Origin of the sequence: Clostridium sp. ZS2-4, assembly GCF_026719745.1 — a bacterium.
Lineage (GTDB): Bacteria > Bacillota > Clostridia > Clostridiales > Clostridiaceae > Clostridium_H.
Map to the genome: position 1 here is coordinate 173,015 of NZ_JAPPRQ010000011.1, position 97,864 is coordinate 270,878.

Consider the following 97,864-nt stretch of genomic DNA (forward strand, 5'->3'; position numbering starts at 1 on the left):
TGGGAAAGCAACTTTACTGAGTCAATGAAAAAGCTAATATTTTCTAAAATACTAATAAAGATAAATGAATGGGATCAAGCAAAGAATGTTTTGCTTGATATTTTGAAAAATGAAGAGATAGCAATAGCTTATTTTTATTTAGGAAATTGTTACTATTTTTTAGAACGATATGAGGAAGCTAAAGACTGTTATGAACAATCAATAATAGTTGATAAAAGTCTAGCTGAATCGTTTAATAATTTAGGCTGTGTATGTATTAAACTAGACAAGCTTGGTGAAGCTAAAATTAATTTTAATAATGCTTTACACATGAGAAAGAATTATATGGATGCTAGAATAAATTTGGACAATATTAATCAGGAAAATTATAATTGCAAGATTACAGAAAAAGAACTGAGGAAAATTTTAACTGTATATAAATAACAGTAATTTATGGAGAGTTTAACATGAAAATTTTACTAACTGCCATAGGCAAGCGAGTTCAACTTATAGAATATTTAAAAAAAGACTGCTGTGTCATTGGAGTGGATTGTGGAACGCTAGCAGCAGCTCAAAAATTTGTAGATAAATTTTATATTGTACCTAAAATAAGTGACCCACTTTACATAGATGCTCTTTTAAGCATATGTAATGAAGAAAAAGTTGATTTACTTATACCTCTTTATGAAAAAGAGTTTACTATGTTGTGTGAATTTAGAAGTAAATTTGAAGAGCAAGGGACAAAAATACTTCTAAGTGATGTAGATGTAATAAATATATTTAATGATAAATATAGTACATATGAATTTTTTATAAAGAACAATATCAGTACTCCTAAAAGTTATTTAAAAGATAGTTTACCTAGTGAATTAGTCTATCCTTTAATAATTAAACCAATAGATGGGATGGGAAGTAATAATGTTTTCAAAGTTAAAAATGAAAAAGAATTAAATTTTTTTGTGGAATACGTAGAAAATCCTATAATACAAGAATACATAGAAGGCACAGAATATACCATAGATGTATTATGTGATTTAAGGGAGAGAGTTATTTCAGCTGTTCCAAGAGAAAGAATAGAAGTTCGTTCAGGAGAAGTTTCTAAAAGTAAAACAGTTAAAGATTTTAAAATTATAAATGCTGTAATGGATTTATGCTCCAAAACCAAGTTTATAGGACCTGTAACTATTCAATGCATAGTTACACACAATGGAGAAATTAAATTTATAGAGGTTAACCCTAGATTTGGTGGAGGAGTTCCGTTATCTTTTGCTGCAGGAGTTGACTATGGAAAATATTTTAATCTTATGTGCAAGGAAGAAGAAATAAGCCCTGTAATAGGTGAATTTGAAGAATTGACTATGTTAAGATATGATGAGGCGGTATTTTTATGATAAAACTTATAGCTTTTGATTTAGATGATACTTTATATAATGAAAAGGAATTTGTTTTTGGAGCTTTTAGAGAGGTTGCAGAATATCTTGCCAATAAATATAATTTAAATAGTGAAAGATTATATGAAGATATGATTGATATTCTAAGAAAAGAAGGCAGAGGCAAGATATTTAATCTAATATGTCAAAACTATAATATAAATGAAGACATTAAGGCTTTGGTTCAGGTATATAGAAATTCTAAACCAAAGCTTAAATTATATGATGATAGTTTAAAGGTTTTAAATCAATTAAAAGAAAACTATAAACTGGGACTTATTACAGATGGACTAGCCTCTGTACAATGGAACAAAATCAAACTTTTAGATTTGGAAAAATATTTCGATAATATTATAGTTACAGATGATCTAGGAAGAGAATATTGGAAACCGCATATACTTGCTTTTAAAAATATGGCTGAAAAATTTGATTTTTCACCTGATGAATGTGTTTATATAGGAGATAATCCTAATAAGGATTTTTTAGGAGCAAGGGAAATTGGATATAAAACAATAAGAATAACTAGAGAAGAAGGGGATCATATTAAAGTAAGACTTGATAAAGAGTATGAAGGTGACTATGATATAAGCAGTTTAAATGAATTAATTTCTATAGTTGAAAGCATCTAAATTAAAAGGTGGGATGAGGATGAAAATATTAGCTATAGTTCAAGCAAGAATGGGTTCAGAAAGATTGCCAGGGAAAGTCATAAAACCTATTTTAAGTAAGCCGATGATAATACATACTTTAGATAGATTAAAGAAGAGCAGATATATAGACCAAGTTTTATTGGCAACTTCCCAGTTGGAAAAGGATGATATCTTAGAATCTACAGTAAAAGAGTATTGTTATGATGTTTTTAGAGGCAGTGAAGATGATGTTCTTGAAAGGTATAAGGCAGCAAGTGATAAATATTGTGGAGATGTAATAATAAGAGTTACAGGAGATTGTCCTTTAATTGATCCTGTAATAGTAGATAATGCAATAAGTTATTTTTTAATTAATAATTTTGATTATGTAAGACTTGATGTTCCAGAAACATTTATCAGGGGTTTTGATGTAGAAGTATTTTCAAAGGAAGCTCTAGATAAAACTTTTGAACTGGCAAAGGAAGAAAGATATAGAGAACATGTAACACTTTATATATATAATCATCCAGAAGTGTTTAAGAGTGGTTATGTTAAAGGAGATCGTTTCTATAATAAAGACTACAGGTTGTGTGTGGATACAGAAAGTGATTTTAAGCTAGTAAATTTTATATATGAACATTTTAATAATGAAAATGTATCAGCTAAAGATGTAGTTAAATTTTTAGATGAGAATGAACAAATTGCTAACATAAATAAAGAAGTTATTCAAAAAAATGTTTAAGTAAATACAAGGGACGTGATGACATGAAAGTTTTAGTAACAGGCGGAGCCGGATTTATTGGAAGATGGGTAGTAAAAAGATTATTAGAAGACGGACACACTATTTTAGCGTTAGATAATTTATCTAATGGAAGAATGGAAAATATAGAAGAATTTAAAGATAACAGTAATTTTAAATTTATAGAAGGGGACATTAAAGATAATCAGCTCCTAGATGAAATTTTTAAAGATAAATTTGATATTGTATATCATTTAGCAGCATCTATAAATGTTCAGGATAGTATAGATGATCCAACAACAACATTCTACAATGATACAGTTGGAACTTTTAACATATTAGAGAAAGCAAAGATTCAGATGTTCGGCAAAAATGCTAAAATGAACGGTGAAAAATGGGTAATAGATGAGAAAGAAGAAACTAAACCTTGCAAGGTGGTATTTATGAGTACTTGTATGGTTTATGACAAGGCTGGAGAAGAAGGAGTTTGCGAATTCCATATGACTAAACCAGTATCTCCTTATGGTGGAGCTAAAATAGCAGCTGAAAACATGGTGCTTTCATATTACAATGCGTATAAGCTTCCAACAGTAGTAATAAGGCCCTTTAACACTTATGGACCTTTCCAAAAAACTGGTGGAGAAGGTGGCGTAGTAGCAATATTTATTAAAAATGCTTTAGATAATAAAACGCTAAATATATATGGTACTGGTGAACAAACAAGAGATTTGCTTTATGTAAAAGATTGTGCAAAATTTGTTGTTATGGCAGGATATTCCGATAAAGTAAATGGAGAAATAGTAAATGCAGGAACAGGAAGAGATGTTTCAATAAATGAACTTGCAGAGATTATTTCTAAAGAAAGAGTAGATATTAAACATGTAGAACATATTCACCCTCAAAGTGAAATAATGAAGTTAAAATGTAACTATGAAAAGGCAGAAAAACTTTTGGAGTGGAAAACACAGTACACTTTAGAAGAGGGAATAAAGGAAACAGAAGAATGGATAAAAAATACTGATTTAATATAGTTGATACAGGAAATGTAAGAATTTAAAATTATCTGGTTACTGGTTACTGGTTACTGGTTACTGGTTACTGGTTACTGGTTACTGGTTACTGGTTATACAGGATTGGAGAGTTGAAAATGCTAAAAGGAGAAAAGCTAGCTATACATGGAGGTAACCCAGTAAGGAATACATATCTATCTTATGGAAAACAACATATAGATGATGAGGATATACAATCTGTTGTAGATGTGTTAAAGGGAGATTATTTAACCACGGGACCTAAAGTCAGAGAATTTGAAAAAAAGGTAGCAGACTATGTTGGGGCAAAATATGCAGTAGCAGTGTCAAATGGAACAGCTGCACTTCATATGGCATGCTTTGCAGCAGGTATAGAAGAAGGAGATGAAGTGATAGTATCTCCTGTAACTTTTGCAGCTTCAGCAAATTGTGTATTATATTGTGGAGGAACTCCAGTTTTTGCAGACATAGATCCTAAAACTTATAACATAGATCCCAAAGAAATAGAAAAGAAAATTACAGATAAAACAAAGGCAATAATACCTGTAGATTTTACTGGACAATCTGTAGATATGGATGAAATCAGAAAAATTGCACATAGAAATAATCTAATAATAATAGAAGATGGAGCTCATGCTTTAGGGAGTGAATATAAAGGTAAAAAGGTAGGAACTGGAGCGCATATGACAGAATTCAGTTTTCATCCAGTAAAACCTGTAACTAGTGGTGAAGGTGGAATGATAGTTACAGATCATGAAGAACTTTATAAAAAAATGCTCTTGTTTAGAACTCATGGTATAACCAGAAATGAAGAACTTTTAACTCATAATGAAGGACTATGGTACTATGAGCAGGTAGATTTAGGCTATAATTATAGAATAACAGATATACAATGTGCTTTAGGGTGCAGCCAAATGAACAAATTAGATAAGTTTATAAATAAAAGAAGAGAAATAGTTAATATGTATAATGAAGCTTTCAAGGATATGGATGAAGTAATAACACCTTTTGAGGCTTGTTATTCTAATTCAGGATGGCATTTATATGTAATCAAATTAAATCTAGAAAAATTCACTTGCACAAGAAAAGAAGTTTTTGAAGCTCTTCAGGCAGAAAATATAGGTGTTAATGTTCACTATCTTCCTGTATATATGCATCCTTATTATCAAAAACTTGGTTATAAAAAAGGCTTATGTCCTAATGCAGAAGATTTATATGAGAGAATGATAACTTTGCCGCTTTTCCCAGGTATGGAGCATAAAGATGTTTTAGATGTTATCAATGCAGTAAAAAAAGTTTTAAACTATTATAAAAGGAGCTGAATTCATGGATAAGACAATACAAATTGGAAATAAAATAATAGGAGAAAATAATTCTACTTTTATAATAGCTGAAATGTCAGCCAATCATCTTCAAAAATTTGATAATGCAGTTAAGATTATAAAAGAAGCAAAAAAAGCTGGTGCTGATGCAATAAAGTTACAAACATATACCCCGGATACAATAACATTAAACTGTGATAATGAATATTTTCAGATAAAACAAGATACAATTTGGGATGGAACCACTTTACATAAATTATATCAAACTGCATATACTCCTTGGGAATGGCAGCCGAAACTAAAGAAAATTGCAGAAGAAGAGGGACTAATTTGTTTTTCCTCTCCTTTTGATAAAACAGCTGTTGATTTCTTAGAAGATATGAAAGTACCAGCATACAAAATTGCTTCTTTTGAAATCACAGATATACCTTTTATTGAATACATAGCTTCTAAAGGGAAACCAGTAATAATGTCAACGGGGATAGCAACTCTTTCTGATATAGAAGAAGCTGTGAATGCTTGTAAAAGAATGGGCAATAATCAAGTAGCACTGCTAAAATGTACAAGTGCCTATCCAGCACCAGTAGAAGAAGTAAATTTAAGAACTATTCCTAATATGGTTGAAACTTTTAATGCTATAACAGGACTTTCAGACCATACTTTAGGCAGTGCGGTATCTGTAGGTGCTGTAGCTTTGGGTGCTAAAATTATAGAAAAGCATTTTACTTTAAGTCGATCTGGTGGTGGTCCTGATGCAGCTTTTTCCATGGAACCTGAAGAATTTAAACAAATGGTTCAGGATATAAGAAATGTAGAAAAAGCATTAGGAAAGGTTAGTTATGAACTTACTCAAAAACAAAGAAATAGTAGCCAGCATTCTAGGTCATTGTTTGCAGTTAAGGATATAAAACAAGGTGAAGAATTTACAGAGGAAAATGTAAGAAGTATAAGACCGGGATTTGGTATGAAAACTAAGTATATAAATAATATTATTGGTAAAAAAGCTAGTTGTGATATAAGTAAAGGAACCCCAATGGAGTGGAAGTTTATAAAATAAAGGGTGTTATATATGAAAATAGCAATAAGAGCAGATGGTGGAAGTAAAATCGGTATGGGACATATTATGAGAACGTTGGTTTTAGTTGAGGAATTAGCTAAAACCAACGAAGTTTTTTATGTGTGCAAGGTAAATAATTCTGTGCAGGATAAATATAAAGCTGGAATTGATAAAGTGAAAAATGCAGGATTTAATGTTAAATTAATAAATGAAAACAATGTTATTGAAGAATTAAAAAATATCAAGGCAGATATGCTGATTACAGATAGTTATGATGTAAATGAAGTTTATTTTAATGAAACTAAAAAAATATTTGAAATAACAGGATATATAGATGATATTAAATGTTTAGATTATTATAATGTGGACTTTATAATAAATCAGAATATAGGAGCTGAAGAATGGTATTATAAGGTGAATGAGGATACCAAACTGTTTTTGGGTAGTCAATATACTATGTTAAGAGAAGAATTCAGAAATAGCCCTAATAAAATTATTAAAGAAGAAGTTTCGGATGTTATGATAACTATAGGTGGAGCAGATCCAAATGACATTACAAATAAAGTTTTGAATTATGTAAAAGATATAAAACTTAATTTTCATGTTGTTGTTGGACCATCCTTTGATGAAGAACAAATCAAAGAGCTTAAAAAAATGGAAAAATCAAATGTAAGGTTATATTTTAATGTCAATATGGTGGAAATAATGAATAAATGCGATATTGCTATATCTGCTTGTGGAAGTACAATATATGAACTGGCGGCTTGTGGTGTTCCTACACTTGGAATAATAATTGCAGACAATCAAGAAAAAGCAGCATGTAAGATGGAGGAAAAAGGATTAATATACAATTTAGGATGGTGTACAAGTTTAACAAGGGATAGTATTATTTATAATTTAACAAAACTATACCCTCTAAAGATAAGGGAACAGATGATTAGTAACCAGAGAATCATTAATAAAAATGGTGTTTTAGAGTTAAATAATTTGAAGATTAAAGAAAAATTGAATACAATCGATAATAAATATAGATAAATATAGATACGGAGTTGATAATATGAGATTAAATCACAATTTAGCTTCTCTCAACATATATAGAGAGCATATAAAGGTTTTTGACAATCAGAGTAAAGCTTTAGAAAGAATTTCATCAGGATATAAAATAAATAGTGCAAAGGATAATCCAAATGCCATGGCTAGCAGCGAAAGAATGAGAATGCAGATAAGAGGTCTGCAGATAGCTCAGAGAAATGCACAGGATGGTGTTAGTATGCTTCAGACAGCAGATGGTGGGCTTGACAGTGTAACTGGTATGCTTCAAAGAATAAGAGAACTTACTGTACAGGCTGGAAGTGGTAGTAATACTCCAAGTGATATGGAGAATATCCAGATGGAAATTAATGAAATGATTGAAGGAATGGATTCCATTGTAGCTAATACTGAATTTAATGGAGTGTCTGTTCTGAATCCAGAGGAAAATCCATCAGTTAGTTATGACAATAATCATCCGGCGAAAAAATTGATTATGACTATAGGTGCTAATGCAGGAGAAAAAGTAGAAATACCTCTTTATGATATATCAAGCAATAATTTAACTGATGGAACAAATTCATTGAGACAGCTTAATACTAATGTAAATCCAGGTGACGGAGTTGGAGGATTAGGTATTGATAAGGCTATAACAATAATAGATAAAGCTATGGAGACAATTTTGTCAATTAGAAGTAAATATGGAGCTTTAAGTAATAGATTTGAAAGTACCTACGATAAAGTGGCAGAGATTCATGATAGAATTACAGGTGCAGAAAGCAAAATAAGAGATGCAGATATAGCAGAGGAGATGATGGAATTTGCCAAAAATAATGTTTTGGTTGATTCAGGTCATGCAATGATGGTACAATCAAACAAATTTCCACAAGATATTTTAAGAATATTAGAAAATGTAAGATCTAGGTAAAAACCTAGATTTTTTTATTTGCAATTAAAACGGTAGTTTTAATGTGAAATATAATTAAACTAAAGTTTTTTTGTGAAGGCTACGATAAAATTATAAATTACTAGTTTTTTTTGTGCTTTATAAAAGATGATTTGGAAGTTATTTAAGTAGTTTGTAGAAAATTTTAAATTATTAGTTAATTTCTTGAACTTTGTAAATTTATTAATTAACTTTTTAAAAATTGTAAAATTGTAGTTAAAACTCTGCTGAGATAATGCTGAGGAGATAGTTACTATGATTTTGAATCAACTTTAATGAAAATTTTAATTTTATCTAAAAATTAGCTTGAATCTGTTTTAAAATTTGTAAAATTATTATATACTATACTAGTAATGAAAAAATGAAAAAATAGTAATTATTATATGAACTTTAGAAAAAATTTAAAAAAAAAATAAATTTGTGTTAAAATTTGTTCATATTTATGGTAAAATTTAAGTAAATTTAAGTTATAAAATAGTCAAATTACCATAAATTAAATATTTATGTAATATATGATGGTTAGGAGTTGATAATGTGAAAATAAATAGTACTTCTGTCAGTGCAAGAAATTATGATTTGTTAAAAAAATCTTTAGATGCCTCAGAGAAAAGAAAAGAAGTTATAGCAAATAACATTTCAAATGTAAATACTAAAGGATATAAAAGTCATCACGTAACTTTTGAAGAAACTTTGGAGGAAAGTAAAAAAGATATACACCTATTAAATACAAATGAAAAGCATATAGGAAATGTGGAAAAATATGGTGAAATCAAGGTTGAAACAGATGAATCGGACAGTATGAGAATGGATGGAAATAATGTAGATATAGATAATGAAATGGCTAATTTAGCTGCTAACTATCTTAAATATAATGCTTTAATTAGTCAGGTAAACAATAGAATTTCTATGACCAGAACAGTTATAACAGGGGGAAGATAAGATGAGTGCTTTTAGTTCAATGAGAATAAGTGCCAGTGGTCTTTCAGCAGAGAGACTTAGAATGGATACTATTGCATCCAACATTGCAAATGTTTCAACCACCAGAGGAGAAAATGGACAGCCTTATAAAAGAAAGGTTGCAGTATTTGAAGAAAACTTGGAAAAAGAAATGAATAAAGCAACAAATACATATAATGATAAGTTAAAAGGTGTAAAAGCTGTTGGGATTGAAGAGGATAATTCACCCTTAAGAAAGGTATATGACCCATCACATCCTGATGCAGATAACGAGGGGTATGTTTTAATGCCAAATGTGAATGTTTTAAATGAGATGGCGGATATGATAGCTGCTTCACGTGCTTATGAAGCAAATGTAACGGCTATGAATACAGAAAAAGGAATGTTTATGAAAGCTTTGGAAATTGGCAGATAGGGGAGATATAAATGAAGATAAATGAATTTATACCTAATACATCAATCTATAGTATAGTAAATTCACCTGAAAAAGGGGTTAAAGAAGAAAAAAGCTCAGTAGGATTTGCTGAAGCCTTAAAGAATAAATTAAATGAAGTTAATGATAAACAGCTGGAATCTGAAAGCGTAACGGAACAGTTTATTAAAGGAGAAGATGTTCCTGTTCATGAAGTGATGATGAAGGCAGAAGAAGCAAAACTTTCTCTTCAACTTGCAGTGGAAATTAGAAACAAGCTTATGGAGGCTTATCAAGAATTGAACAGGACGCAGGTATAGTGAGGAGTGCTAGATAAATGAACAAAATAAAAGAGGGTATAAATAATATACTTGAAAAAATAAAAGAACTGAGCAAAGGGAAGAAAATAGCTTTTGGAATACTTGCTATCGGTAGTGTTGCAGCTCTTATATTTTTAATTGCTTATTTAAATACTACAAATTATGCAGTGTTATTTAAAGATATGGATTCTAACGATGCCCAAACAGTTCTGGCAAAATTAAATGAAAAGAAAATTCAATATAAGGTTGAAAATAATGTAATAAAAGTACCTGAAGAAAATGTGGCAGAATTAAGAATGGAGATTGCTCCTACCTTGACAAGTGGAGCTAAGGGATATGAAATTCTTGATGAGGGAAGCCAATGGGGAATGACAGATAAAGAAATGGACAGGAAATATCAAATTGCTCTTCAGGGTGAGCTTGAAAAAACTATCCAATCTTTTCCTGAAGTTGAAAAAGCAGATGTGAAGCTGGTTATGCCGCAGGAAAGCAATTTTTTTAGAGAAGCTGAGTCAGCTCAAGCTTCTGTAACTCTTCAATTTAAAACTGGAAAAAATATTAGCAAAGATCAAATAAAAGCGATAGTTTCTCTTGTAACAGGAAGTGTTAGAAATCTTACTAAAGAAAATGTTAAGGTTATAGGAATAATAAATGGTACTACAAAAGTTTTGAGTGAAGATTTGTTTAAAGATCAAACAGCAGATATTTCAGAAGCTACAGATAAACAAAGAGAATATGAAAAAAATATAGAAAAAGAATATACACAGAAAATCTTGGCACTTCTATCTCCCAAATATGGTAAAGGTGTACAAGCTACTGTTGATGTAGAGGCTAACTTTGATGCAGCGGAAAAGACTTCTATTGCTTGGAATGAAAAACCAGTTGTCAGAAGTGAAAAAACTGTAAAGGATACAGATACCACTGGCTCTGAAAATACAAATAGAAGCCCTGTGGATGACAATATGTCTAATACATATACTAATGGACAAGGCGGAAATACAACTTCATCTCATGAGGAAAGTACAAAAAATTATGAGGTTGGAAAGGTAGAAGAAAAGGTAATATCAGCGCCGGGAAGTATAAAAAGAATTTCAGCTTCTGTTATTGTTAATGATGAAGAGCTAAGCGAAGAAGATAGAGCTAAAATAAAAAGTACTGTATCAGCAGCTATTGCTTATAATCAAACAAGAGGAGACATTATTAGTGTTGAAGGAATGAAGTTTAACAGCGGTATTACGGATCCAGCCCAGGAAGCAGATAAAAAAGCTGCTGAGGAGGAAGCAAATAGAAAGAAGATGCTTATGTATAAATATATTGGAGCAGGTGTAGCAGCTCTAGCAGTATTGATAATAATATTTGTTTCTCTTAAAAGGTATAAGAAGAAGAATCAGGAAGAGGAAACAGAAGGTATTGATGTTCTTATTGATGACAACATAGTTGCAAAAGAACCCCTTAAACCTATAACTTTTGAAGAGGAAAATGAGCATACTCATATAGAGAAAGAGATTAAAAAATATGCATCTGAAAAACCAGATCAAGTGGCTGACATTATTAAATCTTGGATGACAGAGGATGAGAGGTGATAGGATATGGCTAAAGATAATAAATTAACAGGGGTTCAAAAGGCTGCCATTCTTTTCATAACGCTTGGACCTGAAGCTGCTTCAGGAATAATAAAGAAGTTGTCAGATGCTGAAATTCAAAAAATAACCTATGAAATAGCAAATATAACATCGGTAAAACAAAACCAAAGAACAGAAATACTCTCAGAATTTATTGAAATGAATAAGGCAAAGGACTATATATTGGAAGGCGGCTTCGAGTATGCTAGAAATCTTTTGGGAAAAGCTCTAGGAAGTCAGAGAGCTATGGAAATATTGGAAAAGGTTTCAGAGGCAACTCAACAATACAGACCTTTTGCAATAGCTAGAAAGGCTGATGCACATCAATTATTAAATGTAATATCTAATGAGCATCCTCAGACAATTGCATTAATATTATGTTATCTTCAAGCAGATAAGTCTGCACAAATAGTTGCAGAACTTCCAGAAGATATTCAGACTGATGTTGCCTTTAGAGTAGCAACTATGGATAATACTTCTCCTATGGTTATAAAGGAAATAGAAAAAGTATTAAACAGTAAATTATCTACAGTAGTTAGAACAGATATGACTACTTTAGGTGGAGTTGAAACTCTTGTTGATATACTGAATCAAGTTGACAGAACTACTGAAAAGAATATTACAGAGGGATTGGAAAGAGAAGATCCGGAACTTGCAGAAAAAATCAAGCAATCCATGTTTGTATTCGAGGATATTATTACACTGGACGATGTATCAATACAAAGGGTTCTGCGAGAAGTGGAAACAAAAGATCTTGCTCTTGCATTGAAAGGATGTTCAGAAGAAGTTGCCAACTCTATTTTCAAAAATCAATCCAAGAGAGCTGCTGCTTCATTAAAAGAAGATATAGAATTCTTAGGACCTGTAAGACTTATGGATGTTGAAAAAGCTCAACAGAAAATTGTCAGCGTAATCAGAAGATTAGAAGATGCAGGTGAAATAATTATTTCAAGAGGTGGAGAAGATGCTATCATCGTATAAAGTTATAAAGAAAAACAGCGTGATTGATGATGGAGGAAAAGAAATAAATACATTGTATAATAATACTAAAAATAAAGAACTAGGTGAAAAAAATGCCAGAGATTTCATAGATAACTATGAAGTCTTGGCAAGAACTATGGTGGAAAATGCCAGAAGACAGGGAGAGAAAATTCTTTCTAAAGCTTTTGATGAAGCTCAGCAAATAGAACAGGATGCTTACCAAAAAGGATATGAAAAAGGTATGCAGGAGGGCTATGAGGAGTCTTATCAAAAGGGGATAGAGGAGGCAAATTCCTATTATGACACAATGAAGAAGCAAGCACAAATGGAAGCAGACATGACAGCTAAAAATGCTGATTCTTTACTGCTTCAAGCTAAAGATGAATACATAAGATATTTAGAAGAGAAAAAAGATGAAATTAAGGACCTGATATTATCAATAAGTGAAAATATTCTTAAAAAAGAAATTAAAGATAAAGATGCAATTGGCAATATGATTTTAGATGCTATGGAAATGGCTGTAAAGTCTAAAACGATTATAGTTAAATGTAGAAGTAGTTATGTTGAGGATGTTAAAGAAAAAATTAAAGAATGGAAAAACACAGCAGTTTATAGAGGCGAAGTTTTTGTTGCGGCTGATGATAATTTAGAAGAAGGCTGTGCTGTGATTCAAAGAGAAAATGGCAAGATTGTTGTAGATATTAATAATGCAATAGAAAAGGTTAGAGAAATGTTAATCACAGAATAAATACTAGAAATTAAGGAACAGATAGTAGGTGCTAGGTACTAGGTGCAAGGTACTAGTGAAGAATATTTTACTGGCTACTAGTCACTGGAAACTGGTTACTAGAAACTGGTCACTGGTTACTGGCTACTGGTTACTAACTTAAAGGGGTTGGTGAAGTTTTGGGAATTTCACTGGATTTGCAAGGATTAAAAGAGAAAATTAGCGAATGTGATTTTAAATATATTGAAGGAATGGTAAAACAGGTTATTGGTCTTACTATTGAAGTAGAAGGAATTAGAGCCTTTGTTGGAGAGGTATGTACTATATATAATGAAAAAAATAAACCTATTATATGTGAGGTTGTAGGATTTAAAGAAGATAATGTAATATTAATGCCGCTTGGTGAGCTTAATGGTATTGCACCAGGATGCAGAGTTATTTCATCCAAAAAGCCTTTAAGTGTTAGATGCTCAGAAAAATTGTTTGGTAAAGTTCTTGATGGGCTTGGAAGGCCAATTGATGGTGAAGCTGTTAATGCAGGAGATGAATATCCGTTGGATACTGCTCCGCCTGATCCTCTGAAAAGAAGGAGAATTAAAGAACCTATAGCAACAGGTGTTAGAGCCATTGATGGATTTTTAACCTGTGGTGAAGGACAGAGAATTGGTATTTTCGCAGGTAGTGGTGTTGGTAAAAGTACTACTTTAGGTATGATAGCCAGAGAAGCAAAAGCAGATGTAAATGTTATAGCACTTATAGGTGAAAGAGGAAGAGAGGTTTTGGATTTCCTTGAAAAAGATTTGGGAGAAGAAGGTTTGAAAAAATCCATAATTGTTTGTGCAACTTCCGATCAGCCAGCCTTAGTGAGACTTAAAGGAAGCTTTACGGCTACTGCTATTGCTGAATATTTTAGAGACAAGGGCAAAAAAGTTATTCTTATGATGGATTCTGTAACAAGATTTGCAATGGCACAGAGAGAAATTGGACTTGCAATAGGTGAACCGCCAGCAACTAAGGGGTATACACCTTCCGTATTTGCAATGCTTCCAAGACTTATGGAGAGGTCGGGTATGTCTGATAAGGGATCTATTACAGCCTTCTATACAGTTCTTGTTGATGGAGATGATTTTAATGAACCGATAGCAGATGCAGTAAGAGGTATTTTGGATGGGCATATAGTATTATCCAGAAATCTGGCTGCTAAAAATCATTATCCTGCCATAGATATTTTAAGTAGTGTAAGCAGACTTATGTCAGAAATTGCTAAAGATGATCATAAGAAAGCAGCATCTTTTGCCAGAGATTTATTGGCTACTTACAATAACTCAGAGGATTTAATAAATATAGGTGCCTATGTAAAGGGAAGCAATAAAAAAGTTGATATGGCTGTTCAATATATTGATACTATTAATGCTTATTTGAGGCAAGGAATAAAAGAACATTCTGATTTTCAGATTAGTATTGAAAATTTAAAGAATATGTTTAGATAGATTATTTAGAATTGAGGAGCAAATATGTCTGGATTTAATTTTAGATTACAAAGGGTTCTTGATATTAGACTAGATAAGGAAGAAGAAAGTAAAAGAAGTTTTAAAGTAGCTCAGGATGAAAAAATCAAAGTTGAGAAAAAATTAAATGATCTAAAAATTAAATATGATAAATATTCTAAAGTTGACAGCAGCTGCAGCATAATTTCCAGAAAAATAAGACAGAATTATTGCAATGCTCTGTATTTTAATATTGGAGAAACAACTATAGAGCTTGATGATAAAACTATAAAATTAGAAGAAAAAAGAGAAGAGTTAAAACAAAGACAGATTGAAAGAAAGACTGTAGAGATCCTGAAAGATAAACAGAGAGAGGCTTATATTAAAGAGCAAAATTTAATAGAACAAAAAACAAATGATGAATTTGCTCTTTATGCATATATAAGAAATATGAAAAATCAATAATTATGAAAGGAGGCAAAATTTTGAACAATGCTAGCTTAAATGTTTTAAACAACATAAAGGTTGATCTTAAGCCCATGAATAAAGGGATATCACAAGCTAAAGATGTAAAATCAGAGGATAAATCTAATAACAGTAAAGATTTCCGAAAACTTCTAAGCAGTGTATCAAAAGAGGATAAACCTTTAAAAGAAAAGCAGGACAAGGAAGTTGCAGATTCAAAAGATTTAGATTCAAAGGAGTTAGAAGTAAAGGATGCACAGACAAAAGAAGTAGGATTAAAAGATTTGAATCCAAAAGGTTTAGAAGAAATAATGCAAGATGATACAGATTCTACTAAGGAATTAATGGAGTTAATTCAAAGTTTAGTTAGTGGACAGATAACTTTAAAAGAATTTTTAGAAAAGATGCCTGAAAATACAGATACTTTGGAGGATTTAGCAGTAGAATTAGGCACTCAAGTAGTAGATGTTATAAAAAACAATATTACTATGGATGCAGACAAAGTCAGTGAACTTTCAAAGAATTTAAAGAGTGACATACTGGAAATATTAAATAGTGAACCAAAGTCATTTCAGGATATTATTCAAAAAACAAATGATAAGGTTGTAAACAGACTAAAAGAAGAAGGTATCGACTTAAATTCTTTAGAAAATGGGAATAAAGTTACAAAAGATGTACAAGCTCAAATAATAGAAGTTTTAAAAGGTAAATTATTAGATAGTAAACCTTCAAAAAATAAGGCTTTAAAAATAAAAGATGCTAATGCTATTGTTAATGAAGTTCCTAATAAGCAGCAAACAGAAACAAAGGTAGATGCAAAGAGTAAAGAAAGTAGTAGTAAAAATTCAAATGGTTTAAATCACAGCAGTGAAGATAAACTTTTAAAGGAACTTGCATCAGCAGATAAGAAAGATACTAACTCTAAATTTAGCAAGGTTATGAATTTTATGAATCAGTTTAATAAAGTTGACACTGCAAGCTCCGTAGAAGGAAATGTGAAACCTATGGTAGTGAATAAGAACACTCTTATTACTGATATGATTAAAAGTGTTAAGTTTATGGAATTAAACGATATGAAGGAAATTACAGTAAAAGTAATGCCAAGAGAACTTGGAGAAGTTGTAATAAAGCTAACTATGGAGAATGGACTTATGAAAGCAAATATAACTGCTAACAACAAAGAGGCATATAATCTGCTAAATTCAAATCTTCAAGAGTTGAATGACAAGTTGGGAAATGGAGAAATTAAAATTCAGAACTTTACAATTGATATTTACAATGGAGACACTACGTTTTTTAGTAATGAAAAGAACAGACAACAAAATGGACAATCTACCAACAAAGGTAAAAATTCAACTATTTCAATTAATGAAGAGGATGTTCAAAATATTGAACATACAAAAATTATAGACAACAGCAATGTAAATGCTTTTGTGTAAGGAGGGACAAAATGCCGGAGAGTGTTAATAAGTCAGTACAGAGTGGATTTCAAGTTGATAATTCAAATTCTACAAGTGCTACCAAAAGAGGAACCAGAATAGTAAAAAAAGGTCATGAAATGGACAAAAATGCTTTTTTGAGAATTCTAACAGCAGAGCTTACCAATCAGGATCCTATGAATACCAAGGATTCAACAGCTTATGTATCTCAATTGGCTCAATTTTCAAGTCTGGAGCAGATGGCTAATTTAAACAATACAATGAGCTTCAATGCGGCAGGCAGTCTGGTTGGAAGAACAGTAGCTTTAAATGTCTATGATGATTGGGGTCATCAATATGGTGGAATAGTTAAAAATGTTGCTAAAAATGGAGATGAAATAAAGTTAACAGTTAATGTTCCTAAATATATAGGAGATAAAGTTACTGATTTTGAAGATAAAGAATTTGATTTAAAAGATATGTCAGAGGTTTTAAATATTCCAACAGAGGATACCAAATTCCTTGGATATCTAAGCGATAATATGACTTATTTAAATAATAATATGAACTTTATGGTTGCGTCATCTATGATAAACAAAAATGTTGATTTAAGTACTATGGATGGAGAAGAAGAAAAAAAATACTCAGGTATTGTAACAGAAGTTTATAAAGCAAAAGAAGGAATAAAATTGAAGGTTAAGCTTGATGGCAGTGATGAGGAAAAAGAATTCTTTTTCGATAATGTAACAAAGGTTAAACAATAAAGTTGGGTGGTGCATATGGGATATAGAGTTTTAAATGGAAAGTTATATCCAGTTGGGAATTTCCCAGAGAGCAGTAAGCCAAAAACTAAAGTAAACAACAATACAGAAAATGCTTTCAAAGATATTCTAAAAACAGAAATTGACAAAAAATGTAATTTTATAATTTCAAATCATGCTGCCCAAAGGTTGTCAGACAGAAATATAAATTTTAATGAAGCAGATATGAGAAACATAAATGAAGGCATAAATAGAGCCAGTGAAAAAGGTTCTAAAGATTCATTAATTATTTATAAGGATGTAGCTTTAGTTGCAAGCATTAAAAACAGAACAATAATAACTGCTGTAGATAAAGAAAGTAGCAGAGGAAATGTATTCACCAATATAGATAGTGTAGTTTTGTTATAGGCTGGACCGAAAGGAAGCCAAACTCTGAGGAATGACAGAATCAGAGAAAGATCAGTAACCAATACCCAGTAACCAGTGACCAATAAGGAAAATAATGTTTTAAATGGTTACTGGAAACTGGCTACTGGCAACTAAAAATAAACTGGAGGTATGTTTAGATGTTAAGATCAATGTATTCAGGAATTAGTGGTATGAAAGTTAATCAAACAAAGCTGGATGTGGCAGGTAATAATATAGCTAATGTTGGAACTACAGGCTTTAAATCTTCAAGGGTTAGATTCCAAGATATGTTAAGTCAAAATGTATCAGAAGCATTAGGACCAGGAAGAAACACTGGAGGGGTTAATCCAAGACAGGTTGGACTTGGAGTTCAAGTAGCTGGTATAGATACTATTGTGAGTCAAGGTATGATGCAGCCTACAAGTAGAAATCTTGATGTAGCTGTAGATGGAACAGGATATTTTGTAGTTGCAAAAGGTGCAATACCTCAAAGCAATGCAACTGGTATTTCTGTAGATGAAAGTTCTCACACTATGAGTGGAAGTGGTTTAGCAGTAAGCTTTACAAGAGATGGTTCTTTTACATTAGATAATTATGGGAATTTATTAACTTCAGATGGATATAGAGTTATGGGATATGCATTACAAGAAAAAAAGGATGAGGATGGAAATACAAAGGATATAGATAGTATAGATTATAGTGCTAATGGGACAGTAAACTTTGTTGATTCAGATTCTAAATATGGAATTAAAGCTTCGGGAACATTGGTTCCGCTTAGAATACCTGATAGTGTACACATAGAAGCTTTTAGCAACGCTAAAGATAAAGATGGAACAGAAATAACCACAGATATGGGTTATACAGGAACAGGAAAATTAAAAAAAGATGATGGTACTAATTTGTTAACGGCAAGTCCTAAATTACAGATTACAGAACCAGCTACTAATGGTAAATATCGTGGAGATAAAGATTTGAAAATTGAAGTTAAATGGGTAAAGAATCCTAAAAATAATGCAGATGGTACAAAATGGGATGGAACAGGTGATGCCCCTTCAGCAGGTTATAGGGGTTTCATTAATGGAGATGAAAAAGGTGAAGTGGCAAGTACAAAAATTGAAGTGGATAAAAATGGAAAAATAAAAGGCGTAGATGAGGATTATAAGGAGGCAGACAAAATAAATGAAATCACTCTTACTGGAGAACCTGCTGGTATGGATGATGCAGATAAAGATAAATATAGTTGGTCATTTACTTTAAGAGCTGAAACAGATAAAAAAATAAGAAGCTTCTCTATAGAAAAAGAAGGAATAATAAAGGCTGTTCTAGATGATGGTAGTGTTAGTGCTTTAGGACAGATAGCTATGGCGTCATTTAAAAATCCTGAGGGACTTAAGAAAGCAGGAAAAAATATGTTGGAAAATACTGCCAACTCAGGAGTGCCAATAATTAGAAGTGGGGTAGGAGCTCCTGCAGGTACGGATAATGGAGATGGATACGGAGATATGCTTCAAGGAATGCTTGAAATGTCAAATGTTGACCTGTCAGAACAGTTTACAGATATGATAGTAACAACAAGAGCCTTCCAGGCAGCAGGTAAAATGATTTCAACAGGAGATGAAATTCTTCAAGATATAATCAACCTTAAAAGATAGTAACCAGTAACCCAGTAACCAGTGATTGAAATGTGGAATTTGGTTACTGGCTACTGGTAACTGGTTACTAAGAAAAAGCGGGGGTTTTAAAAATGATAAATCTTACTGGAATGAATCACAAAGCAATGTATTTAAATGCTGATCATATAGAAAAAATGGAGGAAGTTCCGGAAACGTTAATAACATTGACTAATGGAAAAAAATATATTGTGCTTGAATCAACGGAAGAAGTAATTAAGAGGGTTATTGAGTACAAAAGAAAAATTTTTACGTTGGGTTTATAGGAGGCAGTTACAATGAAAAGACAGGATGTAATGACACTGGTTGGATTGATAGCAGGATTTGGAATGGTTGCTTTTGGAATGCTTAGTGGTGGAACTTTTGGCATGTTCTTTGATCCATCTTCATTGGCTATAACAGTTGGAGGTTCCTTTTGCTCTCTTTTAGTTAACTATCCTTTAACTGAATTTAAGAGACTTGTAAAGGTAATAGCTCAATCTTTTAAAGAGACAAGTATGGGAGGGTTAGAGATTATTAATCAATTCTCTGAACTTTCTAAAAAAGCTAGAAGAGAAGGTCTGCTATCCCTTGAAGAGGATATAGAAAAGGTAAATGATGCTTTTCTTAAAAAAGGTCTTCAAATGGTAGTTGATGGTATAGAACCTGAAACTATACGTGAAATACTGGAACTTGAAATTGGAGAAATGGAGAAAAGACATAAGGATGGAGCAGATATGCTTAAATCTTGGGGTGGATACGCACCTGCATTTGGTATGTTAGGTACACTTATAGGACTTATTCAAATGCTGGCTAATCTTAGTGATCCTACTGCTCTTGGACCAGGAATGAGTAAGGCACTTATAACAACCTTTTATGGTTCTCTAGTGGCAAGCTTAATATTAAATCCAATGTCAGCCAATCTGGTATATAAGAGCAGCATAGAAGCAACTATTAGCGAAATGATGTTAGAGGGGATACTTGCAATACAGTCTGGAGTAAATCCTAGAATTGTTGAGGAAAAACTTGTTTCATATCTAAACAGGGAGGATAAGACCAAATTCTATCAAGTTCAAGCAGCTAATGGGGAGGTAGAAGATGTCTAGAAGGAAAAAGCCGCAGTCAGATGGAGGAGCTAATGAAGAATGGTTAGCAACCTATGCAGACACAATAACATTAATACTTACATTCTTTGTTTTACTTTATTCTTTTTCTTCAATTGATGCAGTGAAATTTCAAAGAATATCTTCTTCACTGCAATCGGTATTATCTGGAAAGAGTGATGATTCTATATTAGAGTTTAATATGAGTGGAGAAGTTCCGATAGTAGGAGCTCCTATAGATATGGGACCTAAGCAAACAGGTACTACTGAGAGCGAACAGATGTATAAAAAGATTAAAGGGTTTATTGACAGTAATAATTTAAAAGATACAATTCAAATAAAAACAGACAGCAGAGGAGTTATTATGGAGCTTAAAGATAATGTTTTATTTGATATAGGAAAGGCTGAAATAAAAAATTCCAGTAAAGCAATTTTAGATAAAATAAATTCACTTATATCAACTTTTCCGAATGAAGTTATTGTTGAAGGACATACGGATAATGTGCCTATTAACACTGCAAAGTATCCTAGCAACTGGGAATTATCAACACAAAGAGCTGTTAATGTTTTAAAATATTTTGTTCAAGTTAAGAGGCAAAATCCTCAAAGATTTCAAGCGGCAGGGTATGGAGAGTACCGTCCTATAGCTCCAAATAGTAATGATACAAACAGAGCAAAAAATAGAAGAGTTAATATTTTAATTACATCAGGGGAAAGGAAGAAAAAATAGAATGAGTGAAATAGAAAAAAAACCAAATAATAAAGGTCATATATTTAAAATTATTATTATAGTTTTTTTAGCTGCAATTCTTTTGGGTGGAGGAGTTTTTGGAGGTTACATGATTTCCAACAAGCTTGGTAAACCTCAAGCAGCATCAGCAGATAATGCTGAAAAAGCTGAGCTTAACCAAAAAACTTTTGCATTGGATGAGTTCTTGGTTAATTTGAATGCAGAGAATTCTACAAGATATTTAAAAACAAAAATTTATATTGGTTATTCAGAAAATAAAGAAGCTAAAGATTTTGAAACAGAATTAACTGACAAAAAACCTATAATAAGAGATGCTATAAATACAGTTTTAAGAACTAAAAAAGCTGAAGATTTCACTGAAGCTGGAGTTGAGAAATTAAAAGAAGAGATAAAAAATAGAATCAATCCTTTGCTTGGAAAGGGTCAGATAGTTAATGTATATTTTTCAGAAATTCTAGTACAGTAAGGAAGGCGTATTATGGAAGCTAGAGAAACCTTGGATATGCTTATAAAAATAGTACTTTTTTTACCTTTTATTATATTTTTAATATATTTCTTTGGAAAGTATGGTGGAGCAAAGCTTCAAAGCATACAAAATGGAAGATATATGAAAATACTTGATAGAATGCCTTTGTCTAGAGAAAATAGCCTTTTAATTACTAAGATAGGTGAAAAAGGTTATGTTATATCTTCCACTCAGAATAGAGTTGAAATATTAAAAGAATTGGATGAGGATGAATTAAGAAAATTTGAAGAATCTAAAAATAATTATGAGTATGAAAGTGTAAAAAATATAGTAACAAAACTTAAGATTAAAAGGGAAGATAAATAATGAAAAAAAAGAGGGTTATTTTAACGTTTTTAGTATTGTTCAGTATATTGTTTTTGGTAAATATAAAAGCATTTGCAGAACCAAATACAATACCCATACCTAAAATAGATATTTCTGTAGATAAAGCATCTAATCCAAAAGATTATGTTGACAATATCAAATTACTTATCATGCTAACAATAATTTCGTTATTACCTTCATTTATTGTTATGATGACAAGCTTTACCAGAATAATAGTAGTTTTAGGATTTATGAGAAGTGCTATGGGAACGCAACAAGCTCCTCCAAACCAGATACTAGTTGGACTTGCTTTGTTTTTAACTATCTTTATAATGGCACCAACATATAATCAGATAAACAAGGATGCCATAAAGCCTTTTCTGGAAAATAAAATAAATCAGCAGCAGGCTGTTGAAAAGGGCTCAAAGCCCATACGAGAATTTATGCTGAGACAGACTAGAGATAAAGATTTAGGGTTGTTTGTTGAAATTTCAAAGATTGATAAAACTAACTTAAATGAGAAAAATGTACCACTTTATGTTGTAATACCTGCATTTATAATTAGTGAAATTAAAACTGCATTTAAAATTGGATTTTTATTGTATATTCCATTTTTAATAGTTGATATTGTGGTGGCAAGTATTTTGATGTCTATGGGAATGTTTATGCTACCCCCAGTTATGATTTCACTGCCATTTAAAATATTATTATTTGTTATGGTAGATGGATGGTATCTTCTTGTGAAATCATTGATTATGAGCTATTCGTGAGAGGTGGTAAATTATGAGTGAAGAAATGGTTATTGGAATTTTAAAAGATGCGATGATGACTGGAATAAAAGCAGCAGCACCTATACTGATTGTTTCTATAGCAATAGGGCTTGTTGTGAGTATTTTCCAAGCTACTACTCAAATTCAGGAGCAAACTTTAACTTTTGTTCCTAAGTTAATCGGGGTGGCTTTAGTTGGACTTGTAACAGCTAAATTTATTAATCATACAGTAATAAGTTTTACTGAAAGAATATTTGATATAATTGCAAACATAATGAAATAGGTGGGATAGATTTTGATAGATATTACATACTTTATAGCGTTTATTCTTGTGTTTTTGAGATTGTTTGCATTTATGACGGTGACCTCTGTATTTTTCCCAAAAGGAACTCCTAACATGGTAAAAGGTTCTGTTCCAGGGATCATAGCATTTATATTAATGCCCGGAATCAATTATTCAAATATAAGCTTAATAAATGGCAATTCTGAATTGATTCTATACTGTTTAAGTGAAATTACAACAGGACTTACTTTTGGATTTATTACAGAGATATGCTTTAGTTGTATAAGATATGCCGGATCTTTAATGGATATGCACGTTGGATTTGCAATGATGTCTATGTTTGATCCAAATTCAAATAGTAATGTGACTCTAATTGAAAGAGTGATATATTGGTTTAGTTTAATAGTTTTTCTGCTTATAGATGGGCACCATATGCTTATCAGAGCATTAGTTGAAAGTTTTAATATAGTATATATAGGAAAGTTTATTTTATCCCAAAAGAGTGCAATGGTGATAATAGAAGTTTTTATAAAATATTTTGAATTAGGTTTGAGAATAGCAATACCAATAGTATTGATAATTATAATGACAGATTTGACACTAGGACTTGTTGCAAAAACTGTTCCACAGTTAAATGTAATGATTTTAGGACTTCCTATAAAGATATTATTGGGTCTCAGTGTTGTATCTTTATCACTGCCTATGTTTTATAAAATTATAACTACTGGTTTTGACAATATACCGGACGTCATACGACAGCTGTATAAAACTATCCCTCTTTTGATAATTTTTGCAGATGACAGTGGGGATAAAACAGAGGATGCAACACCTCATAAAATGAGTGAAGCTAAGAAAAAAGGACAAGTTGCAAAAAGTAAAGAGGTAAATTCTTCCCTTACATTATTAGCTTCGACCATTATTATAATAACTTTAGGACAATATATTGTTAATTCTTTTAAAAATAATATTATTCAGTTTTTAGGGTCTTATTTAAATATGGAATTGGATTATAACAGTTTATATGGACTTGTCTTAACCGTTATGATTAGAATAGCTGTAGTTCTTCTTCCAGTAGTAGTAACAATAATGATTGTGGGAGTTGGTGCAAATCTTATTCAAACAGGATATATTAATTCAACAGAACCTATTAAGCCTAAACTGTCAAAGATAAATCCAATAAGTGGATTCAAAAAAATGTTTTCTATGAGAACTGTAATGGAGCTTTTTAAAGATATTGCAGTAATTACCGTAGTTGGTTTGGTAGGATTCAAGTTTTTGAAAAGTAATTTTTCGAAAATATTGAATATAAGTAATTTAAAGTTTTCAGCTATTATAACTATCTTATTAAAACTTATGGGAGAGATTTTCTTCAGGATAACTTTAGTTATGGTAGGAATTGCTTTGGTGGATTTCATATATCAGAAATATCAGTTTAAAAAAGATATGAAAATGTCAAAGCAGGAAATAAAAGAAGAATTTAAACAGCAGGAGGGAGATCCTCAAGTAAAAGGCAAGATAAAGCAGAAGCAAAGAGAAATGGCTATGAGCAGAATGATGCAGCAGGTACCAGATGCATCAGTGGTAATAACAAACCCAACTCACATTGCAGTTGCATTAAAGTATGAGGATGGTAATGGAAATGCACCAATACTTGTTGCAAAGGGCAGTGACTATATGGCTATAAAAATTAAAGAAAAAGCTAAAGAAAATGATGTTCCTATAATTGAAAACAAACCTCTTGCCAGGCTTATATACAGTGAGGTTGAAATTGATAGAGAAATTCCACAGGAAATGTATCAGGCAGTAGCAGAAATTCTGGCACTTGTATATAAGATGAAAAAGAAAAAGTACTAAAGTAAAGGGTGAGCGCTTTGGAAAATGCTAAAAACATAAATTTAAAATTAAAAGAGTATTTAGATATTATAGTAGCTTTCGGGGTTATAGGAATAGTTCTTATGATAATTATTCCACTTGATCCAAATATTTTGGATGTTTTGTTGGCACTAAATATAACAGTTTCTTGTGTAATTATACTATTGACCATGTTTACTACAGAGGTACTGCAATTTTCTGTATTTCCAACATTACTTTTGATTACTACTCTCTTTAGATTGGGACTTAATATATCTTCTACAAGGCTTATATTAAGAGATCACTATGCTGGAGAAATAATTGAGACTTTTGGAAGCTTTGTTGTTGGGGGAAATTATGTAGTCGGAGTAATTATATTTTTAATAATCGTAATAATTCAATTTGTTGTAATTACTAATGGAGCAGGTAGAGTTTCAGAGGTTTCAGCAAGATTTACATTAGATGCCATGCCGGGAAAACAGATGAGTATAGATGCAGACCTTAATGCAGGGCTTATATCAGAAACAGATGCCAGAGCAAGACGTGAAAAAATCCAGGAAGAAGCTAATTTTTATGGAGCTATGGATGGTGCATCTAAGTTTGTAAAGGGAGATGCAATAGCTGGTATAGTTATAACAATTATCAATGTTATAGCAGGAATTATCATAGGTGCAGGAATGGAAGGCATGCCAATAGGTGATGCAGTTACTACCTATGTAAGACTTACAATAGGGGATGGACTTGTTGGACAAATACCAGCACTTTTAATATCAACAGCTTCAGGTATATTAGTTACTCGTTCAGCAAGTAATGAAAATTTTGGTAATTTGTTAGCAAAGCAATTAACTGGATTTCCAAAGGTTTTGGGGATTTCTTCCACAGTGTTATTGTTCTTGGTGTTTATTCCTGGAATGCCTATATTTGCCTTCTTGATTTTATCAGCTGCAACAGGAGCAAGTGCTTATTTCCTATATAAGGAGGAGCAAGAAAAGGCTATGCTTCAAATTCAGACTGAGCAGGAAGAAATAATTGAAACGGAAAAAAGAGAGCCTGAAAATGTTACTAGTTTGATTTCTGTTGAACCTATGGATATAGAAATAGGATATGGATTAATACCTCTTGCAGATGAAGGTTCTGGAGGGGACTTACTTCAAAGAATATCATCAGTAAGGCGTCAATGTGCAATTGAAATGGGTATAATAGTACAGCCAATAAGAATAAGAGATAATCTTCAAATAAGAACAAATGAGTATGTGATAAAGATAAGAGGGACAGTTATAGCAAAATCTGAGCTTATGCCAAATATGATTTTGTGTATGGACCCAAGTGGTGAAGAAATACCACTTCAAGGAATTAAGACCATGGAACCTACTTTCGGACTTCCAGCACTTTGGATTAATAATGATCAAAGAGAAGATGCTGAAATTAAGGGATTAACAGTTGTAGACCCTACTACAGTAATGGTAACCCATTTAACTGAAACAATAAAAGCACATGCTTATGAACTGTTGGGAAGACAGGAAACCAAGATAATTTTAGATACTGTTAAAGAAAAATATGATACTGTTGTAGAAGAACTTATTCCAGACTTAATGACTATTGGAGAGATTCAAAAGGTTTTACAAAATCTTTTAAAGGAAAAGGTATCTATAAAGGACATGGTTACTATACTGGAATCTTTAGCAGATAACTCAAGAAGCACCAAGGATATAGAAGTCTTAACTGAGTACGTAAGGTTTGCTCTGGCAAGGAATATTTGCAATTCGTTGGTAGATGAAAATGGAATGATTACTGTGGCAGTTCTTTCTCCAGAATTGGAGGATTTAATTGGAAGTAACATTCAGAAGTCTATGCAGGGTTCTTTCCCAGCAGTAGATCCTGAAATTACAGGAAGAATTTTTGAATCAATTAAAAATGTATTGGATACTGTTCACTTCTATGGAAATCAACCTGTAATTCTTGTATCGCCAAAAATAAGACCGGCGTTTAGAAAGTTAACAGAAATGGTATTTCCTCATATAAGCATATTATCGTTAAATGAGATACCGAATGATATAGAGATTAGAACTGAAGGAGTTGTGACTTACCAATGATAATAAAGAAATATATAGTCAACAACATGAATGAAGCAATGAACAGAATTAGATATGAATTAGGTCAGGATGCTGTTATAATCAGTCAAAGGAAAATTAAAAGATCAGGAATTAAAGGTTTTTTTTCACCTAAAGTCATTGAAGTTACAGCGGCTGTGGATAATAAAAATGATGTTCAGAAGGATGTTAAAAGCAGTATTGATGCAATAAAAAAAGTTTTTCAGAATGAAGAGTATAAAAGTGAAAACAAGGAAAAGGAAGACAAGCCAAGAGAAGTGAAGAAAGATGAAGTCGAAAGAAATAATGATAAGGGTCAAGAAGATACGGATAAGCTGTTGAAAGAGATGCAGGAAATGAAGGAAATTATACATAGTTTAGCAGGGGAAACAAAAGAAGAGAAGAAAAGTAAGCTGCAAGAAAAATTAGAGGATAATGACGTAAATAATAATATAATAGATAAGATTTTATCTAAAGCAAATAATATGGATAAAGAGCTTCAGGATGAGGAAAGGCTTAAACTTGCCATAAGAGATATGATACAAATTTCTAATGACAATCTTCAAGAGGTTGTGGTTCTAGTTGGACCAACTGGAGTTGGAAAAACAACAACTATTGCAAAACTTGCAGGTAGACTTGCTCTTATGGAAAAGAAAAAAGTGGGACTCATAACTGTGGATACATATAGAATTGGTGCAGTAGAACAATTGAGCACTTATGCAGATATTATGAATATAGCGTTTAAGACAGTTGTTTCGGCAAAAGATATGGAAAATGCATTAGAAGGCATGAAGGATTGCGATATAGTTTTAATTGATACTACTGGTAGAAGCAGCAAAAATGCAATGCAAATTGGAGAACTCAATACTTTTATTCAAAAGGCCAATACAAAAAATATATATTTAGTCATCAGCTGTACCACAAAAGATAAAGATATTGAGGCTATTATAGAGGGATATAAGGTTCTTAATTTTAATAATGTAGTTATTACCAAATTAGATGAAACTACTACCTATGGTTCTATACTTAATATTTTAGATACGGCAGGTAAACCTCTTAGTTTTATAACTACGGGACAAAACGTACCAGATGACATTAAAAAGTTAAGCTGTGAAGAAATTACTAACCTTGTTTTGGGAGAGGAAACTATATGCTAGATCAAGCAGAAAGACTTAGACAATTATTTCAAGAAAGAAATTTACAAACTTTTAGTGAAGATAGTGAGAGTAAAGATGTATTTTCAAGCACTGTTTCTAAAATTATTACTGTCACTTCTGGAAAAGGAGGGGTTGGTAAAAGTAACTTTGTTGTTAATCTTGGAATTACCCTTCAAAAAATGGGTAAATCAGTATTGATATTTGATGCTGATGTGGGCATGGGAAATGATGACGTATTAATGGGATTCTTACCAAAATATAATGTATATGATATAATTTTTAATGAGATGGAAATTGAGGAAGTAATTATAGAAGGACCCTATGGAATAAAACTTTTACCTGGAGGTTCAGGAGTAAATAGGATTGAAGAGATAAGTGAAATGCAGAGAGAGAGATTTTTGAATAAATTAGGCTCTCTTAAAGAATTCGATTTTATTTTAATGGATACTGGAGCTGGTATAAACAAAAGTGTTTTAGGTTTTATACATTGTTGTGATGAACTTATTATAATTACTACCCCGGAGCCTACTTCTTTAACAGATGCATATAGCCTGGTAAAAGCTGTTACCCATTTAAGAATAAAATCTACAGCAAAAGTAATAATAAACAGGGTTATGGATTATAAAGAAGGGCAAATAACTTTTAATAAATTTAATAAGGCTACTTCAAAATTTTTGAATATAAGTATGCAGTACTTAGGCAGTATTAAAGAAGATAGAAAACTTATACAAGCTGTTAGACAACAGAAGCCTTTTGTCATAACTTATCCTGATTGTGAGGCAGCAGAAGATATCAGGAAAGTAGCATTAAGGCTGTGTGGAAGTAATGATGGTAATAAAAAGAAAATGGGAATACAAGGATTATTTAAGAAAATCTTTAATGTTTTTACATAAGGAGGATAAAACATGAATGAAATGAAATTTAAACTTAATAATAAAGTTGAAATAATTTACGGAGATGATATATATACTTGTGATGTACAAGATGTTAAAGATGGACATTTGGCTGTAAGCATTCCTATAAGAGATAATCAATATTTACCGTTGCAAAAGGGTGAAAGAATAGATGTGCTTTATTATGAGGGAACATGCTTATATGAGTTTAGCTCTGTAGTATCTGCCAGACAAAGATCCAATATACCTTTACTTTGGATAGTGATACCTAAAAGAGTCAAAAAAATTCAGCGAAGAAAATATGTACGTGTTTCAGTACTTATCAATGTAAAATGGGCTGTAATTCCTAAAGAATTTTTATTTAATAAAGAGAATTTTTCAAAATTGAAATTTTTCGAAGGTACAGCTGTTGATTTAAGCGGTGGAGGATTAAGACTGATAATAAAACATAAGGTTGAAATGAATACTGATTTAATTATGGTATTGCCTTTTAACGATAGTGGAATGCTTGTTAAGGGGAAAGTTATGAGACTCGACCAAGATGAAATGAAGAACATAATATGTGGAATAAATTTTGTGGAGGTAAAAGCATCTGAGCAAGAAAAAATAATAGGATATGTTTTTGGAGTAATGAGAGAACAAATGAAAAAAGGATTGAAGGAGGAGTAAATATGTCCATAGCTACCAATTTAGATGTGAGAGAGCAGCTTGTAAAAAAATATATACCTCTTGTAAAGTATATTGCCTCAAGAGTTATTATTGGTAAAAGTAAATATATTGAATTTGATGATTTGCTGGGTTATGGAATGGTTGGTCTTATGGATGCCTTGAATAAGTTTGATGAGAGTAAAGGAATGAAATTTTCAACATATGCTTCCATAAGAATAAGAGGTTCTATGATAGACGAAATTAGAAAAAATAGTCCTATATCAAAAGGGGCTATGGATAAGTTAAACCGATATAATAATGCAGTTGATATGCTGCAGAAAAGAAACTTGAAAGAACCAAATAGTAAGGAAATCGCTGAAGAACTTGGTATGTCAATCAATCAAGTAGGTCAAATAGAAAACTATATTAATTATATTTCAGTAGTTTCTTTAGAAGATTTAATATTCTCTGAAGATGATGATATGCTTTTAATTGGAACAATAGAAGATAAAAAAAGTCCAAATCCAGAAAAGACTGTTGAAGAAAATGAACAAGTGGAATATCTGGGAAAAGCTATAGAACTGCTTAAGGAAAAGGATAGAACAGTATTATCTTTATACTATTATGAAGAACTTACTTTAAAAGAAATTGGAAGTATTTTAGGAGTGTCAGAATCAAGAGTTTGTCAATTACATAGCAGATCCATAGTCAATCTTAGAAAAATGATGACTAAGCTTAAATATGACATAAATAAAAGAGGTGAATAAATGTTTACCACTATTATTTTATTTATAACTGGAACTTTGCTAATTTTCTTAAACATTAGAGCAATTAACAAAGAGAAGAATTCCTTTTCAGGAATTTTGAGTGAAACTTCTAGTAATATGAAAGACTTTGAAGTAGAAATAGGAAAGCTAAGAAGAGAATTTGCAGAAACAATTTTAGAACTGCAAACTGAAATTTCTGATTTAGAGAAAAAGCTAGAAGAGAATTCAAGTATAAATCATAATACATATATTGAAGAACATAATGGAATAGATAAAAAAAATTTAGATAAAGAACTGGAGTATCATAAAGATACGAAAGAAATTTACGATAAAAAAAATATAGATATTGAAAAAAATAATACAAACATGGAAAATGATGAAAACAAGACAGAAGATAGAAATGATAAAAGAATTAAAGAAAAAAATAATAGCATTAAGATTAAAGAAATTGAGAAACTCATGGAAAAGGGCTTGAGTATTGAAGAAATTGCTGATAGTCTTAAAATCAGTAAGGGGGAAATACTATTAATAAAGGAATTATATTTAGAATAAAAGGTGTAATAGATTTTTTAAGTGATAGAAAGGTGCTTTTAGGTATTGGAATTGGGATGATTATTGGTACAACTCTTATGACTAATGCTAAGAAAAGAGTTGAGTTGTCGCAGTATCAAATTGAAATGAAAGCAAGAGAATATGGAATGGAATATAAAGATGAATATAAGGTCATTGAAAGAAAAAACAATCAAAACACTAATAATGAGGATGTGAAAAAATGATTAGAGGGATATATACTGCTGTCTCCGGACTCATAACACAAGAAGCCAGACAGGATGTTATAAGTAATAATTTAGCTAATGCTAATACTGTTGCTTATAAAAAAGAGAATTTGATAGCAAAAAAATTTGATGATGTAATGATACAAAACTATGATAAGGTTGTTAATGGAAAGAATGTAAAGAATGTTATTGGAAGCTTATCTATGGGAAGTAAAATAGATGAAACATATGCAGTTTATGACGAAGGAGTTATTGAGACTACAGGTAAAGATACTGATTTTGCGATTCAAGGCCAAGGGTTTTTTTCAGTAATTCGTGATAATGGTATTAATGAAAATACATATTATACAAGAGATGGACATTTTCATATAAATGGTATGGGGTATTTGGTTAATGATACTGGAGACAGGGTTTTGGGTAAAAATTCTCAAACGGGTGTTTTAGAGCCAATTTATGTGGGTAATGGCAAGGTTAAATGTGATGAAAATGGGAATATGTTTATAAATAATCGTCCCTCTTATAAATTATATACAACAGATTTCGATGATTACAATTCTTTAAAAAAAGTAGAAGATAATTTGTATACAGGAGAAAATCCTACTGAGATAAATAATAATAAGCTGCATCAAGGCTGTTTGGAAAAATCAAATGTGGACGTTATGAGAGAAATGGTAGACATGATGATGACTATAAGAACTTTTGAAAGTAATCAAAAAGTTGTACAAACTTTAGATGAAACTTTAGGGAAAGCTGTAAATGAAGTAGGAAGAGTTTAAAGAATAGTAAAATAGGCGGTGGAGATGTGATTAGAAGTATATGGAATTCCAGAAGCGGTATGTCTGCACAGATGGAAAAATTAGATGCTATATCAAATAATTTATCTAATGTTAATACTAGTGGATACAAAAGAATTGATGTAAGTTTTCAGAGCTTAGTTCAAGAAACTTTAAAGAGAGATGGATATCCTGTTAATGATGGAGTTAGTGATAAAGATGCGCCTTTTACTGGAACCGGGGTTAAAACTAATGGATTTTATAAGGATAATTCACAGGGTACTTTAATGCAGACTAACAGTAATACAGACTTAGCAATAGATGGAGAAGGGTTTTTTAAAGTAATTGATTCAAATGGGAAGGAAGCTTACTTAAGAAGTGGAGTATTTCAAATAGATTCTAATGGAAAGGTAGTAGATTCTAATGGAAATGCATTAGTAATATTAAATGGAAATGGACAAAATGTAAATACGGAAAATGGCAACATAAAATTTGAAAAGGAATCTTTTAAAGTTGATGAAAATGGTGATATTTTAGGAAATAAGTATGGAAATTTAAAAATACCTGTTTTTAACACAGTAGGTCAAAATTCAATGAAGAGTATAGGTGAAAATTTATATTCGCCTGAGATGGTTGTTAATAATAACGGAGATGAAGTACAATCAGAAGTATATATGAGTAATAATGCCGATATACTTCAAGGATATATTGAAAATTCAAATGTTGATATTGCAAAAGAAATGTCAGACATGATTATAACTCAAAGAGCTTTTCAATTAAATTCAAGTGCACTGAAAACTGCTGATGAAATGTGGCAGATGTCTAATAACTTAAGAGGAAGATAAAATTATTTCAATTTTCAACAAATTTGAAATTTAATTAGTTTATTTAGAAAAGAACCTAGACATAGATAAATTCTATATTTAGGTTCTTTTAAGTTTTTTATTTAAGTTTTTCTGTGAGAAAAACTTCCATTATCGTCCACTATCAATTTTTAATTGCTTATACTTAATCTATTGCTGCTGTCAATGGTGGAATTACTTGTTTTTTTCTAGAAAGCAGATCAGGAATATAAGCTCTATTATTTTCTAGGTGTATATTGAATGCTTTTTCAACAATATCCAGCTTTTTACCTACAGCAATTAATTCAGAACCATTTTGAATTATGTCTGTTAGCATTAAGATAACTAAATCGTATTTGTCAGAGTTACATTTATTGTTCATATACTCAAGCATTTCTTCTCTCATTGGTTCAAAACCTTCTAAATCCATTGTGCTGACTTGAGCTACACCTATTTTATTATCTGATATAGTGAAGGTTTTGAAATCTTGGTTAAAAATCTCATCTATAGTTTTGCCAGTCAGTGAAGTTCCAGCTTTAAACATCTCATTGGCATAGCTTTCTGTATTTATGTCAGCTATTTTAGAAAGCCTCTTTAAGATTAATTTATCAACGTTAGTAGATGTTGGTGATTTGAATAACAGTGTATCTGAAATAATTGCACTGCACAATAATCCAGCAGCTTGCTTGGATGGTCTTATTCCATTTTCAAAGAACATGGATGCTACTATTGTAGCTGTACTTCCTACTGGTTCATTTCTAAAATAAATTGGGTGTCCAGTTTGTATATCTGCAAGTCTGTGGTGATCAACAATTTCTAGAATTTCAGCATCTTCAAGACCATCTACAGATTGAGACATTTCATTATGGTCAACAAGAATAACTTTTTTATCCCTTTGAGAAATTAAATGATATCTAGATATAGTACCTAAAATCTTATTGTTGGAATCCAAAACAGGATAACTTCTAAATCTTGTCTTTCCCATAATTTCTTTTACATCTTCAACAAATTCATCAGTTCTAAAGAAAACTACATCATCTTTAGTCATTACATATTTTACAGGTATACTTTGGATTATCATTCTGGAAGCTGTAAATGAATCAAAAGGTGTAGCTATTATTGAACATCCATTTTCAGCAGCTTTTTCAACTATTGAAGGGTGAATTTCATGATTACCTGCAACAATCATTAGAGCAGCTTTACCATCTATTATAATTTCCTGAGCATCGGTTCTATCACCGCAAATAGCAATATCGCCTTCTTCTAAAACATTTTTTATACCTTCTGGATTCATTGCAGCAACAATGATTTTACCTTCAAATTTTGAAGTTTTATCATTAGAATATACAGCTTTACCTGATAAAGTATCTAAAATATTTTCAAAAGTTGTTTCACTTTTACCAAGTATGTAGTTATCCCATATATCCATATATGCTGATGTTAAATTTGAAAGGCTTACAACTCCTGAAAACATATCATCTCCATTCACTACAGGAATAGTTTTCATATTGTTTTTCTTCATTATATTCCAAGCAGTTTTTAAAGATATTTCAGGAGATATTGGAGCTACCTTATCCATATCTAAATCTTCAACTTTAGCTTTCAGGGTATCTATAAGTGTTGGCTTTTCAACTTCAAAATAATCTAAAGCAAATTGAGTTTCTTTACTTACATTACCTAGTCTAATTGGAATAGCTTGTACATTCTGGGTTTTGTTCTTAAATTCCGCATAGGCAATAGCAGAACATATGGAATCTGTATCAGGATTCTTATGTCCTGTTATATAGATTACGTCTTTCATAAAATGTGTACCTCCTAATAAGTAATAAAAATTTCTTTTAATATTTTACCACAAAAACATGGAATTTTATTATTTTTATAAAAAAATATAATTTTTTCATAAGATAGCATACAGTGTTCATATATATTTATAAGAATATAAACAATATTCTAGTAACCAGTAGTCAATCCCCAGTCTCCAGATAAGGGTATTTTGCTAATGCAAAATTAAAATAAAGCAAAAGAAAATTGAAAATACATAAGTTATTATCTTAAAGTATCCTTTAATTTAAATTTATTTAACTTTTATTAATTCCCTTTTCTTTTTTGCTGGGGATTGGTAACTGGCGACTGGGGACTATAAGAAGAGGGGGAAGAACATGATTAGTGAAAAAAATTTGATGAGGGGTTTAACTCTGGATGAAGTGGATAAGAGATTAAAGCAGTATGGTTTGAATGTACTGGAGAAAAAAAAGAAAGTTTCTTCTATAAAGATATTTATTGAGCAGTTTAATGATTTCATTATTTGGGTATTGATTGGAGCTACTATAATTTCAGCTATTATGGGAGAAAAAGCTGATTCAATAACTATAATCATAATAGTTGTAATGAATGCAGTTCTAGGGTTCATACAGGAATATAAAACAGAGAAATCCTTGGAAGCATTAAAGCAGCTGGCGGCTCCAACGGCTAAAGTTATAAGAAATAATGAGGTAAAGGTTGTTAATGCTGAGTTCTTGGTTCCAGAGGATTTGGTTGTATTAGAAAGTGGTGATAGAATACCAGCTGATTGTATTCTTGTTGAAGGTAATGATATGCTTATTGATGAATCCTTACTTACAGGAGAATCAGTAGGCGTGGAGAAGAGCTGTGATAGCAAGAACAATGATGTATACATGGGAACTATAATTTTAAGAGGAAAGGGCATAGCTAGAGTAACTCATACAGGTATGAATACTGAAATGGGAAAAATAGCAAATATGCTTCAAAATATAGAAACAGAAAAATCACCTTTAAAGAAGAAGCTAGCAGATCTTGGTAAGGTTTTAATTATATTGTGTATTGCAATATGTTTAATAGTTACTGTATTAGGCATAGCAAGAGGACAAGATAAATATCAAATGTTCCTTCTAGGTGTTAGTTTGGCGGTGGCAGCAATACCAGAAGGGATGGCTGCAATTGTTACTGTAGCCTTAGCACTTGGAGTTTCTAGAATGCTAAAGAGAAAAGCACTTGTAAGAAAATTGCCAGCGGTAGAAACTTTGGGATGTACTTCTATAATATGTAGTGACAAAACTGGAACTTTAACTCAAAATAATATGACTGTAGAGAAGATATATTTTAGTAAAAAAGTTTATGATGTTAATAAGCAAAGTAGTTTAAATTGTGAAATACTTAAAAAAGCCTTTGTGTATTGCAATGATTGTAGCTATGATTTTAGTGAGAAAAATTTTGAAAAGAGTTTATTAGGAGATCCTACAGAAACTGCGTTGATAAAAGTATTTTTTAAAGATAGTAAAAACATTAAAAATTTTTTAGCAAAAGCTAATAGGAATTATGAAATCCCCTTTGATTCTAATAGAAAAATGATGTCTGTTATTGTTACAGAAGGCAATAAAAAAGTATGTTACGTAAAAGGAGCTCCTGAAAGAATCATAGAAAAATGCAAATATATATTAGTTGAAGATAATATAATTCCTCTTACTGGAGAGCATAAGAGAAAAGTTATAAATCAGGTTGAAGAAATGTCTTTTAATGCTTTGAGATGCATTGCTGCAGCATATAAAGAAAAAGATGTAATTAAAGGCAGTAGGATGGAAGAAAATTTAATATTTTTAGGAATAGCAGGAATGAAAGATCCACCAAGACTAGAAGCTAAAAATGCAGTTTTAAAATGCAAAATGGCAGGTATAAGGCCTGTTATGATAACAGGAGATCATAAAAATACAGCTTATGCTGTGGCTAAAGAACTGCATATATGTAAGGATGTTTCGCAGGTGATTACAGGAGAGGAATTAGATGAATTATCAGAAAAAGATTTACAAAAAAAGATCAGGTCCGTTTCAGTGTTTGCAAGAGTTAGTCCTAAACACAAGCTTAGAATTGTTAAAGCTTTTAAGAAAAAAAATAACATCGTAGCTATGACAGGAGATGGGGTAAATGATGCTCCAGCTGTAAAAGAAGCTGATATAGGAATATCTATGGGAATATCAGGAACAGATGTTACCAAAGAAGCATCATCAATGATATTATTAGATGATAATTTTGCAACTATTGTTTCAGCAGTGGAGGAAGGAAGGATAATATATGACAATATTAGGAAATTCATCAGGTATTTATTGTCTTGTAATCTGGGAGAAGTATTAACCATGTTTTTATCATCTTTATTTTATTTGGAAACGCCGCTGCTTCCTATACAGATTTTATTTGTAAATTTGGCTACTGATGGACTGCCAGCCATAGCTTTAGGTGTTGACCCTCCAGATAAAGATATAATGACCCAAAAACCAAGAGAAAAAAATGAAAGTGTATTTGCAAGGGGACTTAAAGAAAAAATTTTACTAAGAGGAACATTGATTGGTATATGTACTATATTTGCTTTTTTAGCAGGAAAGTACTATGGAATGAATCTACAAAGCTGTAGAACCTTGGCATTGGGAACCCTTATAATATCACAGCTTATACATGTATTTGAATGTAGATCTGAAAATCATTCCATATTTGAAATAAAGCTTTTTACTAATATTTATTTAGTAGGAGCAGTTGGAGTATCAATTTTAATGCTTATATCTATAATATATATTCCATTTTTACAGGAAATTTTTCATACAGTACCTTTAAACTTAGGGCAATGGGTTATAGTTATTTTCTTTTCCAGCTTTATTTCTTTTGTTAATAGTTTATACTTGTTGCTTAGGAAATAGAAAAAACGTTGATTTTTATCAACGTTTTTTCTAAATTACAGTTTAACGATATTTAATCTTTTGAGCTTGTTGAAGTTTTTTCATAGCATCCCCTTCAACAGGCACTAATTGCTTCTTGGTAGTTAAATTCATAATATTAAGCACTTGAATATTTTCTCTATCAGTATCACCTTTTTTACCTTTAAGACCTTGAATTAATACTGAGTTACCTTGATTAAGTACCATGAACTCAGGTTTCTTGAACCATCTGTTTTTCTTATAAGAGCATTTTGTAATATTTTTACTTCTATCAGGTTTTACTAATATTGTTACAGTAAGCTTATGAAAAATCCAAAGGATTGATTTTTCTTCAACCTTTACTGAAATTACTTTTCCTTGTGCTTGGGTAAGTCTATCACCATATTTTTTAAAGTAAGATTTTGTATATTGTTCGGATAATTTTTCTCTAAAACCCATTTAAATAGCTCCTTTACATATAAATTCTATATATGATAACAATTAAAGTAAATTATAACTAAAATTTATTATATCATACTATGTTTTTTTTTAAAATAGCTAATTATAGTTTTACCCATAACCATTGATATATGTAACCATTAAAAAATGTAAATTTGGTACAAGCAAGAACACTTAATGTTGAAATATTAGATATATAATCGTAAATATTTCATTATATTTTAATATTTATATTAAAATATGTTCCTAAAATAACAATTTTAGAATATTAATATAATAAGTGAAGAAAGGGGGAGAAATATGAGTATAGAATTATTATCCCAAGATGCAGTATATAAATTTGATGTTGAAAATATAAATTTAGATGATAAGAATTGTAATTTACCAGAATATACAGGAGACGTATACGATAAAATAGAGTCTGCTTTAAATATAAATAAAGAAGGATATAATATTTTTTTGATAGATGATTTTTCAAAAAATAAATTGAATAATATAAAAGACTTTATAAATAAAATATTTAAATACAGAGATAAACCTCAAGATATAGTTTATGTTATTAATGAAGACCCTGACAAACCTTTTCCACTATTTCTTTCAAATGGAAAGGGTATAAGATTAAAAGAAACTGTTGAAGAGCTCCAGGAGATATATATAAAAGCTTCATATGAATTTTATACTAGTTCAGTATGTAAGGAAAAAGAAGAAATAATTGAAAATATTCAAAAAAAGAGAAATGAACTTATTACTGAATTGATGGATAGTGCTCACGATAAGGGATTTGAAATAAGATCTACCAATAAAGGTTTCACATTCATACCTTTAAAAGGTGAAGAAATAATGACAGAAAGAGAGTACGATGAATTAGATGCTGCCAAGAAAGAAGAAATATTGAATAAGGTTAGTGAATTAAAAAATAAATCACAGAAAATACTAGAAGGCTTGAAAGACATAGAATTAACTGAATTAGTTAAGATTAAAAAACTTATGGAAGAATATTTGAGTGAAGAAGCAAAAGAAATAAAGGGAATATTTATAGAAGAATTTGAAAATGATACAAAAGCTTTGCAACTATTGGAAGAAATGACTGGCGATATAGAAAAAGATATTTGTGAAAATTATTCTATGGTATATGAAGATGATGAAGATAGAATCAATGAGATAATAATAAAATATGATGTGAATGTTTTAGTAGATAACAGTAAATGTGAGACACCTGGAGTAATTTTTGAAGAAGATCCTAGTATTACAAATTTATTAGGAAGCATTGAGTATAAAAATCAAAATGGAACTTATGTAACGGACGTTTCTTTAATAAAGGCAGGTTCTATTTTAAAAGCAAATGAAGGATGTTTAATTATACGAGCTAATAGCTTGCTTGCTAATGCAAATGCCTATTATAATCTAAAAAAGACTATTTTGAGTGAAAAGGTGAGTTTTGATTCAAGTAGAGGATACATTGAATTATTGTCCTTGAGAGGATTAGAACCTGAACCTCTTAAGATTAAAGAAAAAATTATTATGATTGGTGATTATGAAACATATGATATATTGTATAATTACGATGATGACTTTAGAAAAATATTTAAGATAAAAGCACAGTATAGACCGATAGTTGAAGTTAATGACGATACTAAAGTTTCATTATTGGGAAGTATACAAAAAATTTGTAATGATAATAAATTAAATTCTTTAGATAAGGGTGCAATTAGAGAAGTTGCAAAATTTTTATCCAGAAAAGCAGAGCATAAAGAAAAAATACTTTTTAATGATGAGGAGTTAAGCAAAATTTTAATGCTTTCTAATAATAAGGTTATCTGTGAAAACAGAGATACAATTACTGCAAAAGACATAATTGATATAGCTTATATGGAGGACTTGATAGAGAAAGAGATTAGAGAAGTATATAAAGAAGATAAAATATTGTTAAAGGTAAAAGACAAGCAAATTGGTCAAATTAATGGTCTGTCAGTTTTAGATTCTGGATATTTTTGCTTTGGAAAACCAATAAGAATAACATGTTCCTGTTACAAAGGTGAAGGAGAAATAATAGATGTTCAAAAACAAAGTGAATTAAGTGGTAATATTCACTGTAAAGCGGTTAATATTTTAAAAGGATTAATTAGTGAACTTTTTGGAAAATACAATAGACTTCCAGTTAATTTCCATTTGAGTTTTGAACAGATTTATGGGAAAATTGACGGAGATAGTGCCTCAGTAGCTGAGCTCGTTTGTATGATTTCTGCTTTAAGCAATATTTCTATTAAACAGAATATAGCAGTTACAGGTTCTCTAAACCAATTTGGAGAAGTACAACCAATTGGGGGGGTCAATGAAAAAATAGAGGGATTTTTCAAAATATGCAAAGAAATTGATAATGTTCATGGAAAAGGAGTACTTATCCCATATCAAAATAAGAATAATATAGTTTTGAACAGGGAAGTTGAAAAGGCTATAGAAGAAGGAAAATTCCATATATACGTTATGAAGAATATTGAAGATGCTATTGAGGTTTTAATGAGTGATTACAGAACAGTTATTTCTGCAGCAAAAAAAGAATTGAAAAAATATGGTAAAAAGACTGTATAGCAAAAAACCCTTGATTATAACAGAGTAATCAAGGGTTACATTTAGTTATTTAATTGAAATTTTTTATTAATAAACATAGAGTATTTAACTTAAATTATACGTTAAATCTAAAATGTACTACATCACCGTTCTGCATAATGTAATCTTTACCTTCAAGTCTGTAGAAGCCTTTTTCTCTAGCAGCTGATTCTGAACCGCATTCAACAAGTTTATCATAAGATATTATTTCAGCTCTTATAAATCCTCTTTCAATATCTGAGTGGATTTTGCCTCCGGCCTGAGGTGCCTTTGTACCTATTTTAATGGTCCAAGCTCTTATTTCTTGTTGCCCGGCAGTTAAGAAACTCATAAGTCCAAGAAGATGGTAACTTGAACTAACTAATTTATTTAATCCAGGTTCAGTTAATCCATATTCAGAAAGCATTTCATCTCTTTCTTCATCTTCAAGAGTAGATAATTCTTCTTCTATTTTAGCACAAATAGTTACAACCTCAGAATTTTCTTCTTCTGCATAAGCCTTTACTTTTTTCACAAATTCATTTTCTGTATTACCTGCTAATAAATCATCTTCAGATATGTTAGCTACATATAATATAGGTTTTGAAGTTATTAAGAAGAAAGTTTTTATAACAGCAGCTTCTTCTTCAGTAGTTTCTAAAGTTCTAACTGGTTTGTTGTTTTCTAGATGAGCTTTTACTTTTTCAAGTAGTTCTAATTCAATTTTAGATTCTTTATTTCCACTGCGAGCAGTTTTCTTAGTTCTCTCTATTCTTCTGTCTACAACTTCAAGATCTGCAAAAATCAGCTCAAGATTTATTGTTTCTATATCTCTAATAGGATCTACAGAACCTTCAACATGAACAACATTGTCATCACTGAAGCATCTAACTGTATGAACAATTGCTGCAACTTCTCTTATGTGTGATAAGAATTTATTACCAAGTCCTTCTCCCTTGCTGGCTCCTTTAACAAGTCCAGCTATATCGTAAAATTCAACAGCTGCATAAACCTTTTTTTTAGAGTTATACATTTGTAGAAGTACATCTAATCTTTCATCAGGGACAGATACAACTCCTATATTTGGTTCTATTGTACAAAAAGGATAATTTGCAGATTCTGCTCCAGCCTTTGTTATTGCATTGAACAAGGTACTTTTTCCTACATTGGGTAAACCAACGATTCCTAATTTCATCTATGTACATTCCTTTCTATTCTATTCTATGAGTATAATTTCCTAATAAATTATACTCTAGATTAGTTACTATTTCAAGAAAGTTAGAATTACAGATATATATAAGCAAGTCGATTTTTGGAGTATTATAGTAGAATTACCCAATATTTTGTTTTGATGAGAAAAAATCAAAAAATCATATGTTCTGTAGCATTAGATGATTCCTGGCTTCTACAAAAAAAAACATAAAATGAGTTTAATATATTTTAAAATTAAATTAAAAAAGATAATTTTTTAGGAGGACTTTTTGATTTCATATAGAATAATATATTAGAAAATATCGTTAAAGAATAGAAAAAAGGTAAGAAGCTGCAATACAAAGTTTTTTAGAATACGAATAAATATAAAAGGAAATATTAAGTATTGAAGTAATGATACGAATAGAAATAAGGGGCAAAGAAAAATAGAGAGTACAATACTTACAATATAGATTTTAATGAAATTAAGAAAAAAATCAGTCGATTTGGAATATATAAGGAGAAAATTATGGAATTTAAACATATATCAGTATTATTAAATGAGGTTATTGAATCACTAAATATAAAAGAGGATGGAATATATGTAGATTGTACATTAGGTGGAGCTGGACACAGCAGTGAGATACTTAAACGTTTATCCAACAAAGGAAGATTAATAGGGATAGATCAGGATACTAATGCGCTTCAGGCTGCTAAAGAAAAACTTAAAGATTACGAAAATGTAACCTATGTACATGATAATTTTTATAACATTGACTCTATTTTAAAAGAACTAAAGATCGATAAAGTTGATGGAATCTTAATGGATTTGGGAGTTTCTTCATATCAACTTGATACAGCAGAAAGAGGATTCAGTTATATGAAGGATGCTCCTCTGGATATGAGAATGAATAGAGAAAAAGGTTTTTCAGCTTATAATGTAATTAATGAATATAGTGTAAGTGAACTTTTTAGAATAATGAGAGATTATGGAGAAGAAAAGTTTGCAAAAAGAATTGCTGATTTTATAGTGAGGGCTAGAGAAATAAAACCCATAGAGACCACTTTAGAGTTAGTAGATATAATTAGGGCTGCAATACCTGCTAGATTTCAAAAGGGTGGGCATCCTGCTAAAAGGACATTTCAAGCCATAAGAATAGAAGTAAACAGTGAACTTACAATATTGGATAAGGCTGTTGGGGATAGTATAAACAATTTGAATAAAAATGGAAGACTTTCAATTATAACCTTCCATTCTTTAGAAGATAGAATAATAAAGAATAAATTTAAGGATTTGGAGAATCCTTGTACATGTCCAAAAGAATTTCCAATTTGTATTTGTGGGAAAACTCCAATTGTTAAAGTAATTACGAAAAAACCTATAGAGCCTACAGATGAGGAAAAAGAAATTAATTCAAGAAGTAAGAGTGCGAAGCTTAGGGTAGCGGAAAAAATTTAGTTCTAAATTAGAAATGGGGGGAATAAAGTGATAGTAACAAATAAAAACAATCCAGTCAATGGTAATAATGCTTTGGTACCTGATTTTAAACCTTCAAGGAATACAATAGAGAGAAAATATAAAGAACTGGAAACTTCTAAAAGAGAACATAAAAAAATCAATAAACAAAAACGTGTAAAGAAGAAAGCAATAGTATTAAAGAATGTACTATTAGCATTTACAGTGGGAGTAATATTGGTTTATAGATATTCTTTAATTTATGATATGGAGAAAAATATTATAGATACAAAAAAAGAAATATCTGCTATAAATGCTGAAAATGAAAATTTAAGAATAGGACTGCTTAAATTCAATAATATTAAAGAAATTGAGAAAATATCTGTTGGGCAGTTGAATATGATTCCTAAAAGTAAAACTAACGTTGTATATATTGATTTGCAAAAAAATAATTTTAAAAAAGTTGAAGAAAATAAGGAAAAAGGTGGTAGCTTTATAGAAAAATTAAAGAAGATTCTGTTCTAACGGAGGTAAGTAAGTGTGGTAAAAAAAGAATACAGAGACAAAGTTATAATAAAGCGAAGGATGCTGTTTGTTTTCTGCATACTTTTGCTTTTGTTTTTTGGATTGGCTGGTAGATTGTCCTATCTTACAATAGTAAAATCTCATGACTATAAGAGTATTGCAGAAAATCAATGGACCAGTGATGTTAAAATTGAGGCCAGACGTGGGAAAATACTTGATAAAAATGGACATGAACTTGCTGTAAGTGCAAACGTGTATAGAGTAGATTTGGATATGAATACTCTTAGAACAACACAGCAAGATAAGAATTTAACGGATGAGGATGTAGCTGTTAAGTTATCAGGGGCATTAAGCATGGAAAAAGATCAGGTGTTGAAGATATTACATAAAAAGTTACCTAGTGGATTGCCTCTTGGTTCGGCTACTTTAAAGCGAAGAATTGAAAAGGACGAAGCCGATAAGGCTAGAGATTTAAAGATTCGCGGTGTCATAGTTTCTCCAGACACCAGAAGATATTATCCTAATAATAACTTTTTAGCACATGTGTTAGGGCATACAAGATCGGATGGAGAAGGACTAACGGGAGTTGAACTGACTTATAATAAATATTTGGCTGGTATTCCAGGTGTTAAAATAGCAGAAACGGATAACAAAAGTCAGGATTTGCCTTATACAATTTCAGAATATACCAGACCTGTTCCGGGAAAGGATGTTGTACTTACTATAGATGATATGATTCAGCATTTTTGTGAAAAATCAGCAGAACAGGCCTTAAAGGATAATAAGGCTAAAACTGTTACAATTATTGCAATGAATCCTAAAAATGGAGAAGTATTAGCTATGGCAAATAAGCCGGATTATAATCCTAACTCTCCATGGGTAGAGGGAAAAACCTTTAATGAATTGCAGAAGGATTGGAGAAATAGAGCTGTAAGTGATACTTTTGAGCCGGGATCAATTTTTAAAGTTATAACTGCTACAGCAGCTATGGAAGAAAAGGTAATAGATGAAGAAAATTATCAGATTACTTGTAACGGAAGTACAACTATTGGTAAAAGAACCATACATTGTTGGAAAAGAACTGGACATGGAACAGAAAGCTTTGTTGATATTTTAAAAAATTCTTGCAATGTGGGCTTTATGGATTTGGGAAGAAAATTAGGTGCAGAGAAATTGAACAATTATATTCAAAAATTTGGCTTTGGCAAAAAAACAGGAATAGACCTTCCAGGTGAAGCTGCTGGTATTATAAAGAAAACAGCAAATATAAGTGAAACAGATTTAGCTACAATTTCATTTGGACAAACAAATACCTTGACAGGTATACAGTATATAACTGCTTTAAATGCTATAGCTAATGGGGGTACGTGGATTAAACCGCATATTATGAAGGAAATAGTTCATTATGATGAGAATAATCAAAAAATTGTTGATGAAAAATTTGAGGATGATGGAAAGAAACAAGTAGTTGATAAAGGAGTTGTGGATAGGCTAAGAGGATACCTTGAGAAGGTTGTTTCAGAAGGTGGAGGAAGTAAGGCTTTTGTTGAAGGATATAATATAGCTGGAAAAACAGGGACAGCTCAAAAGGTTATAAATGGAAAGTATGCTTCAGGAAAGTATATTGCTTCTTTTGGAGGTATGGCTCCAGCTGAAGATCCAAAGATAACAATATTTATTTCAATTGATGAGCCGGACCCATCTAACTATTATGCAGGTCAAATTGCTGCACCGGTTGCTAAACAGGTATTTACAGATATATTCAATTATATAGCCTTAAAAGAAGGCGAATCAGATAATGTAGTATTAAAGAGTGTTGTTGTTCCAGAAGTTAGGGGTATGAAAAAAAGTGAAGCAGTAAAAGTTTTAAAGGAAGCCAAATTAAATTTTGAAATTGACGATAAAGGGGAGTATATTACTGATATAACACCTAAACCAGGCTGCACTGTAGATGAAGGAAGGAAAATAGTACTTTACAGTGGAACATCCTCAAATTATAATAAGGAAGTAGTAGTCCCAAATGTGAAAGGATATAGTAAGGAAAAAGCAATAGAACTATTAAATGGGTTAGGAATAGAAGCAAAAGTTATTGGCAATGGAGTAGTTTTAGATCAGAGTATCAGTGCTGGTCAAAAAGTAAATAAAGGTACAACGACTATTGTTCTTAAATTGCAGGAGATAGGGGACTAAGTCGAATTTACAATAAGTATGTAAAAATAAGATATGTGATTAGTATAATATTATACTAATCACATTAATTTGTATTATAGAGGTGGTTTATATGAAACTTAAAGAAATATTAAAGGGCTTGGATTATGAAATTATTAAAGGTGACAATGATATAGAGATAAACAAAATAGAATACGATTCAAGAAAGGTTGGAGAAGGGGATTTGTTTGTCTGCATTGAGGGATTTAATGTAGATGGACATAAATATGCTGAAAGTGCATGTGACAAGGGTGCAGCAGCTGTAATTTGCAGTAGAAATTTGGATGAAAATCTTGAATGTACTATAATAAAAGTAAAAGATGGCAGAAAAACTCTTGCTATAAGTGCATCAAATTTCTATAATAATCCTTCTGATAAATTAAAATTAATTGGTGTTACTGGTACAAATGGAAAAACTACTTCTACATTTATGATAAAGTCTATTCTGGAACAGGCGGGGTACAATGTAGGACTTGTAGGAACTATTGCAAATTTTATAGGTACTGAAAAAATAAAGGCTGAAAGAACTACTCCTGAATCCCTTGAACTTCAACAGCTTTTTAAGAATATGGTAGATAATAAAATTAATTATTGTGTAATGGAGGTTTCATCACATTCTTTGAGTTTAGACAGAGTTTGTGGAGTGAAATTTTCACAGGCAATATTTACGAACCTAACGCAGGATCACTTAGACTTTCATAAAACTTTTGAAAATTATTATGAAGCAAAATTAAAGCTATTTAAAAACACTAAGAATTCAATTATAAATATAGATGATTCTTATGGAAAAAAAGTGTTTGAAGATATTGATGGAAGTAAAATTACCTATTCAGCTTCTGAAGGGGCAGACATAGTGGGTGAGAATATAGTTAATCACTCAAGGGGAGCGGAATTTGACTTGTATTATGAAAATAAAAAAATACATATAAACTTAAGTATTCCAGGACGATATAATGTTTATAATGCTTTATGCAGTGCAGCAGCATGTCTTGCTGAAGGAATTTCTTTGGAAGATGTGAAAAAAGGCTTGGAGAATGTTGTAGTTCCAGGAAGATGTGAAATAGCTGCAAAAGAGTACAATTTGGATTATGATGTTATTATTGATTATGCTCATACGCCGGATGGGTTGGAAAATATTCTCAAAACAGCCAGAGAATTTACAAAAGGTAGATTGATAAGTGTTTTTGGATGTGGTGGAGACAGAGATAGAACAAAAAGACCTATAATGGGTAAAATTGGTTCAGAAATATCAGACATTGCCATAGTAACTTCTGATAATCCTAGAACTGAGGATCCAATGAAAATTATTGATGATATAGTTGATGGAATTAAAAAAGAAAATTATTTAATTGTTGAAAATCGCAGGGATGCTATAAAAAAAGCTATGGAGATAGCACAAAAGGACGATGTCATAGTAGTAGCCGGAAAGGGACATGAGGACTATCAAATTTTAAAAGATAAGGTAATACATTTTGATGAAAGAGAAGTAATAGGGGAAATTATAAAGGAGTTGTTTTAAATGGAGCAATTAAGCTTTGAAGAAATAGTTAAAGCTGTTGATGGGAAAATACACATAAATGGAGAGCTTCATAAATATAATTATTTAAGTACAGATACAAGGAAAATAGGTAAAGACAGTATCTTTGTAGCTCTGAAGGGTGAAAACTTTAACGGTAATGATTACATTAAGGAAGCCAGTGAAAAGGGAGCTAATCTGTGCATAGTAGATGAAATAAAGTTTGAATTGAAAGAATTAAATTCAAACACATCAGTTATTTTAGTTCAAGATACTAAAAAGGCACTACTGGATTTAGCAGAGTATTATAGAAGCAAACTTAGAGTTAAAGTTATAGGAATTACAGGATCTACTGGAAAAACTTCAACAAAAGATTTGACAGCAGCAGCTCTAAGTTCACAGTTTAAGGTTTTTAAAACTAAAGGGAATTTTAATAATGAAATAGGATTACCTTTAATGATATTTGAACTTGATAACACATATGACATAGCTGTTTTAGAAATGGGAATGAGTGATTTGAGAGAAATTCACAGATTGGCAAAGACTGCAAGGCCTGATATTGCTATAATTACTAATATTGGTATATCTCATATAGAAAACTTAAAAACAAGAGAAAATATTCTTAAAGCAAAAATGGAGATAACAGATTTCTTTACAGAAGATTGTGTTTTAATATTGAATAATGAAAATGATATGTTATCTACCATAGATGAAGAAAAATATAAGATTGCTAAAATTGGATTTAACGGTGAAGTGGATTATAAGGCGGAAGACATTGAACTTAATGAGAATAGCATAAAATTTTCTGCATTGGATGGAAAAAATAGAGAAGAATTTTATATAGAAATTCCGGGAAAACATAATATCTTAAATTCATTATTAGCTATTACTGCTGGAAGGGTTTTAGGCATAGAGTATGACAGGCTTAAGACTGGTATAAAGAATCTTAGCGTAACATCCATGAGACTGGATATAGTAAAGTGCGGTGATTTCACTATAATAGATGATTGTTATAATGCTAGTCCAGATTCTATGAAAGCTGCCTTAGATGTTATGGATACTATAAAAGGGAAAAGAAAAATTGCTGTGCTGGGAACTATGAAAGAACTTGGAGAAGAAGCACATATAGCTCATAAAGAGGTTGGGGAATATGTATCTAAGATAGGCATTGATGAACTTTTGAGCATTGGGGAATACAGCTTATCTTATAGAGAAGGCTTTAATAATGATAAGAATTTTAAAAGCTTTAACAATACCAGGGAGGCTGCTAAGTACTTAAAAACCAGTATTGAAAATGAAGATATAGTACTTATTAAGGCTTCTAGAAGTATGAAATTTGAAGATATTGTAAAAGAGCTTAAGCTAAAAACTACCAACTAAAGGAGATATAAAAATGAGTTTAATGATATATTCGGTTTTAGTGGCATTCTTAATATCGCTTCTGCAAGGACCTATATTGATTCCTTTATTGCACAAATTTAAATTTGGTCAAAATATCAGAGAAGAAGGTCCCGAAAGTCACAAGGCCAAGTCTGGAACACCTACTATGGGAGGAATAATATTTATATTATCAAGTGTTATTACAATACTTGTTGTTTTGAGAAAACCTGGATATGAGATCTGGTTGGCAATTTTCGCATTTATTGGATTTGGAGTTATCGGTCTTATAGATGATTCATTAAAAATCATACATAAGAAAAATGAAGGATTAAGTGCTAAACAAAAAATGGCTTTATTACTTATAGTTTCAGCAACCATAGCTTTTTATGGTTACAAAAGTCCTAGTATAGGGAGCAGTATAATAATTCCTTTTACACATAAAACGTTGGATATGGGGATACTTTATATACCTTTTATAATATTTTATTTTTCTGCTACAACTAATGCTGTGAATTTAACTGACGGATTAGATGGACTTGCTACCAGTGTAACACTTCTTGTAATGACTTTTTTCTCAGTAGTAAGTTTTGCTACTGGACATTATACTCTTGCAATATTCTGTGCTGCAGTAGGTGGATCTCTTTTAGGATTTTTAAGATATAATGCACATCCTGCACAAATATTTATGGGTGATACTGGTTCATTGGCTTTAGGAGGAGTTGTAGGAGTTGTGGCTATGATATTAAAACTTCCACTACTTATTATATTAGTAGGAGGTATATATGTAGCAGAGGCTTTATCTGTAATTCTTCAGGTTACTTCATATAAATCATTTGGGAAAAGAATATTCAAAATGGCACCACTGCATCATCACTTTGAATTATGTGGATGGCATGAAACAAAGGTTGTAACAATATTTTTAATTATCACTGTAATATTATGTTTAATAGGATTTTTGTCATTAATGAATATTTTATCCTTATAAGCAATTTAAATAGGAGGATATATTATGAAAAAACCCAAAGCAAAAATGGGTCAAGTTGATTTTATAATGTTCGTTACAATAATGGTCTTGGTTGCTGTTGGAATAGTAATGGTATATAGTGCCAGTTCTTATACAGCATTACATAGTAAAATGTATAAAAACGATGATATGTATTTTCTGAAAAAGCAAGGTTTATGGGCTATTATAGGTATAACAAGCATGATAATTGCAGAAAAATTTGATTACCATAAAATTAAAGATAAGACAGGTTTGATAATGATTGGAACCATTATTTTGCTTTTAGCAGTATTTGTTTTCCCTTCTAATCATGGTGCAAGAAGGTGGATTTACCTTCCAGGAGGCGCTTCTATTCAGCCTTCAGAAATAGCCAAGTATGCTGTAGTTTTGTATATGGCAAAAAGTATTGAAAATAAAGGTGAAAGAATAAAGAACTTTAAATATGGAATTATGCCATATTTAGTGGTTTCGGGCTTTTATGCTGGACTAGTATTACTAGAGAAAAACTTGAGTATAGCATCAGTAATTATGATTGTTACCATAATAGTATTGTTTTCTTCTGGATGTAAAAAGAAACATTTGGCTTTTGTATTGTTATTGGTAGTTGCAGCGGGAGTTGCTGGTATTGTATTAGAACCTTACAGAATGAAACGATTTGTGAGTTTTTTGAATCCTTGGGAAGACCCTAGAGGGGATGGATATCAGCTTATTCAATCTCTTTTAGCTTTAGGCTCAGGTGGAATATTAGGAACTGGTTTGGGACAATCAAGACAAAAGTGTTATTATATACCAGAACCGCATAATGACTTTATATTTTCAATAATAGGTGAGGAATTAGGACTTGTAGGATGCATTGCTATTATTACTTTATTTTTAGTGTTTATATGGAGAGGCATAAGAACTGCAATTAGGGCTAAGGATGTATATGGAACAATATTGGCTATTGGTATAACAGCTGTAATTGCTATTCAAGCTATTATAAATATTGCGGTTGTAACAGGTTCAATGCCTGTTACAGGGGTACCACTGCCATTTATAAGCTATGGGGGTTCCTCTTTAGTGTTCAATTTAATAGCTATGGGAATATTACTCAATATATCAAGACAGACAAGCAACTAAAATACAGCATTGCTTATGCAGTGCTGTATTTTACTATATTAATTTAATTAAAAAAAATATTAAATCCGTTTAATCCTAATACATTATGTGGTATTATATAGATGTATACTATAAAAAAAATTGAGAGGGAAAGTATGGCTATGAGTTTGAAATTAGGCAATAATTCTAAAAATGAGTTAATAGAGAAAAGAAGAAAAAAAATAAGAATGAAAAGGTATATAACAATTATTGTCATACTAATAGCTGTAGTGGTAACTTTATGTTTGAAATTATCTTATTTCAATATTAAGGATATAAAGGTTTTGAATAATAGAAATATAGGTTCGGAAGAAATAAAAAAATTATCACAAATTAATTTGGGAGAGAACATATTCTACTTAAACTTAAGAAAGAATAGAACAGCAATTTTATCTAATCCGTATATACTTAAGGCAGATATAAAAAGAAAGCTTCCAAATAAAATTAATATATATGTTGAAGAAAGAACAGCAGTATTCTATGTAAAACAAAATGATAAATATTTGGTAATTGATGAAAAAGGAATTGTTTTAGAAGAAAAAAGTTCAATAAATGGAATGAAATTGATTAATTTAGAGGGATTTCAAGGAAAGAATTATAAGGTTGGAGAAGTACTGGATAATAGCAATGTAAGGAAGCTTCAGATTATAAATAATATTACTGAATTGATAAAAAGCCTGAAGGATGGAATACCTGAGCCATCTATAGTTGATATTAAAGATTTAACAGATATAAAATTATATTATGGCAATATGATGGTTAAACTTGGGACAAGTGATGAATTACAAAAAAAGCTTAATAGAGCTATTAATACTTTAGTTTATAATAAGTTAATAGGTAAAAAGGGGTATATAGATGTGAGTTTTAAAGGAAGCCCTGTATTTTTTATAGAAAACTAGGAGGACCTACTATGAAAAAAAATCGTTCACAGATTTCTGTAGGGATAGTATGTATTTTATTAGGCTTTATGATTACATATCAATTAAAGTCTATAGCTAGGCAGCGAAAAAGTATTGACCAAGATACAAATGTTGCACAGATTACCCTTGAAATCGAACAGTTGAAAAAACAAAAAGAAAATATGGAGAAAAAAATAAATGAACTTCAAACTCAAATTAAAAACTATGAAAATGCAGCAGCCAGCAATGATGAAATAACTAAGGAAATAGTTGGAAAACTGGAGGATACAAGAATTCTTACAGGTAGTGTAGATGTTCAAGGAGAAGGTGTTGTATTGTATATTACACCTCAAAATACACTATTTAATACTAACGCTGAAGCTCCAGCCATAGTTGACAGTGATTTGTTGAGAATTGTAAATGAATTAAATGCTGCAGATGCAGAAGCTATATCAATTAATGATATTAGAATTACGTCAAGAACGGGTATAAGAAATGCTAGTAAATATATTACTATAAATGAGGAGAGAATTTCACCGTATAAACGTATAACTATAAAGGCTATTGGAAATAAAGCCAAACTAAAGGGTGCACTAGAATTTCCAGGAGTACTTGATAGTGGATTTTCAGGGTGTGACATAAAATATGACTTTATTGATAATGTGGAAATTTACAAATATGATAAAAGCCTTAAATTCGAGTATGCAAAACCTATAAAAAATAAATAGAGGTGTTTTAGATGGTAATATTTATTGGATTGTTGATTGGAACTATAATTGGAATATTTTGGGATATAAATATTCCAATAAGGTTTTCACCTTATTTATCAGTTGCAATTTTTGCTTGTCTTGATTCTGTATTTGGTGCAATAAAGGCATCTATTGATAAAAAGTATAGAACAGATATATTTATTTCAGGTTTTTTTGGTAATGCTGTCTTGGCAGCAGCTCTTACATATTTGGGAGATAAATTAGGCATGCCTATATATTTAGCTGCTGTTATTGTATTCGGTGAAAGAATATTTAATAATTTTGCTGCAGTAAGACGATTATTATTAGAAAGAGCTAAGTCACATTAATGAGGTGAGTAAATGAAAACAAATGAAGCAACCATATTTGTTTTTATTGCTTCTATAATTATAGGGGTACTAATTTCATCAAACATGAATTTAAAAAAGATAAATAATAAAGTTTTTTTAACGCCAGCTGAATATCAAGAAGCCTATGATTATGTTAACAAATTAAATAAGGATATTTCCAATTTACAAGAGGAATATTATAAAGAACATAAAAAATTAGAAAAATATCTTGAAAATCAGAATGATAAATTTCATATAATAGAAGAAATGAATAAGGAAATTTTCAGTAACCAAATGACCTTAGGCAATATAGATGTTGAAGGAGAAGGCGTAGTTATAAAGATAAAGGATGCCAGTAACAATTTTTGGGGAAACGTAATAGACCCCGTTGATCAAAAAGCAGGTATTATTCATGATGAAGATATAATCAGTTTAATTAATGAATTAAAGATTGCTGGAGCAGAAGTGATATCCATAAATGGTTATAGAATTATTGATGGAACAGACATCTTTTGCTGGGGAGCCTTTATTGAACTGGATGGAATAAAGATACCGGCGCCCTTTAATATAAATGCAATTGGAAATAGTGATAAATTATACAGTTATATGATATCGGACGTTGGGTATCTAAGCTTTTTAAAACACAGGGGTATAGATGTAAACATAATAAAGACAGATAAAATAAAAATTTTAGCTAATGAAGGAAAATTAGAAAATAAATATATGAGAGAAATTAAAAAGAAAAAATAATTTTAAAAGTAAGGGGTAGATAAAGTTGAGTATAGCAGAGAATATTAGCAATATAGAAAATCAATTATCAGAAAATGTTACCCTGATTTCTGTTTCAAAAACTAGAACCCTTGAAGAGTTAGAAGAAGCTTATATAGCTGGAGCAAGAGATTTTGGGGAAAATAAGGTTCAAGAACTGGTGGAGAAAACGGAAGAATTTCATTCAGATGTCAGATGGCATTTGATTGGACACTTGCAGAGAAATAAAGTAAAGTACATTGTGGGAAAAGTTCATTTAATTCATTCTTTGGACAGTATAAAACTCCTTGAAGAAATTGAAAGCAAATATGCTGCTCATGAGAAAATTGCTAATGTGCTGATTCAAATCAATATAGGAAGAGATCCTAACAAGTCAGGCGTTTTAGTAGAAGATTTAGAACAATTGATAAATGTTTGTGAGAAGTGCAATAATGTTAAAGTTAAAGGTCTTATGACTATAATTCCAAAGGGAGATGAAGAGTGCAGCAGAAAATTATTTAAAAAAATGAAAAAAATTTATGATGATTTGGCTGGAAAACAGTATGATAACATTAAGATGAAATACTTATCTATGGGAATGACTGGAGACTACAAGATAGCTGTTTCAGAGGGAGCAAATATGGTAAGAGTAGGCGAAGGTATATTTGGAAAGAGAGTATATAAAAATATTTAGGAGGGGTATAATATGTCAGGAAAGGTAATGAATAAATTAATGGGTTTTTTAGGATTAGAGGATGAGGTTGATGAAATAGAAGAATTCGAAGATGAAATTGCATCAGATGAAGAACAGCCAATTGATAATATTTTTAATTCTTCAAAACATAAAATGCAAAATAATAAGGTTGTAAGTATTCATGCTGCAACTAGTGCAAAAATTGTAATAGTTAAGCCTTCTAACTATGATGAAGCTATAGAGATGTGTGACAATCTAAAAAATAGAAAGATTGTAGTAATGAATATGACTACGTTAGAATCAAAAGTGGCTCAAAGGCTTTTAGACTTTATGGCTGGAGCTAGTTATGCGCTTGCCGGTTCTCTTGAAGAAATTGAGAAAGGGGTATATATTCTTTCGCCATCAAATGTTGAAATATCCAATGAATTGAAAGATGAATTGAGTAGTAAGGGACTAATAAATTGGAGTAAATAAGACAGGAGGGTAAAATGATATTCATTCTTAGAAATGCTTTTAACTTGTTGTTTGAATTGTTAGAAATTTTAATTTTAATTGATGTGGTTCTTTCATGGGTTTATAGAGGAAGAAATTCAATAACTGAAGTAATACATATATTTACTGAACCTTTTTTAGCTCCAGGAAGAAAAGTGCAAGAAAAGTTTATTCAAGGACTTCCAGTAGATTTATCTCCTATATTTGGGTTGTTTTTTATCAAGATATTACGAACTGTTGTTAATGCAATTTTGGGGATATTATAAATTATGAACAAAAAGGAGTTTTTAGCCAGCGTGCCGTATGAAGATAAAGTAGTTTTATCAAGTATTTATGATAAAATTACACTTTGTACAAGGATTAAAAAATCTTTATATTTGAATGAGTTTTATCCACCAAGTATATGGAAACCACTAAAAAATATAAATAATCTATTGGATTGTAACATAAGTAATTTTGGCATATTTGAAGAAAGTGACAGAAGAGCTATTTCAATTTTAGTTGAAGATGAGATTGAAGATTTAAATGAATATCCCATAGAATTAATAAGAATTAATAACAAGTCATCTTTTTCAAATTTAGTTCATTCAGATTTTTTGGGAGCTTTAATGTCATTGGGAATCAAGAGAGAAAAATTCGGAGACTTAATTGTTGAAAATCAGAGTTGCTATGTTCCCGTTTGCAGTGAAATTTCACACTATGTAAAAGAAAATCTAATTAAGATTGGAAAATCTCCATGTATTGTTGATATACTTGATATTAATGAAAGTATAATTCCTCAATATAAATTTGAAGAGAAAGATATAATTGCTACCTCAATGAGAGCTGACTGTGTCATTTCAGCCTTATGCAATATATCAAGGAGTGCTTGCGTTGATATAATCAATAAAGGGAAAGTGCTTGTAGATTATCAAAAAATAAATAATAAAGATTATTGTATTAATGAAGAAGCAATTATTACTGTAAGAGGATATGGAAAATTTAGAGTTTTAGAAAAAATGGGAAAGACAAAAAGAGAAAGATGCAAAATAAAGGTAAAAAAATACATATGAGCATGGGGTGGTTAAGGTGATAATTACATCAATGGACATAAATAATAAGGAATTTAAAAAGTCCCTAAGAGGTTACGATTGTGATGAAGTTGATGAATTCTTAGATAAGCTTGGAGAAGATTATGAGACTTTATATAAAGAAAATTCATTTTTAAAAGAAAAACTAGAGTTGATGGAAGAAAAGATAAATCATTATTCAAAAATAGAGACAACAATTCAAAACACCTTGTTGTTGGCACAAAATGCAGCAGAACAAGCAAGAGAAACTGCTCAAAATGAAGCAGAGTTAATTGTAAAAAAAGCAAATGATTCTGCTCAAAACATAATCAATAAAGCACATAATGATGTGGTAAAGATTAATGAAGATTATGATAATTTAAAACAAGAGTTTTTAAAATTTAGAGCTAAATTTAAAAATTTTATGAAGGCACAAATAGATACTTTTAACAGCCTGGAAAATGATTTTATTAAAAATTATAATGTAGGAAATGCTGTAGAGACTGCAGAGGTATCTGACATTCCTGTTAAAGCTAAAGAAATTGTAGAGGAACCATCTAGTATAACAGAGTATCCTGATGATGATTTAGATTTAATTAAAAGTTTTTTTGCTAAAGAGGATTAGTATATATCTCACTCAAAGAGTGAGATTTTCTTGTTTTACGTAAATTTTAGCATTATTGACAATGAAAAATTATTACTGTATGCTTATATAAGCATACAGTAATAATTTGATAAATTTTATTTTGGAAGGAGAATAAATATGGCAGTTGGAATTATTGGAGCAATGGATGAAGAAATAGAAATCTTATTAAAAAATATAAATTTAAGTAAAAGAGAAACTAAGGCAAGAATGGAATTTAATATAGGCACAATATGGGGTAAAGAAGTTATAGTAGTAAGAAGCGGTATTGGAAAGGTTAATGCTGCAGTGTGTACTCAAATTTTAATAGATGATTATAATGCAGAAAAAATAATCAATGTTGGTGTAGCTGGAGGAATTGGTGAAAACATTTATCCAGGAGATGTTATAATAGCTAATACTTTAGTACAGCATGATGTGGATACATCCGTTTTTGGAGATAAACTTGGACAAATACCAAGATTGGAAACTTTTGATTTTAAATGTGATGAAAAATTAGTAAAACTTGCAAAAGATGCTTGTGAGAAAAATACTAAATATAATAGTTTTGTGGGTAGAATAGTATCAGGGGATCAATTTATTGCAAGTTTAGAGAAGATAAATTGGTTAAAGGAGGAATTTGAAGCTATAGGTTGTGAAATGGAAGGCGGCAGCATAGCTCAAGTATGTTATTTGAATAATATTCCTTTTGTCATAATAAGATCAATTTCTGATAATGCCAGTAATGGTGCTCATATTGATTATGAAAAATTCATACCTATTGCTGTTGAAAATTCAACAAATATATTAAAAAGTATGATAGAGGCTATGTAGGTGATATATATATGGAAAAATTACTTGTGGACAAAGAAGCGGGTGAGTCAATAAAAATAAAAGTAAAAGATATAGTTATAGGTGGAAAAGAAAAAGTGATTATATCTGGTCCCTGCGCAGTAGAAAGTTACGAAATTTTACTTTCAATTGCCAGAAAATTAAAAGAAGCTGGTGTGCACATATTAAGAGGCGGTGCATATAAGCCTAGAACTTCTCCTTATAGCTTTCAAGGACTTCAAGAAGAAGGACTTAAGATAATAAGTGAAGTTGGGAAAAAAGTAGATTTGCCTGTTATTACGGAAATAATGGATACTAGAGATGTAGAAAAAGCGCTTGATTATACTGATATTATTCAAATTGGTTCCAGAAATATGTATAATTACAGTCTTTTAAAAGAAGTTGGTAAAACAAACGCACCTGTATTGTTAAAGAGAGGTATGAGTGCTACTATGGAAGAATGGTTAAATGCAGCTGAATATATAATGGCAGAGGGAAACTTAAATATTATATTATGTGAAAGAGGAATAAGAACCTTTGAAACTTATACAAGAAATACTTTGGATTTAAATTCAGTTGCAGCTGTTAAACAAAAATACAGACTTCCTGTTATCGTTGATCCAAGTCACGGTACAGGACTTTCTGAATTGGTTTCTCAAATGTCACTGGCGGCTATTTGTGCAGGGGCAGATGGACTTGAAATTGAAAGTCACATAAATCCTGAGAAAGCTATATCGGATGCACGACAAACCATATCAATTCCTGAGTTGGTTAGTATAATGAGGAGTGTAGAAAAATTCACCATGTATTTTTGTTAAATATTTTTTAAGTGTAATAAAAAAGTTATCTTTAGAAAAAATAAATAATAGACTTATAATATTTCAGAAAAAGAAATTATCTGAGTGCAAAGGAGTTGTTATTTATGGATAAAGATAAGTTGCATCATTACAAGAACAGACTTTTTCAAGAAAAGAAAAAAGTAGAAGATATATTAAATCAAATGAAACAAAATGAGGTAATAGATTCAAATAGCGAGATGTCTCAAGAATTGTCTTTTTATGATAATCATCCCTCAGATACTGCAACAGAATTATTTGATAAAGAAAAAGGAATTGCATTAAAGAAAAATGAAATGGATATTTTGAATCAAATTGATTTAGCTATAAGGAATATTGATAATGATACTTATGGAAAATGTAATAGGTGTGGTAAAGATATTTCAGAACAGCGATTAAATTTTATTCCTTATACACAATATTGTATAGAATGTAAAAAAGAATTAAACAGTTCTGTAATTGATGATATTTATAATAGACCAGTTGAAGAAGAAGCTTTGGGAAGGACTTTTGGATATGGATACACTGACTATAAAAGGAATATAGAGTTTGATGCTGAAGATAGTTATCAAGCGGTTGAAAATTTCAATAAAATGAGAAAAGTATATGATTATGGTGACTATGAATATGAAGATGAAGATGATATTGGTTATGTTGAAGATGTAGAAAAGATAAGCAATGACCAATACAAACAGCAGTTACCAGATTGATTAATAGTTAATAGTTAATAGTTAATAGTTAATAGTTAATAGTTAATAGTTAATAGCTAGGGAAAATAATCTAAGAGCTTTGCTATTAACTATTAATTGTGAGTTATAAACTGAATTAATGGGGGGAAGATTATGGAATTCCTTATTATTATTATAGGGATTTTTCTTGATAGAATTACAAAGAATTGGGCTTTAAATACCCTTAAAACTGGAAGAGATATTCAAGTAGTTGAGAATTATTTTACTTTTCAATATCTGGAAAATAAAGGAGCTGCTTTTGGGGTATTTCAAGGTAAAATAGTATTGTTAACCATAATAACTTTAGCCGTTTTGATAGGGATGATAGTTTATTTATACAAATATAAGCCTGAATCTAAAGCTTACAAAGTAAGCTTTGCTTTGATTATCGGTGGGGCAGTAGGAAATTTGTACGATAGAATTATACATAAATATGTAATTGATTTTATAATGCTACACTACAAAGATTTGTATTATTTTCCAACGTTTAATATAGCAGACATATTAGTTGTAGTTGGAACATTTATTTTATCTATTTGTATACTAAAGGAAGGCGAATAATGGAGTTAAAAAAATTTATTATAGACGAGAATTCAGTAAATTGTAGGTTGGATGTATATTTGTCACAAGAATTTGAAGATAAATCTAGGTCTTATATACAAAAGCTTGTTGATGAAGGAAATGTAACAGTAAACGATAAAAATAAAAAATCCAATTATAAATTAAAAATTAATGATAAAATAACAATGAATCTTCCTGAACTTGAAGAATTGGTTATACAGCCTGAGAATATAGAGTTAGATGTATTATATGAGGATATTGATTTAATAGTTATAAACAAGCCTCAAGGAATGGTAGTACATCCTGCACCTGGAAACTATACAGGGACTCTTGTAAATGCACTGGTATACCACTGTAAAGATTTATCGGGAATAAATGGAGTTGCAAGACCTGGGATTGTTCATAGAATAGATAAAGACACTTCGGGAATTTTAGTCATAGCAAAAAATGATAATGCTCATAAAAAATTAGCTGAGCAACTGAAAGAGCATTCTATGAAGAGAGAATATGTTGCTCTTGTTGAAGGGATAATTAAAGAGGAAAGTGGAATGATTGATAAGCCTTTGGGTAGACATCCTAAGGAAAGAATAAAGATGGCCATTGTAAATGACGGAAAAAGAGCTGTAACACATTATGAAGTTATAGAGAGGTTTGAAAAAAATACTTTAGTTAAATGTGCTCTTGAAACAGGAAGGACTCACCAGATAAGAGTGCATATGTCATATATTGGACATCCTTTAGTTGGAGATCCGGTTTACGGATATAAAAAACAGAAATTTAATTTAAATGGGCAAATGTTGCATGCAAAAAAACTAGGATTTATACATCCTTCTACTGAAAAGTACATGGAATTTGAATCAGAAATTCCTGATTATTTTATTGATGTACTTAAAAAATTAAGAAGTGATTGTTAGTTAAGTATGAGTGGGGAGGATAAAATGATGGAATTTAAATCAGTACTATTAGATGAAAAGGCAATTAAGAGAACTTTAAAAAGAATTTCTCACGAAATTATTGAAAAAAATAAAGGCGTAGAGGATATTGTGTTAATAGGAATACAAAGAAGAGGTGTTCCTATTGCAAATAGAATAGCTAAGCTTATAGAAGAATTTGAAGAAGAAAGTGTTCAAGTTGGATGTGTAGATATTACTCTTTATAGAGATGATTTAACTGAAGTAGGTGAACAGCCTGTTGTAAATAATCAGGAAATGGAAATTGATGTAAAAGATAAAAAAGTAATATTGGTAGATGATGTTCTTTACACTGGAAGAACTGCAAGAGCAGCTATGGAAGCAATTATTGACAGAGGAAGACCTGCAAATATTCAATTAGCAGTTCTTGTTGATAGAGGACATAGAGAATTGCCAATAAGAGCAGATTATGTTGGAAAAAATGTTCCAACTTCAAAAAAAGAGATTATATCTGTTAATGTTGATGAAATTGACCAAGAAGATTCAGTGCAAATTTACGAGATTTAATACATAAAATTTGTTTATAAATAAAAAATCCTCTTAAAAAATTAAGAGGATTTTTTATTTGTTATTTATCTTTAATTTGTTTTAATTTAGGTTCTTCTGGCGTCATATAAAGGGTTTGATTGGTATAATATATTACCATACCTGGTTTTGATCCACTTGGTTTCCTTACATTTTTTACTTCTGTAAAGTCGACAGGAACTTTAGATGAATGTTGGGCTTTACTGTAATAAGCAGCTAAGTTTGCAGCTTCCATCAAGGTTGTTTCAGGAACTTCATCCGAAGTTCTGATTATGACATGAGAGCCAGGAATTTCTTTTGTATGAAGCCATATATCATGTTTGTTTGCAAACTTTAAAGTTAAATAATCATTTTGAATATTGTTTTTACCAACATAAATATCAAATCCATCACTAGATATGAAATGTGAAGGCTTTGAAGGTTTTGATTTATTAGCTTTATGTGATCTTTTAAATTTAATATAATGGGTATCTATGAGTTCCCTTTTAATTTCCTCAATTTCTTCATAGCTGCTAGCATTTTTTATATTTGTCAATACAGAATACAGGTAATTTAATTCGTCCATATTCTGCTTTAGTTGTTCATGAGCTGCTTCTTCTGATTTCTTAAGTTTATTATATTTTTTGTAATATGTTTGAACATTTTGTGAAGGAGTTTTGTATTCATCAAGTTTAATTTTAATATTTTCTCCCTTATCACTATAATAATTAAAAACTTCTATTTCCTTCAAGCCTTTTTCTAAAGCGTATATATTAGCTGTGATAAGTTCACCATAAAGTTTAAAAGTTTCTTTATTGTCACATTCTTTTAAAGTTTTATTTAATATCTTTTCTTTTTTTATACATCTGTTTATATTATTAGTAACTATTTTTTGCAGATCAGAACTTTTTGCTTTTAATCTATCGAGTTTATCCTTAGTATAATAGAAGTTTTCAAGTAATAGCGAAGGAGACTCATAAGAAATTTTTGAATACTCATCTAGGCTTTTTAAGTCTAGACAGTAAAAATCTATTAATGATGTATCATTTTTATATGAAAAATACTCAAATTCTTTTGCTGTTATTTTATTAAAGAAGTTTTTACAATAATTTAATATGTGGTCTAATGAAATTGTATTATCTAAATTTAGATTAAATGCTAATTCTTTGGATAGAGTCTTGCTTATTCCTGTAAAGAGCATAAGGAACATATTATCATTTAATTCTATATTATTTTCCTTGACATATTTTTCAGCTTCTTCGCTGATAAAGTCAAACGGATTTAATTTATTTGAGCTTGGAGGATAGATATATTTAATTCCAGGCAAAGTACTTCTATAACTATTCACATCTGGAGTAATATGCTTTATACTGTCCATTATTACTCCATCTCGTTCACGTACTAAGGTTATATTGCTGTGTCTACCCATTATCTCAATTATTAAAGAGTATATGCTGTCAAATCCTAATTCATCTCTGCTTTCAAAGTCAATTACTACTATTCTGTCATTATCTATTTGCTTAATATCTAAAATTTTTGCATTGCTTAAATATTTTCTAAGTACCATGCAAAACATTGGAGCTTTTATTGGATTAGGTTTGTTGAATTCTGTCAAGTGTATTCTTGAAAAGTTTGAACTTGCACTAATAAGAAGCTTAGTATGGTTTCTTCCTTGGCGAATGTTTAAGATTATCTCATCCTTTTCAGGTTGATTTACTTTGTCTACTTTTCCGTTTATGATAGTATTTCTTAATTGGTGTATAATGCTATGTAAAAATATTCCGTCTAATGCCATATTATCATCCTTTCTTAAATAAGTAACTGATTTTTAGTAACCAGTAACCAGTAGCCAGTAACCTCTAATTGGATACCTTTATAGTATAGTATTTACAAGGAGAATAATCAATAATAATAGGAGACCTTAGTTGACTATATTTTATAATTAAAGTAATATTGTATTAATAATTTAGTGTACAAATAGTATGATTGGGGGCATAAGTATGATATTTACTAAGATGCAGGGTACAGGTAATGATTTTATAGTTATTGAGGATTTGGAAGAACTTTTAAAGGGGAAAGAAGAAAAAATTGCTCAGAAACTTTGCCATAGACGTTTTGGCATAGGTGGTGACGGCATACTGATAGTTAGGAAAAGCAATATTGCTGATATACAGATGGTTATAATAAATGCTGATGGTTCCTATGCGGCTATGTGCGGCAATGGCATCAGGTGTTTTGCAAAATATGTTTATGAAAAAGAAATAGTAAAAAAAGAAGTTATTAATATTGAGACTGGTGATGGAGTGAAAATCGCCTATTTAGACATTAAAGACAATATGGTTAATGGAATAACAATCAATATGGGCGAATATTCCTACAAACCTGAAGATTTTGGCGGAGATGTTGAAGAAGAAATTGTTAATAAAAGTATAAAGATAGATAATAAGCAATATACTATTACTTCTATGCTAATGGGAGTACCTCATACTGTAGTTATGGGAAGGTTAGACGAATTTGATGTAAAAGAAGGAAAGAATATTGAAGAATATCATATCTTTAAAGATAGAACAAATGTAAATTTTTGTGAAGTAGTAGACGAAAAACTAATTAAGGTTAAAACATGGGAAAGAGGAGCTGGACCAACATTAGCTTGTGGAACTGGAAGTTGTTCAGCAGTTATTTGCTGTAATAATTTGGGGTATACTGAAAAGAAGGTTAAGGTAATTGTTCCAGGAGGGGAATTATTTATAGAAATTACAGATAAGGGAATACTTATGACTGGACCAGCAGAAATAGTTTACACTGGGGAAATAGTAATATAGAAAGTATATCGAAAGCTTAAAAATATAATATATTTATTTCTATGCAATAAAAAAATCTTATTCAATAATTTTGGATAAGATTTTTTTTATTGAAAATTTATGATTAAATAATTGAAATATGTTAAGAATATAAAAAATGATATGGTAAAAAATGTTTTAAGGTTATGTGAGAAGGTGATATCTATGATAGATAAGGTAGGTAACTTATTAATAAAAGAAAGAATACTGATGCAGAATGATTATAATAAAGCCTTGGAAATAAAAAATAAAACTAACATGGATTTGATTGATATAATTCTAGAAAATAATTTTGTGGAAAAAAGTGTTTTATTTAAAGCCTTTAAAGAGTTTTTTAATATAGATAGGATACAATTAGATAATTTGGTCATTGATACAAATGTTATAAATTTGTTATCAAATGAGATAGTGAAAAAATATAATATTGTTCCTTTTGGCTTGAAAGAGGAAAAAGTATGCATTGCAATGGTCAATCCGCTTAATCAGGCAATTATTGAAGAGGTAAGATTTATAACCAATAAAGAAGTTATTCCTTATATAGAGATGAAAAATAGAATAATTTATGCTATTGAAAGTTATTATGACAATGAAATTGCTAAGGAAGATGTAAAGGCATTTAATAAGGAACTTATGTCTAATGAAAAAGTTTTAAATATTTCGAGAGAAGTTTCAAAACATGAAATTGAGAATTCACCCATAGTTAGAATAACAAACTCCATAGTATGTGGAGCAATAAGCGAAAATGCCAGTGATATTCATTTTGAGCCTTTTGAAGATAAAGTAAATATACGTTACAGAATTGATGGTGTCCTTAAAGTAAAAAATAAAATTATAAAGGAAATATATCCAGCAATTTGTACCAGATTAAAAATAATGTCTGACATGGATATTTATAAGAAGTTAGTACCCCAAGATGGAAAATTTGAATTTGAAGAAGTAAATAAAAAGGTTGATTGCAGAATATCATCTATGCCTACAATTCATGGTGAAAAGATAGTAATAAGAATTTTGTATAAGGAAAATGAAGATATGTCTATTAAGTTTTTAAATCTAAGTGATGATGAACGTACATTAATTAATAAGATTGTACATCATTCAAATGGAATTGTATTGGTTACTGGACCTACAGGAAGTGGTAAAACTACTACTTTATATGCATTGCTTAATGAAATAAATTCAGAAGAGCGAAACATAATTACAATAGAGAATCCAGTAGAATATACAATAAAAGGTATAAATCAAGTCAATGTAAATTATAAGGCTGGGTTAAGCTTTGCAACAGGGCTTAGAAGCATTTTAAGGCAGGATCCTGATATTATTATGGTTGGTGAAATAAGAGATGAAGAAACAGCTGAGATAGCAGTAAAAGCTGCAATTACAGGGCATTTAGTATTCTCAACTCTTCATACAAATAATGCTCCAAGTGCAATTGAAAGATTGAAAAATATGAATGTACCCAGGTATTTAACTTCAGATGCATTAGTTGCAGTAATAGCTCAAAGATTAATTAGAGAAATTTGTCCTTATTGTAAAGAAGCATATTTTCCCAATATGGAAGAAAGAGAATTTTTAGGACTAAATAACTATTACAAGCTATACAAAGGCAGAGGGTGTGAAAGGTGCAATAACACAGGATTTAAAGGGAGAAGAGCTGTTTTTGAAATAATGTATATGAATTCTGGTCATAAAAAGTTAATAAATGACAATAAATCCATAGAAGAAATAAGAAAATATAGCATTGCACATGGAATGAATACCTTGAGAGACCGATGTAAGGAATTAGTTATGAATGGGACAACAACTTTTCAAGAGATGATGAAGGTAGCTTATGAAAACATATAGATATAAAGCAATAAATATCAAGGGGGATTTAATTAAAGGCAAATATGCTCTGCAGAATGAAAAAGAGCTTATTTACATTATGAAAGACAAAGGATATTTTCTTTTAGATTATGGAGTAAGCTATCTGGATGCAATAAAATATTTTGGACATAAGGTTTATTATAAGGATCTTGCAATATTTTGTAAACAGCTATCAGAAATATTAAAATCAGGAATTGGTATATCTAAAGGATTAGATATACTTGCATACCAAAAGATTAATCCCAAAATAAGTAGTAGTTTAAGGATTGCCAAAGAGGATGTAGAAAAGGGAAAGTATCTTTCTGAAAGTCTGGAAAAGCTACCTGATATATATCCTGCATTTATGATTGACATGATTAAAATTGGAGAACAAAGTGGTAATATGGAAAAAGTTTTGTTCAATCTGTATGAATATTATTGGAATCAGCATAGTGTTTATACAAAAATAAAATCTCTTTCTATATATCCAATTATTGTTTTATGTACTACCGGTGTGATTACATTAGGAATTATTACTAAAATAATACCTGTATTTGTAAATAATTTAATGACAAATAACATGCAAGTCACACCTGAGGTAGAAAAAATTATTAAAATTAATAAATTTATTTCCAGTAAAGCAGCAAAAGCTTTAACTGTAGTTCTAGGTATATTTCTAACAATTTTAAAAAGTAAAGGTTATGATAAAAAAATATTTAATACAATAAAATTTTTTATTCCAGGAGTTAAATCATTTTATGAAGAGTTTTATGAAATGAGATTTGCAAAGAACTTAAGTTTGCTTATTAGCAGTGGAGTACCTATATTGGCTGCTCTTGACATAATAAACAATCCTTCAGAAAATCCATATTACAGAGAAAAAATTAGCAGATTAAGTATTAATATTAAAGAAGGAATGAGCCTGTCAAAGGCCTTAGAAAAATCAAAATTATTCAAAAAATTTTTTGTTTCAATGATAGTGATAGGAGAAGAAACTGGAAATATAGATGGAATATTAAATAATGTTGCAGAAATATATGAAGATAATCTAAAGAGTATTATCAATAAAGTTTCATCTCTTATAGAACCTGTAACTACTATAGTTTTATCTATAATTATAACATTTATTATTATTAAATTTATTTTTCCGATTATTCAGTTGATGGATTCCGTAGAAACAATATTTTAAAAGTTAGGAGGAATAGTAAGTGAAAATAAATAAATCAGCAAAAAAAGGATTTACTTTGATTGAGCTTATAGTTGTTATGGCTGTAATACTGGTTTTAAGTAGTTTTTTAATTCCTAAGTTTAAAGGATATAGAAACAAAGCTATAAGATTGAAAGCTATCGATACAGGAAGGCAAATATATTCTGCTGCTTTTGTAAGTTACATGGAAAATGATAATAAATATTCCAAAGAATTATTAAAAAGTACTATTAATGAACTAGTAGGAAGTGCCAATACTAGTGTGTCGGAGTGTTCAGATGAAGCAGCAACTATTAGCTACAAAGTTAATAACAAACAATACTCTTTAAAAGTGGATATGAACAAGAATAGGTATGTTATTAGAGAGGGTGATGATAGTAGTAACAAGCAAATATATCCTCCGGATAATAGTGTTCAAGCTGCTAATACAATAAACAATACCTAAAGTTAAGAGTGATAAAAAATGAATAAGAAAAAAGGAACAACTTTAATAGAGATAATTATTGTTTTAAGTATATTGACAGTTTTAAGCAGTATGGCAATAAGGAACTATTACTGTATATATAATACAGTATCTAATAACTTTAGTGTTGATATGTGTAGTAATTCAATACTGCATATTATTAATGATTCCAAACAATATTGTAAAAGTAAAAATAAAAGTGGCTATTTAGTTTTTGATTGTATTAAAAGCATTGAATTTTATTGTGGAGGTAATATGGTAAGAAGCTATACAGTACCTGAAGGTTTCATGTTAAAACCTTTAAATTCTAAAGGTGGAAGTCAAATAATTCACATAGATAACTTTGGAAATACTGGTGATGCATGTACTATTTGCTATGCTGATATAACAGGAGAGAATCACCCGATTACTTTAAGAGTGGGTACAAATTATGTTCAAATTAAACAATGATAGAAAGAAAGGAATAGGCATGATAGAAATTGTTTGCAGTATAGCCATATTTCTTATATTAAGCAGTTTCATTTTTTCAACCAATATAAATAACTTAAAATTAAATATCAGTAATAGAAAAATGAATGAATATGTTGAGTTTTTAGAGGCATTAAAAGCTGAAATGTATTGTAATCATAATTACCAGGATATTATAGAAATGAAAAATCACAATTTATTAATAATAAACGAAGAAAATATCAATATTGATAGCTTAAAGAATAAAGGCATAAAGAATGTTTTTACTGAGAAAAGAAAAGAAGAGATTCCTTATTTAATTATGAGTATTGAAGATGATAAAGAGGTGTTGGAAATTAGTTTTCAGTTATATACACAAAATAAAATGATTAAAAGTGTTTGGTTTAAGGGGGCATATTAAAGAGTGAAGAAAGGGTTTACCATACTAGAGCTTATAATATCTTTAGCAATAGCATCTATCCTAATACTGATAATTACAAGGATGTTTTTTTATGAATTCAAAAATTATAAAAAATTTATAATACAAGATAGAAATGAAAGTTATGCTAAAGAAGCATTGAGATTTATAGAAACACAAGTTGAAAATATTATAAATAAAGACATAGAAATAGAAGGAAAAAAACTAACTATTAAAAAGAATAATGGAGATGTTAGTATAATTGAAAAAAAAACTAACTCAAATAAAAAACATAAGATTATTATAAATTATTATAAACATATAAATTCAACTTGGAAACCAGACACCATAGTAGAAAATGTCCAAGACTTTAGTATTTATAGAAACAAAAATGTTATTTATGTAACTATAGAAACAGAGAATGGAGTAAAGTTTGAAAGATGTATAGAAATAAAGGAAATAAAAAAGGGTTTGTAATGATTATTATATTACTTGTACTTATGCTGATTCTTACAAGTCTTATGTATATATTCAATATTGAAGTTATAAGAAGAGGAAATATATATGATCATATAAAATACGAATTAGGAGAAAATGTATATGAAAAGCATAGAGAATATTTATTGAGCAGAACTAAGAAATATATTTTGGATAATTTGAGTAGTGTAACGGAGGAGAGTATACAGGATTTGCTATGTAAGATGAGTAATACAAAAATTTGTTTTGACAGTTCGTATGTTCAGTATGATAAAGAGCAAAGAAATATTGTATTGTATATATATCCAAAGGGTAAAACTTATAAAAAAGAGTATTATGGTTGGAAAATAAAAGATGACAGTTATAATAAAATTTTATTTTATTATATAAAGACTCAGTATTGATTAAGGAGAATTTATTATGTTTAAAAAAGATATTTTACTAAAGGTAGGAAGTAATAAGATAAATAGTTTTGAAGTATGTAAAAAGCATAAATTAGTAAATCTCCATAAAGTAGAAGAAGTGATTGATGTAAAAGATTTTAAGAATTTAAAAATTAGAATTAGAAATAAAAATATCTATATAATAATCGAGGGGGAAGAGATATACGTTAAATATATGCAGCTCCCTAAAGTATATGGAGAACAACTAGACAAGGTCATTCAAAATCAATTGATATATTTATATGGATCAAAAGCTGAAGAAATTTTTTATTCATATGCAATATTTAAAGAAAAACAAAATGAGTTAGAAGTACTAGTTTTCTGTGTGAATTGTGAAGAATTGAATGAATTTAAAAATTTCACAAAGCATAATAGTGTAATCAAGAAAGTTGATTTAGTACAGTTCTGTTTTTTGAATTATTTCAAGAGATATATTTTAGACAGTAATTATATTTTTATGTTTAAATATAATGAAAATTTGTATTTGATAGCTGTAGCGGAGAATAAAATTATGGCTGACAAGGTAGTTAAAGATAGTGGAGAAAACTATGAAATAATTATGAGAGAATATGATTATTTAAAAGAAAAAATTTTATCATTACATATACATATTGATAAAATATACTGTGTTAATTTTTATAATTTGAAATTTGAAGAGCATATGGAAAATGAAAAAGATTTTAAGTATATAGATTTAGGCAAGTTTGATGAAGCAGTTATAGCACAAGCATTTGTTTGCGGCAGGAGATAATCAATGAATGAAAATAATTTTTTACCTTTATGGTATAGAAAAAGAATTAAAGAAAAAAGATATTTTAGATTGAAGGTTAATTTAACTGTTTTATTACTGTTAATAGTATTTGCAGGAATAAATATTATTATGAATTATCAAAATATAAGCAGTTTAAATAAAGAGATTCAGCAAATTTTACAAAATAATAAACTAGAAAAAAGCAGGCTGCAGCTGATAGAAAAAGAAAAGGTAGAATCAATAAATACATTGAGAAATTTTATTGTTAATATATATGATAAAAAGTATTTATACATGATTAAGATTAGGGATAATAGAGTGGAAATAGAAGGCGTTTATCCCAATAGACAAAAAGTTGAACAATTTATAGCATATATTGAGGAAAATAAAAAATTTAAAATCTTAGATTTAGAATTAGATGGTGAAAAGAGTAATGTTAAATTAAAATTAAATTTAGGGGTAAAAAATGGTTGATAAAAGAGTTAAAAATAATTTGTTGTTGTTTTTTATAAGTGTGCTGCTTATAGTTATTACTATTGCTGCTTATTTCCAGCAGAAGCAGGTATTATATAAAGAACAGGAATTAAAAACATTAAAGATAAATTATACAAAAAAAGAGAACACTAACAGTTCATATAGTAATATATTAAAAGGCATTAATAATAAAGAGTATGTGAGGATAAAAAGAATTGTTAAGGAAAATGAAATTGATCATGTTGTAAACATAGAGTTAGAAATAAAAGGGGAAATAGAGAAGTTATACAGTTTTTTAGAAATGATAAACAAAAAAAATAATTTTTATGGTGTTAAGGAATTAGAAATAAAAACTTTGGACAATAAAAAGTTTATCAGTTATGTTACTTTGAAATTTCTAATATAATATTATTTTCAACAAAAATATTAAAATTAATACATAAAATAAATGTATTTGCAAATATTCGTAAGTTTTGATAAAATATCATTGGTTGAATAAGGGACGGTAACTTATTTGTACCGAGTAAATTACTAAAAAATTTATGAAATTTTTTAGATACTGAAAAAGCTCTAAAAGCAATTAAGCCTGGCTTAAACTGGTAAAAATTTCTTTCAATAGTAATAAAGCTAGTATTAATACCGATTTTAGAGTTATAATATAAAATATAATACATATGTGGAGGGATACATAATGATTTCAGCTGGAGATTTAAGAAAAGGAACTACTTTTGAATCAGATGGACAAGTTTTTACTGTACTTGAATTTTTACACGTAAAACCAGGAAAGGGAGCAGCATTTGTTAGAACAAAACTTAGAAATGTTATAAGTGGTTCAGTTACAGAAACTACTTTTAACCCATCAGCTAAGTTCCAAGAAGCAGTTATAGAAAGAAAAGAAATGCAATACTTATATAATGATGGTGAACTATACTATTTCATGGATCAAGAAACATTTGAACAAATACCATTAAATTTTGAACAAGTTGAAGAAGCTGTTAAATATCTTAAAGAAAATATGTTTGCAGTAATAAAATTCTATAAGAATGAAGCTTTTTCAGTTGAAGCACCAAACTTTGTTGAGCTTCAAATAGTTGAATGTGAACCAGGAGTTAAAGGAAATACTACAACTAATGTTATGAAACCAGCAAAACTAGAAACTGGAGCAGTTGTACCAGTACCTCTATTTGTAAATGAAGGAGATACAATAAGAGTAGATACTAGAACTGGCGAATACATGGAGAGAGTATAACTACCCTAAAGGGAGTGGTGAAATGAATTCTCTTAAGTCAAAAGTAACTTCGTTAAAAAACGTTGTTAATGAATTAGAGAAAGAAAAAAATTCTTCAGAAAGTAAAATATTATCTCAGATAAGTGATATTTTACTTGAAATTGTAGAAAAAATTGATGAAATTGAACATACACAAGCCGAAGTGAATGAATATGTGACGGTTTTAGATGAGAACTTAGGAAACATAGAGGATGAACTATACGGTTTTGAAGAAGAGGATGAGGAATTTAACAGCTATGACTATGTAGATATTTGCTGTGAAAAATGCAGTGAAACATTAGCTATTGAGAAGAGTTTAATAGATAATGAAAATGAGATTCTGTGTCCTAATTGCCAAAATTTCATAAATTTAAAAGATGATAAAGAAGAATAAGCAGGATAGCATATAGAAGTAACGTTCTATATGCTATTTTTTTTGTAATCCATATGAAAAAAAATCCATATGGATTAAGTTTTGTTTTGCATTTTTCAATATATTTGGAATAATTTACAATGTATGTAAATAAAAATTTAATAAGAAAGGAGGATAAAAAGTATGAAAACCAAAGAAATTTTTTATATACTTCCAGAGAGCATAAGAACAATATTAGAGGGTATGAAGAATCTTGAAAAAATGCAGGAAATAAGGATTAAGGCAAATAAACCGCTACAAGTATATTTAGGTAAAGATGAAATTGTTACAGAATATCTTATTACAGAAGAAGATATAAATATAATTCTTCAGCGTATGAGCAATTATTCAATATACGCTTTCGAAGAAGAGATAAAAAATGGCTATATCACAATAAAGGGTGGACATAGAGTTGGTATATGCGGCTCATGTGTCATAGACAATAACAAAGTTAAAACAATAAAGAATATTGCATCCTTGAATATTAGAATATGTAGGGAAGTTATTGGATGTTCCGACAGAATAATGCCATATATAGTTGATGGTGATAAGGTTTTAAATACTATTGTAATATCTCCACCTAAATGTGGAAAAACAACACTAATACGAGATGTTTCTAGAAATTTATCTGATGGATTTAAGATAGGCTATATAAAGGTATCAGGAAAAAAAGTGTGCATAATAGATGAAAGGAGTGAAATTGGTGGATGCAGCAATGGCATACCTCAAATGAATGTAGGTATAAGGACAGATGTTCTTGACAGCTGTCTGAAAAGTATGGGAATTATGATGGCAATCAGGAGTATGTCGCCAGATGTGATTATATGTGATGAAATAGGAACCTGTAAAGATATGGAGAGTATACTTGCAGCAATGAATTCAGGAGTTAATTTAATTACAACTATTCATGGATTTGGAGTTGAGGATTTGTATAAAAGATCTGTATTCAAAGAAATTTTAGATAATAATGTGTTTCAGAGAGCTATAATTCTAAGTGCTTCTAAAGAGGTTGGGAAAATAGAGTATATTTATGATTTTAGCAAAAAAGAAAAGCTTTGGGGGCGATGATATGTTTCTAAAGACTTTAGGATGTGTTTTGATTTTAGGAAGTTGTTCTTTAATAGGCGTTATATATGGAGAAAATTTGAGGAATAGACTTATTCAGTTGAAAGAAATTGAACAAGTTTTATATCAATTAAAAAATGAAATAGTATATACTCATACATCTTTACCAGAAATTTTCTTTCATGTAGCACAAAAATGCAATAAGCCAATAAAAAATATATTTTTAGATGTATCCAAATTACTTTATAACAATGAAGTGAATAGTGTATATGAAGGTTTTAGAAAAGCTATAGAATTAAATAAGGATTTGATTAGTCTTAAGAAAGAAGATCTTGATGTAATTTTAGACTTGGCTAAATCACTAGGTGAATCAGATGTAGAAGGGCAAAAAAGTATATTGGCTCTATCATTAAATAATTTAAAAAAGCAAGTTAATACTGCAGAGATGATAATGCAGAAAAATATTAAAATGTATAGATATCTCGGGTTTTCTTTTGGAGCTATATTAGTAATTATGATTTTATAGGAGGTAAATGCGGTGTTGGATGTCAGTTTAATATTTAAAATTGGGGCTGTGAGCATAGTGATAATTATACTGGATAAAATTTTAAAAACAACAGGAAAAGATGATTATGCTGTTGTAGCAAATTTAGCTGGAATTGTAATTGTATTAATGATGGTTATAGACTTGATAAATAAATTATTTAGTACTGTTAAAACTATGTTCCAATTTTAGGAGGCTTATTTTATATGGAAATAATAAAAGTCGTTGGATTTGCATTTGTGGCACTGTCTATCGTGCTTGTAGTAAAGCATAGAAGAAGTGATTTAGCAGTACATATTAGTTTAGCAGCGGGAATATTAATATTTATATTTATGATAGATAAAGTAACATCAGTGCTCCAACTGCTTCAAGAACTTGCGCTTAAAGCGAATATTGACTTTATTTATTTGAATATTGTTTTTAAAATTTTAGGAATTGCCTATTTAGCATCTTTTTGTAGTGAGATATGTAAGGATGCAGGAGAAAGTAGTCTGGCTTCAAAGGTTGAATTTGCAGGAAAAATATTAATTTTGGTATTAGCAATTCCTATTCTTATGGCAGTACTCCAAGGTATTTTAAAAATCATGTAATAGAATATGAGGTATAAAATATGAAGAAGATATTATTTATATTGAGTGTGATTTTATTATTCCCCTTAGCCAATGTACAAGCCTCTGTTGAAAATCCATTGTTGGATAGCAAAGATAATATGCGAGTTGAACAATTGTATGATTATATAAACAATATGAAAACGGAATATGAAATTTTAAACGATGTTGATGTTAGAACATATGTTAAAGAATACATGAAAAGTGGAGATGGAAAATTTTCAAAAAAGAAAATTATGAGAGCTTTAATAACATATGGATTTAAAGAGGTAGTTGCATCTGGTAAATTGATGGCTATGATAATAATAATATGTATAATTTGCGCCTTAATCAGTAATCTGGAGAATGCTTTTAGTAATGATAATTTATCTAATATTGCATATTTTGCATGTTATGCACTACTAATAGTACTTATATCGAAAAATTTCTATATAGGAGTAACTGTTGCTAAGGATGCAATTAAAGGTATGACTGATTTTATGGCTGCGCTTATACCGATACTTTTAATGCTTTTAGCTAGCGTAGGTGGTTTTACACAGGCAGCTGTCATGGACCCAATAGTAATTGGAATAACCAATATCAGTGCAAGAGTATTTGTAGATTTAATTATACCCATAATTGGAATGTCCTTTGTTATGCAATTTGTAAATAATATTTCAGAGGATTTTAAGATTAATAATTTATCTAAATTACTGAATCAAGTAGTACTTTGGACACAGGGAATTATAATGACTGTATTCATAGGTATTGTAACAATAAGGGGAATAACTACTTCAACCATAGATGCTGTTGCAGAGAAAACTGTAAAATTTGCAGTGGACAACTTCATACCTATAGTAGGGAAAAGTTTATCTGATGCAATATCAACAGTTGCAGGATATTCGTTGCTTTTGAAAAATGCTTTAAGCGGTATAGGATTGATTATTCTGATTATAATTATAATTTTTCCAATAATAAAGATGCTTCTAATGGCTTTCATATATAAAATCACTGCTGCTTTAATAGAACCAGTAAGTGATAAAAGACTAGTTAAATGTATTGGTTCAGCAGGAGATTCCCTTATATTGATTACATCTTGTTTAATTAGTGTATCAGTCATGTTTTTTATAATCGTATCTATTATTGCATCAGCAGGAAAAATTGTTATTGGTGGATAGGAGGAGCTGAAAATATATGCTGGAACATCTTAAACTATGGGTAATTAATATTTGTACAGCAGTTTTTTTCATTACAGCTGTGGAAATGATATTGCCTGATAACAAAATGAAAAAATATGCAAAATTTGTTTTAGGTTTGATTTTAATAACTGTTATTGTAAACCCAATAATTAAGATATTCAACAATGATTTTAATGTGGAGAGTTATGTTAATTCAGCGTCTAAATATTTTGAAGGGAAAGAATATGCAAAAGATTATGATAAATATAAGGTGAGCAGCATAGATAATACTGTGAGTGTGTTTTCTCAAAATTTAGAAAACTTGTGCATTAAAAAATTGAAGGAAAAATTCCCTAAAGACAATTGTGAAGTTATAGTAGATGCAGGGTATGATGCGAAATCGGAAAACTTTGTAATAAATATTATAAATGTAGGAATAACAGAAGGTAAAGTAAAAAAAATTAAAAAAATTAGAATAAATGACAGCAAAGAAGTTAGTAATTTGGAATTTGAGGATTACAAAAAAAGTAATGTAATCAAGGAATACCTAAGTGAGCTTATGAATATTCCAACAGATAAAATCAAGGTTTATAAAACATAGAATTTACAATATTTTAAGGGGATCAATTAAAAAAAGAGGGTGAGAAAATGAGTATAAAGAAAATTTTTGATGTAAACAAAATATCTGATAAGGTTAAGAATAATAAGTCAAAGAGTATTACAAATTTAATAATTTTAGCTTTAATAGGAATATTACTGGCCATGCTTAGTAATGTATTTAAAAGTACTACAGCAAGTACTGATGTTTTAAATCCTAATAATATGAAAAATGGTAAGGCAATTGCAGAACAGAAAAAAGATGATGAATCAGTAACAAATGAAGAATATAGAGATGGACAAAAAGAAATGGAATTAAAACTGAAGGATATTTTAGAAAATATTAAAGGGGTTGGTAAAGTAAAAGTAATGATATATTTTAAAGGAGGTGAAGAACAAGTACCTGCTTTAAATATTAATGATTCTACAAGTCATACTGAAGAAAAAGATGTTGAGGGAGGAACAAGAAATATTACACAAAACAATGACGGAAGAACAGTTGTAATGATGAATACTGAAAATGGAAGTGAGCCTTTGATATTAAAAAAGTATAATCCGGAAATTACAGGAGTATGTGTGGTTGCAGAAGGAGCAGAAGATAATCTTATAAAGCTTCAGATTCAGAAGGCTGTCATAAATTTATTCGGATTAAAAGAAAATAAAGTTAATGTTTATCCTATGAAAAAATAACATATATTTTGAAGATTCAGCATATTAATTTTTTAGAAAGATAATTTAGAAGAGGAAATGGGAGGAATTTAAATGAACAAAAAACAAGGTGTTATTATTGTTGTCTTATTGGCACTTATAGTGTCTGCAGGAATAGCAGCTACAAAGTTAAATTCTGACTTGGATTACGTAGCTGGTAATGACTTGTCAAATGGCAAGAGTACTGTTTCTATCAATGATTCAAGTAAAAAGAATTCTTCAAGTAGTTTTTTCCAAGAACAGCAGCTTATAAGAGACAATGAAGAAGCTCAAACTCTTCAAAGCATAAAATCCTTAATCGATGATGAAAACATAACAAAAGAGGAACGAGCAGAGTTATCTAATAGATATAAAGAACTAGCACTAGCTGGACCAAAGCAATCACAGATTGAAACAGTATTAAAAGCAAAAGGTTATGAAGATGCACTTTGCTATGTTCAAGAAAATAAAGTAACAGTTATAGTAAAATCTCCTAAGGAGTTGACAGCAGGACAGAAAAATCAAATCCAAGATGTTGTTATGGATGTAACTAAAATAAGAGATGTTGAAATACAATTTAAAGAATAATTATGTTTGTAAAATAATACTCTATTTGATATAATAAGCATATGAGTAATTTGTTTTGAAAAATCAAAGCAAAGGAGGTACAAAAATGGACGAAAATGTAAAGAAAGAGATGGAAATGGGAATTGTTAAAATATCAGATGAAGTAGTAGAGGTAATTGCAGGTTTGGCAGCTTCTGAAATAGATGGAATTGAGGGAATGAGTGCTACTTTAGTTGGTGGAATAACTCAAATGTTAAGTGGTAAGAAAAATGCATCTAAAGGCGTAAAAGTAAACGTTGGAGAAGAAAGTGCAACTATAGATTTGTATGTTGTAGTGAAATATGGGGTTAAAATCCAAGAGGTAGCTGAAAAAGTACAAGAAAACGTAAAGAAGTCAGTTGAATCAATGACTGGATTAAATGTATCAGCAGTTAATGTTTATGTTCAAAATGTAGTACTTCCTAAGGTGGAGGAAACTATCAAAGAAAAAGAAGATTAAATTACTACACCCTCTGAAAACAGAGGGTGTTTCCATGTTTAAAAGTGTATAAGAATAAATAAGTTGACAATAATTAAATTATGGGTAAAAATTGTATTGTTAAGTACAAAAACAGGAGGAAATTATGAACAGAAGAAAATCAAGAGAAATTGCTATGAAATTATTATTTGAAAAGACAATTAATAAAGGTGAATATGAGGAAATTGTAAAGAATTTTAAAGAGAATACTGAAATTGATTTGAATGATGTAGATTTTAAGTATATTGAAACTATCATTAAAGGAATTGACGAGGATGTTGAAACTATCGATGAGAAGATAGAAGAAAATTTAAAAAAATGGAAGCTCAATAGATTGTCTAAGGTAGATTTATCAATATTAAGACTTTCAACTTATGAGATTTTATTTGTTGATGAAATACCAGATAAAGTTGCAGTTAATGAGGGAATCGAGTTAGCTAAAAAATACTCTGACAGCAATTCCCCAGGATTTATAAATGGTGTACTTGCAAATATGATTAAACAGTAAAATATTTTACTAGGGGGCTAATTATGGGAAAAATATTAGATGGGAAATTGCTTGCAGAAAAATATAGAGAAGAAATTAAAAATAAAATCCAGGGAAAAGTGAATTCAGGCTATCAACCTCCATGCATGGCTAATATTTTAGTGGGCAATGATGGGGGATCAGTGTACTATGTAAACAATCAAAATAAATTATGCTCTAAGCTAGGGGTTAAAGTAAGGAGCATATCTTTAGATGAGAATATTAGTGAGGATGAGCTTGTTGGCATAATTGAAAAATTAAACAATGATAAGGAAGTTAAGGGAATAATTCTTCAATTGCCTCTTCCTAAGGGCTTAAATGAAGCTTATATAACTTCTAAAATATGCTATGAAAAAGATATTGATGGATTAAGCAGTGTAAGTGCGGGAAGGTTTTATAAAGGCGAAAAATCCTTTATACCATGCACACCTAAAGGAATTATTGAATTAATAAAAAGTGCTAATATTGATATGGAAGGAAAACGTGCGGTAGTAATAGGAAGAAGTAACATAGTAGGAAAGCCAGCAGCACAGTTATTGCTTAATGAAAATGCCACTGTAACTATTTGTCATTCAAAAACAAAAGGCTTAAAGGAAATTTGCAGAGAGGCAGACATACTAGTATGTGCAATGGGAAAACCAGGATTTATTACTAAGGAGTATATTAAAGAAGAAGCTGTAGTTATAGATGTAGGAACAACTATGGTTGATGGAAAGATTAAAGGTGATGTGTGCTTTGATGAAGTTGTAGAAAAGGCGGCTTTTGTAACTCCTGTTCCAGGAGGGGTAGGAGCTATGACTACTACTATGCTTTTAAAAAATCTTTGTGAAGGGTTAGCGTAGAATGCATATAAAAACTTTAACTGTCTCTCAATTAAACAGCTATATAAAAAAAGTTTTGGACAATGATTTTATTTTAAAAAATGCATGTATTAAAGGAGAAATTTCAAATTTAAAATTGCACAGCAGTGGCCATATGTATTTTTCGTTAAAGGATGAATATGGAAAAATAAACTGCATAATGTTTAAATCTAATGTGAGTTCTATAAATTTTAATCCACAAGATGGAGACAGAGTTATAATTGAAGGCAGAGTATCTGTATATACTAAGGATGGAGTATATCAATTTTATTGTGAAAAAATGAAACAGGATGGTATAGGTGACTTGTTTCTTACTTTTGAGAAATTGAAAGAAAAGCTTTCTAAAGAGGGAATTTTTGATGAGAGTCATAAAAAGAATATTCCTCAATATCCTAAAAAAATTGGAATTGTCACATCCTCTACGGGTGCAGCCATAAGGGATATAATAAATGTAGCCAAGAGAAGAAATTCTAGGATGGATTTATTAATATACCCCGCATTGGTTCAAGGGGAAAAGGCTAGTTTGGATTTAATAAAAGGAATTGAATATTTTGATAAGCGAGAAGATATTGACATAATAATTTTGGCTAGAGGGGGAGGCTCAATAGAGGAACTTTGGGCCTTTAATAATGAGAATTTAGCTTATGCAGTGTACAATTGCAGTAAGCCTATTATTAGTGGTGTGGGTCACGAAACGGATTTTACAATTTGTGATTTTGTAAGTGATTTCAGAGCGCCAACTCCCTCAGCAGCCGCTGAAATTGCTGTATTTAATCAGGTTGATGTTAACAACAGGATTCAGAATTATGAAGATATATTATTCTATGGGGTTCATAAAACCTTGAATAATAAATTAAATGATTTAAAGTATTTAAATAATCGTTTGAAACTTTATAATCCAACAAATTACATAGCAAATCAATATATTAAAGTTGATAATCTAATGCAAAATCTTACTTATAAGATTAATGGGAGAATTGATTTTGAAAAGGGACGTTTGGAAAAAGTAAATTCTTTGCTTTGTGCACATAACCCATTAAATGTATTGAATAAAGGCTATTCGGTAATACAAGATTCTCAAAATAAAATTGTTAGTACTTCTCAGCAAATTAAAGAATTAAAAGGAATAAAAATTATATTTAAGGATGGTAAAATTAAAGCTAATATAGGTGATGTGGAAGATATAAAGTAAATTGGAGGTTCTATTATGGCCAGGAAAAAAGAATCTTTTGAAAGCTTGATGACACAAGTAGAAGATATTATAAATATTATGGAAAATGAAGAGGATTCTCTAGAAAATTCCATAAAAAATTATGAAGAAGGTATAAAGCTTTGTAATAAGCTTTATAAAATATTAAACGAAGCCGAAGGAAAAATAAAGATTTTAACAAAAGAGGGAGAAAAAGATTTTACAGAGGTTGATGAATGATATGACAATTAATAAGCTTAAGAAAGAAATGAATTTATGGCTTAATGATTACTTTGATAAAAAGGGTTCATATAATAAAATAATATATGATGCAATGAAATATAGTATAGAAGTTGGTGGAAAGCGTATACGACCAATTTTAATGCTTTTTACATATAATACATATAAAGAAGATTACAGGGAAATAATACCCGTGGCAGCTGCTTTAGAAATGATCCATACTTATTCACTGATACATGATGATCTTCCGGCTATGGATAATGATGATTTGAGAAGAGGAAAACCGACAAATCATAAAGTATATGGAGATGCTATAGCTATTTTAGCTGGTGATGGACTTCTAAATGAAGCTATGAATTTACTTTTTGATTATTGTTTATTAAATCCCCAAAAGCATATCATAGAAGCATGCAGAGTGGTTTCAATGGCTTCAGGAGTAGAAGGAATGATTGGCGGTCAGGTAGTAGATATAATGAGTGAAGGTAAGAACATAAGTGAAGAAAAATTAAGTTATATGCACAGCAGAAAAACAGGAGCCTTAATTAAAGGAGCAATTATATCTGGAGCTATTTTAGGAGAAGCTGAAGAAAAAGATGTTAAGCTATTGTCTGAGTTTGGAGAAAAATTAGGATTGGCTTTTCAAATTAAAGACGATATTCTGGATGTTGTTGGTGATGTAAAAGTTTTGGGGAAAAAAGTAAACAGCGATAAGGATAATAATAAAACTACTTTTATATCAAAATATGGCTTGGACAAGTGCAAGAATATGTGTGAGCAGTTAACAGAAGAATGTTTGCAAATATTGGATAGTTTAGGGAAGAACACTAGCAATTTAAAAGAAATAACTAGTTTTCTTTTAAAAAGAGAATTTTAATAAAAAGCTATATAAACGGTTTATATCTATATTTATACTAGAATGGTGTAAACAAATTTTGAAATATTATAAAGCCTGTGATATAATCCCTATATAAAAGAGTGGTGCAGTATTCTAGTCAGGTAAGTATTTTTTGAGGGCGGGGCTAAAAATCCGCTAAAGGGCACATCGATGAAGTTTCTGGTGCTGGCTTGTAACGCCCAGTTATGGGTTGGTGCTGGGAGTAAGAGGGCTGGGGCAACCGCAAAGGCATGCGCAATTGACCCTACCTTCGCGGAGACCATGACTTGTGGTTTGGGAGAAATACCCATACTACGACAATGGATTAAACCTGTATTGTGGTGAAAAGCTATGTACAGAGTAGCCTGCCTTGAGTGAAGTGGGTGGAGGTAAAAATTACTTAAACCCATTTTGCAAAAGAGGCTAGGGAAATACCTAACTGTCGAGGAAAACTCCTAGGCTGTTCGAAAGAAGTATACTGGCGATTGCAGTACGGACTAAGTGGTAGTCTAGTTTTATAGCTGGTGACACTATAGGTAGAGCGTTAAAAGGAAACTGCCAGGACGGCGACGTATGGTTTGCTCTATGGGAAATCCTACTAGACCTAAGCCGTAAGATTTATCCAGTATGCTGCCACTCTTCTTATACATAATGGAGGAGTATTTTTTGCATAATAGTAAGATATCAAATACAAATAAAAATATTAAAAAGAAAAGAAATAAGAAAAAGAAAAATAATAAATTATGGATATTTAAAATAGTACTTTGGACAATAATAATTTCAGGTAGTATTTCATTTTTTTCTAATATGACATTGCCAAAAGTAAATTTAATATTAGCTTGTATTATATTGATTGCTATAATTTCTTTAGGCATTTTTTTTGATATTATAGGAGTAGCGGTTACGGCTGCTAGTGAGAAACCTTTTCATTCAATGTCCGCTAAAAAGATTGATGGGGCAAAAATTGCTGTGAATTTAATTAGAAACGCTGACAAAGTATCAAATTTTTGCAACGATGTTATAGGTGATGTGTGCGGTGTTGTTAGTGGAGCAATAGGAGCTACTATTTTATCTAAAATCATTATAAGTTTTCCAAATGCAAATGATAAACATGTACTGTTAATAGGAGCGATTGTAGGATCTATAATTGCGGCTATGACAGTAGGAGGTAAAGCACTTGGTAAAAGCTTTGCCATGAAAAATTGCAATGATATTATTTTTGCTGTGTCAAAAATAATACATGTTGTTAAAAAGGGAAGAGGATAAAATGTATAGTATACTTGATAAACTTGATAATGTAAATGATTTAAAAAAATTATCATATAAAGAATTAAAAGAATTATCAAAAGAATTAAGAGAATTTTTAATTGATAAAACATCTAAGACTGGAGGGCATTTAGCTTCTAATTTAGGTGTAGTAGAACTTACCCTAAGTTTGTATCAAGTGTTTAATATAGATAAAGACAAAATTGTATGGGATGTTGGACACCAAACATATATACATAAGATATTAACCGGAAGAAAGGATAAATTTAATACATTAAAACAATATAAAGGTATTAGCGGTTTCCCTAAAAGATGTGAAAGTAAGTATGATGTTTTTGAAACGGGACACAGCAGTACCTCTATTTCTGCAGCTCTAGGAATTGCACGATCAAGAGATTTAAATAAAGAAGATTATAGTGTAGTTGCAGTTATAGGTGATGGAGCATTAACTGGAGGCATGGCTTTAGAAGCTCTAAACGATGTTGGAGACAGAAAAACAGATTTAATTATAATTTTAAACGATAACCAGATGTCAATTGCTAAAAATGTTGGAGGGGTTTCTACATATTTAAGTAAATTGAGGATTGATCCTAAATATAATAAATTTAAAGAGGATTTTAATGATATACTTAGAAAAACAAATTTCGGGAATAGTGTTGCGGACTCAATAAAAAAAATAAAATCTGGAATTAAACAGATAGTGGTTCCAGGAATGTTTTTTGAGGATATGGGTATTAAATATCTTGGACCAATCGATGGGCATAATATTAAGGAATTAAGAAAAGTTTTCACAATGGCCAAGGAAATTAAAGGACCAGTTATTATACATACTATTACTAAAAAAGGTAAAGGATATAAATTTGCTGAAGAAAGTCCTGATAAGTTTCATGGAATTTCTGCCTTTAATAGAAATACTGGAGAAGTAGAAAAAAAGAATATTTGTACATATTCAAAGACTTTTGGAAATGAAATGTTAAAATTAGCTTCTACAAATGAAAAAATTGTAGCAATTACTGCTGCAATGAGAGATGGTACAGGACTTGCTGAATTCAGTGAAAAATTTAAAGATAGATTTTTTGATGTAGGCATAGCTGAACAACATGCGGTAACACTAGCAGCAGGTATGGCTTTATCAGGTTTAAGACCTGTATTTGCTGTATACTCTACTTTTCTTCAAAGAGCATATGATCAAGTAATTCATGATGTATGTCAACAGAATCTACCAGTAGTTTTTGCAATAGATAGAGCAGGAATTGTAGGGAATGATGGTGAAACTCATCAAGGAGTATTTGATATATCCTATCTGTGTCATATGCCTAATATGACTATAATGAGTCCCAAGTGTATTGATGAATTAAGATATATGCTTCGTTGGGCCGTAGAGCAAGATTTCCCGGTAGCAATTAGGTATCCAAGAGGAGGAGACAGTGCCGATTTGATGCTAAAGCCTTTAACTGATTTTAAAAAAGGTAAATGGGAAATATTGTATAGGGAAGGAAATATTGCTGTAATTGCTGTGGGTAAAATGGTTCAAATGGCTTTGGAAGCAAGAGAAAAACTGAAATCACAAGGCATAGATGTTACTATTATAAATGCTAATTTCATAAAGCCAATAGACAAAAATATGATTAAATATCTAATATCAAATAATTATAAAATCGTTACTGTAGAAGACAATGCAAAGCTAGGTGGGTTAGGTTCTATGGTGTTGGATTATGCAAATTCAATAGATAAAAATGTGAAAATTTTAAACTTAGGATATGAAGATAATTTTATTTCTCATGGAAGTGTAGAAATTTTATATAAAATAAATAAATTAGATGCAGATGGTATATTTGAAAACATCGTTAAAATAATATAATGAATTTTAAATAAATATAGATAAAGGAGTTTTAAAATGAGCTCAGCAAAAAAAGAAAGATTAGATATGCTTTTAGTAAAAAAAAATTTTTTTGAATCCAGAGAAAGAGCTAAAGCTAGTATTATGGCTGGAGAAATATTTGTAGATGGTGAGAGAATAGACAAATGTGGTGAAAAAGTTTTTGAAAACGCTAATATAGAATTTAAAGGACAAGTTATGCCCTATGTAAGTAGAGGGGGATTTAAACTTGAAAAAGCAATAAAAAGCTTTAAAATAGATTTAAAGGATAAAACATGCATGGACATAGGAGCTTCTACTGGGGGATTCAGTGATTGTATGCTTCAAAATGGAGCAAAAAAAGTATTTGCAATTGACGTAGGATATGGTCAATTTGCATGGAAATTAAGAATAGATCCTAGAGTTGTGTGTATGGAAAGAACTAATGCCAGACACTTAACGTATGAAGATATTGGAGAGTATTCAGACTTTGCAAGTATAGATGTATCATTTATATCTTTAAAAAAAATAATACCTGCAATTGTTAATTTGTTAAATAATAAAGGTGAAATTGTAGCTTTAATAAAGCCTCAGTTTGAAGCAGGAAGAGATAAAATTGGAAAAAAAGGTGTTGTTAGAGAGGCAAGTACACATAAGGAAGTAATAAATAACATACTAAGTTTCTTAGTAGAAAGCAATTTGAAAATTATTGGACTGGATCATTCACCAATCAAAGGACCAGAAGGAAATATCGAATATTTGGTATACTTTACAAAAGACAAGGAATATGAGAAGGAATTTAATTTTGAAACAGTAAATACCGTTGTTGATTCTTCACATGACAATCTATAGCAGGAGGAAAAATGAAAAATATAGGTGTTAACATTAATAGTAGCAAGTTTATTGATAAAGAAGTTATTGATAATATAATTTACAAAATCAAAAAGAATATTAAAGATGCAAATGTAAAAATATATACTAACTGCAGTGGATTAAAGAGCCTGGAAAGTGAAAAAGTTGATATTGTCATATCTTTAGGTGGTGATGGCACTATTTTGAGTACTGCTAGAGCTATAGCACCATATGGAATTCCTATATTGGGTATAAACATGGGAAATTTAGGTTTTTTGACAGGTGTTGAGAGCTTGGAGTTTGAGGCTGCTATTGAGAATTTAAGCAAAGGTAAGTTTCATATTGAAGATAGAATGATGCTTCAGTGTGAAATTGTCAATGAAGAAAATAAAAAAACTTATAGTTGTCTTAATGATGTAGTAATTTCTAAAGGAACATTATCAAGAATATTTAAATATGACATATTTATCAATGATAAATTTTACACATCTTTTAAGGCGGATGGAGTAATTGTATCTACTCCTACTGGTTCTACAGCATATGCACTTTCAGCTGGAGGTCCTATAATTTATCCAACTCTAGATGTGATATTACTTACGCCTATATGTCCTCATTCCATGCAAATGAGAAGTATAATACTTGAAAGTAAAAGTGAAATTAGTATATTGATTGATAAAAAAAATGAAAGCGCTTTTTTAACTGTAGATGGGCAAAAATCAATTGAATTAGATAAAAAGGAAAAAATTACAATCAAGCAACATGATGTGAAATGTAAATTGATTAAAATAGATGGATATGATTATTTTGAAGTATTAAGAAAAAAAATTTTTTAGTTATTAAGGAGATATAATATGAAATTAGAACGTCATTCAAAAATTTTAGAAATTATAAAATCAAAAGATATTGAGACACAGGAAGAATTAGCAGAAGAACTTAAAAAAATAGGAATGGATGTTACCCAAGCCACTGTATCAAGAGATATAAAGGAACTGAAATTAATTAAGGTTCTATCAGATAAAGGTACATATAAGTATGCAGCAATTGAACCAAGTGAAAATTTTCTGTCTAACAAATTAGTAAATATTTTTACTCATACTGTAATGAGTGTTGAGAATGTTCAAAATATTGTAGTTGTAAAGACTATTTCAGGTTCAGGTTCTGCAGCAGCAGAATCTATTGATTCTATGAATTTTACAGGAATTGCTGGAAGTATAGCTGGAGATAATACAATTTTTATTTTGGCTATTAATGAAGAAAAAGCATTGGAATTGGTTAAAAAACTTAAGAAGATGCTTTTGGCAAAGTAGGAGGGTACTATGCTTCTTCAAATAAATATTAAAAATTTTGCATTAATAGAACAATTAAGCATATCCTTTGAAAAAGGATTTAATATTTTAACAGGTGAAACAGGAGCAGGTAAATCTATAATAATTGATGCTATAAATTTTGTTCTTGGAGGAAAATTCAACAAAGGTTTAATAAGAAATGGGGAAGAAAAGACTTTTGTTGAAGCAATTTTTGATATAGAAAATAAAAACTCATTTGATATTTTAAGAGAAATGGAAATAGACTTTGAGGATTTGATTATAATCAGCAGAGAAACTTTCAAGTCAGGAAAAAGTGTTGTGAAAATAAATGGTAAATCTATTTTAATGTCACAAGTTAAAAAGCTTTCAGAAACTTTAATAAATATTCATGGTCAGCATGAAAATCAAGAGTTATTAAACTATTCTACTCATATATCTTATTTAGATAAATTTGGAGAGAAAAGATTAAATAAGGTGATTGAGGAATACAATGTTAATTATCGAAAATTAACAGAGATAGATAATAAAATATCTGATTTAGGTGTAAATAATGGAGAAAGAGAGAAAATAATTGATTTTTTAAAATATCAAATTGATGAAATAAATAATGCAAATCTAAAACCTGACGAGGATATAGAATTAGAAAAAAGATATACATTTCTTAATAATGCTGAAAAGATTAGTAATGTTCTTATTAGCAGTTATAAAATTTTATATGACAGTAACGATGATTTTTCATCTGTATATGATTCTTTAAATAAAGTGATACGTGAATTAAGAGTCATCCAGGATAAATTAGAAGAGGTGAAAATTATTGCTGATTCATTAGAAGAATCATACTTTAATATAGAACAAAATATTACTGATATTAGAAACATACGACAAAATATATCTTATGACAGAAATGAATTGGAACATATTAATAGTAGAATATTTCAAATAGATACATATAAAAGAAAATATGGAAAAACCATTGAAGAAATTTTAAACTATAAAGAAAAAATTTCTAAACAATTTGATGAAATGATTAATTGCAACGAAATTATTGAAAAATTACAAAAAGAACGTACAACTATTTGCAATGATATGAAGAAACAAGCTAAAGTTATTCACAACTTAAGAAAGGAAATTGCAGAAATTTTAGAAGAAAGAATAAAAAAAGAATTGGATTATGTTGGATTAGAAAAAAGTATATTTAAAATAAACATATCTTTGGAAAATGATTTTTTCCATAATGGATGTGACAAGGTACAATTCTTAATATCAACAAATCCAGGTCAGCCTCTTAAATCATTAGACAGTGTTGTATCTGGTGGAGAATTATCAAGAATAATGCTGGGTTTAAAAACTGTTTTTGTAAATAAAGAAGAAATTCCTTCGATTATATTTGATGAAATAGATACAGGTATAAGTGGAAGAATAGCTCAAAGAGTTGCTGAAAAAATGTATCTTATATCTAGAAATTGTCAAGTGTTTTGTGTAACGCATCTTCCACAGATTGCAAGTATGTCGGATGTGCATTTTTTAGTTTCTAAAAATATAAAAGATGAAAAAACATTTACCGATATAAAGAAGATGTGTGAAAAACAAAAAGAAGAAGAAATATCAAGAATGATTGGTGGATCAGAAATCACAGATTTAACATTAGAACATTCAAAAGAAATGATTAAGTTAGCAAATGAGAAAAAAATAGAATTAACTTCTATAGAATAAATTCATAATCAGTATATGATTATGAATTTTTTGTTTTTTCTAAATAAATTATCATATATTTGCTTTACTATTAAAGAATTACTAAGTTTCAAAACATACAATAGCATAATAAATTTTTAAAAAGGGCAAATTAAAATCAAACAGAGTGTGTTATGCAGGAGGTATAAATATGAAAAGTAAAAAGCAATGCATAATATGCTGGATTTTAATTCCGCTCATAGTTTTAATAACCAGTATATATTATAATACTGCAACTTTACCTGATACAATTTTTTTAAAAGAAAATGAGCAATTAAATTCTAATTATATTTTAAAACTAAACAAATATTCATTTATGCATAAGAATTTAAAGGAAAATGAAGAAACTATAGATGTTAGTTTTTTAGGAATATTGCCTATAAAATCTGTTTCAGTTAAATCTGCACCAGAAATTTATGTTTATCCTGGTGGAACACCATTAGGTGTTAAATTAACTACTAAAGGTGTTTTGGTAGTGGCATTTTCAGATATAGAAACTACTCGAGGAAAAGTTATTAGTCCATCAGCAGAAAGTGGAATACAAGTAGGAGATATTATTTTAAAAGTAAATGATTCAAGTATAAATAATTCAGATGAACTTATCAGAGAAATAGACTTAAATAAAAATAAGAAACTTAAAATAGTCCTAGAAAGAAATAATAAAATAATTGAAAAAACAGTAAAGCCTATAAAAAATAAAGATGATGAAAACTATAAAATTGGCTTATGGGTTAGAGATTCAACCTCAGGAGTAGGAACATTGACTTTTTATGATGGAAAAACTAAAAAATTTGGAGCATTGGGACATCCTATTACAGATGTGGATACTGGAACCATATTAAAGATTAATCAAGGCGAAATAATTGAGTCATCTATTATTTCTTTAAGAAAAGGTCAAAAAGGCAATCCGGGAGAATTAAGAGGAATATTTATTAATGAAGAAACAGCTTTAGGAAGAGTAAATAAAAACACCATATGTGGAATATATGGATGTGGAAATGACAAATTAGTTAATAAAAAATATAACAGTCCCATGAAAATTGCTTTAAGAAACGAAATAAAAGAAGGACCAGCAAAGATTTTGACAACTGTTGAAGGAGCAGAACCTCAGTTATATGATATAAAAATTGAAAAATTATTGATACAAGATGAACCAGGACCTAAAAGTATGATTATAAAAGTTACTGATCCAGTATTATTAAGCAAAACAGGTGGAATTGTTCAAGGCATGAGTGGAAGTCCTATAATACAAGATAATAAACTTGTAGGAGCTGTAACTCATGTCTTAATAAACAGACCTGATGTAGGATATGGAATTTATATTGAGTGGATGTTGAAAGATGCGGATATTTTGATGAATTACTAGCAATGTCATACTAATAAGAGTAAAATAAAAGGATAGCGCAAGCTATCTTTTTATGTTGTCATAATAAATTTGAAAATTTTTCTAAAGAAGAAGGAATTATTAATCTTTTGTCGAATTTAACTGTTAAGAAATGGAATAGACGTAAAGGAGCGATATATTGATGGAAAATAATAAAATAAGTGTTGTTATTGCAGATGATAACAAAGAATTTTGTAACATTCTTAATGATTATTTATTAAATCAAAGAGATATTGTAGTTACAGGGGTTGCAAAAGATGGTATTGAAGCATTAAAGCTTATACAAGAAAAACAGCCTGATTTAGTAGTACTTGATATAATAATGCCGCATTTAGATGGATTAGGTGTACTAGAAAGATTAAATACAATAAATATAGACCCAATGCCAAGAGTGATAGTATTATCAGCAGTAGGACAGGATAAGATTACACAAAGAGCTATTACACTAGGAGCAGATTATTATGTAGTAAAACCATTTGATATGGACGTATTTACAAAAAGAATTAGACAAATGTTTAACAATACTATATCAAGTGACCAAGTTAAGAAAACAGTTTCATTAATTGAAACAGAAGAAATTAAAGTTAGAAAAAGTGAGCCTTTAGATTTAGAATCGGAAATCACAAACATAATACATGAAATAGGTGTTCCTGCACATATTAAAGGTTATATGTATTTAAGAGAAGCAATAAGCATGGTAGTAAACGATGTAGAATTATTATCAGCAGTTACTAAAGAATTATACCCATCAATAGCAAAAAAATATAATACAACTGCCAGTAGAGTAGAAAGAGCTATAAGACATGCAATAGAAGTAGCGTGGTCAAGAGGACAGGTAGAAACTATAAATAAGATTTTTGGGTATACTATACATAACGGAAAAGGTAAGCCTACTAATTCTGAATTTATAGCTATGGTAGCTGATAAATTAAGATTAAAGAATAAAGTAAGCTAATTAATTTTAATATCTTGGAGGCTTTTAGATGAATTGTTTTGAAAAAACTCTAGAAGAAGTAAATAAATATGAAGGTAAAATTATAAGAGTAGATGAAAGGCTTGTAAAATTGCCAAACGGCAAGGAAGCAAAAAGAGAAATTGTAAAGCATCCAGGAGGAGTGGCTATTTTAGCATATAAAACAAAAAATACTGTGCTTTTGGTAGAACAGTTTAGAAATCCTTTAGGAAAATGTATATTAGAGATTCCGGCAGGTAAATTAGAATATAAAGAAGATATTGAAGCTTGCGGAAGAAGAGAGTTGGAGGAAGAAACTGGATACAAAGCAGGCAAATTTAATTATTTGGGTAAAATAGCTACTACACCTGGATTTTGTGATGAATATATTTATTTATATAAGGCAGAAGATTTATTTGAAGGTAAGATAGGCGGAGATGAAGATGAATTTATTAATATACATGAAGTAAAAATAGAAAAAGTTAAAGATATGATAAAGAATGGTGAAATTATAGATGCAAAAACTATTTCCGTTTTCATGATGATTTAAATGTGCATATTACTTCTTTTGTAATCATAAATATTAAAAAAGATGATTAACAAAAGGAGGAATAATGCATGAAAAACATTAAAACTATTGCAAATCTATATGAGCACATACATAGAAATTTATTATTATATATTATAAGTTTATTATTTCTATGTATAGGTATAGTGCTTGGAATTTATACAGTAAAATATATGGGGGAAGTCGAAAAAAATAGTTTGGTAAGTTGCTTTTTAGAATTTACTAAAGATATAGATTTAAGCAAAATAGATAAAAAACACATATTTTTACAAGCGGTAAGAAATAATGTACCAATAATCATATGTATATGGTTTTTAGGGCTTTCTATGCTTGGAATTCCAATAATACTTATTCTTGACTTAATTAAAGGATTTACAATAGGTTTTACAACTAGCTTTGTTATTAATGGTTTAGGAACTAAAGGAGTACTTGTAAATATTTTAGCAATATTCCCTCAGAATATAATATACATTCCCTGTATAGTCATTGCTTCTGTTACTGCAATGGAATTCTCACTAATACTTTTAAAGCATAATGAATTTAAAACTTTAAAAGGCAATAGTCTGGTTAGAATAGTACCTTATTCAACAATATTTTTACTTCTCCTTGGACTTATGTTAATAGGATTTTTTCTAGAAGGATATATAAGTCCTAATATGTTAAAACTTTTAGTAATGGGTGCAGGATGTGCTTGGGGATGAATGATATTAAGGACATAAATAACTTTATAATATTAATTTTAAAGTGCATTTTAATAATTTTGTTTTTGGGAACAATATTACCACATGTTTTTGACATAGTAATAAAAATGTTTATAATTAAATATAAACCTGCAAGGAACAGTATCATGGTTTTTAATGTTTTAAGCAAAAACAAGATTATTTTATGGAAATTCATTTATCTTGTAAATCAGTTTTTTTATTTATAATCAATAAGTTATATATGTAATAAGAAATTGGAGAAAAATTATGGAAAAATATTTAGCTAAATTTATTGAAGATATGAGAAAAAGGGAATTAAGTAATAATACTGTTGATGCATACAAACGGGATATAAAGAAATTTAATGATTTCTTATCTAAAAGGGAAGAGGATGCCATAAATGTAGATATGGTATCTATAATGGCTTATGTTCAAACTTTAAAAAAAGAAGGACGAGCAAATAGTTCTATTATCAGAAATTTAGTTTCACTTAGAAATTTTTATAAATATTTAATCAAGAGTGGGAAAATTCATGACAATCCTCTTGTTAACTATGAAGTTCCGAAGAATAAACGCAATATTCCAGAGATTCTTACAGTAGATGAAGTTGACAGATTTTTGGATGCTCCTGACTGCAGCACCTATAAAGGTGTTCGTGATAAGACTATGTTGGAAATTATGTATGCTGCAGGAATAAAAGTATCTGAATTATTAAACTTAAGTATTTTTGATACAAACACAAAATTAGCTTATATAAAATGTAAAGGAACAAAAAATAAAGAGAGAATTATTCCTATAGGAAGTTATGCAGTAAATTGCTTGAATGAATATTTACAAATACGGGAAAATATTCATTCAGATAATTCAAATCTTTTGTTTTTTAACTTAAGAGGTGAAAAGATGACAAGGCAGGGATTTTGGAAGATAGTAAAGCAATATGCTAAAGAAACAAAAATAAACAAAAGGATAAATTCTTATACCTTAAGACATTCTTTTGCAGTACATTTGCTCCAAAATGGTGCAGATATGAAATCAGTACAGGAATTATTAGGACATAATTCCATAGCAACTACTCAAATTTATTCAGGTATTTGCAAACAAAGCAAAATAGTTGATGTATACAAGAGTGCACATCCAAGAGCATAGCTTTAGGGGTGTGCATTTACTTAGATAGAAAAATATTTTATATAAAATAAGTGGCTTATATTTAAGACACTTATTTTTATTTTTTGATATTTTGTCATAATCTTATTTAAATTGGTAAAAATAAAATTGTAACTTCAAGTAGTGTAGAAAGGGGATAAATATGAAATTTAAAAATAAGGCGTTAATATGTATTTTGTTATCAGTAATTTTCATAAGTCAAATATTTGTATTGACAGTTAAGGCAGAGGGGAATGGTCTTGATGTGGAAGCTAGAGCGGGACTGTTAATGGAACCTTGCAGCGGTAAAATTATATATGAAAAAAATATTCATGAAAAATTTGCTCCTGCATCTGTAACTAAAATAATGACAATGCTTATAACTATGGAAAATGTTGATTCAGGAAAAATTAAGTTGACTGATACGGTTGTAGTCAGTGAAAATGCAAAAAAAATGGGAGGAAACGGCAGCAGTAGTATGCTTTTGGATACAGGTGAAACAAGAACCGTTGAGGAGCTTTTGAAAGGAGTTGCTATAGCGTCAGGAAATGATGCAGCAGTTACTTTGGCTGAATACATAAGTGGAAATGAAGCTGCTTTTGTAAAAAAAATGAATGAAAGAGCACAAGAGTTAGGTATGAAGGATACGACTTTTAAGAATTGCCATGGTCTTTCTGCTGAGGGACATTTAACAAGTGCATATGATATTGCACTTATGTCTCGTGAGTTGTTGAAGCATGAAAAAATTTTAAAATATACAGGCACATATATGGAAACTATATCTGAAGGTAGAAAACAACCTATTGGATTGGTTAATCACAATAAATTAGTTAGATTTTATAAAGGCTGTGACGGATTAAAGACGGGATTTACAAATGAGGCAAAATATTGTATTTCAGCTACAGCAACAAGAGATAATATAAGAATGTTATCTGTTATAATGGGAGCGCCAACTTATAAAGTTAGAAACAGAGATGCCAGTATGCTTATGAACTATGGATTTTCTAAATTTGAAGCTAAAAAGGTTTTAGTTAAACATGATGATGTAGAAAAGGTTCCTTTAAATAAAAAAGGCGATAAGTTTATTATGGCAAAAGCGGGAGAAGATTTTAACGTAATTTTAGAAAGAGGAGTAGAAAATAAAATTACTAAGAAATGTGTTTTAAAAACAGGTATGAAAGAATATAAAAAGAATGAAGAAATAGGTTATTGTGAAGTATATGTAAATGAAAAACTTTATGGAAAAGTTCCAATTTATAGTGATAGAGATATAAAGGCACATAATCTATTTGACAATATTAAATATCACTTGATGGATTTATTTGATAAAGCTATCTAAAGTAAGAAAGTCCGCAGTATAGCCTGTGGACTTTTTGTTTTTTATATTATAATATAAAGTGAAACTTAATTCAGATGGAAATTTTACTCTATCTGAATTTTAAATATCAGAGGTATATGCAATGAATATTATAGAAAATTTCAGTATAGAAGAAAAATTTGTAATTAATTTAGTTAAGAATGAGTGTATTAAACAAGGAGTTAAAGTTTATATTGTAGGTGGAGCAGTTAGAGATGGGCTTTTGGGCAAGAAAGTTAATGACATTGATATATGTGTAACTACAAATCCAATTAATATTATCAACAATATGAAATATATAAAAAAATATAAGTATCATGAAAATTTTCAGACGAGTACTATAATATTTAATAATGGTATTACAATTGATTTAATAAGATGCAGAAAAGAGTGTTATGATTTTGATGGAGCGTTACCAAATGTTATTCCTTCAGATATATATGCGGATCTTTATAGAAGGGATTTTACAATAAATGCTGTAGCATATGATTTAATTGACAAAAAAATTATTGATTTCTTTAATGGAGTTGAAGATATTAAGTTAAAAAGAATCAGGAAAGTACATGGAAATAGTTATTGTGAAGATCCAACCAGAATATTTAGAGGGGTAAGGTATGCAGTAAGGTATGAATTTAATCTTTACGATAAAAGTGAAATTGAAGATACTGTATTTAACGGTATGATACATAGGATAAGTGAAGACAGAATTATGAGAGAAATATATCTTATGTGCATGGAAGAGGAATGGATTAAGAATATTACATATTGTAATGAACTTAAAATAATGAATACAGAAGATAAGTTACTGGGGAAAAAAAATCAGTTTTGTGATTATTACTATATTAATAACCGAATTCTAAATTTGTTTTTAGCCTTAAATGATGAGCAGTTTATAAAAATTTTTATAAATAACTCTGTTTTAGAAAAACAGCTTAGAAAATCTTTAAAAGATTATATAGATTCAAAAGCAGTAGTAGAAAGTATATTAGTTAATACAGTAAGTAATTTTGAAATATATAGAGTATTTAAAAATTTTAGCTTAGATGAGATTAAAATGTTCAGTTTTAACAAATTATTTAAATACAAAATTATAAATTATTTAAAGAATATGAAAGGAACAGTTTTGGCAGTAAATGGACATGATTTATTTAGTTTAGGAATACAACAAGGAGAAGATGTAGGTAAAATTATTAATTATCTAAAACAAATAAAAATAGATACTTTGCTTTCGATAGAAAAGTATTATCTTAAAAGAAATTTAGGAGAGATTTTAAATGGCATTGAACATAAAAATTGAAAATTTTGAAGGCCCGTTTGATTTGCTATTACATTTAATAAAAAAGAATGAAATGGATATATCCGATATTAAAATTTACGATATTACTACTCAATATTTGAAATATTTAGATGGAATGAAAGAAATTGATTTAGAGATTACCTCAGAATTTATAGTTACAGCGGCAACCTTGCTTGAAATAAAGTCAAAAATGCTTTTACCAAAATCAAATGATAATGAAGAGAGTGAAGAAGAAGATCCAAGAAAAGAATTGGTAAGCAAGCTTTTAGAATATAAAAAATTTAAATTAGTGGCTAATTTTTTAGCAGAAAGAGAGAAAAAAATTGGTATTACTTTTCAGAAAAAGCCTGAAATAATCGAAGAAAAGAAGGATAACATTGACAATAAAGATATTTTAAAAGATATAACTATTCTACATTTATTCAATATATATAATAAATTAATAACTAATTACCAAAATAAAATGAATACTGATAATGTAATAGAAAAAGAAATTCCTTTAGATAAGTTTAAGGTAGAGGATAAAATGGTTGAGATAAGTAATGAAATTATAAGTAGTAAAAAGGTATACTTTTCTAAACTTATGAATAAGTGCTTAAGTAAGATTGAGAAGGTTGTTACTTTCTTAGCACTGCTTGAATTAATCAAAATGAGGATGATATCCGTAATTCAAGAGGGAAATTTTAAAGAAATATATATGGAGGAGATAGGAAGTAATGAAAGAGAATAATATTAGTCAAATTGAAATAAAGGAGGCTTCTACTAAAAAAAGATATTTTTCAATAATAGAATCTCTTTTATTTGTAACTGGAGATCCTTTAAATCTTAAAGAAATTTCTTCAATTATTGAATGTACAGAAATATATACGAGCAAGTTACTTGAAGAGTTAAGATGTTTATATGATCAAGAAGAAAGAGGGATAAGCCTCATCAGCATGCATAACGAATATATGTTTGTTACAAAATCAGAAAATAGTGATTATGTTCAGAAATTACTAAAAACAAATTCAAGACAAGGACTGTCTAGAGCAGCTTTGGAGACTTTAGCCGTTATTGTGTACAAACAACCCATAACAAGAGTAGAAATTGATGAGATAAGAGGGGTTAAAAGTGATAAAGCTATTCAGAGTTTAATAGAAAAGAATTTAATTAAAGAGGCTGGTAGAAGAAAAGTGCCAGGTAGACCAATTATGTATGTAACAACTGATGAATTTTTAAAGCATTTTGGATTACAAGAGTTAAAGCAGATGCCATTATTAGAAAATTTTACAGAATATGATGAATTTGAGGGTGAAGATGAAATAGCTGTAGAGGAAGAATAAATTTATTCTTCCTCTACAGTTATTTCATCGTTCTCTTTTTTAGAAGCTTTTTGAGAAAATGAGTTTTTCAATATGTCTATAATTTGTGGAATTCCATCTACAATTTTGTCATATGTATTTTTCTGATTAACAGGAAGAAGTCTTACAGAACCTTCTTTTATTACTAAGAATGCTACAGGTTTAATTGTAACTCCAGAGCCTGAACCACCACCAAATGGAAAATTCGAGTTGGTATTGTTCTGATTTTTAGGTGGAAATTCACTTCCGCCTGAGGCAAAGCCTAAAGATACTGTAGATATAGGTATAATTAATGTTCCATCTACTGTTTCAACAGGATCACCTACTATAGTGTTTACATCAATCATATCTTTTAAATTTTCTAAGGTGCTTTTCATTAAACCTTCTATAGGATGCGTTTCCAATTATATTACCTCCTTTGTGTTTAGTGATTTATAGTCGCTTGCAGAATTCCACAAGCATTGATTTGTCTAATTTTTAAGCCGTTAGGCTTTTATATTTTCCTCCACTGCGACATAATAGAATTACACCACATAAAACCAAACACCACAGAGGAGGAGA

At 29.8% G+C, this 97,864-nt stretch carries 109 protein-coding genes (1 of these 109 only partly in view); 104 read left to right on the plus strand and 5 right to left on the minus strand.

Annotated features, from left to right (window positions below):
• The 38 genes from OIO11_RS01950 to OIO11_RS02135 all read left to right on the plus strand — a co-directional run.
• On the plus strand, positions 1-423 hold the final stretch of the coding sequence (locus OIO11_RS01950) for a glycosyltransferase (RefSeq protein WP_268069654.1). Its footprint begins 702 nt before the window's first position; only the last 423 of its 1,125 coding nucleotides appear in the window; its start codon lies off the left edge, out of view; it ends in the stop codon at positions 421-423.
• A gap of 23 nt (positions 424-446) precedes the next feature.
• Positions 447-1,370 (plus strand): ATP-grasp domain-containing protein, encoded by a 924-nt coding sequence (locus OIO11_RS01955; RefSeq protein ID WP_268069655.1) that lies wholly within the window; start codon positions 447-449, stop codon positions 1,368-1,370.
• Positions 1,367-2,038 carry an HAD family hydrolase gene (locus OIO11_RS01960; protein ID WP_268069656.1) on the plus strand — a complete coding sequence of 224 codons (672 nt, stop codon included), beginning with the start codon at positions 1,367-1,369 and terminating at the stop codon, positions 2,036-2,038. Before OIO11_RS01955 ends, OIO11_RS01960 begins: the two co-directional genes overlap by 4 nt.
• A 19-nt stretch (positions 2,039-2,057) precedes the next feature.
• Complete coding sequence (locus tag OIO11_RS01965; protein WP_268069657.1) at positions 2,058-2,780, plus strand: glycosyltransferase family protein; 723 nt, start codon at positions 2,058-2,060, stop codon at positions 2,778-2,780.
• A 23-nt stretch (positions 2,781-2,803) separates the two neighbouring features.
• Positions 2,804-3,808, plus strand: coding sequence for a dTDP-glucose 4,6-dehydratase (locus OIO11_RS01970; protein WP_268069658.1), 1,005 nt, complete (start codon positions 2,804-2,806; stop codon positions 3,806-3,808).
• Positions 3,809-3,924: 116 nt separating this feature from the next.
• Positions 3,925-5,127: a UDP-4-amino-4,6-dideoxy-N-acetyl-beta-L-altrosamine transaminase gene (pseC, locus tag OIO11_RS01975; protein WP_268069659.1), complete on the plus strand. Its 1,203-nt coding sequence runs from the start codon at positions 3,925-3,927 to the stop codon at positions 5,125-5,127.
• 4 nt (positions 5,128-5,131) lie between these two features.
• Entirely contained in the window at positions 5,132-6,184 is a 1,053-nt protein-coding gene (pseI, locus tag OIO11_RS01980) for a pseudaminic acid synthase (RefSeq protein WP_268069660.1), read from the plus strand.
• A 12-nt stretch (positions 6,185-6,196) separates the two neighbouring features.
• A complete protein-coding gene (pseG, locus tag OIO11_RS01985; protein WP_268069661.1) occupies positions 6,197-7,219 on the plus strand; it encodes a UDP-2,4-diacetamido-2,4,6-trideoxy-beta-L-altropyranose hydrolase in 1,023 nt (340 codons plus the stop codon).
• Between the two features lie 22 nt (positions 7,220-7,241).
• Positions 7,242-8,141 carry a flagellin N-terminal helical domain-containing protein gene (locus tag OIO11_RS01990; protein WP_268069662.1) on the plus strand — a complete coding sequence of 300 codons (900 nt, stop codon included), beginning with the start codon at positions 7,242-7,244 and terminating at the stop codon, positions 8,139-8,141.
• 552 nt (positions 8,142-8,693) lie between these two features.
• On the plus strand, positions 8,694-9,098 hold the full coding sequence (gene flgB / locus OIO11_RS01995) for a flagellar basal body rod protein FlgB (protein WP_268069663.1): 405 nt from the start codon (positions 8,694-8,696) through the stop codon (positions 9,096-9,098).
• Between the two features lies 1 nt (position 9,099).
• The gene (flgC, locus tag OIO11_RS02000; protein WP_268069664.1) at positions 9,100-9,531 is read left to right on the plus strand and encodes a flagellar basal body rod protein FlgC; all 432 of its coding nucleotides are present in this window, start codon (positions 9,100-9,102) and stop codon (positions 9,529-9,531) included.
• Between the two features lie 11 nt (positions 9,532-9,542).
• Entirely contained in the window at positions 9,543-9,848 is a 306-nt protein-coding gene (fliE, locus tag OIO11_RS02005) for a flagellar hook-basal body complex protein FliE (RefSeq protein ID WP_268069665.1), read from the plus strand.
• A 17-nt stretch (positions 9,849-9,865) separates the two neighbouring features.
• Positions 9,866-11,431 carry a flagellar basal-body MS-ring/collar protein FliF gene (fliF, locus tag OIO11_RS02010; protein ID WP_268069666.1) on the plus strand — a complete coding sequence of 522 codons (1,566 nt, stop codon included), beginning with the start codon at positions 9,866-9,868 and terminating at the stop codon, positions 11,429-11,431.
• 6 nt (positions 11,432-11,437) lie between these two features.
• Positions 11,438-12,451: a flagellar motor switch protein FliG gene (gene fliG, locus OIO11_RS02015; RefSeq protein ID WP_268069667.1), complete on the plus strand. Its 1,014-nt coding sequence runs from the start codon at positions 11,438-11,440 to the stop codon at positions 12,449-12,451.
• Positions 12,435-13,199: a FliH/SctL family protein gene (locus OIO11_RS02020; protein WP_268069668.1), complete on the plus strand. Its 765-nt coding sequence runs from the start codon at positions 12,435-12,437 to the stop codon at positions 13,197-13,199. The genes fliG and OIO11_RS02020 overlap by 17 nt, the downstream gene beginning before the upstream one ends.
• 158 nt (positions 13,200-13,357) lie before the next feature.
• Positions 13,358-14,668 carry a flagellar protein export ATPase FliI gene (fliI, locus tag OIO11_RS02025; protein ID WP_268069669.1) on the plus strand — a complete coding sequence of 437 codons (1,311 nt, stop codon included), beginning with the start codon at positions 13,358-13,360 and terminating at the stop codon, positions 14,666-14,668.
• A gap of 24 nt (positions 14,669-14,692) precedes the next feature.
• Entirely contained in the window at positions 14,693-15,130 is a 438-nt protein-coding gene (fliJ, locus tag OIO11_RS02030) for a flagellar export protein FliJ (protein ID WP_268069670.1), read from the plus strand.
• A 20-nt stretch (positions 15,131-15,150) separates the two neighbouring features.
• A complete protein-coding gene (locus tag OIO11_RS02035) occupies positions 15,151-16,569 on the plus strand; it encodes a flagellar hook-length control protein FliK (protein ID WP_268069671.1) in 1,419 nt (472 codons plus the stop codon).
• Positions 16,570-16,580: 11 nt separating this feature from the next.
• Complete coding sequence (locus tag OIO11_RS02040) at positions 16,581-17,312, plus strand: flagellar hook assembly protein FlgD (RefSeq protein WP_268069672.1); 732 nt, start codon at positions 16,581-16,583, stop codon at positions 17,310-17,312.
• Between the two features lie 15 nt (positions 17,313-17,327).
• On the plus strand, positions 17,328-17,717 hold the full coding sequence (locus OIO11_RS02045; RefSeq protein WP_268069673.1) for a TIGR02530 family flagellar biosynthesis protein: 390 nt from the start codon (positions 17,328-17,330) through the stop codon (positions 17,715-17,717).
• A 158-nt stretch (positions 17,718-17,875) separates the two neighbouring features.
• Entirely contained in the window at positions 17,876-19,369 is a 1,494-nt protein-coding gene (locus OIO11_RS02050) for a flagellar hook protein FlgE (RefSeq protein WP_268069674.1), read from the plus strand.
• A 92-nt stretch (positions 19,370-19,461) separates the two neighbouring features.
• Positions 19,462-19,653 (plus strand): flagellar FlbD family protein, encoded by a 192-nt coding sequence (locus tag OIO11_RS02055; RefSeq protein WP_268069675.1) that lies wholly within the window; start codon positions 19,462-19,464, stop codon positions 19,651-19,653.
• Between the two features lie 12 nt (positions 19,654-19,665).
• Positions 19,666-20,472, plus strand: coding sequence for a motility protein A (locus tag OIO11_RS02060; protein WP_268069676.1), 807 nt, complete (start codon positions 19,666-19,668; stop codon positions 20,470-20,472).
• Positions 20,465-21,199 carry a flagellar motor protein MotB gene (locus OIO11_RS02065; protein ID WP_268069677.1) on the plus strand — a complete coding sequence of 245 codons (735 nt, stop codon included), beginning with the start codon at positions 20,465-20,467 and terminating at the stop codon, positions 21,197-21,199. The genes OIO11_RS02060 and OIO11_RS02065 overlap by 8 nt, the downstream gene beginning before the upstream one ends.
• 1 nt (position 21,200) lies before the next feature.
• Positions 21,201-21,686 (plus strand): flagellar basal body-associated FliL family protein, encoded by a 486-nt coding sequence (locus OIO11_RS02070; RefSeq protein ID WP_268069678.1) that lies wholly within the window; start codon positions 21,201-21,203, stop codon positions 21,684-21,686.
• Positions 21,687-21,698: 12 nt separating this feature from the next.
• The gene (fliO, locus tag OIO11_RS02075) at positions 21,699-22,052 is read left to right on the plus strand and encodes a flagellar biosynthetic protein FliO (RefSeq protein WP_268069679.1); all 354 of its coding nucleotides are present in this window, start codon (positions 21,699-21,701) and stop codon (positions 22,050-22,052) included.
• Positions 22,052-22,822, plus strand: coding sequence for a flagellar type III secretion system pore protein FliP (gene fliP, locus OIO11_RS02080; RefSeq protein WP_268069680.1), 771 nt, complete (start codon positions 22,052-22,054; stop codon positions 22,820-22,822). The genes fliO and fliP overlap by 1 nt, the downstream gene beginning before the upstream one ends.
• Positions 22,823-22,835: 13 nt before the next feature.
• Positions 22,836-23,105 (plus strand): flagellar biosynthetic protein FliQ, encoded by a 270-nt coding sequence (locus tag OIO11_RS02085; protein ID WP_268069681.1) that lies wholly within the window; start codon positions 22,836-22,838, stop codon positions 23,103-23,105.
• Positions 23,106-23,117: 12 nt separating this feature from the next.
• Positions 23,118-24,959, plus strand: coding sequence for a fused FliR family export protein/FlhB family type III secretion system protein (locus tag OIO11_RS02090; RefSeq protein WP_268069682.1), 1,842 nt, complete (start codon positions 23,118-23,120; stop codon positions 24,957-24,959).
• A gap of 8 nt (positions 24,960-24,967) precedes the next feature.
• Positions 24,968-27,049 carry a flagellar biosynthesis protein FlhA gene (gene flhA, locus OIO11_RS02095; protein ID WP_268069683.1) on the plus strand — a complete coding sequence of 694 codons (2,082 nt, stop codon included), beginning with the start codon at positions 24,968-24,970 and terminating at the stop codon, positions 27,047-27,049.
• On the plus strand, positions 27,046-28,203 hold the full coding sequence (flhF, locus tag OIO11_RS02100) for a flagellar biosynthesis protein FlhF (RefSeq protein WP_268069684.1): 1,158 nt from the start codon (positions 27,046-27,048) through the stop codon (positions 28,201-28,203). Before flhA ends, flhF begins: the two co-directional genes overlap by 4 nt.
• Complete coding sequence (locus OIO11_RS02105; RefSeq protein ID WP_268069685.1) at positions 28,197-29,096, plus strand: MinD/ParA family protein; 900 nt, start codon at positions 28,197-28,199, stop codon at positions 29,094-29,096. The genes flhF and OIO11_RS02105 overlap by 7 nt, the downstream gene beginning before the upstream one ends.
• Positions 29,097-29,108: 12 nt before the next feature.
• On the plus strand, positions 29,109-29,765 hold the full coding sequence (locus OIO11_RS02110; protein ID WP_268069686.1) for a flagellar brake protein: 657 nt from the start codon (positions 29,109-29,111) through the stop codon (positions 29,763-29,765).
• A gap of 2 nt (positions 29,766-29,767) precedes the next feature.
• The gene (locus OIO11_RS02115; protein WP_268069687.1) at positions 29,768-30,511 is read left to right on the plus strand and encodes a FliA/WhiG family RNA polymerase sigma factor; all 744 of its coding nucleotides are present in this window, start codon (positions 29,768-29,770) and stop codon (positions 30,509-30,511) included.
• Positions 30,512-31,063 carry a hypothetical protein gene (locus tag OIO11_RS02120; RefSeq protein WP_268069688.1) on the plus strand — a complete coding sequence of 184 codons (552 nt, stop codon included), beginning with the start codon at positions 30,512-30,514 and terminating at the stop codon, positions 31,061-31,063.
• 32 nt (positions 31,064-31,095) lie between these two features.
• Positions 31,096-31,287 (plus strand): hypothetical protein, encoded by a 192-nt coding sequence (locus OIO11_RS02125; RefSeq protein ID WP_268069689.1) that lies wholly within the window; start codon positions 31,096-31,098, stop codon positions 31,285-31,287.
• Positions 31,284-32,063 (plus strand): flagellar hook-basal body complex protein, encoded by a 780-nt coding sequence (locus OIO11_RS02130; protein WP_268069690.1) that lies wholly within the window; start codon positions 31,284-31,286, stop codon positions 32,061-32,063. The genes OIO11_RS02125 and OIO11_RS02130 overlap by 4 nt, the downstream gene beginning before the upstream one ends.
• 26 nt (positions 32,064-32,089) lie before the next feature.
• On the plus strand, positions 32,090-32,905 hold the full coding sequence (locus OIO11_RS02135) for a flagellar hook-basal body complex protein (RefSeq protein ID WP_268069691.1): 816 nt from the start codon (positions 32,090-32,092) through the stop codon (positions 32,903-32,905).
• Positions 32,906-33,068: 163 nt separating this feature from the next.
• Here OIO11_RS02135 and OIO11_RS02140 read toward each other — a convergent pair whose 3' ends face one another.
• Complete coding sequence (locus tag OIO11_RS02140; protein WP_268069692.1) at positions 33,069-34,703, minus strand: putative manganese-dependent inorganic diphosphatase; 1,635 nt, start codon at positions 34,701-34,703, stop codon at positions 33,069-33,071.
• A 358-nt stretch (positions 34,704-35,061) separates the two neighbouring features.
• Here OIO11_RS02140 and OIO11_RS02145 point away from each other — a divergent pair, with 358 nt between their 5' ends.
• On the plus strand, positions 35,062-37,605 hold the full coding sequence (locus tag OIO11_RS02145) for a calcium-translocating P-type ATPase, SERCA-type (protein ID WP_268069693.1): 2,544 nt from the start codon (positions 35,062-35,064) through the stop codon (positions 37,603-37,605).
• A gap of 42 nt (positions 37,606-37,647) precedes the next feature.
• Here the strand turns inward: OIO11_RS02145 and OIO11_RS02150 are convergent, their stop codons facing one another.
• Positions 37,648-38,061, minus strand: coding sequence for a hypothetical protein (locus tag OIO11_RS02150; RefSeq protein WP_268069694.1), 414 nt, complete (start codon positions 38,059-38,061; stop codon positions 37,648-37,650).
• Between the two features lie 300 nt (positions 38,062-38,361).
• Here OIO11_RS02150 and OIO11_RS02155 point away from each other — a divergent pair, with 300 nt between their 5' ends.
• Positions 38,362-40,650, plus strand: coding sequence for an AAA family ATPase (locus tag OIO11_RS02155; RefSeq protein ID WP_268069695.1), 2,289 nt, complete (start codon positions 38,362-38,364; stop codon positions 40,648-40,650).
• Between the two features lie 94 nt (positions 40,651-40,744).
• On the opposite strand, the gene ychF is transcribed toward OIO11_RS02155, so the two are convergent.
• Positions 40,745-41,842, minus strand: a complete 1,098-nt coding sequence (gene ychF, locus OIO11_RS02160) for a redox-regulated ATPase YchF (protein WP_268069696.1) — start codon at positions 41,840-41,842, stop codon at positions 40,745-40,747.
• 525 nt (positions 41,843-42,367) lie between these two features.
• Between ychF and rsmH the strand changes: the two genes are divergently transcribed.
• The 22 genes from rsmH (at position 42,368) to pyrR (ending at position 61,078) form a co-directional block, all read left to right on the plus strand.
• Positions 42,368-43,297, plus strand: a complete 930-nt coding sequence (rsmH, locus tag OIO11_RS02165) for a 16S rRNA (cytosine(1402)-N(4))-methyltransferase RsmH (RefSeq protein WP_268069697.1) — start codon at positions 42,368-42,370, stop codon at positions 43,295-43,297.
• Between the two features lie 27 nt (positions 43,298-43,324).
• Positions 43,325-43,819, plus strand: a complete 495-nt coding sequence (locus tag OIO11_RS02170) for a hypothetical protein (protein ID WP_268069698.1) — start codon at positions 43,325-43,327, stop codon at positions 43,817-43,819.
• Between the two features lie 15 nt (positions 43,820-43,834).
• Positions 43,835-46,009, plus strand: coding sequence for a stage V sporulation protein D (locus tag OIO11_RS02175; RefSeq protein WP_268069699.1), 2,175 nt, complete (start codon positions 43,835-43,837; stop codon positions 46,007-46,009).
• A 91-nt stretch (positions 46,010-46,100) separates the two neighbouring features.
• Positions 46,101-47,546 (plus strand): UDP-N-acetylmuramoyl-L-alanyl-D-glutamate--2,6-diaminopimelate ligase, encoded by a 1,446-nt coding sequence (locus OIO11_RS02180; protein ID WP_268069700.1) that lies wholly within the window; start codon positions 46,101-46,103, stop codon positions 47,544-47,546.
• Positions 47,547-48,923 carry a UDP-N-acetylmuramoyl-tripeptide--D-alanyl-D-alanine ligase gene (locus OIO11_RS02185; protein WP_268069701.1) on the plus strand — a complete coding sequence of 459 codons (1,377 nt, stop codon included), beginning with the start codon at positions 47,547-47,549 and terminating at the stop codon, positions 48,921-48,923. It abuts the gene before it with no gap.
• Positions 48,924-48,936: 13 nt separating this feature from the next.
• Positions 48,937-49,908, plus strand: coding sequence for a phospho-N-acetylmuramoyl-pentapeptide-transferase (gene mraY / locus OIO11_RS02190; protein WP_268069702.1), 972 nt, complete (start codon positions 48,937-48,939; stop codon positions 49,906-49,908).
• A 24-nt stretch (positions 49,909-49,932) separates the two neighbouring features.
• Complete coding sequence (spoVE, locus tag OIO11_RS02195) at positions 49,933-51,045, plus strand: stage V sporulation protein E (protein ID WP_268069703.1); 1,113 nt, start codon at positions 49,933-49,935, stop codon at positions 51,043-51,045.
• A 134-nt stretch (positions 51,046-51,179) separates the two neighbouring features.
• Entirely contained in the window at positions 51,180-51,962 is a 783-nt protein-coding gene (locus OIO11_RS02200; protein WP_268069704.1) for a cell division protein FtsQ/DivIB, read from the plus strand.
• An 11-nt stretch (positions 51,963-51,973) separates the two neighbouring features.
• Positions 51,974-52,690, plus strand: a complete 717-nt coding sequence (locus OIO11_RS02205; RefSeq protein WP_268069705.1) for a DUF881 domain-containing protein — start codon at positions 51,974-51,976, stop codon at positions 52,688-52,690.
• An 11-nt stretch (positions 52,691-52,701) separates the two neighbouring features.
• Positions 52,702-53,040, plus strand: a complete 339-nt coding sequence (locus tag OIO11_RS02210; RefSeq protein WP_268069706.1) for a small basic family protein — start codon at positions 52,702-52,704, stop codon at positions 53,038-53,040.
• 12 nt (positions 53,041-53,052) lie between these two features.
• Complete coding sequence (locus tag OIO11_RS02215) at positions 53,053-53,790, plus strand: DUF881 domain-containing protein (RefSeq protein ID WP_268069707.1); 738 nt, start codon at positions 53,053-53,055, stop codon at positions 53,788-53,790.
• Between the two features lie 25 nt (positions 53,791-53,815).
• Positions 53,816-54,481, plus strand: a complete 666-nt coding sequence (locus tag OIO11_RS02220) for a YggS family pyridoxal phosphate-dependent enzyme (RefSeq protein WP_268069708.1) — start codon at positions 53,816-53,818, stop codon at positions 54,479-54,481.
• A gap of 12 nt (positions 54,482-54,493) precedes the next feature.
• A complete protein-coding gene (locus OIO11_RS02225) occupies positions 54,494-54,955 on the plus strand; it encodes a cell division protein SepF (protein ID WP_268069709.1) in 462 nt (153 codons plus the stop codon).
• Between the two features lie 14 nt (positions 54,956-54,969).
• Positions 54,970-55,239: a YggT family protein gene (locus OIO11_RS02230; RefSeq protein WP_268069710.1), complete on the plus strand. Its 270-nt coding sequence runs from the start codon at positions 54,970-54,972 to the stop codon at positions 55,237-55,239.
• A gap of 3 nt (positions 55,240-55,242) precedes the next feature.
• The gene (locus OIO11_RS02235) at positions 55,243-56,025 is read left to right on the plus strand and encodes a YlmH family RNA-binding protein (RefSeq protein WP_268069711.1); all 783 of its coding nucleotides are present in this window, start codon (positions 55,243-55,245) and stop codon (positions 56,023-56,025) included.
• A gap of 16 nt (positions 56,026-56,041) precedes the next feature.
• Positions 56,042-56,647: a DivIVA domain-containing protein gene (locus OIO11_RS02240; RefSeq protein WP_268069712.1), complete on the plus strand. Its 606-nt coding sequence runs from the start codon at positions 56,042-56,044 to the stop codon at positions 56,645-56,647.
• Between the two features lie 138 nt (positions 56,648-56,785).
• The gene (locus OIO11_RS02245) at positions 56,786-57,478 is read left to right on the plus strand and encodes a 5'-methylthioadenosine/adenosylhomocysteine nucleosidase (protein WP_268069713.1); all 693 of its coding nucleotides are present in this window, start codon (positions 56,786-56,788) and stop codon (positions 57,476-57,478) included.
• 11 nt (positions 57,479-57,489) lie between these two features.
• Positions 57,490-58,293, plus strand: a complete 804-nt coding sequence (gene aroF / locus OIO11_RS02250) for a 3-deoxy-7-phosphoheptulonate synthase (protein WP_268069714.1) — start codon at positions 57,490-57,492, stop codon at positions 58,291-58,293.
• Between the two features lie 104 nt (positions 58,294-58,397).
• A complete protein-coding gene (locus OIO11_RS02255) occupies positions 58,398-59,021 on the plus strand; it encodes a TraR/DksA C4-type zinc finger protein (protein ID WP_268069715.1) in 624 nt (207 codons plus the stop codon).
• Between the two features lie 132 nt (positions 59,022-59,153).
• Entirely contained in the window at positions 59,154-59,600 is a 447-nt protein-coding gene (gene lspA / locus OIO11_RS02260) for a signal peptidase II (protein WP_268069716.1), read from the plus strand.
• The gene (locus OIO11_RS02265) at positions 59,600-60,514 is read left to right on the plus strand and encodes an RluA family pseudouridine synthase (RefSeq protein WP_268069717.1); all 915 of its coding nucleotides are present in this window, start codon (positions 59,600-59,602) and stop codon (positions 60,512-60,514) included. Before lspA ends, OIO11_RS02265 begins: the two co-directional genes overlap by 1 nt.
• 27 nt (positions 60,515-60,541) lie before the next feature.
• Positions 60,542-61,078, plus strand: a complete 537-nt coding sequence (gene pyrR, locus OIO11_RS02270; RefSeq protein ID WP_268069718.1) for a bifunctional pyr operon transcriptional regulator/uracil phosphoribosyltransferase PyrR — start codon at positions 60,542-60,544, stop codon at positions 61,076-61,078.
• A 61-nt stretch (positions 61,079-61,139) separates the two neighbouring features.
• Here the strand turns inward: pyrR and OIO11_RS02275 are convergent, their stop codons facing one another.
• Positions 61,140-62,870, minus strand: coding sequence for an Rqc2 family fibronectin-binding protein (locus tag OIO11_RS02275; protein ID WP_268069719.1), 1,731 nt, complete (start codon positions 62,868-62,870; stop codon positions 61,140-61,142).
• A gap of 205 nt (positions 62,871-63,075) precedes the next feature.
• Here OIO11_RS02275 and dapF point away from each other — a divergent pair, with 205 nt between their 5' ends.
• The 42 genes from dapF (at position 63,076) to scpB (ending at position 97,285) form a co-directional block, all read left to right on the plus strand.
• A complete protein-coding gene (gene dapF / locus OIO11_RS02280; RefSeq protein ID WP_268069720.1) occupies positions 63,076-63,897 on the plus strand; it encodes a diaminopimelate epimerase in 822 nt (273 codons plus the stop codon).
• Between the two features lie 183 nt (positions 63,898-64,080).
• Positions 64,081-65,757, plus strand: a complete 1,677-nt coding sequence (locus tag OIO11_RS02285; RefSeq protein ID WP_268069721.1) for a GspE/PulE family protein — start codon at positions 64,081-64,083, stop codon at positions 65,755-65,757.
• A complete protein-coding gene (locus OIO11_RS02290) occupies positions 65,744-66,946 on the plus strand; it encodes a type II secretion system F family protein (RefSeq protein WP_268069722.1) in 1,203 nt (400 codons plus the stop codon). Before OIO11_RS02285 ends, OIO11_RS02290 begins: the two co-directional genes overlap by 14 nt.
• A 19-nt stretch (positions 66,947-66,965) precedes the next feature.
• Positions 66,966-67,409, plus strand: coding sequence for a type II secretion system protein (locus tag OIO11_RS02295; RefSeq protein WP_268069723.1), 444 nt, complete (start codon positions 66,966-66,968; stop codon positions 67,407-67,409).
• A gap of 18 nt (positions 67,410-67,427) precedes the next feature.
• Positions 67,428-67,877: a type II secretion system protein gene (locus OIO11_RS02300; RefSeq protein ID WP_268069724.1), complete on the plus strand. Its 450-nt coding sequence runs from the start codon at positions 67,428-67,430 to the stop codon at positions 67,875-67,877.
• Positions 67,858-68,295: a hypothetical protein gene (locus OIO11_RS02305; protein WP_268069725.1), complete on the plus strand. Its 438-nt coding sequence runs from the start codon at positions 67,858-67,860 to the stop codon at positions 68,293-68,295. The genes OIO11_RS02300 and OIO11_RS02305 overlap by 20 nt, the downstream gene beginning before the upstream one ends.
• Before the next feature lie 3 nt (positions 68,296-68,298).
• Positions 68,299-68,769 carry a prepilin-type N-terminal cleavage/methylation domain-containing protein gene (locus tag OIO11_RS02310; protein WP_268069726.1) on the plus strand — a complete coding sequence of 157 codons (471 nt, stop codon included), beginning with the start codon at positions 68,299-68,301 and terminating at the stop codon, positions 68,767-68,769.
• Complete coding sequence (locus tag OIO11_RS02315; RefSeq protein WP_268069727.1) at positions 68,769-69,173, plus strand: hypothetical protein; 405 nt, start codon at positions 68,769-68,771, stop codon at positions 69,171-69,173. The genes OIO11_RS02310 and OIO11_RS02315 overlap by 1 nt, the downstream gene beginning before the upstream one ends.
• A 16-nt stretch (positions 69,174-69,189) precedes the next feature.
• Positions 69,190-69,963 (plus strand): hypothetical protein, encoded by a 774-nt coding sequence (locus OIO11_RS02320; RefSeq protein WP_268069728.1) that lies wholly within the window; start codon positions 69,190-69,192, stop codon positions 69,961-69,963.
• Positions 69,964-69,966: 3 nt separating this feature from the next.
• Entirely contained in the window at positions 69,967-70,437 is a 471-nt protein-coding gene (locus OIO11_RS02325) for a hypothetical protein (protein WP_268069729.1), read from the plus strand.
• Entirely contained in the window at positions 70,430-70,843 is a 414-nt protein-coding gene (locus OIO11_RS02330; protein ID WP_268069730.1) for a hypothetical protein, read from the plus strand. The genes OIO11_RS02325 and OIO11_RS02330 overlap by 8 nt, the downstream gene beginning before the upstream one ends.
• A gap of 285 nt (positions 70,844-71,128) precedes the next feature.
• The gene (gene efp, locus OIO11_RS02335; protein WP_268069731.1) at positions 71,129-71,686 is read left to right on the plus strand and encodes an elongation factor P; all 558 of its coding nucleotides are present in this window, start codon (positions 71,129-71,131) and stop codon (positions 71,684-71,686) included.
• 22 nt (positions 71,687-71,708) lie between these two features.
• On the plus strand, positions 71,709-72,098 hold the full coding sequence (locus OIO11_RS02340) for a CD1247 N-terminal domain-containing protein (protein WP_268069732.1): 390 nt from the start codon (positions 71,709-71,711) through the stop codon (positions 72,096-72,098).
• A 162-nt stretch (positions 72,099-72,260) separates the two neighbouring features.
• Positions 72,261-73,184 (plus strand): stage III sporulation protein AA, encoded by a 924-nt coding sequence (gene spoIIIAA / locus OIO11_RS02345; RefSeq protein ID WP_268069733.1) that lies wholly within the window; start codon positions 72,261-72,263, stop codon positions 73,182-73,184.
• A 1-nt stretch (position 73,185) separates the two neighbouring features.
• Positions 73,186-73,707 carry a stage III sporulation protein SpoIIIAB gene (gene spoIIIAB / locus OIO11_RS02350; RefSeq protein WP_268069734.1) on the plus strand — a complete coding sequence of 174 codons (522 nt, stop codon included), beginning with the start codon at positions 73,186-73,188 and terminating at the stop codon, positions 73,705-73,707.
• 12 nt (positions 73,708-73,719) lie between these two features.
• Positions 73,720-73,917 (plus strand): stage III sporulation protein AC, encoded by a 198-nt coding sequence (gene spoIIIAC, locus OIO11_RS02355; RefSeq protein WP_268069735.1) that lies wholly within the window; start codon positions 73,720-73,722, stop codon positions 73,915-73,917.
• A 14-nt stretch (positions 73,918-73,931) separates the two neighbouring features.
• Positions 73,932-74,315, plus strand: a complete 384-nt coding sequence (spoIIIAD, locus tag OIO11_RS02360) for a stage III sporulation protein AD (RefSeq protein WP_268069736.1) — start codon at positions 73,932-73,934, stop codon at positions 74,313-74,315.
• A 20-nt stretch (positions 74,316-74,335) separates the two neighbouring features.
• On the plus strand, positions 74,336-75,490 hold the full coding sequence (gene spoIIIAE, locus OIO11_RS02365) for a stage III sporulation protein AE (protein ID WP_268069737.1): 1,155 nt from the start codon (positions 74,336-74,338) through the stop codon (positions 75,488-75,490).
• Between the two features lie 16 nt (positions 75,491-75,506).
• Positions 75,507-76,091 carry a stage III sporulation protein AF gene (gene spoIIIAF, locus OIO11_RS02370; RefSeq protein WP_268069739.1) on the plus strand — a complete coding sequence of 195 codons (585 nt, stop codon included), beginning with the start codon at positions 75,507-75,509 and terminating at the stop codon, positions 76,089-76,091.
• 47 nt (positions 76,092-76,138) lie between these two features.
• A complete protein-coding gene (gene spoIIIAG / locus OIO11_RS02375) occupies positions 76,139-76,777 on the plus strand; it encodes a stage III sporulation protein AG (RefSeq protein WP_268069740.1) in 639 nt (212 codons plus the stop codon).
• 72 nt (positions 76,778-76,849) lie between these two features.
• Positions 76,850-77,362: a SpoIIIAH-like family protein gene (locus OIO11_RS02380; protein WP_268069741.1), complete on the plus strand. Its 513-nt coding sequence runs from the start codon at positions 76,850-76,852 to the stop codon at positions 77,360-77,362.
• 85 nt (positions 77,363-77,447) lie between these two features.
• Positions 77,448-77,840, plus strand: a complete 393-nt coding sequence (locus OIO11_RS02385; protein WP_268069742.1) for an Asp23/Gls24 family envelope stress response protein — start codon at positions 77,448-77,450, stop codon at positions 77,838-77,840.
• Between the two features lie 124 nt (positions 77,841-77,964).
• Entirely contained in the window at positions 77,965-78,366 is a 402-nt protein-coding gene (gene nusB / locus OIO11_RS02390; protein ID WP_268069743.1) for a transcription antitermination factor NusB, read from the plus strand.
• A 23-nt stretch (positions 78,367-78,389) separates the two neighbouring features.
• Positions 78,390-79,226 (plus strand): bifunctional methylenetetrahydrofolate dehydrogenase/methenyltetrahydrofolate cyclohydrolase, encoded by an 837-nt coding sequence (locus OIO11_RS02395; RefSeq protein ID WP_268069744.1) that lies wholly within the window; start codon positions 78,390-78,392, stop codon positions 79,224-79,226.
• 1 nt (position 79,227) lies between these two features.
• Positions 79,228-80,436, plus strand: coding sequence for an exodeoxyribonuclease VII large subunit (gene xseA / locus OIO11_RS02400; RefSeq protein ID WP_268069745.1), 1,209 nt, complete (start codon positions 79,228-79,230; stop codon positions 80,434-80,436).
• A 15-nt stretch (positions 80,437-80,451) separates the two neighbouring features.
• On the plus strand, positions 80,452-80,673 hold the full coding sequence (locus OIO11_RS02405; protein ID WP_268069746.1) for an exodeoxyribonuclease VII small subunit: 222 nt from the start codon (positions 80,452-80,454) through the stop codon (positions 80,671-80,673).
• Between the two features lies 1 nt (position 80,674).
• Positions 80,675-81,547 carry a polyprenyl synthetase family protein gene (locus OIO11_RS02410; protein ID WP_268069770.1) on the plus strand — a complete coding sequence of 291 codons (873 nt, stop codon included), beginning with the start codon at positions 80,675-80,677 and terminating at the stop codon, positions 81,545-81,547.
• Between the two features lie 666 nt (positions 81,548-82,213).
• Positions 82,214-82,813: a hypothetical protein gene (locus tag OIO11_RS02415; protein WP_268069747.1), complete on the plus strand. Its 600-nt coding sequence runs from the start codon at positions 82,214-82,216 to the stop codon at positions 82,811-82,813.
• 1 nt (position 82,814) lies between these two features.
• The gene (dxs, locus tag OIO11_RS02420; protein WP_268069748.1) at positions 82,815-84,674 is read left to right on the plus strand and encodes a 1-deoxy-D-xylulose-5-phosphate synthase; all 1,860 of its coding nucleotides are present in this window, start codon (positions 82,815-82,817) and stop codon (positions 84,672-84,674) included.
• Positions 84,675-84,710: 36 nt separating this feature from the next.
• A complete protein-coding gene (locus tag OIO11_RS02425; RefSeq protein WP_268069749.1) occupies positions 84,711-85,523 on the plus strand; it encodes a TlyA family RNA methyltransferase in 813 nt (270 codons plus the stop codon).
• Between the two features lie 11 nt (positions 85,524-85,534).
• Positions 85,535-86,356 carry an NAD(+)/NADH kinase gene (locus OIO11_RS02430; RefSeq protein WP_268069750.1) on the plus strand — a complete coding sequence of 274 codons (822 nt, stop codon included), beginning with the start codon at positions 85,535-85,537 and terminating at the stop codon, positions 86,354-86,356.
• 18 nt (positions 86,357-86,374) lie between these two features.
• Positions 86,375-86,830 (plus strand): arginine repressor, encoded by a 456-nt coding sequence (locus tag OIO11_RS02435; protein ID WP_268069751.1) that lies wholly within the window; start codon positions 86,375-86,377, stop codon positions 86,828-86,830.
• Between the two features lie 9 nt (positions 86,831-86,839).
• Positions 86,840-88,543: a DNA repair protein RecN gene (recN, locus tag OIO11_RS02440; RefSeq protein WP_268069752.1), complete on the plus strand. Its 1,704-nt coding sequence runs from the start codon at positions 86,840-86,842 to the stop codon at positions 88,541-88,543.
• A gap of 169 nt (positions 88,544-88,712) precedes the next feature.
• Positions 88,713-89,927, plus strand: coding sequence for a SpoIVB peptidase (gene spoIVB, locus OIO11_RS02445; protein ID WP_268069753.1), 1,215 nt, complete (start codon positions 88,713-88,715; stop codon positions 89,925-89,927).
• A 160-nt stretch (positions 89,928-90,087) separates the two neighbouring features.
• Positions 90,088-90,900 (plus strand): sporulation transcription factor Spo0A, encoded by an 813-nt coding sequence (gene spo0A, locus OIO11_RS02450; RefSeq protein WP_268069754.1) that lies wholly within the window; start codon positions 90,088-90,090, stop codon positions 90,898-90,900.
• 28 nt (positions 90,901-90,928) lie between these two features.
• Complete coding sequence (locus tag OIO11_RS02455) at positions 90,929-91,447, plus strand: NUDIX hydrolase (protein ID WP_268069755.1); 519 nt, start codon at positions 90,929-90,931, stop codon at positions 91,445-91,447.
• A 68-nt stretch (positions 91,448-91,515) separates the two neighbouring features.
• Complete coding sequence (spoIIM, locus tag OIO11_RS02460; protein WP_268069756.1) at positions 91,516-92,166, plus strand: stage II sporulation protein M; 651 nt, start codon at positions 91,516-91,518, stop codon at positions 92,164-92,166.
• 267 nt (positions 92,167-92,433) lie between these two features.
• The gene (gene xerD, locus OIO11_RS02465) at positions 92,434-93,312 is read left to right on the plus strand and encodes a site-specific tyrosine recombinase XerD (protein ID WP_268069757.1); all 879 of its coding nucleotides are present in this window, start codon (positions 92,434-92,436) and stop codon (positions 93,310-93,312) included.
• A gap of 160 nt (positions 93,313-93,472) precedes the next feature.
• Positions 93,473-94,648 carry a D-alanyl-D-alanine carboxypeptidase family protein gene (locus OIO11_RS02470; RefSeq protein ID WP_268069758.1) on the plus strand — a complete coding sequence of 392 codons (1,176 nt, stop codon included), beginning with the start codon at positions 93,473-93,475 and terminating at the stop codon, positions 94,646-94,648.
• Positions 94,649-94,769: 121 nt separating this feature from the next.
• Positions 94,770-95,963 (plus strand): CCA tRNA nucleotidyltransferase, encoded by a 1,194-nt coding sequence (locus OIO11_RS02475; RefSeq protein WP_268069759.1) that lies wholly within the window; start codon positions 94,770-94,772, stop codon positions 95,961-95,963.
• Positions 95,941-96,693 carry a segregation/condensation protein A gene (locus OIO11_RS02480; protein ID WP_268069760.1) on the plus strand — a complete coding sequence of 251 codons (753 nt, stop codon included), beginning with the start codon at positions 95,941-95,943 and terminating at the stop codon, positions 96,691-96,693. The genes OIO11_RS02475 and OIO11_RS02480 overlap by 23 nt, the downstream gene beginning before the upstream one ends.
• Positions 96,680-97,285: an SMC-Scp complex subunit ScpB gene (gene scpB, locus OIO11_RS02485; protein ID WP_268069761.1), complete on the plus strand. Its 606-nt coding sequence runs from the start codon at positions 96,680-96,682 to the stop codon at positions 97,283-97,285. Before OIO11_RS02480 ends, scpB begins: the two co-directional genes overlap by 14 nt.
• Before the next feature lie 2 nt (positions 97,286-97,287).
• Here the strand turns inward: scpB and ytfJ are convergent, their stop codons facing one another.
• Positions 97,288-97,707, minus strand: a complete 420-nt coding sequence (gene ytfJ, locus OIO11_RS02490) for a GerW family sporulation protein (protein ID WP_268069762.1) — start codon at positions 97,705-97,707, stop codon at positions 97,288-97,290.
• Between the last annotated feature and the right edge of the window lie 157 nt (positions 97,708-97,864).

Excerpts from the sequence above, each read along its gene's own strand:
- fliO (WP_268069679.1), top strand. The coding sequence starts at position 21,699 with ATGGAAGCTAGAGAAACCTTGGATATGCTTATAAAAATAGTACTTTTT.
- fliG (WP_268069667.1), top strand. The coding sequence starts at position 11,438 with ATGGCTAAAGATAATAAATTAACAGGGGTTCAAAAGGCTGCCATTCTT.
- dapF (WP_268069720.1), top strand. The coding sequence starts at position 63,076 with ATGATATTTACTAAGATGCAGGGTACAGGTAATGATTTTATAGTTATT.
- fliE (WP_268069665.1), top strand. The coding sequence starts at position 9,543 with ATGAAGATAAATGAATTTATACCTAATACATCAATCTATAGTATAGTA.
- pseI (WP_268069660.1), top strand. The coding sequence starts at position 5,132 with ATGGATAAGACAATACAAATTGGAAATAAAATAATAGGAGAAAATAAT.
- spoIIIAF (WP_268069739.1), top strand. The coding sequence starts at position 75,507 with ATGCTGGAACATCTTAAACTATGGGTAATTAATATTTGTACAGCAGTT.
- OIO11_RS02070 (WP_268069678.1), top strand. The coding sequence starts at position 21,201 with ATGAGTGAAATAGAAAAAAAACCAAATAATAAAGGTCATATATTTAAA.
- xseA (WP_268069745.1), top strand. The coding sequence starts at position 79,228 with ATGCATATAAAAACTTTAACTGTCTCTCAATTAAACAGCTATATAAAA.
- OIO11_RS02405 (WP_268069746.1), top strand. The coding sequence starts at position 80,452 with ATGGCCAGGAAAAAAGAATCTTTTGAAAGCTTGATGACACAAGTAGAA.
- OIO11_RS02235 (WP_268069711.1), top strand. The coding sequence starts at position 55,243 with ATGAACAAAAAGGAGTTTTTAGCCAGCGTGCCGTATGAAGATAAAGTA.
- spoIIIAA (WP_268069733.1), top strand. The coding sequence starts at position 72,261 with ATGAAAACCAAAGAAATTTTTTATATACTTCCAGAGAGCATAAGAACA.
- mraY (WP_268069702.1), top strand. The coding sequence starts at position 48,937 with ATGAGTTTAATGATATATTCGGTTTTAGTGGCATTCTTAATATCGCTT.
- OIO11_RS02430 (WP_268069750.1), top strand. The coding sequence starts at position 85,535 with ATGAAAAATATAGGTGTTAACATTAATAGTAGCAAGTTTATTGATAAA.
- OIO11_RS01965 (WP_268069657.1), top strand. The coding sequence starts at position 2,058 with ATGAAAATATTAGCTATAGTTCAAGCAAGAATGGGTTCAGAAAGATTG.
- OIO11_RS02300 (WP_268069724.1), top strand. The coding sequence starts at position 67,428 with ATGAATAAGAAAAAAGGAACAACTTTAATAGAGATAATTATTGTTTTA.
- spoVE (WP_268069703.1), top strand. The coding sequence starts at position 49,933 with ATGAAAAAACCCAAAGCAAAAATGGGTCAAGTTGATTTTATAATGTTC.
- lspA (WP_268069716.1), top strand. The coding sequence starts at position 59,154 with ATGGAATTCCTTATTATTATTATAGGGATTTTTCTTGATAGAATTACA.
- OIO11_RS01955 (WP_268069655.1), top strand. The coding sequence starts at position 447 with ATGAAAATTTTACTAACTGCCATAGGCAAGCGAGTTCAACTTATAGAA.
- OIO11_RS02330 (WP_268069730.1), top strand. The coding sequence starts at position 70,430 with ATGGTTGATAAAAGAGTTAAAAATAATTTGTTGTTGTTTTTTATAAGT.
- OIO11_RS02230 (WP_268069710.1), top strand. The coding sequence starts at position 54,970 with ATGATATTCATTCTTAGAAATGCTTTTAACTTGTTGTTTGAATTGTTA.
- OIO11_RS02050 (WP_268069674.1), top strand. The coding sequence starts at position 17,876 with ATGTTAAGATCAATGTATTCAGGAATTAGTGGTATGAAAGTTAATCAA.
- OIO11_RS02245 (WP_268069713.1), top strand. The coding sequence starts at position 56,786 with ATGGCAGTTGGAATTATTGGAGCAATGGATGAAGAAATAGAAATCTTA.
- OIO11_RS02305 (WP_268069725.1), top strand. The coding sequence starts at position 67,858 with ATGTTCAAATTAAACAATGATAGAAAGAAAGGAATAGGCATGATAGAA.
- ychF (WP_268069696.1), bottom strand. The coding sequence starts at position 41,842 with ATGAAATTAGGAATCGTTGGTTTACCCAATGTAGGAAAAAGTACCTTG.
- OIO11_RS02040 (WP_268069672.1), top strand. The coding sequence starts at position 16,581 with ATGCCGGAGAGTGTTAATAAGTCAGTACAGAGTGGATTTCAAGTTGAT.
- OIO11_RS02480 (WP_268069760.1), top strand. The coding sequence starts at position 95,941 with ATGGCATTGAACATAAAAATTGAAAATTTTGAAGGCCCGTTTGATTTG.
- OIO11_RS02045 (WP_268069673.1), top strand. The coding sequence starts at position 17,328 with ATGGGATATAGAGTTTTAAATGGAAAGTTATATCCAGTTGGGAATTTC.
- spoIIM (WP_268069756.1), top strand. The coding sequence starts at position 91,516 with ATGAAAAACATTAAAACTATTGCAAATCTATATGAGCACATACATAGA.
- OIO11_RS02060 (WP_268069676.1), top strand. The coding sequence starts at position 19,666 with ATGAAAAGACAGGATGTAATGACACTGGTTGGATTGATAGCAGGATTT.
- spo0A (WP_268069754.1), top strand. The coding sequence starts at position 90,088 with ATGGAAAATAATAAAATAAGTGTTGTTATTGCAGATGATAACAAAGAA.
- spoIIIAG (WP_268069740.1), top strand. The coding sequence starts at position 76,139 with ATGAGTATAAAGAAAATTTTTGATGTAAACAAAATATCTGATAAGGTT.
- OIO11_RS02320 (WP_268069728.1), top strand. The coding sequence starts at position 69,190 with ATGTTTAAAAAAGATATTTTACTAAAGGTAGGAAGTAATAAGATAAAT.
- OIO11_RS02200 (WP_268069704.1), top strand. The coding sequence starts at position 51,180 with ATGGCTATGAGTTTGAAATTAGGCAATAATTCTAAAAATGAGTTAATA.
- OIO11_RS02105 (WP_268069685.1), top strand. The coding sequence starts at position 28,197 with ATGCTAGATCAAGCAGAAAGACTTAGACAATTATTTCAAGAAAGAAAT.
- OIO11_RS02380 (WP_268069741.1), top strand. The coding sequence starts at position 76,850 with ATGAACAAAAAACAAGGTGTTATTATTGTTGTCTTATTGGCACTTATA.
- OIO11_RS02130 (WP_268069690.1), top strand. The coding sequence starts at position 31,284 with ATGATTAGAGGGATATATACTGCTGTCTCCGGACTCATAACACAAGAA.
- OIO11_RS01990 (WP_268069662.1), top strand. The coding sequence starts at position 7,242 with ATGAGATTAAATCACAATTTAGCTTCTCTCAACATATATAGAGAGCAT.
- OIO11_RS02425 (WP_268069749.1), top strand. The coding sequence starts at position 84,711 with ATGAGCTCAGCAAAAAAAGAAAGATTAGATATGCTTTTAGTAAAAAAA.
- OIO11_RS02255 (WP_268069715.1), top strand. The coding sequence starts at position 58,398 with ATGGATAAAGATAAGTTGCATCATTACAAGAACAGACTTTTTCAAGAA.
- OIO11_RS02435 (WP_268069751.1), top strand. The coding sequence starts at position 86,375 with ATGAAATTAGAACGTCATTCAAAAATTTTAGAAATTATAAAATCAAAA.
- OIO11_RS02205 (WP_268069705.1), top strand. The coding sequence starts at position 51,974 with ATGAAAAAAAATCGTTCACAGATTTCTGTAGGGATAGTATGTATTTTA.
- OIO11_RS02145 (WP_268069693.1), top strand. The coding sequence starts at position 35,062 with ATGATTAGTGAAAAAAATTTGATGAGGGGTTTAACTCTGGATGAAGTG.
- OIO11_RS02210 (WP_268069706.1), top strand. The coding sequence starts at position 52,702 with ATGGTAATATTTATTGGATTGTTGATTGGAACTATAATTGGAATATTT.
- OIO11_RS02455 (WP_268069755.1), top strand. The coding sequence starts at position 90,929 with ATGAATTGTTTTGAAAAAACTCTAGAAGAAGTAAATAAATATGAAGGT.
- OIO11_RS02185 (WP_268069701.1), top strand. The coding sequence starts at position 47,547 with ATGGAGCAATTAAGCTTTGAAGAAATAGTTAAAGCTGTTGATGGGAAA.
- OIO11_RS02315 (WP_268069727.1), top strand. The coding sequence starts at position 68,769 with ATGATTATTATATTACTTGTACTTATGCTGATTCTTACAAGTCTTATG.
- OIO11_RS02470 (WP_268069758.1), top strand. The coding sequence starts at position 93,473 with ATGAAATTTAAAAATAAGGCGTTAATATGTATTTTGTTATCAGTAATT.
- OIO11_RS02410 (WP_268069770.1), top strand. The coding sequence starts at position 80,675 with ATGACAATTAATAAGCTTAAGAAAGAAATGAATTTATGGCTTAATGAT.
- rsmH (WP_268069697.1), top strand. The coding sequence starts at position 42,368 with ATGGAATTTAAACATATATCAGTATTATTAAATGAGGTTATTGAATCA.
- efp (WP_268069731.1), top strand. The coding sequence starts at position 71,129 with ATGATTTCAGCTGGAGATTTAAGAAAAGGAACTACTTTTGAATCAGAT.
- spoIIIAE (WP_268069737.1), top strand. The coding sequence starts at position 74,336 with ATGAAGAAGATATTATTTATATTGAGTGTGATTTTATTATTCCCCTTA.
- spoIIIAB (WP_268069734.1), top strand. The coding sequence starts at position 73,186 with ATGTTTCTAAAGACTTTAGGATGTGTTTTGATTTTAGGAAGTTGTTCT.
- OIO11_RS01970 (WP_268069658.1), top strand. The coding sequence starts at position 2,804 with ATGAAAGTTTTAGTAACAGGCGGAGCCGGATTTATTGGAAGATGGGTA.
- OIO11_RS02385 (WP_268069742.1), top strand. The coding sequence starts at position 77,448 with ATGGACGAAAATGTAAAGAAAGAGATGGAAATGGGAATTGTTAAAATA.
- spoIIIAD (WP_268069736.1), top strand. The coding sequence starts at position 73,932 with ATGGAAATAATAAAAGTCGTTGGATTTGCATTTGTGGCACTGTCTATC.
- flgC (WP_268069664.1), top strand. The coding sequence starts at position 9,100 with ATGAGTGCTTTTAGTTCAATGAGAATAAGTGCCAGTGGTCTTTCAGCA.
- OIO11_RS02275 (WP_268069719.1), bottom strand. The coding sequence starts at position 62,870 with ATGGCATTAGACGGAATATTTTTACATAGCATTATACACCAATTAAGA.
- fliF (WP_268069666.1), top strand. The coding sequence starts at position 9,866 with ATGAACAAAATAAAAGAGGGTATAAATAATATACTTGAAAAAATAAAA.
- pseG (WP_268069661.1), top strand. The coding sequence starts at position 6,197 with ATGAAAATAGCAATAAGAGCAGATGGTGGAAGTAAAATCGGTATGGGA.
- xerD (WP_268069757.1), top strand. The coding sequence starts at position 92,434 with ATGGAAAAATATTTAGCTAAATTTATTGAAGATATGAGAAAAAGGGAA.
- OIO11_RS02215 (WP_268069707.1), top strand. The coding sequence starts at position 53,053 with ATGAAAACAAATGAAGCAACCATATTTGTTTTTATTGCTTCTATAATT.
- scpB (WP_268069761.1), top strand. The coding sequence starts at position 96,680 with ATGAAAGAGAATAATATTAGTCAAATTGAAATAAAGGAGGCTTCTACT.
- OIO11_RS02325 (WP_268069729.1), top strand. The coding sequence starts at position 69,967 with ATGAATGAAAATAATTTTTTACCTTTATGGTATAGAAAAAGAATTAAA.
- OIO11_RS02225 (WP_268069709.1), top strand. The coding sequence starts at position 54,494 with ATGTCAGGAAAGGTAATGAATAAATTAATGGGTTTTTTAGGATTAGAG.
- OIO11_RS02340 (WP_268069732.1), top strand. The coding sequence starts at position 71,709 with ATGAATTCTCTTAAGTCAAAAGTAACTTCGTTAAAAAACGTTGTTAAT.
- pseC (WP_268069659.1), top strand. The coding sequence starts at position 3,925 with ATGCTAAAAGGAGAAAAGCTAGCTATACATGGAGGTAACCCAGTAAGG.
- fliP (WP_268069680.1), top strand. The coding sequence starts at position 22,052 with ATGAAAAAAAAGAGGGTTATTTTAACGTTTTTAGTATTGTTCAGTATA.
- OIO11_RS02085 (WP_268069681.1), top strand. The coding sequence starts at position 22,836 with ATGAGTGAAGAAATGGTTATTGGAATTTTAAAAGATGCGATGATGACT.
- OIO11_RS02265 (WP_268069717.1), top strand. The coding sequence starts at position 59,600 with ATGGAGTTAAAAAAATTTATTATAGACGAGAATTCAGTAAATTGTAGG.
- OIO11_RS02120 (WP_268069688.1), top strand. The coding sequence starts at position 30,512 with ATGTTTACCACTATTATTTTATTTATAACTGGAACTTTGCTAATTTTC.
- OIO11_RS02395 (WP_268069744.1), top strand. The coding sequence starts at position 78,390 with ATGGGAAAAATATTAGATGGGAAATTGCTTGCAGAAAAATATAGAGAA.
- recN (WP_268069752.1), top strand. The coding sequence starts at position 86,840 with ATGCTTCTTCAAATAAATATTAAAAATTTTGCATTAATAGAACAATTA.
- aroF (WP_268069714.1), top strand. The coding sequence starts at position 57,490 with ATGGAAAAATTACTTGTGGACAAAGAAGCGGGTGAGTCAATAAAAATA.
- fliJ (WP_268069670.1), top strand. The coding sequence starts at position 14,693 with ATGTCTGGATTTAATTTTAGATTACAAAGGGTTCTTGATATTAGACTA.
- OIO11_RS01960 (WP_268069656.1), top strand. The coding sequence starts at position 1,367 with ATGATAAAACTTATAGCTTTTGATTTAGATGATACTTTATATAATGAA.
- dxs (WP_268069748.1), top strand. The coding sequence starts at position 82,815 with ATGTATAGTATACTTGATAAACTTGATAATGTAAATGATTTAAAAAAA.
- OIO11_RS02180 (WP_268069700.1), top strand. The coding sequence starts at position 46,101 with ATGAAACTTAAAGAAATATTAAAGGGCTTGGATTATGAAATTATTAAA.
- OIO11_RS02290 (WP_268069722.1), top strand. The coding sequence starts at position 65,744 with ATGAAAACATATAGATATAAAGCAATAAATATCAAGGGGGATTTAATT.
- OIO11_RS02155 (WP_268069695.1), top strand. The coding sequence starts at position 38,362 with ATGAGTATAGAATTATTATCCCAAGATGCAGTATATAAATTTGATGTT.
- OIO11_RS02285 (WP_268069721.1), top strand. The coding sequence starts at position 64,081 with ATGATAGATAAGGTAGGTAACTTATTAATAAAAGAAAGAATACTGATG.
- flhF (WP_268069684.1), top strand. The coding sequence starts at position 27,046 with ATGATAATAAAGAAATATATAGTCAACAACATGAATGAAGCAATGAAC.
- spoIVB (WP_268069753.1), top strand. The coding sequence starts at position 88,713 with ATGAAAAGTAAAAAGCAATGCATAATATGCTGGATTTTAATTCCGCTC.
- OIO11_RS02150 (WP_268069694.1), bottom strand. The coding sequence starts at position 38,061 with ATGGGTTTTAGAGAAAAATTATCCGAACAATATACAAAATCTTACTTT.
- OIO11_RS02020 (WP_268069668.1), top strand. The coding sequence starts at position 12,435 with ATGCTATCATCGTATAAAGTTATAAAGAAAAACAGCGTGATTGATGAT.
- OIO11_RS02110 (WP_268069686.1), top strand. The coding sequence starts at position 29,109 with ATGAATGAAATGAAATTTAAACTTAATAATAAAGTTGAAATAATTTAC.
- OIO11_RS02055 (WP_268069675.1), top strand. The coding sequence starts at position 19,462 with ATGATAAATCTTACTGGAATGAATCACAAAGCAATGTATTTAAATGCT.
- OIO11_RS02065 (WP_268069677.1), top strand. The coding sequence starts at position 20,465 with ATGTCTAGAAGGAAAAAGCCGCAGTCAGATGGAGGAGCTAATGAAGAA.
- nusB (WP_268069743.1), top strand. The coding sequence starts at position 77,965 with ATGAACAGAAGAAAATCAAGAGAAATTGCTATGAAATTATTATTTGAA.
- pyrR (WP_268069718.1), top strand. The coding sequence starts at position 60,542 with ATGGAATTTAAATCAGTACTATTAGATGAAAAGGCAATTAAGAGAACT.
- OIO11_RS02140 (WP_268069692.1), bottom strand. The coding sequence starts at position 34,703 with ATGAAAGACGTAATCTATATAACAGGACATAAGAATCCTGATACAGAT.
- OIO11_RS02115 (WP_268069687.1), top strand. The coding sequence starts at position 29,768 with ATGTCCATAGCTACCAATTTAGATGTGAGAGAGCAGCTTGTAAAAAAA.
- OIO11_RS02475 (WP_268069759.1), top strand. The coding sequence starts at position 94,770 with ATGAATATTATAGAAAATTTCAGTATAGAAGAAAAATTTGTAATTAAT.